Annotated in this window: 74 protein-coding genes and 1 rRNA gene; 29 read left to right on the plus strand and 46 right to left on the minus strand. The window is 39.4% G+C overall.

Going from position 1 to position 89116, the window contains the following annotated elements:
• Positions 1-549 precede the first annotated feature (549 nt).
• Together recN and porD are read right to left on the minus strand one after the other, a co-directional pair.
• The gene (recN, locus tag E4F24_RS00010; protein ID WP_140936553.1) at positions 550-2208 is read right to left on the minus strand and encodes a DNA repair protein RecN; all 1659 of its coding nucleotides are present in this window, start codon (positions 2206-2208) and stop codon (positions 550-552) included.
• A 4-nt stretch (positions 2209-2212) separates the two neighbouring features.
• Positions 2213-3109, minus strand: a complete 897-nt coding sequence (porD, locus tag E4F24_RS00015) for a type IX secretion system protein PorD (RefSeq protein WP_140936554.1) — start codon at positions 3107-3109, stop codon at positions 2213-2215.
• Between the two features lie 79 nt (positions 3110-3188).
• Here porD and E4F24_RS00020 point away from each other — a divergent pair, with 79 nt between their 5' ends.
• The 11 genes from E4F24_RS00020 to E4F24_RS00070 all read left to right on the plus strand — a co-directional run bounded on the left by E4F24_RS00020 (position 3189) and on the right by E4F24_RS00070 (position 14401).
• Positions 3189-3809, plus strand: a complete 621-nt coding sequence (locus tag E4F24_RS00020) for a SprT family zinc-dependent metalloprotease (RefSeq protein WP_140936555.1) — start codon at positions 3189-3191, stop codon at positions 3807-3809.
• Between the two features lie 23 nt (positions 3810-3832).
• Positions 3833-5497: a M28 family metallopeptidase gene (locus tag E4F24_RS00025; RefSeq protein ID WP_140936556.1), complete on the plus strand. Its 1665-nt coding sequence runs from the start codon at positions 3833-3835 to the stop codon at positions 5495-5497.
• A 57-nt stretch (positions 5498-5554) separates the two neighbouring features.
• Positions 5555-5971, plus strand: a complete 417-nt coding sequence (locus E4F24_RS00030; protein WP_140936557.1) for a hypothetical protein — start codon at positions 5555-5557, stop codon at positions 5969-5971.
• Between the two features lie 45 nt (positions 5972-6016).
• Positions 6017-6865, plus strand: a complete 849-nt coding sequence (locus tag E4F24_RS00035) for a transketolase (RefSeq protein WP_140936558.1) — start codon at positions 6017-6019, stop codon at positions 6863-6865.
• A gap of 171 nt (positions 6866-7036) precedes the next feature.
• Positions 7037-7990 carry a transketolase family protein gene (locus tag E4F24_RS00040; protein ID WP_140936559.1) on the plus strand — a complete coding sequence of 318 codons (954 nt, stop codon included), beginning with the start codon at positions 7037-7039 and terminating at the stop codon, positions 7988-7990.
• Positions 7991-7995: 5 nt separating this feature from the next.
• The gene (locus E4F24_RS00045) at positions 7996-8541 is read left to right on the plus strand and encodes an RNA polymerase sigma factor (protein ID WP_140936560.1); all 546 of its coding nucleotides are present in this window, start codon (positions 7996-7998) and stop codon (positions 8539-8541) included.
• Between the two features lie 35 nt (positions 8542-8576).
• Positions 8577-9554: a hypothetical protein gene (locus E4F24_RS00050; protein WP_140936561.1), complete on the plus strand. Its 978-nt coding sequence runs from the start codon at positions 8577-8579 to the stop codon at positions 9552-9554.
• Positions 9554-9979, plus strand: coding sequence for a hypothetical protein (locus E4F24_RS00055; RefSeq protein WP_235891114.1), 426 nt, complete (start codon positions 9554-9556; stop codon positions 9977-9979). Before E4F24_RS00050 ends, E4F24_RS00055 begins: the two co-directional genes overlap by 1 nt.
• Before the next feature lie 23 nt (positions 9980-10002).
• Positions 10003-11190: an aspartate aminotransferase family protein gene (locus E4F24_RS00060; protein ID WP_181182322.1), complete on the plus strand. Its 1188-nt coding sequence runs from the start codon at positions 10003-10005 to the stop codon at positions 11188-11190.
• A 65-nt stretch (positions 11191-11255) separates the two neighbouring features.
• Positions 11256-12008, plus strand: a complete 753-nt coding sequence (locus E4F24_RS00065; protein WP_140936563.1) for an SGNH/GDSL hydrolase family protein — start codon at positions 11256-11258, stop codon at positions 12006-12008.
• A 131-nt stretch (positions 12009-12139) separates the two neighbouring features.
• Entirely contained in the window at positions 12140-14401 is a 2262-nt protein-coding gene (locus E4F24_RS00070) for an inorganic phosphate transporter (protein WP_140936564.1), read from the plus strand.
• A 36-nt stretch (positions 14402-14437) separates the two neighbouring features.
• Here the strand turns inward: E4F24_RS00070 and mtaB are convergent, their stop codons facing one another.
• Positions 14438-15757 (minus strand): tRNA (N(6)-L-threonylcarbamoyladenosine(37)-C(2))-methylthiotransferase MtaB, encoded by a 1320-nt coding sequence (gene mtaB / locus E4F24_RS00075; RefSeq protein WP_140936565.1) that lies wholly within the window; start codon positions 15755-15757, stop codon positions 14438-14440.
• A 202-nt stretch (positions 15758-15959) separates the two neighbouring features.
• Between mtaB and E4F24_RS00080 the strand changes: the two genes are divergently transcribed.
• Together E4F24_RS00080 and E4F24_RS00085 are read left to right on the plus strand one after the other, a co-directional pair.
• Complete coding sequence (locus tag E4F24_RS00080) at positions 15960-16781, plus strand: thymidylate synthase (RefSeq protein WP_140936566.1); 822 nt, start codon at positions 15960-15962, stop codon at positions 16779-16781.
• 43 nt (positions 16782-16824) lie between these two features.
• Complete coding sequence (locus E4F24_RS00085) at positions 16825-17322, plus strand: dihydrofolate reductase (RefSeq protein WP_140936567.1); 498 nt, start codon at positions 16825-16827, stop codon at positions 17320-17322.
• Between the two features lie 3 nt (positions 17323-17325).
• On the opposite strand, the gene E4F24_RS00090 is transcribed toward E4F24_RS00085, so the two are convergent.
• A complete protein-coding gene (locus tag E4F24_RS00090) occupies positions 17326-18327 on the minus strand; it encodes a D-alanine--D-alanine ligase (protein WP_140936568.1) in 1002 nt (333 codons plus the stop codon).
• 143 nt (positions 18328-18470) lie between these two features.
• Between E4F24_RS00090 and E4F24_RS00095 the strand changes: the two genes are divergently transcribed.
• The 5 genes from E4F24_RS00095 to rpsA all read left to right on the plus strand — a co-directional run bounded on the left by E4F24_RS00095 (position 18471) and on the right by rpsA (position 23787).
• Positions 18471-19223: a PASTA domain-containing protein gene (locus E4F24_RS00095; RefSeq protein WP_140936569.1), complete on the plus strand. Its 753-nt coding sequence runs from the start codon at positions 18471-18473 to the stop codon at positions 19221-19223.
• Positions 19224-19229: 6 nt separating this feature from the next.
• Positions 19230-20270 (plus strand): endolytic transglycosylase MltG, encoded by a 1041-nt coding sequence (gene mltG / locus E4F24_RS00100; RefSeq protein ID WP_140936570.1) that lies wholly within the window; start codon positions 19230-19232, stop codon positions 20268-20270.
• Between the two features lie 92 nt (positions 20271-20362).
• Positions 20363-20770 carry an acyl-CoA thioesterase gene (locus E4F24_RS00105; protein ID WP_140936571.1) on the plus strand — a complete coding sequence of 136 codons (408 nt, stop codon included), beginning with the start codon at positions 20363-20365 and terminating at the stop codon, positions 20768-20770.
• Between the two features lies 1 nt (position 20771).
• On the plus strand, positions 20772-21755 hold the full coding sequence (locus tag E4F24_RS00110; protein WP_140936572.1) for a YihY/virulence factor BrkB family protein: 984 nt from the start codon (positions 20772-20774) through the stop codon (positions 21753-21755).
• 97 nt (positions 21756-21852) lie between these two features.
• Positions 21853-23787, plus strand: a complete 1935-nt coding sequence (gene rpsA / locus E4F24_RS00115) for a 30S ribosomal protein S1 (protein ID WP_140936573.1) — start codon at positions 21853-21855, stop codon at positions 23785-23787.
• Positions 23788-23854: 67 nt separating this feature from the next.
• Here the strand turns inward: rpsA and E4F24_RS00120 are convergent, their stop codons facing one another.
• The 5 genes from E4F24_RS00120 to hutH are packed head-to-tail and all read right to left on the minus strand — an operon-like array spanning position 23855 to position 30591.
• Positions 23855-24730, minus strand: coding sequence for a pirin family protein (locus E4F24_RS00120; RefSeq protein WP_140936574.1), 876 nt, complete (start codon positions 24728-24730; stop codon positions 23855-23857).
• A gap of 39 nt (positions 24731-24769) precedes the next feature.
• On the minus strand, positions 24770-25750 hold the full coding sequence (gene hutG / locus E4F24_RS00125) for a formimidoylglutamase (RefSeq protein ID WP_140936575.1): 981 nt from the start codon (positions 25748-25750) through the stop codon (positions 24770-24772).
• 5 nt (positions 25751-25755) lie between these two features.
• Positions 25756-27762: a urocanate hydratase gene (locus tag E4F24_RS00130; protein WP_140936576.1), complete on the minus strand. Its 2007-nt coding sequence runs from the start codon at positions 27760-27762 to the stop codon at positions 25756-25758.
• A gap of 6 nt (positions 27763-27768) precedes the next feature.
• Positions 27769-29019 carry an imidazolonepropionase gene (hutI, locus tag E4F24_RS00135; RefSeq protein WP_140936577.1) on the minus strand — a complete coding sequence of 417 codons (1251 nt, stop codon included), beginning with the start codon at positions 29017-29019 and terminating at the stop codon, positions 27769-27771.
• 3 nt (positions 29020-29022) lie between these two features.
• Positions 29023-30591, minus strand: a complete 1569-nt coding sequence (gene hutH / locus E4F24_RS00140) for a histidine ammonia-lyase (protein WP_140936578.1) — start codon at positions 30589-30591, stop codon at positions 29023-29025.
• 77 nt (positions 30592-30668) lie between these two features.
• Here hutH and E4F24_RS00145 point away from each other — a divergent pair, with 77 nt between their 5' ends.
• Complete coding sequence (locus E4F24_RS00145; RefSeq protein ID WP_140936579.1) at positions 30669-31550, plus strand: LysR family transcriptional regulator; 882 nt, start codon at positions 30669-30671, stop codon at positions 31548-31550.
• Positions 31551-31634: 84 nt separating this feature from the next.
• Here E4F24_RS00145 and E4F24_RS00150 read toward each other — a convergent pair whose 3' ends face one another.
• The 6 genes from E4F24_RS00150 to gyrB form a co-directional block, all read right to left on the minus strand.
• Positions 31635-33869 (minus strand): sodium-translocating pyrophosphatase, encoded by a 2235-nt coding sequence (locus E4F24_RS00150; RefSeq protein WP_140936580.1) that lies wholly within the window; start codon positions 33867-33869, stop codon positions 31635-31637.
• Positions 33870-33928: 59 nt separating this feature from the next.
• On the minus strand, positions 33929-35863 hold the full coding sequence (locus E4F24_RS00155) for a RecQ family ATP-dependent DNA helicase (protein ID WP_140936581.1): 1935 nt from the start codon (positions 35861-35863) through the stop codon (positions 33929-33931).
• A gap of 3 nt (positions 35864-35866) precedes the next feature.
• Positions 35867-37966, minus strand: a complete 2100-nt coding sequence (locus E4F24_RS00160; RefSeq protein WP_140936582.1) for a ComEC/Rec2 family competence protein — start codon at positions 37964-37966, stop codon at positions 35867-35869.
• Positions 37954-40005 (minus strand): helix-hairpin-helix domain-containing protein, encoded by a 2052-nt coding sequence (locus E4F24_RS00165; protein ID WP_140936583.1) that lies wholly within the window; start codon positions 40003-40005, stop codon positions 37954-37956. The genes E4F24_RS00160 and E4F24_RS00165 overlap by 13 nt, the downstream gene beginning before the upstream one ends.
• A complete protein-coding gene (locus E4F24_RS00170) occupies positions 39995-40795 on the minus strand; it encodes a DNA-binding protein (RefSeq protein ID WP_140936584.1) in 801 nt (266 codons plus the stop codon). Before E4F24_RS00170 ends, E4F24_RS00165 begins: the two co-directional genes overlap by 11 nt.
• 165 nt (positions 40796-40960) lie before the next feature.
• Entirely contained in the window at positions 40961-42919 is a 1959-nt protein-coding gene (gene gyrB / locus E4F24_RS00175) for a DNA topoisomerase (ATP-hydrolyzing) subunit B (protein ID WP_140936585.1), read from the minus strand.
• 184 nt (positions 42920-43103) lie between these two features.
• Between gyrB and E4F24_RS00180 the strand changes: the two genes are divergently transcribed.
• A complete protein-coding gene (locus E4F24_RS00180) occupies positions 43104-43721 on the plus strand; it encodes an OmpH/Skp family outer membrane protein (RefSeq protein WP_140936586.1) in 618 nt (205 codons plus the stop codon).
• A 115-nt stretch (positions 43722-43836) separates the two neighbouring features.
• Here the strand turns inward: E4F24_RS00180 and tsaB are convergent, their stop codons facing one another.
• The 5 genes from tsaB to mscL form a co-directional block, all read right to left on the minus strand.
• Positions 43837-44523, minus strand: a complete 687-nt coding sequence (gene tsaB / locus E4F24_RS00185) for a tRNA (adenosine(37)-N6)-threonylcarbamoyltransferase complex dimerization subunit type 1 TsaB (protein ID WP_235891115.1) — start codon at positions 44521-44523, stop codon at positions 43837-43839.
• Between the two features lie 13 nt (positions 44524-44536).
• Positions 44537-44788, minus strand: coding sequence for a membrane protein insertion efficiency factor YidD (yidD, locus tag E4F24_RS00190; RefSeq protein WP_140936588.1), 252 nt, complete (start codon positions 44786-44788; stop codon positions 44537-44539).
• Positions 44754-45161: a ribonuclease P protein component gene (locus tag E4F24_RS00195; protein WP_140936589.1), complete on the minus strand. Its 408-nt coding sequence runs from the start codon at positions 45159-45161 to the stop codon at positions 44754-44756. The genes yidD and E4F24_RS00195 overlap by 35 nt, the downstream gene beginning before the upstream one ends.
• 65 nt (positions 45162-45226) lie before the next feature.
• Entirely contained in the window at positions 45227-45385 is a 159-nt protein-coding gene (gene rpmH / locus E4F24_RS00200; protein ID WP_136823072.1) for a 50S ribosomal protein L34, read from the minus strand.
• A gap of 148 nt (positions 45386-45533) precedes the next feature.
• Complete coding sequence (gene mscL, locus E4F24_RS00205; protein ID WP_140936590.1) at positions 45534-45941, minus strand: large-conductance mechanosensitive channel protein MscL; 408 nt, start codon at positions 45939-45941, stop codon at positions 45534-45536.
• 132 nt (positions 45942-46073) lie between these two features.
• On the opposite strand from mscL, the gene E4F24_RS00210 reads away from it, so the two are divergent.
• The gene (locus tag E4F24_RS00210) at positions 46074-46718 is read left to right on the plus strand and encodes a response regulator transcription factor (RefSeq protein WP_140936591.1); all 645 of its coding nucleotides are present in this window, start codon (positions 46074-46076) and stop codon (positions 46716-46718) included.
• A 185-nt stretch (positions 46719-46903) separates the two neighbouring features.
• Here the strand turns inward: E4F24_RS00210 and ftsZ are convergent, their stop codons facing one another.
• The 13 genes from ftsZ to mraZ form a co-directional block, all read right to left on the minus strand.
• The gene (ftsZ, locus tag E4F24_RS00215; RefSeq protein ID WP_140936592.1) at positions 46904-48601 is read right to left on the minus strand and encodes a cell division protein FtsZ; all 1698 of its coding nucleotides are present in this window, start codon (positions 48599-48601) and stop codon (positions 46904-46906) included.
• 136 nt (positions 48602-48737) lie between these two features.
• Complete coding sequence (gene ftsA, locus E4F24_RS00220; RefSeq protein ID WP_140936593.1) at positions 48738-50102, minus strand: cell division protein FtsA; 1365 nt, start codon at positions 50100-50102, stop codon at positions 48738-48740.
• Between the two features lie 23 nt (positions 50103-50125).
• Positions 50126-50953 (minus strand): cell division protein FtsQ, encoded by an 828-nt coding sequence (locus E4F24_RS00225; RefSeq protein WP_140936594.1) that lies wholly within the window; start codon positions 50951-50953, stop codon positions 50126-50128.
• Positions 50946-52301, minus strand: coding sequence for a UDP-N-acetylmuramate--L-alanine ligase (murC, locus tag E4F24_RS00230; protein ID WP_140936595.1), 1356 nt, complete (start codon positions 52299-52301; stop codon positions 50946-50948). The genes E4F24_RS00225 and murC overlap by 8 nt, the downstream gene beginning before the upstream one ends.
• 3 nt (positions 52302-52304) lie before the next feature.
• Complete coding sequence (gene murG, locus E4F24_RS00235) at positions 52305-53402, minus strand: undecaprenyldiphospho-muramoylpentapeptide beta-N-acetylglucosaminyltransferase (protein ID WP_140936596.1); 1098 nt, start codon at positions 53400-53402, stop codon at positions 52305-52307.
• A 6-nt stretch (positions 53403-53408) separates the two neighbouring features.
• Complete coding sequence (locus E4F24_RS00240; RefSeq protein WP_140936597.1) at positions 53409-54602, minus strand: FtsW/RodA/SpoVE family cell cycle protein; 1194 nt, start codon at positions 54600-54602, stop codon at positions 53409-53411.
• Between the two features lie 11 nt (positions 54603-54613).
• Positions 54614-55987, minus strand: coding sequence for a UDP-N-acetylmuramoyl-L-alanine--D-glutamate ligase (gene murD / locus E4F24_RS00245; protein WP_140936598.1), 1374 nt, complete (start codon positions 55985-55987; stop codon positions 54614-54616).
• Between the two features lies 1 nt (position 55988).
• On the minus strand, positions 55989-57233 hold the full coding sequence (gene mraY, locus E4F24_RS00250) for a phospho-N-acetylmuramoyl-pentapeptide-transferase (protein WP_140936599.1): 1245 nt from the start codon (positions 57231-57233) through the stop codon (positions 55989-55991).
• Between the two features lie 7 nt (positions 57234-57240).
• Positions 57241-58695 carry a UDP-N-acetylmuramoyl-L-alanyl-D-glutamate--2,6-diaminopimelate ligase gene (locus E4F24_RS00255; protein WP_140936600.1) on the minus strand — a complete coding sequence of 485 codons (1455 nt, stop codon included), beginning with the start codon at positions 58693-58695 and terminating at the stop codon, positions 57241-57243.
• A gap of 1 nt (position 58696) precedes the next feature.
• Positions 58697-60823: a penicillin-binding protein gene (locus E4F24_RS00260; RefSeq protein WP_140936601.1), complete on the minus strand. Its 2127-nt coding sequence runs from the start codon at positions 60821-60823 to the stop codon at positions 58697-58699.
• A gap of 26 nt (positions 60824-60849) precedes the next feature.
• Entirely contained in the window at positions 60850-61260 is a 411-nt protein-coding gene (locus E4F24_RS00265; protein ID WP_140936602.1) for an FtsL-like putative cell division protein, read from the minus strand.
• A 5-nt stretch (positions 61261-61265) separates the two neighbouring features.
• Positions 61266-62186, minus strand: a complete 921-nt coding sequence (gene rsmH / locus E4F24_RS00270) for a 16S rRNA (cytosine(1402)-N(4))-methyltransferase RsmH (RefSeq protein ID WP_140936603.1) — start codon at positions 62184-62186, stop codon at positions 61266-61268.
• Entirely contained in the window at positions 62179-62652 is a 474-nt protein-coding gene (mraZ, locus tag E4F24_RS00275) for a division/cell wall cluster transcriptional repressor MraZ (RefSeq protein ID WP_140936604.1), read from the minus strand. Before mraZ ends, rsmH begins: the two co-directional genes overlap by 8 nt.
• A gap of 475 nt (positions 62653-63127) precedes the next feature.
• Here mraZ and aspS point away from each other — a divergent pair, with 475 nt between their 5' ends.
• Both aspS and E4F24_RS00285 read left to right on the plus strand, forming a co-directional pair.
• On the plus strand, positions 63128-64882 hold the full coding sequence (gene aspS, locus E4F24_RS00280) for an aspartate--tRNA ligase (protein WP_140936605.1): 1755 nt from the start codon (positions 63128-63130) through the stop codon (positions 64880-64882).
• 98 nt (positions 64883-64980) lie between these two features.
• Complete coding sequence (locus E4F24_RS00285) at positions 64981-66372, plus strand: LutB/LldF family L-lactate oxidation iron-sulfur protein (RefSeq protein WP_140936606.1); 1392 nt, start codon at positions 64981-64983, stop codon at positions 66370-66372.
• 231 nt (positions 66373-66603) lie between these two features.
• Here the strand turns inward: E4F24_RS00285 and E4F24_RS00290 are convergent, their stop codons facing one another.
• Positions 66604-66822 (minus strand): hypothetical protein, encoded by a 219-nt coding sequence (locus E4F24_RS00290; RefSeq protein ID WP_140936607.1) that lies wholly within the window; start codon positions 66820-66822, stop codon positions 66604-66606.
• A 108-nt stretch (positions 66823-66930) separates the two neighbouring features.
• On the opposite strand from E4F24_RS00290, the gene E4F24_RS00295 reads away from it, so the two are divergent.
• On the plus strand, positions 66931-67485 hold the full coding sequence (locus E4F24_RS00295; protein ID WP_235891116.1) for an RNA polymerase sigma factor: 555 nt from the start codon (positions 66931-66933) through the stop codon (positions 67483-67485).
• Complete coding sequence (locus E4F24_RS00300) at positions 67472-68839, plus strand: carboxypeptidase-like regulatory domain-containing protein (RefSeq protein WP_140936609.1); 1368 nt, start codon at positions 67472-67474, stop codon at positions 68837-68839. Before E4F24_RS00295 ends, E4F24_RS00300 begins: the two co-directional genes overlap by 14 nt.
• A gap of 280 nt (positions 68840-69119) precedes the next feature.
• On the opposite strand, the gene tsaD is transcribed toward E4F24_RS00300, so the two are convergent.
• Positions 69120-70121, minus strand: coding sequence for a tRNA (adenosine(37)-N6)-threonylcarbamoyltransferase complex transferase subunit TsaD (gene tsaD / locus E4F24_RS00305; protein WP_140936610.1), 1002 nt, complete (start codon positions 70119-70121; stop codon positions 69120-69122).
• Between tsaD and E4F24_RS00310 the strand changes: the two genes are divergently transcribed.
• Positions 70122-74585 (plus strand): translocation/assembly module TamB domain-containing protein, encoded by a 4464-nt coding sequence (locus E4F24_RS00310; RefSeq protein ID WP_449448566.1) that lies wholly within the window; start codon positions 70122-70124, stop codon positions 74583-74585.
• A 35-nt stretch (positions 74586-74620) separates the two neighbouring features.
• On the opposite strand, the gene E4F24_RS00315 is transcribed toward E4F24_RS00310, so the two are convergent.
• A complete protein-coding gene (locus E4F24_RS00315) occupies positions 74621-76852 on the minus strand; it encodes a Tex family protein (RefSeq protein ID WP_140936611.1) in 2232 nt (743 codons plus the stop codon).
• An 87-nt stretch (positions 76853-76939) separates the two neighbouring features.
• On the minus strand, positions 76940-77455 hold the full coding sequence (locus tag E4F24_RS14080) for a Sec-independent protein translocase subunit TatA/TatB (protein ID WP_140936612.1): 516 nt from the start codon (positions 77453-77455) through the stop codon (positions 76940-76942).
• Between the two features lie 196 nt (positions 77456-77651).
• Between E4F24_RS14080 and E4F24_RS00325 the strand changes: the two genes are divergently transcribed.
• The gene (locus tag E4F24_RS00325; RefSeq protein ID WP_235891118.1) at positions 77652-78959 is read left to right on the plus strand and encodes an MATE family efflux transporter; all 1308 of its coding nucleotides are present in this window, start codon (positions 77652-77654) and stop codon (positions 78957-78959) included.
• Here the strand turns inward: E4F24_RS00325 and E4F24_RS00330 are convergent, their stop codons facing one another.
• The 7 genes from E4F24_RS00330 to E4F24_RS00360 form a co-directional block, all read right to left on the minus strand.
• Positions 78960-79652: a sulfite exporter TauE/SafE family protein gene (locus tag E4F24_RS00330; protein ID WP_140936614.1), complete on the minus strand. Its 693-nt coding sequence runs from the start codon at positions 79650-79652 to the stop codon at positions 78960-78962. It lies immediately after the preceding gene.
• 6 nt (positions 79653-79658) lie between these two features.
• Positions 79659-80072 carry a FixH family protein gene (locus tag E4F24_RS00335; protein ID WP_235891119.1) on the minus strand — a complete coding sequence of 138 codons (414 nt, stop codon included), beginning with the start codon at positions 80070-80072 and terminating at the stop codon, positions 79659-79661.
• A gap of 22 nt (positions 80073-80094) precedes the next feature.
• Positions 80095-81483, minus strand: a complete 1389-nt coding sequence (gene ccoG, locus E4F24_RS00340) for a cytochrome c oxidase accessory protein CcoG (protein WP_140936616.1) — start codon at positions 81481-81483, stop codon at positions 80095-80097.
• A gap of 29 nt (positions 81484-81512) precedes the next feature.
• Positions 81513-82400, minus strand: a complete 888-nt coding sequence (locus E4F24_RS00345; protein WP_140936617.1) for a cbb3-type cytochrome c oxidase N-terminal domain-containing protein — start codon at positions 82398-82400, stop codon at positions 81513-81515.
• 11 nt (positions 82401-82411) lie between these two features.
• Complete coding sequence (locus E4F24_RS00350; RefSeq protein ID WP_140936618.1) at positions 82412-82597, minus strand: hypothetical protein; 186 nt, start codon at positions 82595-82597, stop codon at positions 82412-82414.
• A 23-nt stretch (positions 82598-82620) separates the two neighbouring features.
• Positions 82621-84765: a cytochrome-c oxidase, cbb3-type subunit I gene (gene ccoN, locus E4F24_RS00355; RefSeq protein ID WP_140936619.1), complete on the minus strand. Its 2145-nt coding sequence runs from the start codon at positions 84763-84765 to the stop codon at positions 82621-82623.
• A 172-nt stretch (positions 84766-84937) separates the two neighbouring features.
• Positions 84938-85636, minus strand: coding sequence for a lytic transglycosylase domain-containing protein (locus E4F24_RS00360; RefSeq protein ID WP_235891120.1), 699 nt, complete (start codon positions 85634-85636; stop codon positions 84938-84940).
• 316 nt (positions 85637-85952) lie between these two features.
• Between E4F24_RS00360 and E4F24_RS00365 the strand changes: the two genes are divergently transcribed.
• Together E4F24_RS00365 and E4F24_RS00370 are read left to right on the plus strand one after the other, a co-directional pair.
• Positions 85953-87299 carry a pseudouridine synthase gene (locus E4F24_RS00365; protein ID WP_140936621.1) on the plus strand — a complete coding sequence of 449 codons (1347 nt, stop codon included), beginning with the start codon at positions 85953-85955 and terminating at the stop codon, positions 87297-87299.
• Between the two features lie 162 nt (positions 87300-87461).
• On the plus strand, positions 87462-87929 hold the full coding sequence (locus tag E4F24_RS00370; protein WP_140936622.1) for a pyrophosphohydrolase domain-containing protein: 468 nt from the start codon (positions 87462-87464) through the stop codon (positions 87927-87929).
• A gap of 59 nt (positions 87930-87988) precedes the next feature.
• Here the strand turns inward: E4F24_RS00370 and E4F24_RS00375 are convergent, their stop codons facing one another.
• Positions 87989-88936, minus strand: a complete 948-nt coding sequence (locus tag E4F24_RS00375) for a tRNA modification radical SAM protein MnmL/YtqA (RefSeq protein WP_140936623.1) — start codon at positions 88934-88936, stop codon at positions 87989-87991.
• 100 nt (positions 88937-89036) lie between these two features.
• Positions 89037-89116 (minus strand): 5S ribosomal RNA (gene rrf, locus E4F24_RS14160); the annotation flags it as partial.

Here is an 89116-nt window from a genome sequence, read left to right on the forward strand (position 1 = left end):
CGATCTAAGCTCAGTTCGTAAAACAGCCGGGGAGTAAAGTCTTTTCGTCCTTGCATAATGAAAAATACTAAATATCAACCTGTTCATCAAACAAATTAAGCTATATTTGAGTTGTGCAACAAGCACAAGGGCTTGGCGAAATGCGGGGTGAAATGCTTCGTATGACAGTTTTTCGTAAATTTGAGCTTTGGTGCTTCGATTGAAGTGTAGTGCTAAAAGTCCCGCACTTCGCCAAGCCCCGAACCGTTAGCGGTCACCCTATGAACGACCGTGCAAACATTCAACAGACAGACAAATGACATTAAAAGATACTTTTTCAAAATACACTTTAACATTAGGACAAAATGGGAAGACTTTGACAAAGACGGATTAGTTAAAGTTAAGCTGAACAGCAAGTGGGGCTATATTGACAAGTGTTTACAACAGACGGGCTTGCGAAAGTAAACATAGGGAACAAGTGGGGACATTGCAATAGAAAAGCAGAGACATTTTCGGCTGACTTGCAAGTTAAGGTTAAAAGGTGAGGATAATAAAAATGAAGGTTTGAAATCACCCTAATAATTCCCTCGCATGCTGCAGGGCGGCATCTCCAGGATTTGCACCGCTTAGCATCTGTGCTATTTCCAGAATACGTTTATCTTGATCTAAAAGCCGAATGTTAGACTTGGTTCGCTCGTCCAGGTCTTCTTTATACACCTTGAAGTGGGCTGTACCCTTAGAGGCAATCTGAGGTAGGTGTGTTATAGCCAGCACTTGTATATGCTGTGCCAGATGCTCCATCACCTCTCCTACCCGTAACGCCACCTCTCCTGAAATACCTGTATCGATCTCATCAAATATGATGGTCGGTAAAGCAGAACGTTGGGACACCAGGGATTTTATAGCGAGCATAACCCGCGACAACTCCCCTCCGGATGCGACTTTGTGGATAGGTTGCAAAGCTTGCCCCTTATTAGCCGAAAATAAAAACTGAACTTTATCCAATCCTTTGGGAGAAATTTTGTCTTCTGTTTGCTGTTCCAGATGTATCTGGAGATTAGCATTGGGCATACCGACAGCAAGGAGCGTACTATTTACACTATATTGGATAATTGAGAGACTTTGCTGACGCGTCTTACTGATCTGCTGGGCTAGTTCCAGCACCGCATCAAGTTGTTTTTTAACTTCGTTTTCAAGCACAATTAGTGCTTCGTCCTGACTGGATGCCAATTGAAGCTTGGCGTTTAATTGTTCCCGCAGTTCAATTAATTCGGTATCCGTATCAAGTCGGTGCTTTTTCAGTAAGGTATAAATCTCACTCAGACGAGAATTCACATGGTCTAGACGATCCCCATCCAGATGCACGCCTTCATTCGCTAATTCTACCTCATTTGCGATATCCTTGATCTCAATATAAGCGCTTTGCAGCCGATCTGAAAATTCTTCTGTACGCTTAAAAAATTTGGATACGGACTGTAACTGCTGAACAGCATCTTTTAACAAAGTCTGAATATTCGTATCACCTTCGACTAACAGGTATTGCGCAGTCGACAATCCTTTCTTAATGTCTTCCGCATTTTCGAGTTGCTGCTGTTCCGCCTCTAGTTCTGCAACTTCTCCTTCGACAAGGCTTACCTTTTCCAATTCGTCAAATAGAAATTGATTATAGTCAAGTTCTGCATTAGCTGCATGTATCTCTCCCTTTAAGGTTAACAGTCGTTGTTCGTATTTTTTTAAACGTTTGTATTCCGAGTTATAGCTTTGCAACAACTTAGCGTTAGCGGCCACGCTGTCCACCACAAACAACTGAAATTCTTCGGTATTAAGCTGCAAGGTAGCATGTTGAGAATGGATATCAATCAGTTTTTCGCCCAAAGCTTTGAGCACATTTAACGTCACCGGTGAGTCGTTGACAAACGCTCTCGATTTTCCGTCAACCGTTATTTCCCGCCGAATAATAGTTTCTTCCTCATAATCTAAATCTGTCTCTTCAAAAAAATCATTCAATCCATAGGAAGAAACATTGAAATAACCTTCAATGATACATTTTTGACTTTCGTCAAAAAACTGCTTCCCCTCTGCCCGATTACCCACGATCAAGCCTAGTGCGCCCATAATGATGGATTTACCGGCACCCGTTTCACCAGTTATGATATTAAGTCCTTTATCGAACGAAATATCAAGATTATCTATTAATGCGTAATTCTTTATATATAGGCGTGTCAGCATGTATTTATTTTTTTAGTGTCTCGTATTTTGAAATATTGGAAGGATCCAGTTCGGCTAACAAATTGTAAATCTTGACGCTTTCATTTCCCGGCATTTTAGAAAATATACCGACAAATTCATTTGATTTTGCGGTAAACAGCACATTGGTCAATACGTTGCCTGTATTGGTACGATCCACCTCTTTTAATCTGACCATCATTTCCCCCATCGCTCCTTTGGCTTTTGCTTCATTCTCTACCATATTATCCAATCCCTCTCTATGGAAGGAATACGAAAACTCACGGTAAGGCATATATGTTCGATCTACCAGATTTGTAATCAGCCAATACCGGTTATCCATAGCTTCCATCCCTCGCCAGCCTTCAACTTGGGAACTCTGCGAATAATTCATGATTGTACGCGCTTTTGAAAACATGGGCGTACCCCCGGATTTCCGGAATGAATCCATATCCATTCCGATAATAATATTGGCATAAAAACCTAATAAGGAAGATAGTGGCCCTAGATTCTGATTATCATTAAAATCCAACTGCTCTCCTTCAACATACGAAAAATTAAAATATTTATCCCTGAAACTTAAAATCGGGCTATTATAGTTCGTTCCATACACCGGTCGAGCAGAATTTATCTGCGCAGTAGCTTTATATTGCTTGGACCCATCGTACTCTGTAATGATGATATTAAAACTACAATCAATACGTTCTTCCGGACGAATGGCTTTATCCGTCCACGATCTGTTGTTTAAAAAATCAGAAATAACACGTTGAAGCAATTCCAATGTCCTGGCATTCGTATTCTGCAATTGCGGTGCAGAAAGTTCGACTCTTGCATTTAATTCCTGAGCGAAAACACAAGAGATGGAGACAGACAGCAAAATTATACTTAAGTAAATTCTTCGCATACGATTTGATTATGATTCAAACTTAGACAAAAGTTTTTTGAACTTCTATAAATCAACAGAAAATAATATGTTTGTATGAATGACGGACTTTAGCAAACAATTAAGTAAATACATGCCGGGTGAAGCAGCGCCAATTATTTCACAATGGATAAACGACACCAGTTGTCGATTCAAAGTGACGCGAAGCAGATCTTCAAAGCTAGGGGATTACAGAGCGCCCTTCCGAGGCAGTACGCATCAGATTACGGTCAATCATGATCTCAACCCGTATTCCTTTTTGATCACAACAATACATGAGTTTGCTCACCTGAAGACCTGGCAAGCCCATAAGAGTCTCGTAAAACCACATGGATTGGAATGGAAAGAGAATTTTAAAATACTGATGCATCCATTTTTAAAATTGAATATTTTCCCACAGGAAATAATACATGCTATTTCGAACTATATGTCCAATCCGGCCGCGTCCTCCTGCACCGATCTGCATCTTTACCGCATCCTTAAAAATTACGATCAGCTCGATGCGTCTATCCTTACGGTAGAAGAACTTCCTGAAAACAGCATCTTCCAACTCAAAAATGGCCGTACCTTCCAAAAAAAGGAAAAACTGAGAAAACGATATAGATGTATTGAAGTAGACACCAACAGAATATACCTCTTTCATCCTATAGCCGAGGTAACACCACTGAACACCGACATATAAGCTATTTATTTTACTCCAATACCATGAACAAGATAACATTACGCACACTCTTTTTTTCGGCAATGGCTTTCTTGTCTTGCCAGAACGCCCAACAGGCTGTACACGATACAACCGTATTGGATAGTGTAGCACTGGAAGCCATACAGGAAAACACCTATAAGGAAGCGGTATCCAAACTATCCTCCGATGAATTTTTAGGCCGGAAACCGTTTACTAAAGGTGATACATTAACGGTAAACTACATTAGGGAACAATTCAAAAACCTGGGATTAAAACCCGGCAATGGAGATTCGTATTTCCAGGAAGTCCCGTTAGTAGAAATAACATCTAAACCGACCTCACCTTCCATTACGTTAACAGGTAAAAAAGGAGATTTGACAATTAACTACCTGGATGATTTTGTAATCGGGACAAAGCGATTACAGGAACATACTACAGTCGCTTCGACGGAATTAGTTTTTGCGGGATTCGGAATCGTAGCGCCTGAATACGGGTGGAATGATTATGATGGACTGGATGTCAAAGGCAAGACTGTCGTTGTGATGGCATCTGACCCCGGGAGATATGACAAAAATCTCTTCAAAGCGGATACCATGACATACTATGGCAGATGGACGTATAAATATGAAGAAGCGGGCCGCCAAGGGGCAACAGGTATACTAATTATCCATGAAACTGCTGCTGCCAGTTATGGATGGGATGTGGTGAGGACAGGTTGGAGTGGCCCTCAATTGGATATGGTCACAGAAAACAACGGTGCTTCGAATGCGGAATTTGAGGGATGGATTTCGAACGAAACCGCTAAAAATCTCTTTCAAATAGCAGGTGTTGATCCAAAAGTAATGGAAGAAGCCAAAAAACCGGGATTTAAAGCGGTGCCACTTCAAGTCACTATGGCGGTAAGCTTGAAAAACAGCTTCCGTAAGTCTAAGTCAAATAATGTAGTAGCGAAAATAGAAGGGTCCAAAAGGACTGATGAAACAATTATCTATACGGCACATTGGGATCATTTGGGTGTAGGCGAATCCGTAGACGGCGATTCTATTTATAATGGAGCAGTCGATAATGCCGCGGGAGTAGCTGCACTATTTGAAATTGCGAAGGCATTCAACGCGGCTAAGGTAAAGCCGGAGCGCACTATTATATTCATGGCGCTCACGGCTGAAGAAGAGGGGCTGTTGGGATCTGCCTACTATGCAAGCAATCCGATCTATCCAATTAACAAAACGGTAGCGAACCTGAATATGGATGCTTTTAGCCCTTTGGGAGCGACAAAAGATGTATCCGTTATAGGGCTGGGTCAAACAGAATTAGACGATTATGTCGAACAATCAGCTGCTAAATTTGGAAGGTTTGTGAAGGGAGAAGGGAATCCTTCTTCTGGCGGATTTTACAGATCAGATCATTTCAACTTTGTGAAAAAGGGGGTACCGGGATTATTCATGGGAAGTGGCGATCAATTGATTTCAACAGATACAACATCGAATGCCAAAAGAAAAGAAGCTTTATCGGGACGTTATCACAATGTTACAGATGAAATCGATGAAAATTGGGACTTTGGAGGTATGATAGCGGACATTCGCTTGTTTTTCGATATTGGATATACCTTGAGTTTAGAAAAAACATTTCCACGGTTCAAATCGAATTCAGAATTTAAAGAATTAGGTGAGAAACGTCTTTCAAAATAGTACCTTTGCAAAGAAGATTAAGATACAATTTAACACATACAAACTATGTTAACAGGAATGAAACATTTACACTCGACTCTAGCTGTAGTACTATTATTAGCTTTAGTCATTTCTATTATTATTACTGCAGTTAATTATTTTAAAAGCAATCCTTACAATCGTAAAATAGCACTTATCGGATTCATCAGTGCACACTTACAATTACTCATTGGATTGGTGCTATATTTCACCTCTCCATTGGGACTAAAAAGCTTTTCCGGTGAAAATATGAGCAACAGCTTATCACGTCTTTACTTTTTAGAACACCCCTTGTTAATGCTTATCGCTATTGTTTTAATCACCATTGGATATTCGAAAGCGAAAAAAGCTAAAGAAGACTACAAAGCGAATAAGACTGTGTTCTTCACCTATACAATAGCTTTAATATTGATTTTATCAAGAATTCCATGGAGCACGTGGTCTCTATTACATTAAAATCATTAACTTTACGACCTAATTTTCATTGAAAATCAATTAAAAATGAGTGCAGATATCAACAAACTAGAACAGATTGCATCACAAGTAAGACGAGACATTGTACGTATGGTACATGCTTGTCAATCTGGACACCCTGGAGGATCATTAGGATGTACAGATTATTTCGTTGCATTGTATTTCCATGCAATGAAACATAATCCTTCTTTTAATATGAACGGTGATGGAGAAGATTTATTTTTCTTATCAAACGGACATATTTCACCTGTATTTTACAGTACACTGGCAAGAGCAGGATACTTTCCGGTAAACGAACTGGCTACTTTCCGTAAGATTAACTCCCGGTTACAAGGTCATCCGACCACACACGAACACCTACCGGGAATTCGTGTTGCTTCCGGATCTTTGGGTCAAGGCTTGTCCGTTGCAATTGGTGCTGCACAAGCAAAGAAATTGAATAAGGATAGTCAATTGGTATATGTACTCATGGGAGATGGTGAACTACAAGAAGGGCAAGTGTGGGAAGCGGCAATGTATGCTCCTCACAACAAAATAGACAATCTTATTGCTGCTGTAGACTATAATGGTGCACAGATCGATGGGCCTACAAATCAAGTACTATCATTGGGTAATTTGAGGGCTAAATGGGAAGCTTTTGGTTGGGATGTATTAGAAGTAGAAAAAGGTAATGATATGGCATCTGTGGTTGCCGGCCTTGAGGAAGCTAAATCACATACCGGAAAGGGTAAACCTGTGATGATCTTATTACATACTGAAATGGGATTTGGCGTTGATTACATGATGGGATCACATAAATGGCATGGTGTAGCACCTAACGATGAGCAATTACAACTTGCGTTGGATCAAATTCCTAAAACAGTCGGAGATTATTAATTAGATGCAGATGTGCGATAAGCGACATGTGTAGTGTGTGTAATGCCTCACACCGCAATACGTACATCAAGATACTCAATATAACAAAATGAATCCATCATGATTTTCAAAATCGTTAAAGACACAAATAAATCATAATGGATTCATCGCAATTAAAAGAAAATTATACGGATGAAAAAATTCACATATACTGAATCAAAAGACACACGTTCAGGCTTTGGAGCTGGTTTATTGGAAGCAGGTAAAACGAATGAAAATGTAGTAGCACTTTGTGCGGACTTAATCGGCTCATTAAAGATGAATGACTTCATCAACGAATTTCCGGAGCGTTTTTTCCAAATCGGAATCGCGGAAGCAAATATGATGGGAATTGCCGCCGGTTTGACTATTGGTGGCAAAATTCCTTTTACAGGAACATTTGCAAACTTCTCTACAGGCCGGGTGTATGACCAAATTCGCCAGTCTATTGCCTATTCAGACAAAAACGTAAAAATATGTGCTTCGCATGCGGGTCTTACCTTAGGCGAAGATGGCGCGACACACCAAATATTAGAAGATATTGGCTTGATGAAAATGCTTCCGGGCATGACTGTTATCAACCCATGCGACTTTAACCAAACAAAGGCCGCAACAGTAGCATTGGCCAGCCATGTTGGACCGGCATATTTACGCTTCGGACGCCCGGTGGTTCCTAACTTCACCCCTGCCGATCAAAAATTTGAAATCGGTAAAGCAGTCCTGTTGAACGAAGGGAAAGATGTAACGATTATTGCTACCGGTCACTTGGTATGGGAGGCTATTAAAGCTGGTGAAGAATTAGAAAAACTAGGTATCGATGCTGAAATCATCAACATCCATACGATCAAACCATTAGATACAGAAGCTATCCTGAAATCAGTTGCGAAGACAGGATGTGTTGTTACAGCAGAAGAACACAATCGCCTGGGTGGATTAGGAGATAGTGTAGCGCAAGTATTGGCCCAAAAATTACCTACTCCACAAGAGTACGTAGCGGTAAATGATAGTTTCGGTGAATCGGGAACTCCTGCACAATTGATGGAGAAATACGGGCTGAATGCATCAAGTATCGTCGCCGCTGCAAGCAAAGTTATTAGCAGAAAATAAAACAAATGGAAGACGCCTTAATCATATCAAAATTTGCTGATGAGCACACACGCGAAGAGGCGTTCGGCTATTTGCTAAAAAAATATCAACAAAAAATCTATTGGCATGTCAGACGCATGGTCATCGATCATGACGATGCGGATGACGTGACACAAGATATTTTCATAAAAGTGTGGCGTAATTTAGAGAAGTTTAGAGAAGATTCACAATTGTACACCTGGCTGTACCGCATCGCTACAAATGAATGTATTACTTTTCTGAACAAGAAAAAGCTGAAACAAAATGTATCCTTAGACGATGATAGTTCAGCATACTTGTCGGAGACATTAGCGGATGGCCACTATTTCAATGGAGATAAAGCGCAACTTAAGCTACAACAAGCTTTACTTACTCTTCCCGAGAAACAACGTCTGGTCTTTAACATGAAATATTTTGAAGATCTTAAATATGATGAAATATCAGAAATACTTGGAACAAGTGTAGGCGCACTTAAAGCCTCTTATCATTTAGCGGTGAAGAAAATAGAACATTTTTTTAACGCAAATGATTAAACCTTTTAGTGATAATAGTATCTATACTCATAACGATGAAGGAAATAAACACATATCATGACGAATTAGGAGGAAATAAGTTTCCCGAATCATTACGTGTTAATCCTTTTTCCATACCGCCAGACTATTTCAGCGTACAGGAATCGGTCATTCTTTCCCTTGTAAAATTAGAGAAACTAGAGATTCAAAAAAATAATCTGGTTACACCTGAAGGATACTTCAAAAAACTTCAAGACAATATATTAGCCAAAGTTGCCGAACAAAAATTAAAAAATCAAGTTGGTAGCACCGGATTTGAAGTGCCACAACATTATTTTGAAGAATCTGCACATCAAATTCAGGCTACAATTTTTAAAGAAACACTTCGTAAACAGGTGACTACGGCGGGATTTACCACTCCTGTAGACTATATTGAAGCAGCTAAAGAGTCCATTCTTAATCGAATCGCAGAAGAGCAATTGAAGACTATCGTAAATCATGATGGTTATGAAGTTCCAGCCGCTTACTTTGAGACACTGGAGCAAGATATCTTATCAACTGTCGCAGTTGAAAAATTAAAAGCCGAGGTTACTGAAACAGGATATGATGTGCCTGCTGGATATTTTGATCTTTTGTCTGAAAAAACCTTCATGATACCGGGCAATACCAACAGTAATGAGCGTACCATGAAGGTTCTTGATGGCCATTTAGAACAACTGCCTCCTGCGAAGCAAGATGAAACTATCACTAGACTGCCGTCGTGGAAAAGATGGACAAGTTATGCCGCCGCAGTCGCTGCGATAATAGGTATAGCTTCATATCTTTCATTCAATCAGCAAAACAACGCTATATATTCGGACAACATATCTCTTTCGGAAATACCTGGTGAAGAAATCATTAGTTATTTAGCACAGGTTTCGGATGGTAACGATTTGATCATTTTTTCGGAGTATTTAGAAATCCCCGAAAAAATGGAAATAGGTAGTCAAATTGAAGACAACGATATCGAAGAGTACTTAAATTACATGCTATAATGCTACGCTTTAAACAAATATTAATTACTTTTTGCTTTTTATTCGCATTTCAGTTCACTTCATTTTCGCAGCAACGAAATTTTGACGTTATTGAGAATAAAAAAATCGCTTATATCACAAAAGAGTTAAAATTGACTCCTGCTGAGGCTCAAAAATTTTTCCCGATATATAACCAATATAATCGAGAAATGTGGAATCTTAAAAAGGCAAAAAGAGGAACCGATGTGCCGCAAAACACAAATTCTCTCAATAGTGGCAAGAGAGATGTAATCGCTTTTAATATCAAAGAAGTAGATATCAAAAAAACATACCGAAGTAAATTTGCTCAGGCAATTGGGCAGTCAAGAGCATCTCAATTCTTTCAGGTAGAAGAAGATTTCATTAATATCCTCGCTAAAGAATATCAAAACAGACCAAAAAGATAAAAACATCTTCCTTAACTTCGTATATGATTAGTAATAGAGAGCTGTTTTTAAAAAATACCGCACAAACTTCTGACACCCCGCGTCTCATTGAAATCGAACGGGCAGAAGGTTCATTTCTCTACGGGCCACATGGAGAAAAATATTTAGATTTAGTTTCCGGATTCAATGTAAGTAATATCGGACATCGCCATCCCAAGGTACTGGAAGCGATTAAAGATCAACTGGATAAATATCTACATGTAACTGTATACGGCGAATTTGTACAGGCACCTCAAGTACAATTTGCGACCATGTTACTGAAACAATTACCTGTTCATTTTGAATCGGTCTACTTGACTAATTCAGGAGCTGAGGCCGTTGAAGGGTCTATGAAAATCGCAAAAAAATACACGGGCCGCAGGCAAATTATTGCTGCTAAAAAGGCATATCATGGCAGTACACAAGGAGCTCTCAGCCTTATTGGCAACCCGGAATATCAACAAGCGTATGCACCCCTTTTGCCTGAGATAGAATTTATTGAATACAACAGCATTTCTGATCTGGCTCTTATTACTCACAATACCGCTGCAGTGATTATTGAAGCTATACAAGGTGAGGCAGGCGTACGAGTGCCCAGCGTAAATTATATGCAGGCCCTACGAAATAAATGCAATGAAACCGGTACCCTATTAATATTTGATGAGATCCAAACCGGTTTTGGACGCACCGGCAAATTATTTGCTTTTGACCACTTTGACATCGTTCCGGATATCCTCATGCTTGCCAAAGGGATCGGAGGTGGTATGCCCCTGGGTGCTTTTGTAGCATCAAAAAAAATTATGGATGTCATAAAAGATAATCCTATGTTAGGCCATATCACTACATTTGGTGGACACCCTGTATCCTGTGCTGCTGCTTTAGCCTCACTGCAAGTGATCATCAACGAACAACTTATAGAACAAGTAGCAATCAAAGAGAACTTATTTAGACAGGAATTAAATCATCCCAAAATCAAAGAAATCAGAGGATTAGGACTGATGATGTGTTTACAGTTAGAAACTTTTGACCAAGTATACGCTATAAGTCAATACTGCGCAGAAAAAGGAATCATGATAGATTGGTATCTGCATTGTGAAACAGCCTTACGTATAGCCCCCCCACTAACCATCTCCGAACAAGAAATACAACAAGCCTGCAAAATAATAAAAGAAGGAATTGATAAATTCTGTTAATATTCTTATTTTCACCCAGATAAAATTGTCTTTATCTAAGTTTAATAAGACATAAACCAATAAAAATGGATAACAGAAGGGACTTTTTGCAAAAAAGCTTACTTACTCTGGGAGGAGCCTTGGTGGGTACTTCATTATTAAATGCCAAAGAGCATATTGGCACCCCTGCCAAGAAAATAACCATTCGTCAAAACGACGTTATTCTATTCCAGGGCGATTCGATAACTGACCACGGTCGCAAAAGAGACAATTTAGAGCCAAATAATACGGATGCTTTTGGCAAAGGTTATGCTATGATTGCCGCTAGCCATTTGTTAAACAAATATGCGGACCAAAACATACAGATTTACAATAGAGGTATCAGTGGAAATAAGGTGCCACAACTTGCTGAACGATGGACTACAGATTGTATAGACCTTAAGCCAACTATTTTAAGTATTATGATTGGCATCAATGATTATTGGCATAAGAGGAATGGGAATTATGAAGGCTCTGCTGACACATATAAAGATAACTACAGAAAATTACTTGACCAAACCTTGACAGCACTACCTCAAGTAAAGTTAATTATTGGCGAACCTTTCGGTGTCAAAAATGTGAGTCATGTAGACGATAGTTGGTTTCCGGAATTAACGAGATATCAGGAAGTCGCTAGCGAAATAGCAAAAGAATATCGTGCTGTATTTATTCCATATCAATCTATTTTTGATAAAGCAGAAAAAAGAGCCGACGGAAAATATTGGACTACCGACGGAGTACATACCTCCTTAGCGGGAGCAAACTTAATGGCTCAACACTGGCTAGAGACCGTGAAATAACAAACTCAAACGCTGCCTGCCTACCGAAGGCAGGCATCCTCACTTTGCTGATCGCGATGACACGTTTTGAGGTATGTAACATACTTTAATATTCATAGAGCAGATTTACCGGCTTTAAAGCAAAATCAATTATGGAAAATTACCTCTTGCTTATTGTGCTTACATTGATTGCTCTAGCGGTAATCGACCTTATCGTTGGAGTTAGCAACGATGCCGTAAACTTTCTCAACTCTGCTATCGGATCCAAAGCAATACCTTTTAAAACTACAATGATAGTGGCAAGTTTAGGTATTATATGTGGAGCTATTTTTTCCAGCGGTATGATGGAAATCGCCCGAAGCGGTATTTATATCCCCAGTCAGTTTAGTTTTAATGATGTCATAATCATATTCTTAGCTGTCATGATCACCGATGTAATTTTACTGGACATATTTAATTATTTCGGGTTACCTACTTCGACCACCGTCTCTATTGTCTTCGAACTTTTGGGTGCTGCAGTATGTTTGGGGATTTACAAAATAATTAGTGAAGACGCAGCCTGGAATACATTATCCAATTATATCAATACCGAGAAAGCTACTGAGATCGTAAGCAGTATCTTACTATCTGTATTTTTATCCTTCACTATTGGCATGATTGTGCAGTACATTTCAAGGCTTATTTTTACGTTTCAATTTGAAAAAAAAATAAAAACTGTCGGGATATTATTCGGCGGTATAACCTTAGCCGCAATCAGTTATTTCATTTTAATAAAAGGGCTTAAAGGGGTTACTTTCATTTCCGAAAATACCCGTAATTGGATTAATAGCCATGAAATAAATCTGCTGATAGGAAGTTTTTTCCTGTTTACCCTTATAAGCTTCGTCCTGACCCGCCTTAATATCAATATTTTAAAACTAATTATTGGTATAGGTACGTTTGCATTAGCATTATCCTTTGCAGGCAACGATTTAGTTAATTTCATCGGGGTTCCTGTAGCGGCGCTACAATCCATCGATTTTTTCAGAACAGCGGGTGCGGATCCGGATACATATATGATGACAGCTTTGGGATCGGATGATATTGTCGCTCCTGTATGGATTTTATTTTTGGCAGGTATTATCATGGTCGTTACCTTATGGACTTCCAAAAAGGCTAAAACCGTCATCGAGACGGAGATGAGTTTAAGTAATCAAGATTCAGGAATTGACAAGTTTAAGTCGAATGCACTGGCAAGAAAGATTGTGCGGTCTTTCATTAATGTTGGCAACATAATAAGCTATGTGATGCCCAGAACGCTGCAAACCCGACTGGATAAGCAGTTTGAAAATCCATTGCTGGAAAATGGGGGGAATAAGAAATCGGGTGAAGAACCCATGTTTGACATGGTTAGAGCTTCAGTCAATTTAATGGTTGCCAGCAGCTTGATTGCGCTTGGAACCTCTATGAAACTGCCTCTTTCTACTACATACGTGACCTTCATGGTAGCTATGGGTACAGCCTTCGCAGACAGGGCTTGGGACAGGGAAAGTGCGGTATACCGTGTTTCGGGTGTGTTCCACGTAGTCGGGGGGTGGTTCGTGACGGCAGCTTGTGCATTTGGAGGCGCTTTTATATTAGCCTATCTTCTAAAAGTAGGCGGAATTGCCACTTTTGTAACAGCCCTGGTCGCATTGGCTATTTTTCTCTATAGAAATTCAAAAAGTCACGACAAAAAAGTAAAAGAGCAATCAGAAAGAAAACTGCAATTGGAAAAAAGGGATATACAGACGTTACAACAGGTAACGGAAGCCAGCTCCAATCAGATCAGTGAAATTATCACAAAAACAAATATCCTCTACAAGGAAGTTATTGAGGGATTAATTAATCAGGATTTAGTGATCTTAAACGCCGATAAAAAGTTAGTAAAGAAGTTGCAAAAAGATCTTAATTCTACCAACTCATCGCTGTATGACTTTATTCGAAATCTCGACGACTCATCGGTAAAAGGGAGCCGATATTATATTCAATCTTTAGGTTATCTCCAGGATATCGTCGAGAACTTAGGCGTTATTACTTCAAACATTTACGATCACGTAGACAATAATCACAAGCCCCTTAAAATCAATCAGGCTAAAGATCTCAAATATATTGTAGAAAAATTGGGACAATGGTACTCCAAAATAAATAATGTCTATAAACGACAAGACTTCTCCAAAATAGATGATATCATCAATGAACGATTGGAACTGCAGCATATAAATAATGAATTTTTGGATAGGCAAATCGAACGAATTCGAACATCTGAAAATAGTGCGAAAAATTCAAAACTCTATTTCTCTATTTTACTCGAAACAAACGAACTGATAAATTCCACACTAAAGCTTATTCGTTTGCATCAGGAGTTTGAAAGATTCAGAAGCTCTACCATATAAAAAAGGAGCCTGTCGGCTCCTTTTTTATGTAGTCTTTCAATGTGCTAATAATTCCGGTAACTCTTCAATGTCTACTTCACCGTTCTCCGTTATGGCAACAAATTTTACTGGAACAATCTCATTCACTAGAAGCGGATCATAAGCTGTGCGCACTTTGACATAATTTTTAGAAAAACCGTGCATATACCCATCCTTTACGTCGGACTCAAACAGTACCTCTCCTACTTCTTCCAATTGAGATTCATAAAAGGCACGCCGTTTTTTTTCGGATAGAATATGCAACATTTTACTTCTATCACTTCGTTGCGCTCCAGGGACAGCACCTTCCATTTGCGCTGCTATCGTATTTTCGCGCTCAGAATAGGTAAAAACATGTAAATAGGAAATGTCCATCTCATTTATGAAGTTGTAGGTGTCTATAAAATCTTCACGGGTTTCGCCGGGAAAACCTACAATCACATCGACGCCTATACAACAGTTCGGCATCAAGGATCTTATTTTAGCAACCCGCTCTGCATATAATTCCCGTTTATAACGACGGCGCATCTGCGCCAACACCTTATTATTACCGGCTTGCAAAGGCATGTGAAAATGTGGTACAAATCGTTTGGATTGCGCTACAAATTCAATAATCTCATTTGCTAAAAGGTTTGGTTCTATGGATGAAATACGAATTCGATCAATGCCCTCCACTTCGTCCAAAGCTCTTACCAAATCCAAAAACTTATCTTGTCGTTTGCCATCGCGAACACCAAAATCGCCAATGTTAACCCCTGTCAACACGATTTCTTTAACACCAGACGCGGCAATTTCTTCTGCCTGACGAACAATGTCTTCAATCTTGCCGGAGCGACTTGCACCGCGAGCTAAAGGAATGGTACAAAATGTACAGGAGTAATCACATCCATCCTGCACTTTTAAGAAGGTACGCGTACGATCTCCTATGGAGAAAGCAGAAACAAACTGATTCGTTTCATCGATGGGTGCATTATGAATAATCGTCTTCGCTTGCTTTGTCAAATCATTGATGTGTTCAATGATATTAAATTTTTCGGCGGCACCTAATACCATATCCACGCCCGGGATCTCAGCAATTTCTTTTGGCTTCAATTGGGCATAACATCCCACTATGGTTATATACGCATTCGGAGAATGTTTCAATGCCTCCTTTACTACCTTTCTACACTTTTTATCGGCATGATCTGTAACCGAGCAGGTATTGATCACATATACATCCGCCTGACTGTTAAACGGCGTAGTTTCATAACCCGCATCTTTAAAGATACGACCAATAGATGACGTTTCTGAGAAATTCAGCTTACATCCCAAGGTGTAGAAAGCAACTTTTTTATTCATCTGTATACAATATACTTTTAACTTTCAGATACCAACCTACTGTAAACAGGGTTTTGCTCATGTACTGGGTATTTCAAAAACATGAATATCTGATAATATCTGCAAAAATACATAAAAAGACACAAAATGTGAGTTGTTGAAAAATTGTGATATTCTAATGATGCAAAAACACTTATCTTCGTAACATTCAAAATTAAAAATCATGAAACAGTATTTAGATTTGCTAAAGCATGTGTATACGACAGGCGTAGAGAAAACGGACCGTACAGGAACGGGTACTAAAAGTGTTTTTGGCTATCAAATGCGTTTTAATTTAAAGGAAGGTTTTCCACTCGTTACTACCAAAAAGCTTCATCTTCGTTCGATCATACATGAGTTGATTTGGTTTTTAAAAGGAGAAACAAACATTCAATACCTGAAAGAGAATGGTGTCAGTATTTGGGATGAGTGGGCAGATGAAAAGGGCAATTTGGGACCGGTTTATGGTTCGCAGTGGCGTTCTTGGCCTACTCCAGACGGAAAACATATTGATCAGATCTCGCAAGTAATCAACCAGCTAAAAACGAATCCGGACTCGCGTCGTATCATCGTATCGGCCTGGAACGTGGCTGAAATTGAAAACATGGCTTTACCTCCATGTCACGCTTTTTTTCAGTTTTATGTAGCTCCAGCACAACCAGAAAAAGGAATATTAAGGCCTCAGCTATCCTGCCAGCTGTATCAGCGCAGTGCCGATATATTTTTAGGCGTCCCTTTCAATATTGCATCTTATGCTTTGTTAACGATGATGGTAGCACAAGTTTGTGATATGGAGGCGGCTGATTTTGTACACACCCTTGGAGATGCACACATCTATAGCAATCACTTTGAACAAACAGAATTGCAACTTTCGAGGGATCCGAAGTTGCTTCCCAAACTGAAAATCAATCCTGATGTTAAAGACATTTTCGACTTTAAATTCGATGATTTTGAATTAACAGATTATGAATATCATCCACATATCAAGGCTCCTGTAGCTGTTTAAGCTTACATTTACACGAGGAAGCGTAAAGAAATATTTTTAAGAAATGAGTAATCTCAAACTAACTTTAATAGTCGCCGCTGCGGAAAACAATGCAATCGGAAAAGGCAATAAAATGCCCTGGCACCTGCCTAATGATTTTAAATATTTCAAGAAAAATACCCTTGACCACTCGATAGTGATGGGCCGTAAGACTTTTGAATCCATTGGAAAGGCCTTGCCTGAACGGAGAAATATTGTGATTACCCGTGATCTTCACTATAAAGCGGAAGATATTGATGTAGCAAATAGTCTAGAGGAGGTCTTAACGTATTGCAGAGATGAACGTGAAATATTTATTATTGGCGGTGCTGAAATCTACAGACAAACACTTCCTTTAGCGCAAAAAGTTCTTTTAACACGTGTACATACTACAGTTGACGGTGACGCATTCTTTCCGGAACTAGTTCCTGCAGCATGGAAGCTTGTAAGTTCAGAGGCTCATCAAAAGGATGAAAAACATGCTTTTGATTATTCATTCGAGGTCTACGAAAGGATAAACTGAGCCTTAACCTAAGGCAGCCTCTATCAACTCGCTGTAAAATGCTGTCTCACTCATTCCGAATGCACGCACCTGCTGGGGGATAAAACTCTGTGCAGTCTGTCCGGGAATAGTATTAATTTCGATAAAATAAAATTTATCTGTGCCGTGTTCTAAAAAGAAATCGACACGAACCATCCCTTTGCAGTTTAGACGGATATAGATTTCCTGAATAAGGCGCATCGCTCTTGCTTGCTGTTCTTCATTCAAATCTGCCGGTGTAATTTCTTCTGTAAGTCCGGGGATATATTTCGCCTCGAAATCAAAAAATTCGCGGGTTGTTTTCACTTCGGTAGCGGGCAAAACAACAAGTTCGCCTTGCGAATTGCGAAATATGCCTTGCGAAAATTCCCGACCGTTTACAAACTCTTCGACGAGAACCTGCTTGCCCGTATTTTCTGCATCAAAAGCCTTATCTAATGCTTCTTTTAAACCCGCGGCTTCTTTTACTTTTGTCATTCCAATACTACTTCCTCCGGCATTAGGTTTTACAAAATAAGGTAGGCTTAATTTTTCCTCGACCAATTTCACGCCATCTTTTCTATGGTGCTCGAACAGGAGCACAGATTTAGCTAAATTAAGTTCGGAAATATCTGCAAGAATAGCTTTTGTATACCCCTTATTCATGGTTAACGAAGACGTTAATGCGTTACAAGAAGTATAAGGCAATCCGATCATGTCAAAGTACCCTTGCAAACGTCCGTCTTCACCGGGTGAACCGTGAAGAATAATAAATGCAACATCAAATTTAACAGTTGTACCATTCAAATTAAGTGAAAAATCTTCTTTATCAATCACGTACTTTACGTTCTCTTGATCTCGATAAAACCAGCCTTCCACAGTGATATCGATTAGGTAGATCTCATATTTATTTTTATCCAGCTGACTATAGACAAATTGCGAGCTTTTGTAAGATACTTCCGCTTCTCCTGTATATCCTCCGGTAATTAATGCTACTTTTGTTTTCATTATTATCATTAGTTCATCTTCGCAAATATAATTTGCGATACACGGAAAAACGAATATTTTTGCTAATATTAAATATTAATACAATGTAACAACGGCCACACTCGTTATTAGATAGTGGGGTATAAAAAACTTGAAAAAATTTCATGTCTAAATTATTATTTTATTTACGAACAGACACCTTCAGAAAAAATCTGATAGGAGCTATCATAGCCATATTTGTATTATTCCTTTTAATATATTTTGGGTTAAAAATTTACACTAAACATGGAGATGCACTGGAAGTACCTATACTCAAAGGTCTCCATATAGAAGATGCCAAACGCACCTTGGATCGAGCAGGGCTCGAATATACCATAGACTCTGTATACCAGATGGATGCAAAACCAGGCTTAGTAATAGAACAAGACCCTGAAGCCAGTGCATTGGTAAAAAGTGGACGCACCATTTATCTAACCATTATTACACAGATAGCGCCTGAAATAGCATTTCCGGATATCATTGACAAAACATTTATTGAGGCCTCTGCCATCATCAAAAATCATTCACTAAAGATTGGAGACACGGTCTACGTGTCTGATATTGCCCGGGATGTCGTACTAGATGCAAAATTTGCGGGGCAACCTATCAAAGCAGGACGAATGATCTCGAAAGGATCGAATATCACCTTGGTACTCGGAAATGGTCGCGGTGCCAATGAAGTAGAAATACCTATGGTCTTAAACCTTACATTGGCAGAAGCAAAATTTGCGCTTCAGGGGTTAGGCTTGAAGATTGGTAATATTACCGGAAATATCAGTGACACAGCTACCGCAAGAATAATAGCACAATTTCCAGATACTTCAGCACACATTATCGGTATTGGTACACCGATCGACTTAACTTTATCAAACGACTAATCTCTTATGGAGAAAAAAAAATATTTTCCGAAATTTCTAGGCATTACTTTGGTCATCCTTGTGGTAGTAGGTGCTTTTATCAGCTGGAAGGCCTACCAAACTTTCATCGGCCCTTCTGTTACAGATAAAGAAAAATTTTTCTATGTGCATACCAATGACACCTACGACCTTGTATTTGCACGATTGAAATCACAAGATATTGTAAAACATCCGGAGTTATTTGACTTCGCCGCAAAAAAAATGGACTACCCCAACAATGTGAAAGCAGGTCGATACAAATTGATCCCCGGGATGAGCAACCGCAGGTTGATCGGAAATCTTCGTGGAGGATATCAAGAAGCTGTGAAGTTCCGATTTGCAAATATACGTCTTAAAGAAAGTTTTGCAGGTCTACTAGGGAACAGCTTTGAAGCTGATTCCACAAAGTTCGACGACATATTGAATAGCGAAGCCGTGGCAGAGCAATACGGATTCACTAAAGATAATTTCTTTTCGATGTTTATTCCCAATACCTATGATATCTATTGGAACACTTCACCTGATAAAATAGTCGCTCGCTTTAATAACGAATACAAAAAATTCTGGACGGATGAACGTAAACAAAAGGCACAGGCTGTCCACCTTACTCCCATTGAAGTCTCTACACTTGCATCTATCGTGAAAGGCGAAGCACTTCATGTGGACGAGATGCCTAAAATTGCGGGGCTATATTTGAATAGACTTCGGAAAGGGATGTTATTACAGGCAGATCCAACTGTTATTTTTGCGAATAATGACTTCACTATCCGCCGCGTATTGAACAGGCATTTGACCATAGATAACCCGTATAATACGTATCGGTACAGAGGTTTGCCCCCCGGGCCGATCATGATGCCAAGCATTGCATCCATCGATGCTGTGTTAAATCCTGCACATCACGATTACATTTACATGTGTGCCGAGGCTAATTTTTCGGGATACCATGCCTTTGCTGTAACGATGGCCGAACATCAGGTTAATGCACGTAAATTCCAAAAAGCATTGGATGAAAGAAATATTAAAAAATAAGCTTTCTTATACCCTATATCGACCTTGTTGTTATGTGCCTTAAACGATTTTCGTGATTTGGATTTTTAATTTTTGACTTTTAACTTTATGTTATGTACGTTTTTGAGCACCAATTAAGAGTAAGATATGCCGAAACAGATCAAATGGGATACGTTTACTATGGCAATTATGCGGCATATTATGAAGTAGCACGTACTGAGATGCTCCGTAATACAGGTATATCTTACAGAGCGTTAGAAGAAATGGGCGTTATGCTTCCCGTCATAGAATTGCAGTCCAAATTTATTCAAGCAGCAACCTATGACGAACTCTTAACCATAAAAACAACGATTCGAGAGGAACCGAATATCCGAATTAAATTTGAATATGAGATATTTAATGAAGCGGCAGTATTACTCAATACCGGAATGACACAATTGGTTTTTGTAGATATGCAAAAAAACAGACCTTGTCGTCCGCCACAGATTTTTCAAGATAAAATGAGACCTTACTTTGAGTAAGATGAGGAAAGTCCACACCAGTTTATTGAATTTCAGGCCGTATGATAACTTCGTAGAATGGTCTAAAACGGCTATTCTTCCGGGTTTTGGCAAACTTCCATTATATACTGTTGCTACATTTTTTTTCCAAGAGATAGCTCGTGAATCTATTCTTAACAAAGCTTCTTCCTTGGCCTATAATTTTATGCTGGCTATTTTCCCGGGTATTATTTTCTTATTTACCTTGATTCCTTATATTCCTGTAGATAATTTTCAGCAAGGTCTAATGGATTTTTTAGCTATTGTAATTCCTTTTGAGGCATTTACTATTGTTCAATCCACGTTAGAAGATATTATAAAAAAACAAAATGGTGGATTATTATCTTTCGGTTTTGTATTGGCCACTTTTTTCGCCACCAATGGTATGACCACTTTGATGATGGCATTTAATAAGTCTTCTTTGGCGAATGAAAATAGAAGTTGGGGTAAAAGAAGATTAATCGCTTTGGGTCTATCGTTTTCTATTATTATTGCTTTGACATTGGGAATTGCTTTCTTCACGGGAGCTGGTATAGTCATCTCTTATTTAAAGGAGCATATTTCGTATGATCTCTCTTGGTTCTGGACGTTTATTATCAAAGCAGCGCGCTGGGTCATATTATTTGCTATTTATTTTCTAACCGTCAGTATGCTCTACAAATTTGGCCCATCTGTAGCCAGAAGATGGAAAATCTTTAGTCCGGGCGCTACCCTGGCTACGATCCTTGCCATTTTAACTTTTTCAGGCTTCGCTTATTACATTAATAATTTCAATGCTTACAACAAACTGTATGGCTCTATCGGAACTATTATTGTCATCATGATTTGGATGTACCTGAACTCATTAATACTATTGATAGGTTTTGAGCTAAATGCCAGTATTACTTTATCTAAACAGAGTATTAAAATTGTGAAGCCAAAAATCTACAATTCATTCAAACAATCTGAAAAAGATTCGGATCTGTAAAATATCTTCCAAAAAAAATCAACATAAAATCTTGTAAATAAAAGTTTTTCGTATCTTTGCAGTCCTTACATAGTAAGGAAAAGGAGAAAATTAATTAATGGCAAAAAAACAAGAAGCAGAAAAAGAGTTAGCGGCGAAAAACGCAGAGCTACAAGGTGCTGACACTACAGTAGTGAAAGACACCGAAAAGATTGAGTCTGAAGCCGATTCAAACTTAATTGACGAAATCAAATCCAATACTTGGAGCACACCAGAAGGTGACTTCGATTGGGAACTAGATGAAAAAGCTTTCGGTAATTACAGCGAAACTGAGCGTACTAAATTAGAAGAACAGTATGCCGGTACATTCAACCAAATCAACCAAGGTGAAATTATTGAAGGTATTGTTGTATCTGTCAATAATAAGGATGTGGTTTTGAACGTTGGTTTCAAATCAGACGGTCTAGTAGCATTATCTGAGTTCCGTGACTTACCTGACTTAAAAGTTGGTGATACTGTTGACGTATTCGTAGAGTCTCAAGAAGACGCAAACGGTCAATTGGTGTTGTCACGCAAACGTGCTAAAACACAAAAATCTTGGGAAGCTATCAATGATGCATTGGAAAATGATGCTATTATCGATGGTTTTGTTAAGTCTCGTACTAAAGGTGGTTTGATCGTAGACATTAAAGGTGTAGAAGCTTTCTTACCTGGATCTCAAATCGACATCAAACCTATCCGTGATTACGATGTATATGTAGGTAAAACTATGGAATTCAAAGTTGTAAAAATCAACCATGAGTTCAAAAACGTAGTCGTATCTCACAAAGTTTTAATTGAAGACGATTTAGAAAACCAAAAATCAGAAATCGTTGCGAAATTAGAAAAAGGTCAAGTATTAGAAGGTACTGTTAAAAATATTACAGATTTTGGTGTATTCATCGATTTAGGTGGTGTTGACGGTTTACTTCACATTACAGATATCTCTTGGGGCCGTATTGAGCATCCAAAAGAAGTTTTGGCTTTAGATCAAACTATCAACGTTGTTGTTTTAGACTTTGATGATGAGAAAAAACGTATCGCATTAGGTTTAAAACAATTATCAGAACACCCTTGGGAATCTTTAAACACCGAATTAGCTATCGGTTCTAAAGTAAAAGGTAAAATCGTAACAGTTGCTGACTACGGTGCTTTCTTAGAAATCATACCTGGTGTTGAAGGTTTAATTCACGTATCTGAAATGTCTTGGTCACAAAACTTACGTTCTCCTCAGGAGTTCCTAAAAGTGGGTGACGAAATCGAAGCTCAAATCTTAACATTAGACCGCGATGAGCGTAAAATGAGCCTAGGTATCAAACAATTGACGCCAGATCCTTGGAAAAATATTACAGAACGTTACCCTATCGGTTCTAAACAAAAAGCTGTTGTTAAAAACATGACTAACTTCGGTGTATTTGTTGAATTGGAAGATGGTATCGATGGATTAATCCATATTTCAGATTTATCATGGTCTAAAAAAATCAATCATCCTAATGAATTTACTAAAGTAGGTGAAGAGTTAGAAGTTGTAGTTTTAGAACTTGATGAAGATAACCGTAAATTATCTTTAGGTCACAAACAACTAGAGGAAAACCCTTGGGATACTTTCGAAACAATTTTCACAATTGATTCTATCCACGAAGGTACAGTAATCAAAGTTGGAGACAAAGGTGATATCGTAGCTTTACAATATGGCGTAGAAGGCTTCTGTCCTTCTAAACACTCTGTAAAAGAGGACGGCGCTGCATTAAAAGTAGATGATGTTACGGATTTCAAAATCATTGAATTCAACAAAGAAAATAAACGTCTTGTAATCTCTCACTCTCGTATCTGGGAAGATGCGAAAGAAGAAAATCGCAAAGAAGAATCTAATGCACGCAAAAAAGATGCAAAAGCAGCTTCTACGGCAGTGAAGAAAGTAAAAGACTCTGTTGAGAAATCTACTTTAGGTGACCTTGATGTATTAGCTCAATTAAAAGAGCAAATGGAAGGTGACGAAAAAAAATCTAAATAATTTTAGATTTCACTAAATAAAAAAGCTCCAATCGCACGATTGGAGCTTTTTTTATGTCGTAGCTTATCTATTTTATACCTGGCAGCGGAACATAGCCGTCATCACCGGGTACTTTTGGAAACTGACGATTTTTCCAGTCCTCTTTTGCTTGTTCGATGATTTCTTTGCGTGTTGCGACAAAATTCCAGTAGATAAACCGTTCTTCAGGGAAAGGTTCGCCACCAAAAATATATACTGTCGTATTTGCTTTCATCGTAAAAGAACATAAGTGCGCATCTTTGGTAATCAAAATCTGCTTCGGTCCATATTCAAATCCATTACTTTCAATATCACCTGCAAGAATATAGAGCCCACTCTCCCCGTACAAAATATCCCTAAGATCAATTAGTGTATCTTTTGTAGCCTTAATTTCAATCATATAAAGTGGGCTATATACCGGCACAGGAGATTTTCTTTCAAATACCTCTCCTGCAATCAACTTATAACTAACGCCCTCGTCTTCCCATGCCGGAATATCTTTTGCCTCTATGTGAAAAAACTCCGGTTCCATGGCCTCCAAGGTCTTGGGAAGTGCAATCCATATCTGGAGTCCGTGCATATATTTATCTTGATGTCTTAGGTATTCTGGTGTTCTTTCAGAATGCGTTACACCTTTGCCTGCTGTCATCCAATTTACAGCACCAGGTTGTATCTCCATGGCCGTCCCCAGACTATCACGGTGCATGATCGCTCCCTCAAATAAATAAGTTAAGGTCGATAATCCGATATGCGGATGCGGCCCTATATCCAAGTTCTCATATTCACTAAGATGTGCAGGACCCATGTGGTCGATAAATACAAATGGCCCAATAGACCTCTTCTGACGAAAAGGCAGTAATCTTCCTGCCAAAAAATTGCCGATATCAGCGGCCTTCTCTTCTTGGATAAAATCAATATTCGACATAGCTTATTTACGTTAAACAACTTAAGGTTACAAAAAGTATTAAAATTGCTGAATGGCCTTGAAAATTAAATCAGCTCCCAAACGGGCTGTCCGGTTATCGATATCATGGGTAGGGTTTAATTCCGCTAAATCCATACTTATCAAATTCGGAAGCCCTATAATTGTCGCGTAGATTTTATTGAATACATGATCTGGAACTATACCATTGAAAGCTAATGCACTTACCCCGGGTGCGTATGGTGCTGCAAAAGCATCGATGTCTATGGTTAAATAAATAACATCTACTTGTTTCCCAAACGTCTGTATTGCCGTTATTATTTGCGCTACATTTGCTTCATAAATATCCTGAGCGGTTATAATCTGTACTCCTTTGTGCTTAGCATAGTTAAACAATGCCTTGGTGTTACTAATCTGCTGAATACCTATTGCTAGGTAATGAAATGCTATATTCTCCTTTGCAAGGTCCTCAGCTATTTGATAAAAGCCTGTCCCTGAGCTTCCATAACCATCCATGGGTTGACGAATATCTAAATGGGCATCTATATTGATAATACCAACTGTTTTTGTCGTACTCTTTTTGATCCCGCAAAAATGTCCATAAGTAAGCTCGTGTCCACCTCCTAATACAATTGGGAAACCTCCATGATCTATAATGACGGATACAGCCTGACTTAAAGCTTCTTGTGCACCTTCTAAATCACCTTTTTCACAAATGATGTCGCCGCCATCTATCAAATGTAGGTCTTCAAACGAAAAATGAACGGGTAGATTTGCCAGTGCTTTACGTAAATAGGCTGATCCTTCTGTCGCTCCAACACGTCCCATATTTCGGCGGACACCTTCATCGCAACAGAAGCCCAATAACACCACCGCTTTAGAAAAATCAGCTTTATTTCGAAGATCTATATTTTTTATAATCTGATGCCAGCGCAATAATTCTGGCTGATCGCCATCTTCACGGCCGATCCAAAAACTTACATTTGGTATCCTGTAAAGTGGACTGTCAAAGATACTACTCATCACATTTAGTTAAAAAGATTATCAATTAGCGTATCGTCAACGTGGATTGCCCGAGTTACATTTAATTGTGGACTGCGAGCTAATTCGGTTTCAAGTGCATGCTGAGCTTCCTTATTTCTTGCCCACGCACGTCTTGCGATACCATTATTGACATCAAAGAACAACATTTGTTGCAACTTGACATCCGCTTCTTTCGTACCATCCAAAACCATTCCAAAACCTCCGTTGATTACTTCTCCCCAACCAACACCCCCTCCATTATGTATGGATACCCAGGTAGCTCCTCGGAAGCTATCCCCCAGTACATTATGTATAGCCATATCTGCTGTAAAACGACTACCATCGTATATATTGCTGGTCTCCCGGAAAGGTGAATCGGTTCCGCTTACATCATGATGGTCACGGCCCAATACAACTGGCGCAGACAGCTTCCCCTCTCGAATCGCTTTATTAAATGCTTGAGCGATCCGTACTCGCCCAAGTGCATCAGCATACAGTATACGTGCCTGGGAGCCCACTACTAAATTATTTTTGTCGGCTTCTTTGATCCACTTTATATTATCTTCCAATTGTTGAACAATCTCGTCCGAAGCCTCTTTTTGGAGATCCAACAACACATTCAATGCAATCTCATCTGTCTTACGCAAATCTTCGGATCTGCCTGAAGTACACACCCATCTAAATGGACCAAACCCATAGTCAAAACACATCGGACCCAGTATGTCCTGTACATACGAGGGGTATTTAAAATGAATGCCGTCCGACGCCATGACATCTGCCCCTGCTCTGCTACAAGCTAACAAAAATGCGTTTCCATAATCAAAAAAATACGTCCCTCGTACAGTATGCTTATTGATTGCCTCTGCGTGTCTGATCAACGAGCGTTGTACATCCTCTTTAAATTCTTCCGGTCGGTTTGCAATCTTATGGTTTGCTTCTTCAAACGATAGACCAACGGGATAGTACCCACCCGACCAGGGATTATGCAAAGACGTCTGATCGGAACCAATAGAAATTTGAATGCCCTGCTCGTAAAACTCTTCCCATACATCTACTATATTTCCGATATATGCAATCGATAGTACTTCACCCTTTGTTATAGCCAATCGTACACGCTCGACCAATGCCGATATATCATCTAATACCTCATCAACCCAACCTTGTTCATGACGTTTATAGGCTGCTGTTGGATTAATCTCCGCACATACTGTAATACAGCCCGCGATGTTTCCTGCCTTGGGTTGCGCTCCACTCATCCCTCCTAATCCCGATGTCACAAATACTTTCCCGCTAATACTGTCCTTCTTATCCAATAGTTTGCGAAAAGCATTCATCACGGTTATCGTTGTTCCGTGAACAATACCTTGGGGGCCGATATACATATACGATCCTGCTGTCATTTGACCATATTGTGTAACACCTAAAGCATTAAATCGCTCCCAATCATCTGGTCGTGAATAATTAGGAACCATCATCCCATTTGTCACCACTACTCTGGGAGCAGTGGCAGATGATGGGAATAAGCCCATTGGATGACCGCTATACACATGCAGTGTCTGCTCATCTGTCATATTTGCCAAGTACTGCATGGTTAGCAGGTATTGTGCCCAATTTTGAAATACAGCGCCATTTCCTCCATACGTGATCAACTCATGCGGGTGTTGGGCTACTGCCGGATCCAAGTTATTCTGGATCATCAACATAATTGCAGCGGCTTGTTTACATTTGGCAGGATACTCTTGAATAGGTCGCGCATACATATCATAGGCTGGCCGAAAACGATACATATAAATCCGACCGTACTGCTTTAACTCGTCTAAAAATTCTGCTGCCAATTCATAGTGCCATTCCTTTGGGAAATAGCGCAGTGCATTACGGAGAGCCAACTTTTCTTCCTCTTTTGTCAAAATAGCTTTTCGTTTAGGCGCATGACTAACGTCCGTAGCATATTCTGCTTTAGGGGGTAGCACCAGAGGAATCCCATCTATTATCGCTTTTTGAAATATTGTCATTTGCTGTTAATTTTTATTAAATACTTCTTCTCCACTTTTCCATACTGATGCAGGGTGTAATGATCCCTGCCGATACGTTATATGTTGATAATTATCTGTTTCATAGATTACAAAATCTGCTGATAATCCTTTTGCTAAACGACCTCTATCGGTTAAATTCAGTGCTTTTGCTGCCCTAAATGTTACCGCGGCAAGTACTTCTGCATTTGTCAACTTTTGCATTGTAGCTAAGATACTTGCCGATGCAATCAACTGCCCCATAGGGGCTGATCCCGGGTTCCAATCTGTCGCAATAGCCAGGCAGGCACCGGCATCCAATAATTTTCGGGCAGGAGCAAATGCACAACCAATCCCCAATGAAGCGGCTGGTAACGCTACCGCAACTACATCAGATTTGGCCAACAGTGCTATTTCATAATCTGTGGATGCCTCTAAGTGATCTGCCGATACAGCATTAAAGTCAACGGCTATTTGCGAGCCTGATAGGCTGAATTGATCCGCATGTACCGTGATATCAAAGCCCATATTTTGTGCGTTGATAAAATAATCTCGCATTTGATCTGCTGTGAATGCACTTTTTTCAATGAATGCGTCAATTCGATTTGTCAAACGCTCTGCTTTCAATAATGGAAACAATCGCTCGGCTATGTCCGCCAGATAATCTTCAGCTGTACCATTATAGTCTTTGGGAAGCATGTGTGCAGCTAAGCAGGTCGCTATTAAATCTGCTTTGCTTCGTTGATTGGCTAATGCTATCGCACGCAAGATCTTTAACTCTTCTTCTACCGTAAGACCATACCCACTCTTCACTTCCACCGTTGTCACGCCTTGCTTTATTAACTCACTGGCTCTCCATACCGTGATATCAACTAATTGCTCTAGATCACAACCCCGTGTATGCATAACGGTATTCCAGATACCACCACCTGATTCCGCAATTTCCAAGTAAGAACTTCCTGCATTACGCATCGCAAAATCATTAGCGCGCCCCCCTCCAAATGCAATATGGGTATGACAATCTATATAAGATGGCATACATACATATTCATTTTGTAATTCTTGAATCTGCACACTTTCCGGAACGACTAACCTTAGCTCGTCAAAACCAGCAATCTCTTTAATAATGTTTCCGCAGATCCAAATTCCGGCATATTCCACAATCTCCAATTGACTATCCGACAATGCTCCTTTATCTGGTAGATTGCACATGGTCAACAATTGTTTAAACGGCCCTATTAATACCTCTTTTTGTTCCATCTTCTAAAACTGTTCAAAGTATTCGACCCCATCGCCAAATACATCTATATTGCAAGTGCCGGCAGTTTCCCGCGCTATATCCAAGAGTATTCCGGATTTTATCATATACAACGCTGCATCCAAAAGCTCTTGCATAGGCTGATCTTCTTCTATATGGGGTATATGTTTTCGAATGTATTGATGAATCGCTTCAATTACTGGAGTAGATTGCAGTGGATAATGGTAATCTTTTGCTTGTGCTGCACATAATAATTCAATGCTCAATATTTTTTCCACATTATCGATAACCTGCAGTAACTTGCGACCCGAAATAGATCCCATACTTACATGATCCTCTTGTCCCATCGATGTAGGAATACTATCGGCACTTGAGGGAAAACACAAGCCTTTGTTTTCACTTGCTAGTGCTGCCGTAGTATATTGCAAGATCATAAAACCTGAATTAAGTCCTGTTGATTTCATCAACAGACGAGGCACACCATTTGTTTGACCTTCAAGTGATAGGTAAACCCGTCGATCTGAAACATTACCTAACTCCGAGACGGCCAATGTCGCATAATCTAGTGGCAATGCTATAGGTTGTCCGTGAAAATTCCCTCCACTGATTGTTAGTTCCCCATTAACTACAATTGGATTATCCGTCACCGCATTAATTTCAATTTCTATTATTTCCTTGAAATGCAACCATGCGTTTCTAGAAGCCCCATGTACTTGCGGTATACACCGTAGTGAATATGGATCTTGAACCCGTGTACAATTTTTGTGTGACGCTAATATGGCAGATCCGCTCAACAGATTATAGATTGTTGATGCTACATATTTGTTGCCTTTATACGGGCGCAATTCGTGCAATTCCGGATAGAATGGTTTTATTGAACCATTCAATCCCTCCAACATGAGTGTAGCAATCAAATCTGCATTATTCATTAATCTATTCATATCTGCGACCGCTCTTACCCCATGTGCTGCCATAAACTGTGTCCCATTGATGAGGGCAAGCCCTTCTTTCGCACCTAAAATTACAGGCTCTAAGCCAAACGACGCTAATGCCGACGATGCCTCGATCACCTCACCTCTACAGAAAACTTTTCCAAGACCAATCAATGGCAAAAAGAGATGCGACAAAGGTGCTAGATCACCCGAAGCTCCTACAGAACCTTGCTTAGGTACCACAGGAATCACATCCTGTTGAATATGCCAAATAATCCGTTCAATTGTACTCAACTGCACACCAGAAAACCCTTTCGCCAAAGCATGTACCTTCAAGATCAACATTAATTTGGAAAGTTCTTTGTCGATAGGCTCTCCAACTCCTACTGCATGACTCTTCAAAATATTTTCCTGTAACTTTCGCGTATCATGCACATCGATAAGCGTTGTGCATAACGGCCCGAATCCTGTATTGATCCCATATACAACTTTACCGGCATCAACAATCTCCTGTACGTAAGCAGCACTTTGATTTATTTTCTGTTTCGTTGTATCTGTCAATACACCTTGAATCTTGCCTTCTGCGATAGCTAGTGCCAAAGAGCTTGTCAAGCTATCTTTTCCGTATTTAAATGTATTCATCGTTTATACTGTTTATATCAAATTTACCTGCTATATTTGATAATAAATAATACCAATTTAATCAATAATTGATAACCATGAATTATCAAACAGAATTAAGACACCTGTTGTATTTTAAGACGCTGGCAGAAGAATTACATTTTCGGAAAGCAGCAGAAAGGTTATTCATTTCACAACCTGGGCTAACACGTCAAATAAAACAGCTGGAAGAAATCTATCACGTAAAATTATTCGATAGAGGGAAACGCTTTGTTCGACTCACCGAAGCCGGACAGTATATGAAGGCAGAAGTAGATACTATTCTGCAACAGATCCGACAGATGGAAGAACAGCTTGTAAAAATAGGGGAAGGTAAGCAAGCTTCATTGAGAATCGGTTTTATTGGTTCGGCAGTACAAGGAGTGTTACCAGAGATCTTACTAAAAATAAAACGGCTGTTTCCCTTAATGGAGATTACGTTGCAAGAATTATCTAATGAAATACAACTGGATCTATTATCCAAAAATGAGCTTGAGTTTGGTTTTGTCAGAATAAATAGCAAACCCAAAAATCTACAATTAAAACCCTTGCTGACAGAACACTTTAGCTTAGTACTTCCCAACAACCACCCTATTCAAAGCGACAATTTCACATCACTTGAAGTATTCAAAAATGAATCGTTCATTCTTTTTTCTAAAGATTATAGCTCGACGTATTACGAGCTGGTAATGAGCATATTTGAAGACCATAACTTTACACCAAACGTTGCTTTACGCTCGGTAAATGCATTGAGTATATTTAGCTTAGTGGCTCAGGGATTGGGGGTAGCTATTGTTCCCACCTCGCTAAAAAAAGGGTATGATATAGCTGTCAAATTTATTGAACTCGATTCCATTCCGCAACGCACTACACTGTCACTAGCTTGGAATGAAACGAATAGAAACATAGGAATGCCACCCTTTCTGGATGCATTGAAATAATGTTACACATCCTCATTACTGCTACTAAAAAGTACATCCCGCAAGGATCTACCTGCGGGATGTACTTTTTAGTTAGCTTGAACCTTATTTCTTATGCGCTACTTTTTCAACCACCACTATTTTATCCGGCGCTTGTTTCTCTTTTTGCTTCGCCAGTTGTGCCGTGTGATTTCCTAGAATCGGGGCAATAACTAACCCGACTAAACAAGTCAATTTAATTAAAATATTCATTGAGGGACCAGAAGTGTCTTTAAAAGGGTCTCCAACGGTATCTCCGGTCACTGCTGCCTTATGTGCTTCAGAACCTTTATAAGTCATTTCTCCATTTATTTCTACACCCGCTTCAAAAGATTTCTTTGCATTATCCCAAGCACCTCCGGCATTATTCTGAAAAATAGCCCATAGGACACCTGAAACCGCAACACCCGCCATATATGCACCTAAAGCTTCTGCCCCCATTACAAATCCTACGATTATAGGTGTAATAATTGTCAGAGCCCCTGGTAACATCATCTCACGCAGTGCCGCTTTGGTAGATATATCAACACACTTACCGTATTCTGGTTTTCCCGTCCCTTCCATTATTCCAGGGATTTCTCGGAATTGACGGCGAACTTCATTCACCATATCCATTGCCGCCTTACCGACTGATTGCATCGCCAGTGCTGAAAAAACAACGGGTATCATTCCGCCTATAAATAACGCCGCCAATACATCTGCTTTAAAAATGTTAATTCCGTCAATACCTGTAAAAGTCACATAGGCTGCGAATAACGCGAGTGCAGTTAAAGCCGCCGACGCTATAGCAAATCCCTTTCCTACTGCAGCGGTCGTATTACCGACAGAGTCCAGTATATCGGTACGCTGGCGAACTTCTTTCGGCAGTTCACTCATTTCAGCTATTCCGCCTGCATTATCAGCAATCGGCCCAAAAGCATCTATTGCTAACTGCATGGCTGTCGTTGCCATCATCGCAGAAGCCGCAATAGCTACACCATAGAAGCCCGCTAAGGAATAGGAGCCCCAAATCGCAAAGGCAAACAACAAAACAGATGAAAATGTTGACATCATTCCCGTAGCCAATCCAGCTATAATATTTGTCCCGGCTCCTGTAGAAGAATTTTGAACAATATTCAAAACAGGTTTTTTACCCAATCCTGTATAATATTCCGTGAAAGCTGAAATCAATCCGCCCACTGCCAATCCCACAAGAGTAGAGTAAAAAACATTCATCCGTGGAACATCTTTGTAGCCTTCACCGAAAAACTTCATTTGAATAGTTTCTGGCAACATATACGTTATGAGAAAAAAGCAAGCGATAACGGTTAAAAAAATAGCTACCCAGTTGCCCATATTTAATGCTTTTTGTACTTGGGCTTCTTTCGCATCATTGTTCGCTATTTTCACAAAAAATGTTCCAATGATGGACGCCAAAATTCCTACTCCTGCTATTACAATTGGCAAAAGGATAGGGCCCATACCTTGAAAAGCATCCGTATATACAGTACCTGTTGCCTCACTCATGTCTTTTATAATATAATTACCCAACACCATTGAAGCTAATACGGTAGCCACGTAGGATCCGAATAAATCAGCTCCCATTCCGGCCACGTCACCAACGTTGTCTCCAACATTGTCAGCGATGGTAGCAGGATTACGTGGATCGTCCTCCGGAATACCGGCTTCAACTTTACCTACCAGATCCGCCCCGACATCAGCGGCTTTGGTATATATACCTCCTCCAACACGTGCAAATAACGCGATAGACTCTGCTCCTAATGAAAACCCGGCAAGCGCCTCTAAAACAACGGTCATTTCACTATAAAAATTTCCGCCTTCGGTAATAAACATTTTTAAGAACAGTAAAAAGAAAATACTTAGTCCCAGTACAGCTAACCCGGCTACACCTAATCCCATTACAGTGCCTCCTGAAAAAGAAACCTTCAAAGCTTGTGGAAGACTAGTTCTCGCAGCCTGAGTCGTGCGCACGTTACTTTTGGTTGCGATCCGCATACCTATATTTCCGGCTAGCGCAGAAAAAAACGCTCCAAATACAAATGCTACAACAATGATCCAATGCGTAGAATCCACCAAAGTAGAAACAACAAAAAGTGCTATTGAAGCAATAGCTACAAAAATCAAAAGTATACGGTATTCCGCTTTTAAAAAGGCCAACGCCCCTTCTTGAATACTTTTGGAAATAGTTTGCATACGATCATCGCCAGCATCTTGCTTGCCGACCCAAGTCGCTTTCGTCATCATAAAAAGGAGCCCCAAAACAGCCAATACTGCGGGTAAGTAAATAATATAATTTTCCATATAATGTTTATTTGGTTATTAGTTAAAGCTATTAAAAATTCCGGGAGAAATAAAATGCTTTAACAAATTCTTTTTGGGTATTTTTTTACCTGCCCCTTTCTTCCAACCCAATAATACTTCTCCTCGTCAACCCTTACTTCACCTTCATCGATAAGTTCTCTAAGGATTTTGATCTTATCATTTTCTCTTCCGACAGAAATACTATCGATCAGTTCGTGTAGAACCAATGCGTTGTCTAAAAGTAATATCCTAATTTCCTGACGAATTTTGGCAGCTTGTCCTTCCCTGTGTTTTCGTACCAAGCACAAATCGCATTCACCACATGCCTCTGCGTCCTCTTCGCCAAAATAGTCTAATAAAGCTTTACTTCGACAATCTTTTGTATCCAAATAATGATAAATTGCTTTCAGCTGATCTTCTTTAATTTGCTTTCGCTCCCGAATAAAATCCATGTCGATATAGAGGTTCTTATAGTCTACCCGACTTTGTAAAAACTGGAGCTGAGGTTTATCCGTACTTTTAATGTACGAGCTTATCTGCTGTTTTTCCATGCCCGACAGCAATTCTACAATAACATCAAACGGAAGCCTTAGTTTTTTAGCAAACTCAAATTCATTAATAGGTACATACAAATCAAAGACGCCTCCATATGTTCGTAAAATAATTTTAATCAGCGAATCGTATCTAGCAGATTGCACTTGAAACTTATATAGCTCTTGGTAATCTACTTCAAATTTAAAACGAGAAGGGATATATACAGCTTCAGAAAGTGCTAACCATCCATCCCTTTCCAAAAATTTCAGTGCACTGATTGTCTGTAGTAAGTCAACTTCATATTTTTTACAAAAGTCAACAACATCGAAATCAAAAGTTGCGCCACTCCCTGCCCCATACGCAATCTGATAATAATTCCCTAAACAATGATATACCTTTTGAATGAAAGAGACGGCAGGGAAGCTAGATTCTAACATCGTCCACAGTCGATCCCTATCATCTTGTTGATAGAGCATGACCGGAAACGCTTTTTTATTATCCCGACCTGCGCGACCTGCCTCCTGATAATACGCCTCCAACGAATCCGGAATATCCAAATGAATTACAAAACGCACATCGGATTTGTCAATTCCCATCCCAAACGCATTGGTTGCAACAATTACACGAATCTTATTTGACATCCATGCATTTTGCTTTTGCTCTCTGTCTTTCATGGCTAAACCTGCATGGTAATAATCTGCCGGTACACCATGATTGACTAATACACGCGCTACTTCCTGCGTTTCGCGTCTATTTCGCACATACACAACTCCACTTCCCCCCATTTTTTTGATGATTCGCAACATGCGTCCCATTTTATCCTCTTCCTCAAATACCATATATCCCAGATTAGTCCGCGCAAAACTTTTGCTCAATACATTGGGTACTTTAAAATGAAGCTGCTTTTGTATATCTTCTATTACACGGGATGTCGCTGTTGCTGTGAGTGCCAAAACAGGGACACCGGGATGTAATTCGCGTAGTTTATTTAATTGTAAATAGGACGGTCTGAAATCATAGCCCCATTGCGAAATACAATGAGCTTCATCTATTGCAAACAGATTGACTTTCATATACCTAATTCGCTCCCTTACTAATTCGGAATATAGGCGTTCGGGTGCTATATAAAGAAATTTTATCTTACCAAAGACACAATTATCCAACGCAATATCGACCTCGCGATAAGACATTCCTGAAAAAATGGCAAGAGCTTCGATTCCTCTTGCACGTAAGTGTTCGACTTGATCTTTCATCAAGGCAATTAAAGGACTGATAACGATACAAATCCCCTCCTTTATCATCGCGGGAACTTGAAAGCAAACAGACTTTCCTCCACCTGTAGGCATTAGAGCTAACGTATCTCTTCCCTGTAAAACGGAATGAACAATATCTTCCTGCAGCGGTCTGAACTCGTCAAACCCCCAATATTGCTTTAGTACCGAAAGACTATTCTGCTCCATACGCTAATGCTCCTCCCAAACATAAGCAAAATTATTTTTTAAGAAATAGTACGGACGGTTATTTTCACCTAGTTGAGATTTTATTTTAGACAGTGTTTTGTCGGAATTACTTCCATCAAAAAGAAAAAACGAAGGGTGTACCCGCGATGCTATTTCCGATATCAAGTTATAATTATTCTTACGCCATAAGACCACATCAATATCTTCCCAATCACTGTCGTGTAACTTTCCCTCCAGCACTAAAATTTTTTTATTGGCTATAGACAACATATAAATAGGGTGTTGACCAGAAGGAATGGTATAGAATTGTATATCTTCTTCCTGACTGTATTGCCGGAGATGAGGCAATACACTATACCTAAGTGTAGGATGATGAAGGGAGTCCAAACTGGAAAACAAAACAACGGTACCCTTATGTATGGAAGCTACTGCTATAGCGGAGCGCAGATTGTAAATTGTAATTCCCCTGTAGTTCATTTTTTCTATGACCTGAAGAGCAACCAAGATAGACAAGATAAAGAAAGTCAACCCGGCGACCTTCAATGCCTGCTTATTTCTATAGTTGAGTGCATAAATCAGAAAAGCCAAATTTAAAAAAGCAAGTAGAATCTGTAGTAGATTCCAGCTTATCCCCTTTATAACCGACACAGGCAAGCGATCTAACCATTTTAAGCCCTCTAATGAGAAAGTAATAATATGTTCCAACATCGCTCCCAAATAAATGTTTACCACATCAAAAGGCATCATAGACAAGCCCAAACCCACATACATAATAATTGTACTTGGCAAAGCAATAAAAAGATTACCCAGCAAAAAATAAGTAGGAAACTGCCCAAAATAATACAGCACAGCCGGCACGGTAAATAATTGAGCTGCAAAGGAGACATAGCTATATTCTACTACCCAATTTAGGTATCTGGAGCTGGGCGTATAGAGGCTTTTTAATATCGGATATAAAATTAAAATACCCACTATCGCCAGGTAAGAAAGTTGAAACCCGATATCAAATAAATACTTAGGCTCAAAGAGCAGAATAAAAAATGCAGAAGCAGCCAGTGTATTCAAGGCATTTTGTTTTCGTCCTGTCCAGATGGAAAACAGAAAGAACGTAATCATGATTCCTGCCCGCAAAATTGGAGGCGCCATGCCCGTAAGAATCACATAGGCCCATACACATAACAAAATTATACTGCAGCGTATCGCCCGTCCAAAGGGAAATCGGTCAATCCAACCTAAACAAAAAGTCAACAAACCAAACACCAACCCTACATGTAATCCCGAAACACTCAACACATGAATCGTTCCCGTATTGGTAAATGCCTCCAATGTTGTCGCGTCTAGTTGCGATCGAGATCCAAAAATCAGTGCAATAGCTACATTATAAGCTTCATCATTTTTAATAAACACGCTAAACTTGGAGACTAACTTCTCCCTCAATCCTAGTGCAAATGAAATGATGCTATTTCCGGAGTTCTTACCTAAAATCACATAATCGTCTTTCTGTAGTAGTGATTGATGCCAAATATTCCGATTTTGCAGATACGTTTTATAATCAAACTCTTCCGGATTATACGATGGAGCAATAGTACTGAGGGTACTTGGAATGACAATATGATCTCCATATTTGAACACCTGATCCTTTGAAGAATCACGTAATACTGTTACCATTATCTTACCTTCAGCTTCCAAATAGTTTCCTTTTTCTACAACATTTTTAACCGCTAAAGGGAAACGAATTGTTTTCTGTTTTATGACGGGTTCATCGGCAATAACACCTTCCAGCTGTGAACTTGCGTACCAACTGAAGTGCGTTTGTTTCAAATTCGGAAGCTCACTTACAACCTGCCAGATGCCTATCAAAAACGAAAAACAATAGAACATCAAAACATACATGTTTTTAAAAACTTTTGGCCTTCGAAAGAAAAAGGCAGTAACAAAACAGATGGCAGTGAGAATCAGGATTGCACACAAAACAGCATATCGTGTAGTATTCCACGAAATTATTTGGCTAACAGCAATTCCAATACCGTAAGGTATCACGATCCTCAAAAAGGGCATTTTCTGGATCGAGAAATCTAAAATACCTCGCTTTACCATTGCCATCTGACTTGAACTTTAAAATCCGATTTTTGATTGCCTTCTATGAGATCTAATCCTGAACCTACTGTTTCTCGATCTGTATATTTAGTCAAGGCGTACCTACCCCATATATCCAAATCCTTCGTCATCCGCCATCTGAGGTTTAGATAAGTACGAATACCTTTACCATAATACATCGGAAAACTAGAGGCATACAGAACATCATTTTCATAGGCATAAATTCGGGAATTATATGACGCTGTGTGGAAATAGGCGAATCTCATATTGGCATTTAACCTATTGCTCCACCCTCTCCACAATACATCTTGATATACTATCCAACCTGAACTTTTTTCATCTCTCTCTTTTTCATATAAGGCTACCTCTGCCCTTGTTCGCACCGTCCATCTCTGATTTAATTTATATTGAAATTCGGCTCGTATTTGATTACGAATTATATCCGCTAACAGGCTCTCATTGCGATCAGCTAAATTTAAATTTTCTTGTTTGAGCCGATGCCGATATCGAAGCAAAACTTTACCTTTTTTATACCAGTTATATGTTACCTGACTTAAAAAATCGGTACCACTGCTAGGTGCATCTACACGAAAGCGCAACCAGGGGAATCGAAAAACATCAACATAGTTTACCCATTCTATTGCACGGGATGGATGATAAATAATTCCTCCGTATAATCCTTCTTCATTACCCACTTGCGACGCTTCGCTCAAAGATTGAGCAAAGAAATGATGGTAGTTACGTTGATAGTTCCTATAATTTACAATCGTTGACACTTTAGGGTGAAGACTAGCAATAATCCCGTTATTTGTCGCAAATCCACCCCCAAAACTATACGCCGTTTCTCCATACATGTACATATTTCTATAGGTATAATGATAGTGTACACCTGTTTGATCCAAGCTTTTTCCTTCAAAATCAAATTGCTCACGCATGGTATTTCCCGCAGTCACCTGACCATTGAACGAAGTATGTAGGTAAGTGACTCCCGCTTTAAATCGTTTAAAATGGTAAGTGACATTCATGCCGGCAACAAACTGCTTGATAGCATCTCTATAAGCAAGCTCAGTAGGAGTGCGATGTAAGCCGCTATAATTTATTGTAGTAATAAATTTGTCGGCTCCGTTTTCGATTAAATTACCCGAAAGTGAATGGTAAGAAACAAAAGGTGTTATTTCGAAGTCACTAACCACCAACTTAGCTGAAATACCCCGCTGAAAATTGCTTTCATTCATTGCAGAATAGGGTTTCAGTCCCACACCCTGACGTGCTGCACTTCCTATCCAAGTACCTTTTCCAAAACTCAGTCCATTCCAGGCCACTAATCCCTGTCCGAACTGCAATCCATAATCTCCTACTACGACTTGTTTGATATTCCTGCTAATATCATTCAACACAATATGCCCTGAATAAAAGTCGAATCCATATTTTTGCTTTTCTTTGAAAAACGGCTCTCCGGCATCCTTTTCCATATTCAATGCTACCCGTATTTTATTTTCGAAATTCATTCTATATCGAACTGCGTAGCGATCAGGGTTTCCGAAATAGCGAGAACGCGAAGAATCTTGAATCAAATACCCTGCTTGACTTTCAATAACCCGTCCATAACGCATCATAAGCGTATGCTCACTGGCATCTATTAGCTTATGAAATGAAAATTCATCCAGTGAAGTCACGTCTCTAACCGTGACAAACGGCTGTATACGTTGGATAGTCTGCAAATCGAAGCCAGAAATTCCCTGTAACTCACGAATAGAAATAAAATTTCCCGATATGTTGCGATGTACTAATAGATTTTCTATTTGTTGAGGGGAAAGGAAGATCAGATGATCTAAATCAGCTCGATCTGCTTTATTAAGATCTAGAGGATGCCGCATATAATAAGCTAGTTTTTCCGTAAATTCGCTCAAATCGTCATTTTCACCCAATTCCTCATTCAGTTGCTCGATCAGCAACTCCTCTATTTCTATCTCTTCTTGCTGTGCAAATGACTGAAACGAAATACTCAATAGCACAAGACAATAAACGAGCTTTTTAAAAACCATACGCCATTGTAATTTGAGGAGATGTACCTAGTTTCGGATGAAAAGAAGAAGCAATGTCTATTTGAATTTTGTTTAAAATCAATCCAAGTCCTGCAAGATAATGCAGTGGATTCGACGCCGCTCCCCCTCTTATTTTAAATCTACGATCGAAAGCGTATTCAAGCCCTCCTCTATAATTCATTTTACTTCGAAAATCATAGTATATGTCCGAAGCCAGACTTAAATGATCGGACACCACATAATTCAATCCTAAACCAATCTCACGGGATATCTGTTGGTCAACATCTTCCTTATATTTGGAAGAAGATATATTTCGAACTAAGGCGCCGATTACCAAATGCGGAAATACATTCACTTGAAGTCCCAAATCGACAGAAAACGTTTGATCATTTCCATAGTTCTTAATATAAAACTGATGATAGTTTAATCCTACAGCAGAAAAAATTTGCTTTCCAAATTGTCGCGCATAAATGCCCCGGACGGTCGATAAAGTCGAAACTCCTGCTATTCCATAGCTATTAACTCCCACCCCTACGCCACCTAAAGATTTAATAGGGATATTCAGGTATGCTGCTCGAGACTGTATCTCAGAAGAAAGAAAATGCTGCTGATAAGCGAGGGCTACATTGGTGTTTGTTAACCCCGCAATACCGGCAGGATTAAGACCTATACTGTATACAGATTGGCGTGCCAACCCGGTATTTCCCATACCTAAATAGGGCGCTGCATTAAATGGTTGTGCTTTTAGTTCAATTGATATTAGTAGTAATAAAATTACTCTTACAAACATAATTTAAGGAATAGGTCAACTTAAATTTATTAAAATAATTCAATTATTTTAAACGTAATTGAAAAAACAAATAAAAAATAACACATAAAACACTGAATGACAACAAAATAAAAAAAGCCAGATGAAAAAACATCTGGCCTCCTACATTGTCATTAATGGTTATTATTAAATATCGATTTTGGCGTAACGTGCATTTTTCTCAATAAATTCGCGCCGCGGTGCTACCTCGTCTCCCATCAACATAGAGAATACGCGATCGCATTCTGCAGCATTATCAATAGTAACCTGGCGAAGTGTTCTATGCTCCGGATTCATCGTAGTATCCCACAATTGCTCCGCGTTCATTTCTCCAAGACCTTTGTAACGTTGCACATGCACGCTATCTTCTTTACCATTACCTTTGATACGCTGTATAGCAGCCAAGCGTTGATCTTCGGTCCAGGCATATTCGGAGTCTTTTCCTTTCTTAACTAAATAAAGAGGAGGAGTCGCAATATATACATATCCGCGTTCAATAAGTTCACGCATATACCTGAAATAAAATGTCAAAATTAAAGTTGCAATATGACTACCATCAACATCGGCATCGGTCATGATTATAATCCGGTGATAACGAAGCTTTGCGATATTCAATGCTTTAGGATCTTCCTCGGTACCAACAGATACACCTAATGCTGTAAACATATTTTTGATCTCTTCATTCTCATAGATCTTATGTTCCATTGCTTTTTCCACATTCAGAATCTTACCTCTAAGTGGCATAATAGCCTGATAATGACGATCACGACCTTGTTTTGCTGTCCCTCCTGCCGAATCACCCTCGACAAAGAAAATTTCACATTTTGCCGGATCATTGCTCGAACAGTCGGCTAGCTTACCAGGTAAGCCTGAGCCTCCCATTACCGTCTTACGCTGAACCATTTCACGTGCCTTACGTGCCGCAGCCCGAGCTTGAGCAGCTACAATTACCTTTTGAACGATAATCTTAGCCTCTCGCGGATTTTCTTCTAAGTAAGCACTTAAAATTTCACCCACAGCTATATCAACCGCACCCATCACTTCGGAGTTACCTAACTTGGTTTTCGTCTGACCTTCAAACTGAGGTTCGGCTACTTTCACAGAAATAACAGCAGTAAGGCCTTCTCTAAAGTCGTCTCCGGTTATTTCAATTTTAAGATTTTTTAAAAGTCCTGAATCGTCGGCATACTTCTTCAACGTACGTGTCAATCCGCGGCGGAAACCTGCTACATGCGACCCTCCTTCAATAGTATTGATATTATTTACATACGAATGAACATTCTCTGTATAGGTATCATTATACTGAAGAGAAAGCTCAACAGGAATCCCCTGTTTTATACCTTCTACGTAAATTGGAGTCGGAATAAGTGAGGTACGATTACCATCTAAAAATTTAACAAATTCCTGCAGACCACCCTGAGAATAAAAAACATCCTTTTTCTCCGTACCGTCCTCGTTCAACTCTCTCTCATCTACAAGTGTTAGTGTTATCCCCTTATTTAAGAACGACAACTCCCGTAAACGATTAGCTAATGTATCGTAATTATATACTGTTGTTTGGGTAAATATTTCCGCATCCGGTTTAAAGGTTACAATAGTGCCTCTTTTTTCAGAAACACCAACTTCTTTAACATCGTACATGGGCTTACCGCGCTCGTACTCCTGACTATAGACCTTACCGTCCCGGTGTACCTCGGCCTTCAAATGAATAGACAATGCGTTCACACAAGAGACACCTACACCGTGCAGACCTCCGGATACTTTATACGTATCCTTATCAAATTTACCCCCTGCGTGCAATACCGTCATCACCAACTCCAATGCCGACTTATTTTCCTTTTTATTTATTCCAGTAGGAATACCCCGTCCATTATCCTTTACAGAAATGGAGTTGCCCTCATGGATAGTAACCAAGATATCATCACAATAACCTGCAACAGCCTCATCTATAGAGTTGTCAACCACTTCATAGACCAAGTGGTGCAAACCTTTTACGCCAGTATCACCAATATACATGGAGGGGCGCTTACGTACTGCCTCTAAACCTTCTAATACCTGAATATTATCGGCAGAATACGCAGATGCATTCTTCTTTTCTTCGCTCATGGAATTAATTTAAAATCAGAATTTTTTAACTCCCAAAAATACAAAAAATAAGGGACATAATCAAGTTTTCAAAATCTTAAAATACGTTAATAAAACTATATTTTTTTGAGTTTTAGGCACAGAAAAATGATTTTTTAATTTTTTTATAGTAGGTTTGCTATTCAAACTGAAAATCAACATTAGAATGAATAAACTACTATCAAATTTCGCAAAAGTAACACTAGGATTAACAATTGTAGCTTCCGTTGCATCTTGTAATCAAGGCACAAAACAAACGTCAACAAAAACAAACGATTCAACTACAGTTGGCGTTCAACAAATTGATGAGAAAATCGTATATATAAATTCAGATTCACTATCAGAGAAATATGACTATTTTAAAGATATTCGGGCAAAACTGGAATCTAAAGTAAAAAAGGCTCAGTCAGATCTACAATCTAAGGGACAAGCTTTCCAAAGAGAAGTCGCAGAATATCAACAAAAAGCGAATACTATGAGCGCCTCAGAACGTCAGGCTACAGAAGAAAAATTAGCACGCAAACAAGACGAACTAGGCCGACTAGACCAAAACGCATCTAGTGCTATCGCTCAGGATGAGGCTACGGAATTCAATAACGTGTACAATTCGATTACAGAATATTTAAAAAGACATGCCGAAGAAAATGGCTACACATTGGTTCTGACGTATTCAAAATCAAACCCAACGGTACTTTTTGCCGACTCTAAACTAGAAATAACCAATGAGGTTATTGAGGCGTTAAACAAAGAATACAAAACTAAAAAACCTACGGAGAAAAAATAAAACAACAATAAAATAAAAAAAGGCGATTCTCTTTGATGAAGAATCGCCTTTTTTTGGCCTATTTGTTAATATGACGCTTTGTCATTAAACCATGATTCAACAGAAAAGATTGGCTTTAACGTTTGGGCGTAGATGCCACAAATTCCTTTAAATAATAGGGTTCAAAATAAACCAAGTTCTCCACATCATTCGCACAGAACCGCTTCCAGGCCATCGCACTCATATAAACCGAAGAATGTTGGAATTCTGAAATAATATTTACCTGTGGATTCGCTTCAAACAAATCTTTAAATTTATTAGCTCCCGAGCCAAACAAGAAAACTTCATTTCCCTCAAATTCCGCAAAAGATAGTTCATCTATTATCTTAGCCTGTGTAGGCAGAACCTGTTTGCCATCTACATTAAATGCCATAGTATAAACTTCCATACGCCTTGCATCTATCATTGGGAAATACAACGAATCCGGATTCACATTAACATCTTTAACAAATCCGCTATACATGCTCTCTAATGTATTGATTCCGATCAAAGGAACATCCAGCGCATAACACAATCCTTTTGCTGTAGATACGCCTATACGTAACCCTGTATATGATCCTGGACCCATACTCACTGCGACGGCGGAAATATCAGAAAATCGAAGATTATTACGAGACAATATTTGTTCTATGTAGCCAGTTAGTAGAGATGCATGCATATTAGGTTCACTACTTTGAATATAATCCAAAGCTACACCCTCTATGCTAATCGAAACCGAACAAACCTCGGTAGCTGTATCTATTTGAATAATGTAATGCTTCAATTTTATAAAATTATTAAGGAATTGGATCATGTCCGTGACCTCCCCAAGGGTTACAACGCGCAATACGTTTGATAGTAAGCCATCCGCCCTTAAAAGGACCGTATTTCAGAATGGCTTCTTTTCCGTACTGCGAACAAGTGGGTGTATACCGACAGCTTGCTCCCAAAAAAGGAGAAATAAATAGCTGATAAAAACGGATTATCAATAGAAAAAACCACTGTATAACCTTATTAACGAGCTTCAGAGTGTCCTTGAGAAATTCCATCTACTATTTTGACTAAAGCAATCTGCATTTTTGAAAACATAATCTGAGATGATAATTCTTCATTTGCTACATATTGTATTGCCAACAATAAATTTAAAGAATTCTCGGACATTACCGGGAGTAAAGTAGTGTTTTTTTGCAAACGATAACATTCACGCATTTTACGCTTTATTCTATTTCGAGAAACCGCATGCTTAAATCGACGTTTTGGCACCGATAATATAATCTGCGTATGGGAAGCCAGAGGCAGTTCTGTTTTTAGGAAAACAACTCGAAAAGGATATACAACAAAAGAAGAACCACTATGAAAAAGACTATCAATAAGTCTTTTACTACATAATCGTTCTTCTTTTTTAAAAGTATTTTTTATCATTTCGATGACTATTTTTGGCCGATAGGCACGGTTAAAGTCACCGGCACGTTGATAAAGAATGCCTATTATCTTTTGTGACGAGATTCGTCAGAAACACTAAGACGTTTTCTGCCTTTAGCTCTACGAGAAGCCAATACTCTTCTTCCGTTAGCTGAGCTCATACGCTCTCTAAATCCGTGTTTATTTCTTCTTTTTCTTTGCGAAGGCTGAAATGTTCTTTTCATGACGCTTAATATGCTTTTTTAATAATTACTACCAATATTACCCTCTAACAGGAATGCAAAAGTAGTGTTTATTTTAGAAACTAACAAATAATAAAAGCAAAAAAGCGAACAATAAATCACCTATGCTTTCCAGATATTATTCAGAGCTCTATTTACTCTTTAATAAATCCCTTATCTCAGCTAACAACACCTCTTCATTAGACGGCGCTGGCGCAACCTCCGGAGCAGCAACTTCCTTCCGCTTTAAAGAATTTAATCCTTTAATGGCTAAAAATATACAGAAGGCTATAATTAAGAATTGTATAATTACATTGAGAAAATTACCATAACTAATGGAGACTTCCGTAGTACCTGCGGCTTCGTTAGCCTCTTTCATCACGTATTTCAGACCACCAAAATCCACACCTCCGGTTAAATAGCCAATAGGAGGCATAATGATATCATCTACCAGGGAAGTGACAATCTTACCGAATGCACCGCCTATAACTACACCGACCGCCAAATCAATGACACTGCCTCGCATAGCAAACTCTTTAAATTCTTTTAAGAAGCCCATAATAAATTAACATTAAATTTTTTACTTTTACAAAAATAGTCAATAATATTACATTATATAAGTTAATTGCATCTTTGATCTGAGATGATATCTACACCTCGTTTGATCAATATTTAAAATTACTTCTTTTGCATGAAAAAAATACTCATTGCTGATGACCACAGTATTGTCAGATTAGGCGCTTCTATTATTATTAGCGAAGCACTTAAGGATGTATCTATTACGCAGGCAGAAACTTACCCGGAAGTATATAAACAATTAAGATTTCAGCATTTCGACTTAATTCTTTTGGATATTAATATGCCGGGAGGTAATAATATTAAAGTAATTAAAGAAATATTGGAAATTCAACCTGATCTTAAGATTTTAGTGTTTTCATCTTACGATGAAAACCTATACGCACTAAGATATATCGAGGCTGGGGCAGCAGGATATGTAAATAAGACCACTGCTATGAATGAATTAAGCCATGCAATACGACACATCCAAGAGCGAGGCACATACATGTCAGAAGCTGTAAAAGATTTGTACGTAAAGAAACTTACATCCCGTAAATCAAGTATAGATGCTAACAATCCGCTGAACAAACTATCGAACCGCGAAATGGATGTTGCGAAGCATTTAATCGATGGGCACGGCATTTTAGAGGTTTCCAATGTATTGAACCTGAGTTCCTCGACAGTAAGCACCTATAAAAGCAGGATTTTTGAAAAACTGGCAGTAAATAACATTCCGGAACTTATAGAATTATTTAAATTACATTCGGACGAAAAATAGCCTTCACCTTTAACAAACTGCTTCATAGCCAGCTTATTACATCACAAAGCCTAATAGCCATCATCGCTCCGTAGGCAAGCTGCATTGCCATTGGCAAACACTTTTAATAATACATATCGCGCGAAAACTAAGCAAAAAAAAATACGGCTAACAGGTTAGCCGTATCTTATATTTAAGAGGATATCTTAATCCACATTGTCATGTAAAAAAGAATTATTAGATCTAATTTCTGTTTCGCCCTCGTCAAAAGACAATGTAAAGCGTGAAACCTGAGATTCAGACGAATGTGGTAAATTATCTAAAGGCTTCTGTTTTCTTTTGTACGCAGGCTCATTTTCCAATTCTTGAAGACCATTTGATGATTTAAGCTTCATACTCAACTCTTTAAGACGCAATATGCGCTCTTTGGTTTTCATCAGTTGATCTTCGAAATTTGCCCCCTCTTTTTCCTCAACCTCCACAAACTGATTTCGAACCGGAGATTCCACAATCTGCTGAACATCTTCAGTTATTTCTTCATTGATATTTTCATACGTATCAAATACAGTTGGCAATTTGAACTCAAACATCGAAGGAGAAGTTTTCAATTCATAACCACCAAGATCCTGCTCTTTTTCTTCTTCAGTCGTATTATGTGCTTCCAGCGTATGACGGATCACCTGCGCTTCAGGTTGAATAACAGTGTTAGCGAGTGTATTTACGGGCTTAGCGGGCGACGAGAACAAGTCCCCTTGAGGCATCACGTTCGACTCGTTAGTGAGCACTTGGCTGTGAACCGGCTTTATTAAATTTTCCAAAGGAGTACTTACTTCTCTGGCAGCAAATTGATTCTGTCCAACAGGCTTTACAAATGAAGTAGATGCCTCGGGTGTCAAGGGAAGAGCAATTTTCTCCTTTTCCTTCTCCTTAATACGCTCTTCGGCGGTTTGGAATCCGGTAGCTATAATAGTTACAGACAATTCATCTTCATAGGATTCATCAATACAGTTACCCCATATTAAATCCGCTGTTAACCCGGCTTTTTCCTGAATATAATCCGTAATAACGGCCACTTCGTCCATAGTCACTTCTTTATTACCTGAAGTGATATTTAACAAAATATAGCGAGCTCCTTCTATTTCATTATCTTTCAGCAAAGGAGAGGCTAAAGCGCCTGTAACAGCTTCAATAGCTCGGTTATCTCCTTTTGAAGTATGATTACCCATGATAGCGACACCACTATCATTCATAACCGTACGAACATCCTTAAAATCGACATTTACATAACCGGGAATAGTTATAATTTCCGCGATACCTTTAGCTGCAGTAGTCAATATATCATCAGCTTTTGCAAATGCCGCGGTCATTGTTAAATTACCAAATATTTCTCGAAGACGATCATTTGAAATAACAAGATAAGAATCTACATATTTACGCAGTTCACTTAAACCCTCTTCTGCCTGCGAACGACGTTTTTTCCCTTCAAAAGTAAACGGAGTGGTAATGATAGCTACAGTCAGGATTCCCATTTCTTTAGCTGCTTTAGCTAAAACAGGACTGGCCCCTGTACCTGTACCACCTCCCATACCGGCTGTAATAAATAGCATTTTGGTACTGGTACCGAGCATTCTTTTGATATCCTCTATACTTTCGATAGCAGAATTTTCACCTACATCCGGATCAGCACCTGCACCCATTCCTTCTGTTAGACTAGTTCCCAATTGTACTTTGTTAGGAATTGGGCTTAATTCTAATGCCTGCGCATCCGTATTACACACAATAAAGTCCACTCCACTAATTCCTTGCTTGTACATGTGATTAACGGCATTCCCTCCGCCACCACCTACGCCTATAACTTTAATTATAGACGACTGTTCCTTTAACATTTCAAATTGTATCGACATAAAATATCCTATTTTTATGAATTGCTAAGCTCGCAGTCACCCTAGAACTCATCAATTCGAATGTAATAATACCAAAATCTTAACAACAGTTTTCCACAATTGTTAAAATGTGGAAAAAACCAATTGATGTTGAAAATTATTTTTTTCCAATAAACGAATCATCATCAATTCCCGAATCATCCTTGATGAAATCAGAGATGATTCTATTAAACCAACTTTCCTTTTTATTAGTCGTTTGTGCAATTTCTTTCACCTTTGTTTTATCAGGACTTTTACCCACCACTTCTTGTTGCGTTGCCTCATCCTCTTCTACCGTCTGAATACCTTTAATCAGCAAGCCAATACTTGTGGCATACATCGGACTTTTCATCTCATCAAAAGATTGCTTGTTCAGCATATCCGTTTTAGCCAAGTACTCATTGGGATATCCGATACGGCAATCGATTCCTGTAATATACTCTACCAACTGAACCAAATGTTTCAACTGTGCGCCACCTCCTGTAATAACAATACCAGCAATTAGTTTATCTTCATAACCTGAAGACTTAATTTCATAATAAACATGCTCTATGATTTCCTCCATTCTAGCTTGAATGATGAATGCAAGGTTTTTAACAGAGATTTCTTTAGCATCACGCCCACGAATACCGGGTACACAGATCACCTCATTATCTTTGTTTTCATCAGCTAACGCTGAACCGTAACGCACCTTTAATTGTTCCGCTTGATTACGTAAGACAGCACATCCTTGACGTATATCCTCGGTAACAATATTTCCTCCCAATGGAATAACAGCAGTATGACGAATAATCCCTTCGTGAAAAATAGCCACATCCGTAGTACCTCCACCAATATCAACAAGAACTACTCCAGCCATTTTTTCTTCCTCATCCAATACAGCTTCAGATGATGCCAGAGGCTCCAATACCAAAGAAGAAACTTCTAGGTCAGAATTATCTACACACTTTTTAATGTTTTTGATATCCGTAACTCGACCTGAAATGATATGAAAATTAGCTTCCATACGACGTCCGGCCATACCTATTGGCTCCTTAATCCCCGGCTCATTATCAATTGTAAACTCTTGCGGAAGGACATGAATAATCTCTTCTCCCGGAGGAAGAACAAGCTTGTACATATCCGAAATCAGACGTTCTACATCTATACGGCCGATTTCATCATCATCATCTTTCATCAAAATCCCGCGATGTTGAATACTTTTGATGTGTTGGCCGGCAATGCCGACATTGACCACTTTAATATCCACATTAGATTGCTCCTCAGCAGTCGCTACGGCTTCACGGATGCTTCCAACAGTTTTTTGAATATTAGCTACTACTCCACGGTTTACACCCGCAGACTCGGCTTTACCTACACCCAAAAGTTCAATTTTGTTTGTTCCACTACGACGCCCCACCGTCACGCAGATTTTCGTAGTACCGATATCTAATCCAACAATAATTGGATTTTCTTTTTCATTTGCTGTAATTCTTGGTTTCATATGCTGTATATTATGCTGTATTGTTAATTCTTCATATTTATTTTCATCTGCAAACTATCCATAAACCAGTTTCCCCTGCGTTCACAAATTATTTGATCTCCATATTTTACATTCACCCGTGCATAAGCATTATTTCCTACTTTTGGCATAATATCACGGTAGTAGATTTTCAACCGATCCAATTTATAATCCAGCGAATCTGCTGTTCCGATTATTAACTCCTCATTACCCACCCGCGGCACTATCTCAATATCATTTTCAGCGTTTACGTATAATTGCACAATCTGATTCTCCCAAAGTTCGTCTCCTCTGACATGATTCACGATCTTCACAAGATCTTTCACCAGCTTACTCTGCACACCATCCAACGGTTTGCCATAGCTTTCTGATATATTTCCATTTGCGACCAGTACATGGGGCACATACTTTAAAGTAACCGGAATTTTCTTTCCCTCTCTATCGATATAAAATTCACGGCCATTTTTATTTATAACCCGCAACACCACTTCTCTCTGCTGCACGGCAACTTGCATAACGCCATCCAAATCTGCATGAATTTCTGCATTAGAGACATACGGAAGATCTTTTAACGATTCTTCGATCTGATTAACCGGAATCTCTTTGATTGCCCTTCCTACTACCCGTCCATATTTCTCATTGATCAACTTTGAAATGTCATGCTGATCGATGAAAGTCTCTTTACCTTCAATCATTACACGTAGCGCTATACACACCTGATCGCTACTCTTCCTAGCGATCAAACTCATAAGCAAGGTCAAACCAACCAGAGCCGCAACTCCGAGAATTCCATAGCCTACAAAGCTCCAACGTATATTTTTTGATCTATTCATGCGCTAAAATAGCCTTCAATGGTTTTACCAAACGATCAATATCTCCAGCCCCAACCGTAACGATTAATTCCGGCTTTTCAGCCATTACCTGATCCAGTACTTCTTGAGGAGTAACCACTCTTTTATTCTCTATTCCTATTTTATTCAATAGCCAGGATGAGTCTACGCCATCAATCGGCAATTCTCTTGCCGGATAAATCTCCATCAGCAGGAGTTCATCTGCCATACCCAACACTTCTGCAAAACCATCTACAAAATCACGTGTACGTGTAAAAAGATGAGGTTGAAAAACAACAGTCAACTTCTTCGTAGGATACAATTTCCGCATGGAATTTAGAAAAGCCCTTAATTCCTCCGGATGATGAGCATAGTCGTCTATATACACGTGCTCGGGTGTACGAACGATGTATTCAAAACGACGCTTTGCTCCTTTGAAATTAGCTAATGCTACTACTATTTTATCGATATCAATACCCAATAATATTGCTACTGTAATAGCGGCAACAGCATTCTCTACATTATGAAGGCCAGGTATTCCAAGACGGATATTTTCAACACGCGTCTCTCCGGAAATGTAGTCAAAATAAAATTCGCCTTCATGTACATGAATATTCCCGGCATAAGCATCGGCACTCGTTTCACGTGAATAGCTAATATCTCCCTCAAAGGGTAGCCCTACTTTTACTATACTTTTACCATCTTCTACTACCCTATCCAAAAATAATTTGAAGGAATCGATCAAATGCGATTCATCACCATATATATCCAAATGATCTGCATCAGCAGAGGTGACTACAGCGATATTCGGATGCAATGTTAAAAAGGAACGATCGTATTCATCGGCTTCTACAACCACCACATTATTATCACCAAATAAAACATTGGTATTGTAATTCGAACTGATGCCGCCTAAAAATGCCGAACAATCGTAACCTGAATCTTTTAATATATGGGCGATCATGGTTGAAGTTGTAGTTTTACCATGCGTGCCCGCTACACCAATTGTAAAACGACTAGCACTGATAAATCCTAAAACCTGTGATCGTTTGTATAGTTCAAACCCCTTATCAACAAAATAATTCTTAATTCTCAAATCTTTAGGGACTGCAGGTGTAAAAACAATCAATGTTTCTACAGATGGATTTTGAAACCCTTCCGGGATTAACTGAATATCATCTTGGTAAAACACGGTAATCCCCTCCCTAACCAAAGCTAAAGTCAAGTCAGTTTCGGTTTTATCGTACCCTATAACGGTACAGCCCAATTGATAAAAGTAACGCGCTAAACCGCTCATTCCAATTCCACCAATTCCGATTAAAAAAACCTGCTTTACCTGATCAATATTCATTTCCTAGTTTATTAATTTTAAAACTTCGTTTGCTATTACCTCATCTGCATCGAGCAAGGCCAGCTTTCTAATATTTTCACTGAGTTCTACACATGTAGCTTCATCTCGAATCAACTTAAGTGTTTCATCTACCAAATGAATACGCGCGCTCATATCGGTCACCATTAAAGCAGCTTTTTTTTCTACCAACGCAACCGCATTTTTTGTTTGATGATCCTCGGCGACATTTGGCGACGGAACTAATATCACGGGTTTACCAATTACGCATAATTCCGATATGGTGCCGGCTCCTGCTCTCGCAATAATTACATCAGCCGCAGCATACGCATAATCCATTCGTTGCAAAAATGGCAATAACTTAATACCAGCGGGCAACTTACCCGTGAGTTCTCTTTCTAATTTTTCAAAATAATAGCCGCCACATTGCCATATCACCTGCACATCTGCCTGAATTAATTTACCGACAGCCTCTTTTATACATTCGTTTAACGTATTTGCTCCCAAACTCCCGCCTGTAACCAAAATGGTCTTTTTGCCTTCCGTTAATCCAAATGAAGCAATCGCTTCGCGATACTTCCCGGAAATATCTACGGAAGCTCTTCGGATTGGATTTCCGGTCAACATTACCCGTTCTGCAGGAAAAAACTTTTCCATCCCATCATACGCAACACATATCTTCTTTGCCCTTTTCCCCAAACTTTTATTGGTCTTACCTGCAAACGAATTTTGTTCTTGAATCAGTGTCGGAATACCGATATGATTTGCCATCATTAACAACGGACCAGAAGCATATCCCCCAACTCCAATTGCTACTTCCCCACCAAACTCCTTAATAATCTGCCGAGACTTCCATAAGCTTTTTACCATTTTAAAGGGTAAAGCTATATTTTTCAATAACGACTGTCTATTAATTCCCTGAATGTCCAACCCTACTATTCTATATCCAGCTGCAGGAACTTTTTCCATTTCCATTTTACCAGCAGCACCGACAAATAAAATTTCAATCTCAGGCTCCGCACGACGTAATGCGTTTGCAATCGCAATCGCAGGGAAGATATGCCCTCCCGTACCCCCACCACTTATGATTACTTTGTGCGCCATACCAAATTATACTGTACCTACGATTACCTTTTTTTGTTTTGGAGTTTCATCCAACTCCTGCTTATGTTTCAACTCCTCTATATTTCTACTTACGGAAAGAATAATTCCCAATGCTACACTCGTAAAAAGAATAGACGTACCTCCCATACTGACTAGTGGCAAAGGAACCCCAGTTACAGGCCCCAATCCTACAGCCACCGCCATGTTCGCCAAGGCTTGTATCGTTAGGCTAAATCCTAACCCCGCAGCCAAAAAAGCCCCGAAGGCTCGCGGACTAAGTGTCACTATACGTATACAGCGATACATTAAAGCCAGATATAAAAACAATAAAATTACGCCACCAATAGTTCCATACTCTTCGATAATAATGGCGAAAATAAAATCTGAATAGGGATGCGGAAGTACATTTCGCTGCACGCTATTACCCGGCCCTTTTCCAAATAATCCACCGGTAGCAATTGCGATTTTCGCATTATTTGCCTGATAATTCTTATCCTCTTGAAAAGGAACATTGGAAGTCGTTACTTCTTCCGTCGCAAAAAAACCCTTTATACGACTAAAATATGTCGCCCGACGTGGCCCCACCGAAATCACTATTAACCCTAACAACCCCACACCTAAGGATACTAAAGCGATTTGTTTGAAGCTGATTCTACCGATCAAAAGCAACAGCACACTAACCCCAAATAGCATAACTGCCGTAGATAAATTGGCCCATGCGATCAACACAAAAACCAGACAAACCGCCCCCATTATCGGAAGAAAAGACTTTTTAACATCTTTAATCTCCTCCTGTTTACGCGAAAGCATCCGAGCCAAGAATGTAATCAAGGCCAGTTTTGCTAAATCAGAGGTTTGAAAAGTCTGATTGATAACCGGAATCGTAACCCAACGGGACGCATCATTCACCTTGTTTCCAAATACCAATGTGTACAGTAACAACGGAATAGTAATTGCCATTAAAAGCTTTGAAATACCTGCATAATACCTATAGTCTAATTTATGAGACAGGAACATCATTACTAAACCTACAGCGATAATGGAAAAATGCTTAAACAAATATAGTTCTGTTCCCTTTCCTTCTTTATACGCAAGCGTACCTACTGAACTGTAGACAGCCAGTAAAGACCATCCGGATAGAATAATCACGATGATCCAAATCCATTTATCTCCCTTTAATTTTGACAGCACTTGTTCCATAACAATCTGTTTTACAGGCTCATTACCGCTTCTTTAAACTTATCACCTCTTTCTTCGTAATTTTTAAACCAATCAAAGCTTGCACAAGCCGGTGAGAGCAATACGGTATCCCCTTTTATGGCAAGGTGCGATGCAATCTCAACAGCATCTTCCATCGATGCACTATTTACAATCACATCGGCTTCTTCTTCAAAAGCATCGTGAATACGTGAAGTATCTTTTCCTATGCAGATAATAGCCTTTACTTTTTGCTTTATCAGGTCACGGAGCATATCATAATCGTTTCCTTTATCGACCCCACCCAAAATCAATACGATATCTGTAGAAAAACTCTCCAGCGCATACCACACCGAATTTACATTTGTCGCCTTCGAATCATTGATATAATTTACACCGCCGATATACGCAACATGCTCTAATCGATGTGGAATATTGACATACGAGCCCATACTCTCCTTCATCGTCTGATTACGAAGCTCCTGCACTTTCGCAATCAATCCAGACGCCATATTATTGTAGACGTTGTGCTTTCCTTGTAATGATAACTCTTCAATATTCATCGTAAATATTTCTCTATTGGGTATGTGAATTTTTATAGTATTGTCCTTATCTAAATACGCTCCCTGGATGACCTCTTTCTCTTGTGTTATGGGTAATAGCGTAGCTTTACTTTCCCAACGAGGCAAGGCTCTCATCGTTTCCTGATCATCAGCGCAATAGATAAAATAATCTTGCTCTGTCTGATTTCGAATCATGCGAAATTTAGAATTTACGTAATTTTCCAACTTATAATCATAGCGATCCAGATGGTCAGGCGTGATATTCAAAATTACGGCCACGTCCGCCCGGAAATGATACATGTCGTCCAGCATAAAACTGGAAATTTCCAACACATAAACATCAAAATTTTCTCGCGCCACTTGAAAAGCAAAACTTTTCCCAATATTTCCTGCCAGACCTACATTTATACCACCCTTCTGCAACATATAATATGTCAACATCGTAGTCGTAGATTTACCGTTAGAACCCGTAATACAGATCAACGTTGCATTCGTATACTGCGCAGCGAATTCAATTTCCGAGATCACGGGAGTTCCCTGCGCTCTTAACTGTTGAATCAGCGGGGCTTTTTCAGGAATACCCGGACTCTTGACCACGAGATCTGCATTTAACACCTGGAGAGCAGTATGCTGACCACTTTCAAATACAATAGTTTCCTTTAGTAAAATTTCTTTATACCCATCGCTGATATCTCCCATATCAGAAACAAATACATCAAAGCCCCGATCCTTTCCTAGTATAGCAGCACCTACGCCACTCTCACCCGCACCGAGAATCACTAAGCGGCCAGTCTGTGGGTAATATGTATGTGCAATATGTGCCATCCTATCTTACTTTCAATGTTACGATTGTTAAAATTGCTAAAATAACACTCACGATCACAAATCGCGTCACGATCTTAGCCTCATGGTACCCTTTCTTCTGGTAATGATGGTGCAGAGGGGACATCAAAAAAATCCGTCTGCCTTCACCATATTTTTTCTTTGTATACTTAAAGTAAGATACCTGAAGAATCACCGATAGATTTTCAATCAGAAAAACGCCACATAATACCGGTATCAATAATTCTTTACGAATAAGAATGGCAAACGCAGCGATAATACCTCCAATAGCCAGCGAACCGGTATCTCCCATGAATACCTGTGCGGGATACGCATTATACCACAAGAAGCCCGTACAGGCTCCGATAAATGCCCCTGCAAAAATTACAAGCTCACCGGAATTAGGGATATACATAATATTGAGGTATTCGGAAAAAATAATATTACCAGATACATACGCCAAGATTGCCAATGTAATACCCACAATAGCCGAAGTACCTGTTGCCAACCCGTCTATCCCATCCGTAATATTAGCACCATTGGACACAGCTGTCACAATAAAGACCACAACAACCAAAAAAACGAGGAATGTCACCAAGCTGCTGTTCAATCCAAAACTATCCAAAACTTTGGCATAATCAAATTCATTATTTTTATAGAAAGGGATATTCGTCTTCGTGGATTTCACATTTTCTGTGTATGTACTTTCACCGGTCTGCGGATTAATCACGACTTCAACCGGCTTCGAAGACGTCGGGTTTGTCACCTGTTCGCGTACGACAATATCCGGATGAAAATACATTGTGATAGCGATGATCGTTCCTAAACCGACTTGTCCGATTACTTTAAATCGGCCAGCCAACCCTTCTTTATTCTTCCGAAACACTTTGATATAATCGTCCAGGAAACCTATTGCTCCCATCCAGATTGTCGTAATAATCATTATGATGACGTAAATATTGTCCAATTTGGCAAACAACACCGTGGGTATCAGGATACCCGCTATAATGATCAAACCACCCATCGTTGGAGTTCCTTGCTTCTTTTTTTCTCCTTCTAACCCGAGATCGCGAATCGTTTCACCTACTTGTTTTCGGTGCAGCAAACGAATTAATCGACTACCAAAAACTGTTGTTATCATCAACGAAACAATAACTGCCATTGCGGTCCGGAACGAAATATATTGAAACAATCCCGATCCCGGAATATGCAAGTGATCTTGTAACCAAGTAAATAAATAATATATCATCGACTTATTATAGTTCGTTAAATGTTTTCTCTAATTCTTCTTTATCATCAAAATGATGCCTTACACCATTAACTTCTTGATACTTTTCATGTCCTTTTCCTGCAATTAAGACAATATCTCCGGCAGCAGCTATATGACAAGCTGCACGAATAGCTTCTCGTCGATCAGAAATAGTAAACACATTCCTTTTCTTATCAACCGGAATACCGGCTTCCATCTCTTTGATAATAGCCAAAGGATCTTCAGTACGCGGATTATCTGAAGTGATAATGACTTTATCGCTATATTTTAGTGCGACCTTCGCCATTTCCGGACGCTTAGTCTTATCACGATCTCCTCCACATCCAAGCACAGTAATAATTTGCTGACCAATCACCCTCAAATCTTTTATTGTCTCCAATACATTTTCGACCGCATCCGGCGTATGTGCATAATCTACTATCCCGACAATTCCATTTTTAGAACGAACAGTTTCGAACCTACCCTGGGCTCCCGTAATCTCACTGATAGCCGTCAAGATTTTCAACGTTTCTTGTTCCAATAAAATAGCTGCACCATATACAGCCAAAAGATTATACGCGTTAAAGCCACCTACCAATTTTACCCATACCTCATGCGAATCGATCTGTAGCAGCATGCCATCAAAATGACTTTCTATTACCTTTGCTTTGAAATCTGCAACATGATGCAAACCGTATGTCTTTTTATGTGCAAAGGTATTCTGAAGCATCACTTGTCCATTTTTATCATCGGTATTCGTAAGAGCAAAGGCATAACGATCCAAATCATCAAAAAACTTCTTCTTTGCTTTAATATAATTATCAAAGCTGCCATGGAAATCAAGATGATCATGCGTAATATTCGTAAAAACTCCACCGGCAAATCGTAATCCGGCAATACGCTGTTGCACAACAGCATGTGAACTCACCTCCATAAAGCAATAATCACACCCCTCATCTACCATATCAGACAGCAATTTGTTCAAAGCCACCGGATCTGGTGTGGTATGAGTTGCCGGAATAATCCGATCCCCGATTTTATTCTCTACCGTCGACACAAGACCAACGTGATACCCCAACTGCCTAAAAAGATTAAATAACAACGTTGCTACCGTAGTTTTACCATTTGTACCTGTAATCCCCACAAGCTTTAAGTCCTTCGACGGATTACCGTAAAAATTAGAGGCTGCGATTCCTAACGCATAAGACGTATCACCCACAACTACATACGTCGTATTTTCATCCAGTTGCTTCGGAAGCTGTTCTACCAGTACAGCTGAAGCATCCATCGCAATTGCTTTGTCAACATAGAGATGTCCATCCGTTTGTACGCCCCTTATTGCGGCGAATAATGTATTTTTTTCAACCTTACGCGAATCAAAACACACCGATGCCACTTCTACGTCTAGTGAACCGACAACCTGAACAACAGGAATAGCATGTAATAATTCTTTAAGTATCATATTAATGCAATTGAATTGCTACGTTTGTACCCAATTTTAATTTCTCTCCAGGTATTAAAGATTGGTTTACCACCTTCCCTTTACCATATATCTGCGCTTTAAAGCCCGCGTTTTCCATTGTGTATAAGGCATCAGCCAAGCCCATACCGACTACGTCCGGCACCACACCTTCTTGAATAGACACTTCCGAAAAAGGAATCCCCTTTGACGATGTATCTATTGTATTTTGTGCGATTATATTCCAGTTCGGTGTCTTTATACCCAAAGCCTCGTACACCTTAACCGAGGCCTCTTTCGAACCTTTCAACGTCAAAGGTATTTTTGAACCTGCTACATTTATTTTACGAGTGGCAAACGTACCATGAAGCGACAAATCATTCGCAAAAACCATGTCGGCCAACTCTTTGAATACAGGTCCTGCCACCGAACCCCCATAATACCCGTTGCGCGGGTTTCGAATCACCACTATGATGGAATATTTAGGCTTATCAGCCGGAAAATACCCCGCAAACGAAGATTGATACCGTCGCGCACCATATCCCTTGGCTCCATCCGCCATCTGAGCCGTACCCGTCTTTCCTGCCGAGGTGTACAGAGAGCTAGCTAATCTCTTACCTGTACCTTCTATCATTACCCCCTCCAACATGTCCTGCATTTTTCGAATCGCATCTTCTGACGCGATTTGCTTATTGATAACACGGGCATTAAATTTCTGCACCGTATTTCCTAAATGACGAATTTCTTTAACAAATAACGGCGCAACCATTTTTCCATCATTTGCCACCGCGTTATACAACACTAAAGTCTGTAGCGGAGTCAACTTTAACTCGTAGCCGTATGCCATCTGTACTAAAGACAACTTACTCCAGCTTCTATTTGCAGGCGTTTTTACAACAGGAATACCCTCTCCCGGAATTTGCAATCCCAAAGGCTGATTCAAACCCCACTTATGCAACTTAGCCGTAAATTTTGCAGGATCACTTCCATAGTGTGTATTTATCAATTTTGTAATCCCTACATTCGAAGATTCTTCAAAAGCTTCTTTTGCGGTCATCTTAGATTTTTTAGGTGCATGCGAATCCCGGATTGTATGAGAAGGCACCTTATACGTTCCATTCCCTACATCAACAATTGTATTGGTATCTATTACCCCATCATCCAAAGCAGTAAGATAGGAAGCCAATTTAAATGTAGAACCCGGATCTGCCCCCTGTGCTATTGCATAGTTGAATTTCTCTCGGTATTCCCCATCTGTATCTTTGGTGAAATTTGCTATAGCACGAACTTCTCCTGTTGCAACTTCCATCAATACCACACAACCATTATCAGCGTTACTGATTTTTAATTGCTTTTCCAATGCACGCTGCGCCATATCCTGCATGTTGACATCAATAGTAGAAATGATATCCGAACCGTCTACCGGAGCCACCTCGATTTCACGATTCAAAGGAACCCACACTCCTCCCGCAATACGCTGCATCATTTGAGCACCACTTTTCCCGTCTATATAATTGCCATACGCTCCTTCCAGACCTACCAGAACAGTATCTATCCCTTTGGCATTTTTATAGCCAATCGTTCGGGCAGCTAAATTCGTAAACGGAAGAATCCGTTTATTCTGACGGACAGCGACCAAACCACCGGAGAAGCGTGATTTCCCTTCCTTGAAAGTTTTCAACAACGGAAATTGCCTCAACTGCTTAAGATCCTGATGCGAAACATTTCGCTTTATCAACACATACCGCTGTTTTTTCGCACGAGCATCTTTTAATGCCACCAAATATTGTCTTGCCGATTTATCTTTAAAAAATCCAGCAAGTTTGTTTGCTAAAGAATCAACTTTAGAATTAAAAACATCATTATGCTCGACTGGAATTGCCATAGCATCAAAACGTATTTCATATTCAGGAACAGAAGTCGCTAATAAACTGCCATCGTTAGCATAAATATTCCCCCGAGCCGCCTCCACAACACGCTCTTGAATGGTTAAACTATCTGCTATGGCACGCCATTCTCCACCATCAATATACTGCAAGTGAATAAGTTTAGCAAAAACTGCCAAGGCCCCAAAGACCATTAGCCCGAACGCCAGGTACACCCTTACCAATATGGATTTCCTAATATTCATTATTCGCTTTTAATCCTTAAACACCACTACCGTTTCTCTTTTACCACTTCAAGTTTAATAGGCGGTTGCGTTCTCTCCTTTAACCCCAACGTATCCGCCCTTTTGGCTATTTCTGACTGCGTCGTTAATTTCATCAACTCAGCAGACAAAGACTTATAATCCCAACTCAATTCCTTTACCTCCCTACCTAATCGATCGATTTGTCGTACCGTTCGCTCCGCCAAATGCCGATTAGAAATATACAACAACCCCAAAAAAGCCAGGAATGCAGCAAAAGGTAGATTTTTTGTTACCAAATACATCGAAAGCTGCTTTGGCGCAAAAATAGAGCGAAGAAAATTCTGAGTTTCCTCTACCTTTTCTTCGACCGCATCGGACAGCTCCTCTTGGATATCCTCACTTAGCTCCTTATTTTTTATTGTATTCTTTCCAGACATACGATCTAGGATTGTTCTGTTTTTTTCGCTATTCTCAATTTAGCACTACGCGAGCGATTATTCAATTCCAATTCCTTAGCTCCCGCTGTTACTGCTTTGCGACTAACAACCTGAAAGGGCTTTATCTCGTTCCCAAAGAAATCCTTTTCCACTTCCCCCCTAAACTTACCTTTGATCATGAAATTTTTAACCAACCTATCTTCTAAGGAATGATATGACATGACTACCAATCGCCCCCCGGGTTTGAGCAGAGACACTGTCTGCATTAAAAATTCCTGCAAAGCCTCCAACTCCTTGTTCACTTCTATACGTAGCGCCTGAAAAACCTGCGCATGATATTTATGCTCCTTTCCTTTTGGTACCAATTTTCTAATCACTTCTTTCAAACCCGCCACTGTTTCGATTTCTTTCGTAAGACGGGCGGTAACTATTGTTTTAGCCAAAGAACGTGCATTCTGAACCTCACCATACATTCCAAAAATCCGATGCAAGTCTTCCTCTGTATATGTATTCAACACCTTTTTCGCATCCAAATCCGAAACCTGATCCATACGCATATCCAGATCCGCATCAAACCGAATAGAGAAACCCCGCTCCGCATCATCAAACTGATGAGAAGAGACCCCCAGGTCAGCCAATATGCCGTCCACCTGCCTTATCCCCTGAAGACGCAGGTTGTTTTTAATGAATTTAAAATTCTGATGAATCAACAAAAAGCGACTATCTTCAATAATATTATTTAACGCATCAGGATCCTGATCAAAAGCAATCAGCCTGCCATTCTCCTCCAGATGCTTCATAATTTCACGGGAATGACCACCACCACCAAATGTAACGTCTACATACACGCCATCCGGCTTGATATCCAACGCCTCAATACACTCCTGAAGCATGACAGGCACATGATATACTTCTTCTTTAGCCATCTATAGATCCTCCAAAATCAAAACCACCCATCACTTCCTCTGCCAATGAAGCAAAATCATCATTCACCCCACCATTCATCATTTCATCATAAATTCCCTTCGACCACACTTCTATTTTATCAAACTGACACGCCAACACAACATCTCCTTCTATTTTCGCATAGTCCAACAGCACCTTTGGCAACAACACCCTTCCAGCCGAATCCAAATTAAGAATAGTAGCTCCACGCATAAACTGACGCACAAACTCCCTGTTCTTCGCATTAAAGGTATTCAACTTCGAAATCTTAGCTGCTTGCTTATCCCATTCTTCACGTGTGTAAATCACCAGATTTTTTTCAAATCCCCTATTCACGATAAGCCCCTCACGCTCAACATCAGGCAACTGCCTTTTGAGCGCGGCCGGGACTACCAACCTTCCTTTGGTGTCCAACTTACATTCGAATTCTCCGATAAGTTGAATCATAAGCTACGTGTCGTAATTAAATTATAATGTAAAAGTAGACACTTTCCCCCACTTTCCCCCACTTTCCCCCACAAAAAAGTTTTCCACATAAAGAAGATAGTATATTTCGCTTCCCAAAACCTCCTTTAATTAAGCGACAAATAACTTTATCATTGATAATCAACAACATCATTTACATCATAAAAAAGAGAATTTGAATCACATTTTTATACCTGTTTGACATAAAAATCGGGTGAATTTTAAAATATTATAGCAAAAAAAATACAACAAGTGGGCGAAAGTGGAGGAAAATAAATTCTTTTAGATATTCCAACATGTTATTCGTTATTCTCCTCAAAATCCGATATTTTTGTGTAAAATTTTAATTGTTAATTTCAGCCGTAATAAAGCTAGCAGAACGACAAATTAATTATTTCATTTTTTACTTTTTAACCGAGCTCCAGCGAGCTCATCTTTAGATAATTTTTACTTAGTAATGCACAGAACACATACTTGTGGCGAATTAAGAATTGCCGATTTAGGAAATACCGTAACACTAAGTGGCTGGGTTCAAAAATCTCGTGATTTGGGGGGAATGACCTTTATTGATGTCCGTGACCGATACGGAATCACGCAATTGACTTTCAACAGTGACGATGACGACCACTTACGGGCGAAAGCAAGAGAATTAGGCCGCGAGTTCGTTATAAAAGTAGTCGGAACTGTTATCGAGCGTTCGAATAAAAATTCAAAAATCCCTACCGGAGACATCGAAATAAAAGTTTCTTCTTTAGACATATTAAACGAGGCCAAATTACCTCCTTTTACCATAGAAGACGATACGGATGGTGGTGATGATATACGGATGAAATTCCGTTATTTGGATTTAAGACGTAATCCTGTGCGTGAAAATTTAATTTTACGCCACAACATGGCGCAGGAAATCCGCCGTTATCTAGACGAACAAGATTTTCTAGAAGTAGAAACTCCTGTCCTCATTAAATCTACACCTGAAGGCGCGCGTGATTTCGTCGTACCTTCCCGTATGAATCCTGGCGAATTTTATGCCCTTCCACAATCCCCTCAAACATTCAAGCAATTATTGATGGTATCCGGATTTGACCGTTATTTTCAAATTGTAAAATGTTTCCGTGATGAGGATTTACGCGCCGATCGTCAACCTGAATTTACACAAATTGACTGCGAAATGTCTTTTGTAGAGCAAGAAGACATCTTAAACATGTTTGAAGGCTTGACAAAGCATTTATTTCACAAGGTCAAAAACATAGACTTAGGTCAAGTACCACGCATGACCTATGCAGATGCCATGCGATTATATGGATCAGACAAACCTGACACACGATTTGGCATGCAATTCGTAGAACTTAATGATATCGTAAAAGACAAGGGATTTCCGGTTTTTGACCAAGCCGAATTAGTAGTAGGAATCAATGCCTCCGGCTCTGCGCACTACACACGAAAACAGTTAGACGCATTGACGGATTTTGTAAAACGTCCACAAATCGGGGCTACAGGCTTGGTATATGCACGCCATAATGAAGATGGCTCCATAAAATCCTCAGTAGACAAATTTTATAGTGCCGAAGAACTAGAAAAATGGAATCAGGCTTTTGAAGGAAAACCCGGTGATTTATTCTTAATCATGGCAGGGCCTACTGATAAAGTACGAAAGCAATTAAACGAATTGCGTCTTGAAATGGGTAATCAGCTAGGGCTACGTGATAAAAATAAATTCTCCCCACTATGGGTCATGGATTTCCCATTATTGGAATGGGATGAAGATACAGCACGTTATCATGCGATGCACCACCCTTTTACGTCTCCAAAACCGGAGGACATTGCCCTGCTAGACACCAATCCTGGAGAAGTAAGAGCCAACGCGTATGATTTGGTCATCAATGGTGTGGAGATAGGCGGTGGTTCTATTCGTATCCACGACAAGGAATTGCAATCGTTAATGTTCAAACATCTCGGATTCACTCCAGAAGAAGCGCAAAAGCAGTTTGGGTTTTTAATGGAAGCCTTCACCTACGGCGCTCCTCCACATGGCGGTTTAGCGTTCGGTTTCGATCGTTTAGTTTCCATTTTCGCCGGACTTGACACCATTCGAGATGTCATTGCATTCCCCAAGAACAATTCAGGACGCGATATCATGATTGATGCCCCTTCCACTATTGCTCAAGAGCAACTGAACGAATTGAGCCTCGCGCTCGCTATTAAAACCAAATAAGTGTATAAATAAGAGATTTAAATATTTTACGTTATATTTAAAAGTTGGTTATCCTGTAACCAACTTTTATTTTTGAATCAAATTAGTAAAGGAGTTCCATGCCGCAAACTATTGCAGATAAGTTTTTAACGGATAGCGCTATCAAATCTTTTGACCAACGCCATCGTGATATTATTACGACAAATATTGACAAATACAATATGGCTTTCGAAAGAGGAAAGAGTAAATTTTACAATTTAGCCAATTCGAAGAAAAAAGCCAATCTCGTAAAATGGAAAATGATGGAAAACCTTGACCGCTACCTAATAGAATTTGAAACTAATTTTACCAAACGAGGTGGCAAAGTAATCTGGGCAAATAATGCTGAAGAGGCACGTCAAGAAATAGGAAAAATCATGGAGACCCATCATGCGAACTCCGTGATAAAATCCAAATCTATGGCAACCGAAGAAATTGAGTTGAACCGTTTTTTAGCAGAAAAAGGAATAGAAGCGATTGAAAGTGACCTGGGAGAGTATATCATTCAACTTTTGGACCACAAACCCTATCATTTTGTTACGCCGGCCATGCACCTGAGTCTGGAAGACATTGCTAAATTATTTCATGAAAATTTCGGAACTCCCCCCGATGCTACTGCAGAGCAACTTACCTTAAAAGCACGAGAGTTACTTCGGCAAAAATACACTTCCGCAGATATTGGTATTTCAGGCGCTAACTTTCTGATAGCAGATACAGGCAGTATTGCGATTACTGAAAATGAAGGGAATGCCCGTCTTACCACTACATTTCCCGATGTCCATATCGCATTAGTGGGAATCGAGAAAATAATTCCCAGTATGATGGATCTGGATATGTTTTGGCCCTTGTTGGCTTCACATGGAACAGGTCAAAATTTGACTGTGTACAACACGATTTTAAATGGGCCACGACAAAAAACAGATACAGATGGCCCTCGCGAGATGTATGTCATATTGCTCGATAATGGCCGAACCAATCTTCTGGAACAAAAAGAGCAACGCCAAGGACTATATTGTATCCGCTGTGGCTCTTGCCTGAACGTGTGCCCCATTTATCAAAATATTGGCGGCCATACATACGAGACCACTTACCAGGGACCAATCGGCTCTTTAATCTCGCCACACCTCAGTGGGATGAAAGAATTCAAACATCTATCCTACGCATCCAGCCTCTGTGGCAAGTGTACCGAAGTATGTCCCGTAGGCATCGATATCCAAAAAATGCTACTACTAAACAGAAGAGATGCTGTCCAAGAAAATCTGGCAACACCAATGGAAAAAAGGATGTGGAAGGGATTTACCTATGCCATTCAAAGAAGGAAACTGATTGATATGTTCGGAGGAAAACTTAAAAATTTCTTTGTACGCACCTTTTTTAAAAAATCGTGGGGAAAGAATAGAGAGCTGCCAAAGTTCCCCAACAAATCCTTTTCGAAACAATGGAAAGAGCAACAAAAAGAATTGGACAAATAAAATGGATAAACGATCGCAGTTGGCATTAAGCAGTGCCGTATTTTTCTTCATTATAGCAGTGCCACTATTATTCAGTTTATCGCGACTAGTGAATGATCCACTTAGCATCACTTCTTCGGCCATTAGCGCAGCCATAGGTGCCCTCATTTACTTTTTTATGGCAAAAAGAAAACTTAAAAAAAACTCATGATTGGAACTAACACAATAGCCGAGAAAGTATCCTGACCGCCATTAAACCGAGTGTAACGAGCTCATTGATGCCTTTAAAAATAAAAAACAGACACTTTCAGAACAAAAGAAGAGCGTAATTTTAGTCGTATTACGCACTTCCACTTTGGCAATGGGCACCTTAGCTTCATCAACAATTTTACCTGTTATAGTCTTTGCGTGAATATGATTTCCGACCACGATGGTAAAAATCAAAAGAATAAATGATGTTAAAGCTTTCATGATTTATAAATTTTGACAAGGGATCCCTGCCTCGAAACATAAATTTCCATAAATGAGAAAAAAAAATTATTTTGAGCCCTGATTATGAAGTTGTTCAATTCATCACAAATGTCAGCTACAGACGATAGTTCTCTTTTAGAAAATTATCGCACCACCGGTGACTTAAAGTATTTGGGAGAATTATACCAGCGGCATACCGAGATGGTATATTATGTATGCTTGCGTTATTTTAAAGAAAGTGAACAAAGCAAAGATGCCGTAATGCAGATTTTTGAAGAACTTATAACCAAAGTAAACAAACAGGAAATCAGAGAATTTGCCAAATGGTTATATGTTGTTAGCAAAAATCACTGTTTGATGACATTGCGAAGCACCAAAGATAATTATGAACTTCCCGTAGATAATTTTATGGAATTTTCTACCTTCTTGCATCAGGAAGAAAATTATGTAGACCAAGAAGAACGATTGTCACAATTAGAACGTTGTATAGATAAGTTACCAGAGAAACAACGGATTAGTGTAGATCTGTTTTTCATCAACGAAAAATCCTACAAGGAAGTGGTAGAGATAACGGGATATAGCATGAATGACGTAAAAAGCTATATCCAAAACGGTAAGCGGAATTTAAAAAATTGTATGGAAAGGAATCATGAGCAAGATTAATCCAGATATCAACTACATCAGAAAATATGTAAATGGAGAGCTCAGTCACCGAGAGATGTTTGAGCTTGAACGTGCTTTCCTAGAGGATGAGATGCTACTGGATATACTATTGGGAATGGAACACGAACAACTCCACAATTACTCCTCAGATTTAAGCGATTTAAGACAACGTATCCATGCACGGAGCCATTTATCGAATAACAAACGTCTATTCCCTTGGAAATCGCTATCTCTTGCTGCCTCACTATTATTAGTTTTGAGTTTGGGAGGATATTGGATCTGGAACAATGGTTCCTCAACAAAAGACACCTTAATTGCACAGTCACCAGAAGAACTAAATGTCCCTACCCCACTGATAGATAAAGCTACAGATACTACAGCTGGAAAAATTGAAGAACAGCAGACTATCAACCAGAATGCTATCGCACACTCATCAGACTCAAAAAACACAAATTTAGGTCATACGGAAAAACAACCGAATAAAGTCGCTTCGAGCGTTTATACTCCAACTAAAAAAGCAGCCATTCCTAATGTTGCCTTTCCGCGTCAAACAGCCCTTCGAGACAGCCCGGCTTATAGTGTCGCCGCATTAAAGCCTTCAAAAGCTGAAAATCTCATTGTAATACAAAACACCCCCAATAAAGAAGAAGTAATAATCGGCAGAGGCATATCGGATAGTAACAAAGAACACAATATCGCTGCAAATATTCCGCAACAGATTCAGGGACGCGCAGAAGGGGTACGTGCTCCAGATATAGGCACAAATTCTTCGAATACGAATAATAGAGTAGCGCTGTCAAGACTGAATTTAGACGCACAATCCAACTACATTTTAGGACAAGTACTTGACATGCAATCAGGAAACCCAATTGAAAATGTTCAAATAAAAGACATGGAGAACAACAACGTGGTTAGCACCGATTCTGCCGGCAATTTCGTGTATTTAGCGAATAGAAAAAACGCACCATTGGAAATTAATGCTGTCGGATACAAAAAAGAAAAAATCCTTGCAGATAATTCTTCTCAAACTATTTTATTGAATCGTCATGATTCCGCTTTAGGCGAAGTAGTTGTAACCTCAGCGCACAAAACTCCCTTGAAAAGCGAACCGGTATCGGGATGGAAAGAATTTAAAGCATATATAAACGCAGAGACTAAAAAGGTTAATTTGGGAAAAGGCATTGTAGCTTTGACGTTTTCCATTACTGCCGAAGGAAGACCGGAGAACATCCTCGTCAGCAAATCGGCTAATTTAAATTTGGATAAAAAAGCAATAGAGATTGTCAAACAAGGACCTCGTTGGATAACAGGAAACAATGGCAAACCGGTATATTTAACGGTAGAATTCAAATAGAATAAGAGGGCGTCTACATTTTCAGTACTATGACAGCTAATACAACACCCCAAGAGCCAAATTCGTTGCTTTAGGAGCTAAAATACGATGCTCATACGCCCCGTATTCTTTATTACGTCCTGCAAAGATGACATCCATCCACTCTTTTGCTTAAATATCTGATTTGGAAAACAACATAATGGAAAGTTTTAAAGATTACTACTCTACTTTCTACAATGATGAAATAGCACACCACTTTCCAAAAAAATTTTTATCGAAACTTAGATAAAAACTGAATCACCTATACATGCATACGAGCAAGCGGTGTAATATCCTGTCCCACGAAATCCTGTTTAAGGTATTTCTGATAGCCGGCAATAGCAATCATAGCAGCATTATCTGTACAATATTCAAACTTCGGAATAAAGACACGCCATTTAAACTGTTCTCCCATTTCAATCAGTGCACTTCGTAACCCCGAATTGGCAGAGACACCACCGGCAATTGCAATGTCCTTTACACCCGTTTGTTTTGCCGCCTTCTTCAATTTATTCAAAAGAATAGAAACAATACGACTTTGTACCGAAGCACATACATCATTTAAATGTTTCGTTAAAAATTGAGGATCCTCTTTCATTTTAGCCTGGACCAGATACAATATCGCTGTCTTCAAACCCGAAAAGCTAAAATTCAGACCAGCAATTTGAGGTTCTGGCAAAGAAAAAGCGTTAGGGTCTCCCAATTGAGCGTACTTATCAATCAATGGTCCTCCAGGATACGGCAGTGTCAAAATCTTAGCCGTTTTATCAAAAGCCTCTCCGGCAGCGTCATCCAAGGTCTGCCCCAATAATTCCATATCAAAATAATCTTTGACCAACACGATCTGCGTATGCCCTCCGGAAACAGTGAGGCATAAGAAAGGAAAATTTGGTTTCGGATCCTCAATAAAATGCGCCAAAATATGTGCTTGCATGTGATTAACCTCAATCAAAGGAATCTGACGGGCCAATGCGAATGATTTCGCAAAAGAAGTTCCGACCAGAAGCGACCCCAACAAACCCGGTCCTCTGGTAAATGCTACCGCATCTACATCTTTTTTTGTAATTTTGGCCTGCTGTATGGCTTGGTCGACCGTAGGAATAATATTTTGTTGATGCGCACGAGAAGCTAACTCAGGTACGACGCCACCATATTTCGAGTGAATTGCTTGACCAGCAATAATATTTGACTTAATTTCACCGTCTATACATATAGAAGCTGAAGTTTCGTCGCATGAAGATTCTATTCCGAGGATGATAGCCATTTGAGGACAAAAAATATTTTAGATTACAAAAATATCAAAAAAATACTTAAAATAACGCTGATTACACTTACTAGTATACTTCTACTGGTAATTTTGACATTATTTTCGCTTCAGTTTTCCACTGTACAAACCTACGTTTCTAAAAAAGTAGCAGCCTATTTGTCTGAACAGTTAGATAGCGAGATCCGCATACACCGTGTTTATTTCAAACCTTTCAGCGCGATACAGTTACAGAAGTTCGAATTATTAGATAATAAAGGCAATCAAATTATTTACGTCGAAAATTTAGAAGCGCACCTGGTGCTGCACAAATTCTTTAACAAGAAGATTAGAATTGAAGAGATAAAACTGAAAAATGCCTACATCGATTTTCAGATTTATAAAGACAGCACCAACTTCAGCAAAGTCATCACCTACTTTTCTTCAAAAGATAAAAAGTTAAAAACTTCCTCTAAAGGAAAACTTGAGTTATCGCTCGACAAAATCGTGCTCGAAAATAATCATATCAGATTGGTTAATCATCGTTTTAAGCACCACAATCGAGGCGTAGATTTTTCGGATTTGGATATTACGCACCTTTCAGGCATATTCGACAACATAAAGCTCGATATTTCACATATAACTGCAACTATTTCCAAACTAACGTTTAAAGAAAAGTCCGGATTACACCTCCAGGAGCTAAGCACTGATGCCAGTTATTCGGATAGAAGCATGGAATTTAACAAATTTCATTTGGTAACAAACAATTCTGAACTGCGTGACTATTTACTTTTTGAGTACGAAAACATAAAAGATTTTCAAAATTTCATTCATAAAGTTCACGTGACGAGCCGATTAAAAAACTCACATGTAGATTCACGCGATATAGAGTTTTTTGCACCGTCAATGAAAAATGTCATCTTTCAAACAGATATCATAAAGGCTACGCTGTCAGGAACAGTCGCAAATATTCAAGCAGAAGAAGTACAATTCAAGACCTCCAACAACACAGAGTTGATTGGTCAGTTTACCATCAAAGGTCTCCCCTACATCGAACGTACACTGTTTGATTTTAACCTGAATAAATTACATACACATCCCGATGATATCGAATATCTAATCCCTCTTTTAGCAAATAGAAAGATCTTTAAACTACCAGAGCAAGTTCACCGTTTCAATGGAGTCACTTTTCAAGGTAAATTTCAGGGACTTTACACTGATTTTTTGGTTAATGGAACCTTCAAAACCGCTTTGGGAGAGCTCAACACCACGAGTAAGATCAATATAAAGAATAAACTCAGCTATAGCGGCCACGTACAATCCGACAATTTTCAAATAGGAAAGCTGATTAACACCGAGGTCATTGAAAATACAGGTTTAGATCTCAAGTATGAGGGGACTGGCCTGGTATTGAACGATTTGACACTAGCAGTTGACGGAAATATCCGGCACACCACTATCAAAAACTACAATTATGACTTAATAGCGCTACGTGGTAACATTAAGGATAAAATTTTGAGCGTACAAGGTCATATAGAAGATAAAAACCTCCGTTTAGTATATGCCAGTGATATTGATCTGAATTCCGAAAATCCCACTTATCAATTAGCCGGGAAAATTAATTTTGCTGCATTAAACAGATTAAATTGGGTCAATAAAGATAGCATCATTATACATCATGCTAATTTGAAAACAAATTTATCTGGAAATGTGTTAAACAATGTTGTCGGTGGTCTGGACGCAGATAGTATCCAAATGACGACTACCCGGGGTCATTTCAATATCGACAAATTACATTTCAGTGCGCAAGGCGATCAACAGGATAGGTTGCTGACCTTACATTCAGATGTCGTAGACGCTAAAATGCAAGGCAACATTGACCTCAATACAATTGGAGCGTATTTCAGCTCGCTGGCAATGCGATACGCTCCAGCTATAGGTATAGAAATTAAACCCTTCAATCCGCAAAATTTCGATTTAGAATTAAAGATTAAGTCTTTTGAGCCCGTGTCTGCTTTGTTAGATCCTTCACTCACCTTAGATGATGGAGCCCATTTGAATGCGTCATTCTCTACTACCAATTATACAGCTAAGTTCACCGGATTTAGCCCTTCTTTAACCTATAAGGGAATAAAAGTAACGAATCTGGCGATTGCCGAAAATGCGGATGAGGATGCGTTTTCATTAAACGTGACCGCCGACAAATTGAATTTTTCAGATAGTGCTTATATCAATCACATCGCTATCAAAAATGTATTAGCCAATGACAGCTTACACTTTAATATTGAGCTGTCAGACAAACAAGCGACCAACTACCTCCATCTAAATGGCAATATACATTTCGCTCCCAATAAACCAGCTTATATCAAATTTAGTCCATCCACTATTCTGATTAACCGAGAAAACTGGTTTCTAAATAATGATGCACAACTTCGCGTTTCAAAAGGAAAAATATACATTAACAAGTTATTATTAAGTCAAGCAAAACAACGGGTACAACTGGATGGCATTCTCTCCAATGAAAATGACCAACTGAATATGCTTTTCGATAATTTCAGTTTAACATCTTTGAATGGCTTAACCAACCCTTTAGGAATACAATTACATGGCTTTATGAATGGAAAAATGGAAATAAACTCTATTTTCAAACAACCTTTTGTCGCTGCGAATATACAGACAACACCTATTATATATAATGATATTCCTATTGGCCAACTGAATTTAATAGCCGACTTCGACCCTGAAAGTGGTGTGGCAAACGTCGATCTAAAGTTAGCAGATACTCAAAATAGAGGTATCAGTGTGCAAGGAAACTACAATCTATCGAATGATGACGAGCCATTAAACCTTAAAGGCAATCTGAATGAAACAGATTTGATTATTTTTCAGCCTTTTCTGAAGAATCTCGTATCAAACTTAAAGGGCAAAACTAACGCCAATGTAAGTATCGTAGGTACCTTTCGAAACCCCAAAATAAGTGGCATGGGGCATTTCAACGATGCCGAATTTACTGTAAACTACTTAAAGACACAGTATCGGATAGAAAATCAACCTGCAATGGTGCAAAATAATACGGTGATGCTTCAAAACCTGAAACTCTTTGATGCTAAAGGAAATACAGCAACAGCCAATGGAATTATCGACTTAGCAAAACTGATCAATCCATATATTGACGTGAATGTGGCTGGAAATAATTTCATGATCTTGAACACCAATTACAAGGACAACAACCTGTATTATGGTACAGCTTATGCCACGGGGAAATTTAGATTTAAAGGCTTTACTTCGGCGATAGATATCGACATCGATGCCAAATCTGAAGCGAATACAGTACTTACTATTCCTTTTAATAGCGCGATGACTATCGCAGAAAGTGATTTTATCTATTTCATCGGCCCCGATACCACTGAAAATAATAAGAAAGGAACCAAAAACTTATTTACCGGTCTTACGATGAATATGGACTTAGAACTTACTCCCGAAGCAGAGCTTAACCTGCAAACAAATCTAGGTTCACTAAAAGGTAGTGGTGCGGGCGAAGTTACCTTACGGATTTCCAGTTTGGGAGATTTTGAAATGTTTGGTGACTATGTCGCCAATTCGGGGAAATTTCATTTTACAGCGCAAGATTTCATCAATAAATACTTTGATATTAAAGAAGGTGGAACTGTTCGCTGGACGGGAAACCCCAGGGAGGCTGTCATTAACCTCAATGCAATATATCAACAGCGAACAGCTGTCGGCCCGTTATATAACGCCGCGGGTCGTTCGGGAGAAGATGAACGTGTGCTTGCACAAGCAGACATGATTATCAAAGGTACATTACAACAACCTGATATTACTTTTGACTTGAATTTTCCGCAAAACCCTTACATTAAGGATCAATTGCAAAGTTATTTGAGTGATGTAAACAATATTAATCAGCAAGCACTGAGTTTAATCGTACGCCGGAGTTTCACACCGAGCTCAACCAATGATGTTGGGCGGGAAGTAAATAACACGTTATTATCAGCCGGAACCGAAATTGCTTTTAATCAACTCAATAACATCATTTCTCAATCGTTAAACGTTAATTTTTTCGATCTCAATATCCGCTCGTTAAATGACGCATCTGCATCCGTTCGTTTATTAAATGATCGGCTTGTCTTGACGGGAGGGATTACCGACCGCCGCAATTACCAAGCCACAGACCTTACATTTTTTAGCGAAGGGGTCACGACCGATGCCGAGCTCACATACCGCTTACGTAAAGACGGACATCTTTTGCTTAGGGCGTACAACCGACCCTATACCCGCAATTTCTTAATACGAGCAAATGATGCTGAATATATCAGCGCATTGGGACTGGTTTATCGGCAAGAATTTAATTCTATTCAAGAATTTTGGCGTAGACTTTGGTATTGGAGCAGCAAAAAAGAAGATAACCCCAAAGAAAACACACACCCGTATACGGATAAGAAATCTAAAATCATACAATCAAAATAGCGGAAAAGGTCGATTCAAAAAATCGACCTTTTCCGCTATTTAAACTTGCTAGCGAGTGCCGCCAGCTTTGATCCCATATCTGTCTCTGGTGTTCTACCTGAATTTCCGCGCGGGTTATCAAGCTTCTTTCGAGGCACAACCTTTTCATCTGTTTTCATGGAAAGGCCTATACGATTACGTTTTTCATCCACCTCGGTCACCGTTACCATGACATGTTGCTGTACCTTGACAACTTCATGCGGATCAGACACGAAACGATTGGACAATTGGCTTAGATGTACCAAGCCATCTTGATGCACACCGATATCAACAAAAGCTCCGAAATTGGTAATATTAGTAACAATACCGGATAGCTTCATACCTGTACGTAAATCGGTAATGCTATTCACACCGTCTGTAAAAGAAAATGCTTCAAATTGCTCCCGCGGATCTAAGCCTGGTTTTGCCAGTTCCATTAATATATCATTTAACGTAGGCAGTCCTACTTCGTCTGTTATGTATGCTTTCAGATTAATCTGCTTTCTCACATTCTCATCTTTAATCAAATCGCTTACTTCAACCCTCAGGTCTTTTGCCATCTGTTCTACTAGTGCATATCTTTCAGGATGAACCGCAGACGCGTCCAACGGATGGCTTGCATTCCGTATCCGTAAAAATCCGGCAGCCTGTTCGAACGCTTTATCACCTAATCGAGGAACCTTCTTGAGTTCCCTTCGTGAACTAAACGGGCCATTTTCCTTACGATAATTAACAATTTGTTGTGCCAAAGAAGGTCCTAAACCAGAGATATAAGACAATATTTGTTTTGAAGCAGTATTTAATTCTACACCGACAGCATTCACACAAGACATCACCGTGTCATCCAAGGCATTTTGTAATTTATTCTGATCAACGTCATGCTGATACTGTCCTACTCCAATAGATTTGGGGTCTATTTTCACCAATTCAGCCAACGGGTCCATCAATCTACGACCAATGGAAACAGCTCCACGTACTGTAATATCATAATCCGGAAACTCTTCACGTGCTGTTTCCGAAGCAGAATAGATGGAAGCTCCCGATTCATTTACCATCACGAGCGTTACATTTTGCAAGCCTAATTTGCGAACAAAATCTTCCGTTTCACGGCCCGCTGTTCCATTACCGATAGCTATAGCTTCTATATCGTATTTGGAAACAAGATGTTTAACCGTTTTTTCCGCCTCTATCGCCCCTCCGGCACCGGTATGCGGAAATATAGCCGTATTTTCCAGTAAATTACCTTGTGCATCCAATACAACAGTTTTACACCCTGTACGAAATCCAGGATCGATTGCCAGTAGTCTTCTTTGTCCAAGTGGAGCCGCTAACAGCAGTTGTCTTACATTATCCGCAAATACTTTAATCGCCTCCTCGTCAGCTTTTTGACGGGTCAGCACACGAATTTCAGTCTCCATCGAAGGTTTTAACAAACGCTTGTATCCATCAATTATTGCCAGCCGTACCTGCTTCGCAGCCTCATTAGTCCCTTTGATAAATATAGAATCGATTAATGGTAGTATCGATTCTTCCGACACCTCGATATCTAAGTATAAAAACTCTTCCTTCTCTCCTCGACGCATGGCCAACACACGATGTGAGGGGGCTTCTTTGAGTGACTCCGACCACTCATAATAATCTTTATATTTCAAAGCAGATTCTTCCTTCCCGGGCACCACACGCGAAACAAAAGTACCCTTCTCTAAAAACACCCTACGCGTGCGCGCACGTACCTCCGCATCTTCAGCTATCGTTTCAGCAATAATATCCCTTGCCCCTGCCAATGCCTCTTCCAATGAAGAAACACCTTTTTCTACATCGATAAAGGTTTCAGCCTGATCGTTAATTTCTGTTGAATTTTGTGCCAAAAGAAAATCTGCCAAGGGTTGTAACCCCTTTTCACGCGCAACAGATGCCCGTGTTTTGCGTTTGGGTTTATATGGAAGATAGATATCTTCTAATGCCGACATCGTTTCGGCAGATCTAACCTGCTTTTCGAGTTCAGGCGTAAGTTTCCCTTGATCTGTTATGGATTTCAGAACCGCTTCTTTGCGCTTATCCAGATCTCTTAATTGCTGCATGCGGTCACGGATTGACGTGATCTGCACCTCATCTAAGCTCCCTGTTAATTCTTTACGATAACGAGAAATAAATGGTATGGTAGCCCCTTCATCCAATAATCCAATTGTAGTACTTACCTGTTTGGACGTAAGCGCCAATTCTTTCGAAATAATAATTTCGTGTGACATAAAAATTTTAGTAGATCCCTATTGAAAAATAAAGCCGTTGACGGTAATACATCAACAGCTCTAACATATATTTTAATTCGTTTTTATTCAGGCGTTTTTTACCGAGTCATCTTTTGACTTTTCCTCATCTATAGCACCTGTTGTGTCCTCGCTATTTTCCATCGTATTTTGATTGGCAAAATTATCGTTATAGCCATATTTGTAATATTCCGATTCATCTACAGGATGCGCTCCGGGATCATGTTGATACGTGTTTTCCGGCGCAGTAAATTCCGGAAATTTCTTTTCGGCAACAGCCGTTTCCTGTTCATCCGATACATCCGTACCCTCAACTTCTTCAGAAGAAGATATCGACGTATCCTCCGTTTTTTGACGAGCAACCTCTTTATCCTCTACTGTCACTTCCAAATCCTTTTCAAAGTTATTGATCTGATCCGAAATCTCTCTTTTAATCCCTTCAGAAGCATCTTTAAATTCGCGGATTCCTTTCCCTAGTCCACGCGCCAATTCCGGTAATTTCTTTCCTCCAAATAACAGTAAAATAACAATTACTATTAACATCATCTCTTGGGTACCAATATTTAATAAAGCTAACGTCGTCATACTTTAATTACAATTTAATAAGGCTAAGGTAAGCGTATTATTTATTTTACCCAATACTTTACTGTAAATATTTAGCCATAAAAACTTATTAACAGGTATCCCAATTTGTAGGTATATCTTTTGTAGCTTTGCAGGCTAATTTACGAACGTGATGCGATCAAGTCTTAAGGCAAATAAAAATTACTATCTAAGTACTATGGCTTTGGCGGGTCCTGTGGTCATCTCACAATTGGGGCACACATTGGTTCAAACAGCGGATACCATGATCGTAGGGCACTTTGCCGGACGTATTCCCTTAGCAGCTGTCTCGCTATCACATTCCTTTTTTATGATCGTATTAGTGATAGGTCTGGGCATTGCTTATGGCCTTACCCCTTTAATAGCACAGGAAAATGGCAAAGCAAATAAAGAAGAATGTACTAAACTACTTTCCAACAGCTTTTGGATAAACTTCGTCACAGGTATAATTTTATTTTGTTTCGTGTACTTTGGGTCTATGGTCGCAATGGACTATGCGGATCAAGATCCACAGGTCGTAAAAGAGGCTAAGCCCTACTTATTTTTATTGAGTTTATCCATTTGGCCATTAATGATATTCAATACATTCAAACAATTTGCGGAGGGACTGGGATTTACCAAACAAGCGATGAATATCACCATTTGGGGAAATGTGTTAAATGTGGCAATAGCTATCGTATTAGTTAAAGGCATGTTTGGCTTCGAGCCAATGGGAATTCGGGGCGTAGGATTGGCAACATTAATTGACCGTGTATTGATGATGATAGTCATGATGACGTATGTATTGCGTGCCAAACCTTTTAAATCATACTTGATAAAATTTGACCTGTTCTTTATACAATGGCAAAGAATTAAAAACATATTGCGCATTGGCGCTCCGGTCGCTATGCAATATGTATTCGAAATTGGAGCCTTCGCCGGAGCATCGGTCATTGCAGGTCAGATTGGTGCATTAGAACAAGCATCCCATCAGGTCGCGATCACCTTAGCCGCCATGACCTATATGATGGCCAGTGGCATCGCTGCCGCTGCGACAATCAAGACGGGCAACAGTTTCGGGAACAACAAGTATTACAGGTTACAGAAATTCGCACGTGTATCGTACCATCTGGTTTTGATCTTTATGGTTTTTACAGCCGTATTATTCGCAGTGTTCAACCAATATTTACCACATCTCATCACAACGGATACTGCCGTGATTCAGCTTTCAGCTCAATTACTAATTATTGCCGGATTATTTCAGTTGTTTGACGGAACACAGGTAGTGGGTTTAGGAATCCTGCGCGGTATGGGAGATGTAAATATACCAACACTCTTTACATTTATCGCGTATTGGATTATTGGTTTACCAGCAGGCTATTTCATGGGCATCAATCTAGACTGGGGCGTACAGGGAGTATGGTACGGGTTGACGCTAGGGCTCTTGACTTCATCTCTTCTATTATATTTAAGATACAGACATATCATCAAACGAAAACTGGTTTAGTTACATACAATTTAGAGCACCATCGATGTGAATTAACGGACTGAGATAAGGAATATCTAGGTTAGCCCCACGCAACAGAAACCACATACCCATCAATAAATAGAGAAACGGAATAATTCTGACGAAGTTTATTTTAAAAATACGTTTGGGTAAAGCGGTTGCAAAAGAAAATATAAACATCAGCGGTAATGTTCCTAGCCCGAACAAGACCATGAACCAAAAGCTATTCATTACTTGATTGGCATTCATTGCCGAAGCCAGCGCCATATATACCATACCACAAGGCAAAATACCATTAAGCATCCCTGCTATAAAAGATCCCCCCGGCCTGTATAGCCATTTGCCCATTACACGGGTAAGAGGTTGTATTGCTCTGGTTTGTAGCCGAACCAACTTGCTGGATTTTTTAGCCACGAAATAAAACAATCCTATTCCAATTAGGATGACACCAGTAACAACAGAAAATCCTTGTTGCCATCCCTGTAAGACAGCAAAACTACCAAATATCCCCAGCAGTAACCCAATACAGCCGTAGGTTAAAATCCGTCCTGCTTGGTACAGCAGTTTATTGAACGTTTGACGGCATGAGATATGTTGGTTACCTTGAATAGCAACAAGTAGCGGCCCACACATCACTGCACAGTGTATGCTGCCAAACAGGCCCATAAAAAAAGCAAGGTAGTGATACGTCATTGTGCGTTACTGCATATTAAGAGACTGATTGGCAATATATCCCTTTCCATTCGCATCCCAAGAAATCTCCAGGTTCCAATTTCCTTTTTCAAAAGAAGCAGTCGGTAACTTAAAAATATTATTCGTGGTATAAAACGGGATCTTCTTATCCAAAGAACCATCTGAATTTCTTTGAAAACGCAGGGTCCCCCTATTACTTTCCTGCGTGAATATAATAACCAGTGTGTCACTATTCAGTTGAATAGCAGGCGCTGCCCTATCGTCTAATAAATTTTGTTTACGATTGTAAACCTGATCGTAGTTTAGACTTTGTTCATAGTAATCTTCCTCTACTAAGCTATCGGTATCTTTCGTCACCATATAAACACCGGCCGCAATTATAAACAACATAAAAGTGGCTAAGCCCAAAACAATTTTCATTCCCCAATTCATATATTATAACCTAAGTTCCTGGAGGTGCTATGAAAGTTGTTTTCATCTTCTCAACTACCTTCCCTTCAGAAATTACATTTACGATAACATTCGTTTTATATTTTGCTATATGCTCTCTTCTGCCAATCAAAAAGAAACTCATCTTAGCCGTACCATCCTTCTGCAATCTTTCTATTTTATTAACCAGCTGCAGCTGTAAATCAGGATTTTCGGGTGACAGTTTGAAGGCAATATCCTTTCCGCTTTTATTCATGAGTTCCAGTGTGTACAAGTTGCTGATTGTACCATCCGGACGCGTTTGGTAAGTACTCCCTGTCGCACGAAGCAGCGATGTACCAATTATTGAACGGCTAAATATCATATATCCGAATACCCCCATCAATAACGCTAAAATAATGGTATAAAATATAGCGCGGGAGTTGTTTTTCTTAAAACTAGCCTTATCCTCTACCTCTGCCATCGAATAGAAACCAATGAGCCGCTTTGGTCTATTTATTTTTTCCATTACGGTATCACATACATCAATGCAAGCCGTACAATTCACACATTCCAATTGTATGCCATTTCGTATATCAATCCCCGTTGGACAAACGTGAACACATAACTTACAATCTATACAGTCACCTTTTCGTTCATCCGGATTCTCTTCCCTACGTAATTTCCCTCTCGGCTCACCACGATTTTCATCATAAGCGACCGTAAGACTCCTATCGTCCAATAATACTCCCTGTAATCTTCCATAAGGGCAGATTGTCGTACATACTATTTCCCGGACGTAAGCGAATACAGCGTAAAATAAAAGCGTAAATACAATAATCGACACAAAACCACCTATATGTTGATCCACCGGATCGGTCATTATTTGAAATAAAGCATCCGTACCAATAATATAGGCCAAGAAAATATTGGAAATAAAAAAGGAGATCAACAGAAAAACCGTGTGCTTCAACATTTTTTTCCAAGCACGAGAATCCGTACTAGGGCCTTCGTTCACTTTTCTTTGTTGCTGCCAATCTCCTTCAATCCAATATTCAATCCTTCGGAATACAAGTTCCATGAAAATGGTTTGTGGGCAAGCCCACCCACACCACACCCTGCCGTACACTACTGTAAAAAGAACAATAGAGACAAGAACAATCAAACTCCCAAACACAAATATATGTAAATCCTGTGGGTAAAAAATATTACCAAAAATGGAAAATTTCCGTTCAATGAGGTTAAACATTAAAAAAGGATTCCCGCCAACTTTTATAAAAGGAGCCACAAAAAGGAACAGCAGTAAACTATACCCTACCCCTTGTCTATAATTGTAAAGCTTCCCGGAAGGCTTCTTTACATATATCCATTCCCGCTTTGATTTTGATTGCTCACCTTGCAGTTCCTTTTCCGTTGTTCCCATTATTACCTTACTTCTGCCACTATTGTTATTTATTCAACTACTGTAGAATCTGTATTGACTTCCTCCGCTCCCGCTACTTCGTAAATAACTTCAGTTCCCTCCGGTGCCTTTGGATTAGCCGGCTTTGTATCTCTAAGCGTTAAAATGTAATTACTTACCTCGGCGATTTGCCCGGGTGTCAGCGTTTGTTCCCAAGGAACCATACCTTTTTCCGGCACACCATACTTAACCGTTTTGAAAATATCTTTTATCTCTCCGCCATGAATCCAGTTTCTATCCGTCAGATTGGGTCCAATCGTACCTTCACCATTATTTCCGTGACACGCAGCGCAGTTAGCCATAAAAATAGATTTTCCGGCCGCAGCTAAAGCAGGGTCTGCCAATACGTTACTTTCGTCTACCAAATTAGCTGCCTGCGCCAGGTATTCCTGTTTTTGCTTTTCAGCCACAGCCACTTCTTGATTATACTCTTGGTCTTGCAACATTCCCCAGCCAAATACATGATAAATCAACAAGTACACAACACCAAAACAAACGGTAGAATAAAACAACGCGTTAAACCAGATCGGAATTGGATTATCCAACTCTTTGATACCATCGTATTCATGATCGATCTCGATATCTTTTTCTTCTTCAAGAGGCCTTAGACCCAATATGCTATTCCAACTCGCTCTTCTGTTTTGTCTAGACGTTAACCGAGCAAGTTTTTTAGCTTCTTCTTCCTGCTTAACCAATTCCGGCATAGTCACTTTTAAAATAGATCGCATTGCCTTTTGTACTACTATCGCAGATGCCAATAGTACAATCATTACCACAATCAATGCTACTATTAGAATATCGTTATACATATCCCCAGATCCAAATGTCCAGTTCGAAACATTTGTAGTCGTATCCGCTGCTATTAAAAATAAATTCATAATCTTAGTTTCTATTCCGTTGAACGATCAATTTCTTTTTCAGATTCATCAAATGGAATTTGTTTCATATATTTTATATGATCTCTACCCATAAAGAATAACATGAACCCAACCACGACAAAAAAGATGATGAAGATCCAAAGTGATGTGATTAAGTACATTTCATCACCATTTAAATTTGTTATCTGTTTAAACATTTTCTTTTGATTATAGTTAAGTACTATTCTTGCTCTACACTTGTTGTAAGCTCGTCTTTTTTAGGTTCAGCTTTAATATCGGTCCCCAGTCGCTGTAAGTAAGCAATTAATGCAATAATCTCCCGGTCAGATTTTACACTTACCTGATTTGTCGCTAAATCTTTTGCAATACGGTCGGCCTGCTGCTCTGCGGCGCTCACAGCTTGATCCACCTCATCGTTAGAATATGGGACACCAAGGAGACGCATGGCATTCATTTTAGCTTTTAACATACTGTTATCCAACTTTTGTTCGATCAGCCAAGGATATGAAGGCATAATACTTCCGGGAGAAGTGATGGTTGGATCTAGCATGTGGTCAAAATGCCATTTGTTTGGGTATTTACCTCCTATACGATGTAAATCCGGACCTGTCCGTTTAGATCCCCATAAGAAAGGCATATCGTAAACAAACTCTCCCGCTTTACTATACTCCCCATATCTTGCTGTTTCCGAACGGAAAGGCCTTATTGTCTGTGAGTGACAATTCACACACCCCTCGCGTATATACAAGTCCCTGCCTTGTAATTCCAGAGCAGTATAAGGTTTCACACTACTGATCGTAGGAATATTACTTCGTATCGTAAATGTCGGTATCATCTCTACTATACCCCCTATCAGGATCGCGATCAATGCCAATACCATAAATAAAACAGGCTTACGTTCTAATCTACGGTGTTGCGAACGTTCATTAACAACTACAGGTGTTAATGAAGGAGCTTCAGCCGCTTCATTGGCCAGTAACTTACCCGACTTCATCGTTTTCACCAGATTGTAGGTCATGATAATCACCCCCGTCAAGTACAATGCTCCTCCTAACGCACGCATCATGTGCATCGGGAGAATTTCCAACGTTGTCGCTAAGAAGTTCGGATACTTCAATACGCCTTCAGGAGTAAACTCTTTCCACATCAGGCCCTGCACTACCGCTGCCCAGTACATCGGGATAGCATAGAATAAAATACCCAATGTACCTATCCAAAAGTGGACATTAGCCAACTTTTTAGAATACAATTGTGTTTTATAGATACGGGGAAGCAACCAATAGAGAACAGCAAAGGTCATAAAACCATTCCATCCCAATGCACCAATATGGACATGAGCTACAATCCAATCGGTAAAGTGCGCAATCGCGTTAACTTGCTTTAACGACAACATTGGGCCTTCGAATGTAGCCATACCATAGCTGGTCAGTGCCACCACCATAAATTTCAAAGTAGGTTCCGTACGTACTTTATCCCATGCGCCACGTAAGGTCAAAAGCCCGTTAATCATTCCTCCCCAAGATGGAGCAATAAGCATAATTGAAAATACCACGCCTAAAGATTGTACCCAACCCGGCAATGAGGTATATAATAGATGGTGAGGACCAGCCCAGATGTAAATAAAAATCAAAGACCAGAAGTGGAGGATACTCAGCTTGTAGGAGTAAACCGGCCTGTTCGCCATCTTAGGCAAGAAATAATACATCATTCCTAAGAATGGAGTTGTTAAGAAAAAAGCAACAGCGTTGTGACCATACCACCATTGTACCAATGCATCCTGGACACCCGCATATACATAAAAGCTCTTCCACATTCCTACAGGCAATTGGATTGAATTTACAATATGCAATACCGCCACTGTAACGAAAGTAGCAATGTAAAACCAAACAGCCACATACATGTGACGCTCCCTACGCTTAATGATCGTACCAAACATATTGATACCAAACACTACCCAAATAACGGTAATAGCTAAGTCAATAGGCCATTCCATCTCAGCATATTCATGCGATGTGGTCAGCCCAAGTGGTAATGTAATAGCTGATGCTACAATTACCAATTGCCATCCCCAAAAATGTATTTTTCCCAATACATCACTAAACATCCTTGCTTTCAACACACGCTGCATGGAGTAGTATACTCCCATAAAAATAGCGTTACCTACGAAAGCAAAAATAACTGCATTCGTATGAACCGGGCGAACTCTACCAAAAGTGGTGTATTGATTAAGGAAGTTTAATTCTGGCCATATCAGTTGGCATGCGATCAGTAAACCAACTGACATACCTATAATACCCCAGACAATTGTCGCGATTCCAAAGTCGCGGACAATCTTGTTGTCATAATTAAAGTGCTCTAACTGCATTACTCATCTTTTTGATTTCGAAAGTAAAAGTAAAGACAATTACATGACAATCTAATGACGTATAGCTCTCAAAAATATGACCATCATCACTGTTTAATCAAATCTAGATCGACAATAAAAAAGGGCTTAGAAATGTATTTCCAAACCCTTTTTATATTTACTATATTTTAATTTACCCTTTCGAAACACGAAGATTTTCATCGTACCCATACATCTCCGGATTTTCAATAACTTCTTTAACAGAAATTAATTTATATACGTATGCTGCAGTTTCCGAATTAAGACGTAATTCGTAGTAGTTATCAACTCCCTGACGACGCAATGAAGATTTTAAGCTTCCTCCTCCGACATTGTAAGCGGCTGCCACCAATGTCCAGTCACCAAATTCACTGTACAGATATTGTAAATAACGCGCTGCAGCGTGAGTAGATTTCACAAGATCTAATCGTTCATCTACTTTCGAATTCACTTTCAATCCAAATAGTCTCGCTGTCTGAGGCATAAATTGCCAATAACCGCCCGCCCCTTTGTGCGATCTGACACCTGCATCCAAGCCACTCTCTACCAAAGGAATATATTTAAAATCCTCAGGAATACCATACGACATCAAGATCTTTGAGACACTTGGTAAATGTTTAGCTGCTTTTTCGTGCAAAAAATGAGATTGTTGCTTTTTAAAGGAGAAATTTGAGAGGTACTTACTTAGTTTCCGTTTAACAAAACTATCTTCCATCGGGAGACATTCATTTGCGAATGTTATGGTTTTATAGTAAGCCTCTAACTGTTTTTCAGGTGAGCTTTCTCTTTCTTTGATTTTACTCACCGCGTAAGCAATTAATTTTTGCTTGTATGGATCTTCTATAGATCCCATCTGTGGATTTGAGTATAATTTTGACAACAACATTGCCAACAAAATCACACTACTACATAATACTTTCTTTCTAATCATTCACTCCCTTACTGCTATCCTATCCACGATAAATCGATCAAGAAATAGCTTGGTTCAAATTTGAGTTGGCAAATGTACGCACTATTTAATTAAAAAACAAACACTTACAACTTCACCTGTTTTTACGGCATCTCACAATCCGGCTGACAAGACTAATTAGCATTAAACCGCTATATAAAAAAAATTAAAAAAAATATCAATAATTTAAGTAACTTTGTGGTTCAATTTTATTAAAAATATGCCTTTCAAAAATCAAAGGAACAGTCGCGATGACAACTCCAAAAAACAAAGAAACAACTCAGAAAGTTTCAAATCAAAGGGTAGTCAAGGCAAAAGAAATACCGGTACCAAAGGTAATTCGTACACTAAATTTTCTTCCGGAAGCGATGAAAAAAACACCTCATCTTACTCAAAAAGATCTGAAAAACCGTTCACAAAAAAGTTTGACGACAAGGGAGATAGAGGCCGGACAGAAGACAAAGGATTTTCTCCTAAAAAAGGTACAGGAAGACCTTTTGAAAAGAAATTCGATGATAGAGAAGATAGACCAAGGGGGTTTAAATCAAACACTCGCAGCGAAGAAAAAAATTCATTTACGACAAGAAAAGGTACAGGAAGACCTTTCGAAAAGAAATTCGATGATAAAGGTGGAAGACCAAGAAGCTTTGGATCTTCTTCAAGAAATGAAGGCAGAACATCTCCTTCAGGTAGAAAATTTTCTGAACGGCCTTATGAAAAAAGAGTCGACGCTCAAGCTGAACCAAAAGGCTTCGAAAATTCAGAAGAAAAAGAAGACCGGTATAAAATCCCCGGAAAGCGAAAATTTTCTCCTGCTAAAAGACCTGCATCACGCACAAATGAAGACGACGGTACGATCCGCCTAAATAGATACATCTCAAATTCAGGAATTTGTTCACGACGCAAAGCTGACGAATTAATCGAGGCCGGAGTCATCTCCGTAAATGGAGAAGTGATTACAGAATTAGGCACAAAAGTAGATCCGGCAAAAGATGAAATTCGCTACAACAACGAACGTCTTAAACGTGAAAAAATGGTCTATGTGTTACTTAACAAACCAAAGGACTATATCACGACCACAGATGATCCACAAGAACGTAGAACGGTCATGCAATTAGTTTCCAAAGCAACTAAGGAACGTATTTATCCTGTTGGTCGTCTCGACCGAAATACCACAGGTTTATTACTCTTAACCAATGACGGAAATTTAGCCGAAAAACTTTCGCATCCTCGTAATAATGTCAGTAAGATTTATAACATTGAGCTAGACAAAAATCTAACCCAGGGAGATTTAAATAAAATTGAGTTTGGTCTGGAACTAGAAGATGGCTTTATCAAACCTGATGATATCAGCTATGTACAAGGAGCGAGCAAACGTGAAGTCGGCATCCAAATTCATTCGGGGAAAAACCGTATCGTAAGACGTATTTTTGAATCTCTGGGTTACGAAGTTATAAAACTTGACCGAGTAGTATACGCGAACTTAACGAAGAAAGATCTTCCACGTGGACGATGGAGATATTTAGAAGAAAGGGAGTTAATTCAATTAAAACATTTGATCAAATAATCAAACGGGGTGCATTTTCAAATGCACCTTTTTTGTTGCCATCACGTTTCGAACGTAAATAATTTCTCTTTTAAAGCTAATATGAAATATCCGGATTATTTTCGTTCGTGTTTGTGTTTTGCAATCGTGGATATTTTGTATTTTTAGCAAAAATTAAACAATATGACAGATCCAAAAACACTTACCTCCGTAGCCGAGTTTCATAAGACATTTCAACATCCCATATTAGATACACCGACAATCCCCTCAGAAGCACGCTGCAATCTACGTGTCGCCTTAATTGCAGAAGAACTTAAAGAATTAGAAGAAGCAATCCAGGCTAAGGACATTGTAGAAATCGCGGATGCCTTGTGTGATATTCAATACGTATTATCCGGGGCAGTGTTGGAATTTGGTCTTAAAGATAAATTCAATGCGCTATTTGAAGAAGTTCAACGATCTAATATGAGTAAGGCCTGCAAAGACGAGCATGAAGCCAAAGCGACACAAGCACATTATAAGACAAAAGGCGTAGATAGCTATTATAAAGAAGTAGACGGCTTATATTTAGTTTTCAGAGAAGGAGATAATAAAACCTTAAAATCTATCAACTATTCTCCCGCTGACTTGGCTACTATTGTAACGAAATAACGAAGGCGACAAAATTTTGTCGCCTTTTTGCTATTAATCCATTATCGTTTGGCACACTATCATGAAGCAAACAAACTTCCTTGCACAACGCCTCTAGCTTCCATTCCCTTGTCAATATAAGTTTGAATTCCGGATTTTGGAAGCCCCCAGTTAGGTGCGATAAGTAATTCCTTATCGGCAATACCAAAAATACGTTGAACAACTATATCCGGTCTTAACAAAGGGATAAACTTGGATAAGAACGCCGTGTATTCCTCTATAGAAAATAATTTAAACGGTTCCTTTTTATATTTTGCTCCCATAATCGAACCTTCTACAATATGCAAATGATGCAATTTCACAAATTTAATCTGCGTATGCCGGTTAATTTCATCCGCATACCGTAACATCATCTCTTCAGTTTCCCACGGAAAGCCAAAAATCGTGTGTACACAGATTTCCAATGGTGAATTTTCGAGCAAGCCCATGATATTTGTAAACTCGTCATGTGAACAACCTCTGTTTATCCTTTCCAAAGTATCATTATAAATAGATTCCATCCCCATCTCCAAATCTACATCGTATCGATCGCAATAACTTTCCAAAAGTGCGATCTTTTCAAAATCGAGGCAATCAGGACGTGTTCCCACAGAAAGACCTAATGTATTCTCCGGATCTATACTCAATGCCTCATCATACAGCATTTTGAGCAAATGTGCCGGGGCATAGGTATTCGTATTAGGCTGAAAATAAATAATAAACTTCTCTGCACCATAACTATTCCTGGCGCGCGCTATACCATTTTCGACCTGTTCTTTTATGGAGGGAATTTTACGCGCTGTATCAGGCGTAAACGAATCTACATTGCAATACGTACATCCTCCATACCCCTTGCTACCATCGCGATTAGGACAAGTAAAATTACCATCAACGATGACCTTAAAAACCTTTTGTCCATTATATTTCTCTTTCAAGTATGCACCGTAATGATTATACGGTTTAATACCATTGTCTAGTTGTGTAGCCATTGCAGAAGCAAAGATAAGAATTAGTATTAAGTATTGAGATGCAAGTTGTCAATACAAAAAAAAAGAGCCCTTACTGTTTCCAGCAAGGGCTCTGTATAAAAAAAGGCACCGACCTACTCTCCCACCTGTTACGGCAATACCATCGGCTCTGGCGGGCTTGACTTCTCTGTTCGGAATGGG

Origin of the sequence: Sphingobacterium lumbrici (assembly GCF_006476045.1) — a bacterium.
Classification (GTDB): domain Bacteria; phylum Bacteroidota; class Bacteroidia; order Sphingobacteriales; family Sphingobacteriaceae; genus Sphingobacterium; species Sphingobacterium lumbrici.

Excerpts from the sequence above, each read along its gene's own strand:
- E4F24_RS00095 (WP_140936569.1), top strand. The coding sequence starts at position 18,471 with ATGTCTAAATTATTATTTTATTTACGAACAGACACCTTCAGAAAAAAT.
- gyrB (WP_140936585.1), bottom strand. The coding sequence starts at position 42,919 with ATGAGCGAAGAAAAGAAGAATGCATCTGCGTATTCTGCCGATAATATT.
- E4F24_RS00370 (WP_140936622.1), top strand. The coding sequence starts at position 87,462 with ATGACAGATCCAAAAACACTTACCTCCGTAGCCGAGTTTCATAAGACA.
- E4F24_RS00050 (WP_140936561.1), top strand. The coding sequence starts at position 8,577 with ATGAAGGAAATAAACACATATCATGACGAATTAGGAGGAAATAAGTTT.
- porD (WP_140936554.1), bottom strand. The coding sequence starts at position 3,109 with ATGCGAAGAATTTACTTAAGTATAATTTTGCTGTCTGTCTCCATCTCT.
- E4F24_RS00330 (WP_140936614.1), bottom strand. The coding sequence starts at position 79,652 with ATGACGTATCACTACCTTGCTTTTTTTATGGGCCTGTTTGGCAGCATA.
- E4F24_RS00045 (WP_140936560.1), top strand. The coding sequence starts at position 7,996 with ATGGAAGACGCCTTAATCATATCAAAATTTGCTGATGAGCACACACGC.
- E4F24_RS00240 (WP_140936597.1), bottom strand. The coding sequence starts at position 54,602 with ATGGAACAAGTGCTGTCAAAATTAAAGGGAGATAAATGGATTTGGATC.
- E4F24_RS00145 (WP_140936579.1), top strand. The coding sequence starts at position 30,669 with ATGAATTATCAAACAGAATTAAGACACCTGTTGTATTTTAAGACGCTG.
- E4F24_RS00030 (WP_140936557.1), top strand. The coding sequence starts at position 5,555 with ATGAAACATTTACACTCGACTCTAGCTGTAGTACTATTATTAGCTTTA.
- E4F24_RS00165 (WP_140936583.1), bottom strand. The coding sequence starts at position 40,005 with ATGGTTTTTAAAAAGCTCGTTTATTGTCTTGTGCTATTGAGTATTTCG.
- E4F24_RS00080 (WP_140936566.1), top strand. The coding sequence starts at position 15,960 with ATGAAACAGTATTTAGATTTGCTAAAGCATGTGTATACGACAGGCGTA.
- ftsZ (WP_140936592.1), bottom strand. The coding sequence starts at position 48,601 with ATGTCGATACAATTTGAAATGTTAAAGGAACAGTCGTCTATAATTAAA.
- E4F24_RS00130 (WP_140936576.1), bottom strand. The coding sequence starts at position 27,762 with ATGACAATATTTCAAAAAGCGATAATAGATGGGATTCCTCTGGTGCTA.
- E4F24_RS00040 (WP_140936559.1), top strand. The coding sequence starts at position 7,037 with ATGAAAAAATTCACATATACTGAATCAAAAGACACACGTTCAGGCTTT.
- ccoN (WP_140936619.1), bottom strand. The coding sequence starts at position 84,765 with ATGCAGTTAGAGCACTTTAATTATGACAACAAGATTGTCCGCGACTTT.
- E4F24_RS00360 (WP_235891120.1), bottom strand. The coding sequence starts at position 85,636 with ATGGGATCTATAGAAGATCCATACAAGCAAAAATTAATTGCTTACGCG.
- E4F24_RS00315 (WP_140936611.1), bottom strand. The coding sequence starts at position 76,852 with ATGTCACACGAAATTATTATTTCGAAAGAATTGGCGCTTACGTCCAAA.
- E4F24_RS14080 (WP_140936612.1), bottom strand. The coding sequence starts at position 77,455 with ATGACGACGTTAGCTTTATTAAATATTGGTACCCAAGAGATGATGTTA.
- murC (WP_140936595.1), bottom strand. The coding sequence starts at position 52,301 with ATGAATATTGATCAGGTAAAGCAGGTTTTTTTAATCGGAATTGGTGGA.
- E4F24_RS00225 (WP_140936594.1), bottom strand. The coding sequence starts at position 50,953 with ATGAATAGATCAAAAAATATACGTTGGAGCTTTGTAGGCTATGGAATT.
- E4F24_RS00180 (WP_140936586.1), top strand. The coding sequence starts at position 43,104 with ATGAATAAACTACTATCAAATTTCGCAAAAGTAACACTAGGATTAACA.
- E4F24_RS00150 (WP_140936580.1), bottom strand. The coding sequence starts at position 33,869 with ATGGAAAATTATATTATTTACTTACCCGCAGTATTGGCTGTTTTGGGG.
- ftsA (WP_140936593.1), bottom strand. The coding sequence starts at position 50,102 with ATGAAACCAAGAATTACAGCAAATGAAAAAGAAAATCCAATTATTGTT.
- E4F24_RS00365 (WP_140936621.1), top strand. The coding sequence starts at position 85,953 with ATGCCTTTCAAAAATCAAAGGAACAGTCGCGATGACAACTCCAAAAAA.
- E4F24_RS00105 (WP_140936571.1), top strand. The coding sequence starts at position 20,363 with ATGTACGTTTTTGAGCACCAATTAAGAGTAAGATATGCCGAAACAGAT.
- E4F24_RS00350 (WP_140936618.1), bottom strand. The coding sequence starts at position 82,597 with ATGTTTAAACAGATAACAAATTTAAATGGTGATGAAATGTACTTAATC.
- E4F24_RS00170 (WP_140936584.1), bottom strand. The coding sequence starts at position 40,795 with ATGTTTGTAAGAGTAATTTTATTACTACTAATATCAATTGAACTAAAA.
- E4F24_RS00110 (WP_140936572.1), top strand. The coding sequence starts at position 20,772 with ATGAGGAAAGTCCACACCAGTTTATTGAATTTCAGGCCGTATGATAAC.
- E4F24_RS00345 (WP_140936617.1), bottom strand. The coding sequence starts at position 82,400 with ATGAATTTATTTTTAATAGCAGCGGATACGACTACAAATGTTTCGAAC.
- murG (WP_140936596.1), bottom strand. The coding sequence starts at position 53,402 with ATGGCGCACAAAGTAATCATAAGTGGTGGGGGTACGGGAGGGCATATC.
- E4F24_RS00020 (WP_140936555.1), top strand. The coding sequence starts at position 3,189 with ATGACGGACTTTAGCAAACAATTAAGTAAATACATGCCGGGTGAAGCA.
- E4F24_RS00285 (WP_140936606.1), top strand. The coding sequence starts at position 64,981 with ATGCCGCAAACTATTGCAGATAAGTTTTTAACGGATAGCGCTATCAAA.
- E4F24_RS00065 (WP_140936563.1), top strand. The coding sequence starts at position 11,256 with ATGGATAACAGAAGGGACTTTTTGCAAAAAAGCTTACTTACTCTGGGA.
- hutG (WP_140936575.1), bottom strand. The coding sequence starts at position 25,750 with ATGAGTAGTATCTTTGACAGTCCACTTTACAGGATACCAAATGTAAGT.
- mtaB (WP_140936565.1), bottom strand. The coding sequence starts at position 15,757 with ATGAATAAAAAAGTTGCTTTCTACACCTTGGGATGTAAGCTGAATTTC.
- E4F24_RS00160 (WP_140936582.1), bottom strand. The coding sequence starts at position 37,966 with ATGGCAATGGTAAAGCGAGGTATTTTAGATTTCTCGATCCAGAAAATG.
- E4F24_RS00325 (WP_235891118.1), top strand. The coding sequence starts at position 77,652 with ATGGCTTTGGCGGGTCCTGTGGTCATCTCACAATTGGGGCACACATTG.
- E4F24_RS00060 (WP_181182322.1), top strand. The coding sequence starts at position 10,003 with ATGATTAGTAATAGAGAGCTGTTTTTAAAAAATACCGCACAAACTTCT.
- E4F24_RS00290 (WP_140936607.1), bottom strand. The coding sequence starts at position 66,822 with ATGAAAGCTTTAACATCATTTATTCTTTTGATTTTTACCATCGTGGTC.
- tsaD (WP_140936610.1), bottom strand. The coding sequence starts at position 70,121 with ATGGCTATCATCCTCGGAATAGAATCTTCATGCGACGAAACTTCAGCT.
- E4F24_RS00120 (WP_140936574.1), bottom strand. The coding sequence starts at position 24,730 with ATGTCGAATATTGATTTTATCCAAGAAGAGAAGGCCGCTGATATCGGC.
- E4F24_RS00335 (WP_235891119.1), bottom strand. The coding sequence starts at position 80,072 with ATGAAAATTGTTTTGGGCTTAGCCACTTTTATGTTGTTTATAATTGCG.
- mraZ (WP_140936604.1), bottom strand. The coding sequence starts at position 62,652 with ATGATTCAACTTATCGGAGAATTCGAATGTAAGTTGGACACCAAAGGA.
- mraY (WP_140936599.1), bottom strand. The coding sequence starts at position 57,233 with ATGATATATTATTTATTTACTTGGTTACAAGATCACTTGCATATTCCG.
- ccoG (WP_140936616.1), bottom strand. The coding sequence starts at position 81,483 with ATGGGAACAACGGAAAAGGAACTGCAAGGTGAGCAATCAAAATCAAAG.
- mscL (WP_140936590.1), bottom strand. The coding sequence starts at position 45,941 with ATGGGCTTCTTAAAAGAATTTAAAGAGTTTGCTATGCGAGGCAGTGTC.
- E4F24_RS00025 (WP_140936556.1), top strand. The coding sequence starts at position 3,833 with ATGAACAAGATAACATTACGCACACTCTTTTTTTCGGCAATGGCTTTC.
- E4F24_RS00090 (WP_140936568.1), bottom strand. The coding sequence starts at position 18,327 with ATGAAAACAAAAGTAGCATTAATTACCGGAGGATATACAGGAGAAGCG.
- rpsA (WP_140936573.1), top strand. The coding sequence starts at position 21,853 with ATGGCAAAAAAACAAGAAGCAGAAAAAGAGTTAGCGGCGAAAAACGCA.
- E4F24_RS00035 (WP_140936558.1), top strand. The coding sequence starts at position 6,017 with ATGAGTGCAGATATCAACAAACTAGAACAGATTGCATCACAAGTAAGA.
- rsmH (WP_140936603.1), bottom strand. The coding sequence starts at position 62,186 with ATGGCTAAAGAAGAAGTATATCATGTGCCTGTCATGCTTCAGGAGTGT.
- E4F24_RS00265 (WP_140936602.1), bottom strand. The coding sequence starts at position 61,260 with ATGTCTGGAAAGAATACAATAAAAAATAAGGAGCTAAGTGAGGATATC.
- recN (WP_140936553.1), bottom strand. The coding sequence starts at position 2,208 with ATGCTGACACGCCTATATATAAAGAATTACGCATTAATAGATAATCTT.
- E4F24_RS00210 (WP_140936591.1), top strand. The coding sequence starts at position 46,074 with ATGAAAAAAATACTCATTGCTGATGACCACAGTATTGTCAGATTAGGC.
- E4F24_RS00085 (WP_140936567.1), top strand. The coding sequence starts at position 16,825 with ATGAGTAATCTCAAACTAACTTTAATAGTCGCCGCTGCGGAAAACAAT.
- rpmH (WP_136823072.1), bottom strand. The coding sequence starts at position 45,385 with ATGAAAAGAACATTTCAGCCTTCGCAAAGAAAAAGAAGAAATAAACAC.
- murD (WP_140936598.1), bottom strand. The coding sequence starts at position 55,987 with ATGGCACATATTGCACATACATATTACCCACAGACTGGCCGCTTAGTG.
- E4F24_RS00260 (WP_140936601.1), bottom strand. The coding sequence starts at position 60,823 with ATGAATATTAGGAAATCCATATTGGTAAGGGTGTACCTGGCGTTCGGG.
- E4F24_RS00295 (WP_235891116.1), top strand. The coding sequence starts at position 66,931 with ATGTCAGCTACAGACGATAGTTCTCTTTTAGAAAATTATCGCACCACC.
- yidD (WP_140936588.1), bottom strand. The coding sequence starts at position 44,788 with ATGGAATTTCTCAAGGACACTCTGAAGCTCGTTAATAAGGTTATACAG.
- E4F24_RS00195 (WP_140936589.1), bottom strand. The coding sequence starts at position 45,161 with ATGATAAAAAATACTTTTAAAAAAGAAGAACGATTATGTAGTAAAAGA.
- mltG (WP_140936570.1), top strand. The coding sequence starts at position 19,230 with ATGGAGAAAAAAAAATATTTTCCGAAATTTCTAGGCATTACTTTGGTC.
- E4F24_RS00375 (WP_140936623.1), bottom strand. The coding sequence starts at position 88,936 with ATGGCTACACAACTAGACAATGGTATTAAACCGTATAATCATTACGGT.
- aspS (WP_140936605.1), top strand. The coding sequence starts at position 63,128 with ATGCACAGAACACATACTTGTGGCGAATTAAGAATTGCCGATTTAGGA.
- hutH (WP_140936578.1), bottom strand. The coding sequence starts at position 30,591 with ATGAATACATTTAAATACGGAAAAGATAGCTTGACAAGCTCTTTGGCA.
- E4F24_RS00070 (WP_140936564.1), top strand. The coding sequence starts at position 12,140 with ATGGAAAATTACCTCTTGCTTATTGTGCTTACATTGATTGCTCTAGCG.
- hutI (WP_140936577.1), bottom strand. The coding sequence starts at position 29,019 with ATGGAACAAAAAGAGGTATTAATAGGGCCGTTTAAACAATTGTTGACC.
- E4F24_RS00055 (WP_235891114.1), top strand. The coding sequence starts at position 9,554 with ATGCTACGCTTTAAACAAATATTAATTACTTTTTGCTTTTTATTCGCA.
- E4F24_RS00155 (WP_140936581.1), bottom strand. The coding sequence starts at position 35,863 with ATGGAGCAGAATAGTCTTTCGGTACTAAAGCAATATTGGGGGTTTGAC.
- E4F24_RS00300 (WP_140936609.1), top strand. The coding sequence starts at position 67,472 with ATGAGCAAGATTAATCCAGATATCAACTACATCAGAAAATATGTAAAT.
- E4F24_RS00255 (WP_140936600.1), bottom strand. The coding sequence starts at position 58,695 with ATGATACTTAAAGAATTATTACATGCTATTCCTGTTGTTCAGGTTGTC.